General features: G+C 71.9%; 103 protein-coding genes and 2 pseudogenes (1 of these 105 cut by a window edge). 42 read left to right on the top strand and 63 right to left on the bottom strand.

Annotated elements, in window-relative coordinates; genetic code table 11:
• The 4 genes in view from AC0HI0_RS04320 to AC0HI0_RS04305 are tightly spaced (each overlapping or abutting the next) and all read right to left on the bottom strand, a layout consistent with a single transcriptional unit that may run on beyond the window.
• Positions 1 to 314, bottom strand: the start of a protein-coding gene (locus tag AC0HI0_RS04320) for an MCE family protein (protein WP_480930931.1). Its footprint begins 688 nt before the window's first position; only the first 314 of its 1,002 coding nucleotides appear in the window; its start codon is at positions 312 to 314; the stop codon falls past the left edge of the window.
• Positions 314 to 1,282, bottom strand: a complete 969-nt coding sequence (locus AC0HI0_RS04315) for an MCE family protein (RefSeq protein WP_480930930.1) — start codon at positions 1,280 to 1,282, stop codon at positions 314 to 316. Before AC0HI0_RS04315 ends, AC0HI0_RS04320 begins: the two co-directional genes overlap by 1 nt.
• Positions 1,279 to 2,292 carry an MCE family protein gene (locus tag AC0HI0_RS04310; protein ID WP_480930929.1) on the bottom strand — a complete coding sequence of 338 codons (1,014 nt, stop codon included), beginning with the start codon at positions 2,290 to 2,292 and terminating at the stop codon, positions 1,279 to 1,281. The genes AC0HI0_RS04315 and AC0HI0_RS04310 overlap by 4 nt, the downstream gene beginning before the upstream one ends.
• Positions 2,289 to 3,380: an MCE family protein gene (locus AC0HI0_RS04305; RefSeq protein ID WP_480930928.1), complete on the bottom strand. Its 1,092-nt coding sequence runs from the start codon at positions 3,378 to 3,380 to the stop codon at positions 2,289 to 2,291. Before AC0HI0_RS04305 ends, AC0HI0_RS04310 begins: the two co-directional genes overlap by 4 nt.
• Positions 3,381 to 3,756: 376 nt before the next feature.
• On the opposite strand from AC0HI0_RS04305, the gene AC0HI0_RS04300 reads away from it, so the two are divergent.
• Positions 3,757 to 4,989, top strand: a complete 1,233-nt coding sequence (locus tag AC0HI0_RS04300; RefSeq protein ID WP_480930927.1) for a PucR family transcriptional regulator — start codon at positions 3,757 to 3,759, stop codon at positions 4,987 to 4,989.
• 4 nt (positions 4,990 to 4,993) lie between these two features.
• On the opposite strand, the gene AC0HI0_RS04295 is transcribed toward AC0HI0_RS04300, so the two are convergent.
• On the bottom strand, positions 4,994 to 5,611 hold the full coding sequence (locus AC0HI0_RS04295; protein WP_480930926.1) for a hypothetical protein: 618 nt from the start codon (positions 5,609 to 5,611) through the stop codon (positions 4,994 to 4,996).
• Positions 5,612 to 5,867: 256 nt separating this feature from the next.
• Here AC0HI0_RS04295 and AC0HI0_RS04290 point away from each other — a divergent pair, with 256 nt between their 5' ends.
• Both AC0HI0_RS04290 and AC0HI0_RS04285 read left to right on the top strand, forming a co-directional pair.
• The gene (locus AC0HI0_RS04290; RefSeq protein WP_480930925.1) at positions 5,868 to 7,094 is read left to right on the top strand and encodes a DUF6801 domain-containing protein; all 1,227 of its coding nucleotides are present in this window, start codon (positions 5,868 to 5,870) and stop codon (positions 7,092 to 7,094) included.
• 68 nt (positions 7,095 to 7,162) lie between these two features.
• On the top strand, positions 7,163 to 8,302 hold the full coding sequence (locus tag AC0HI0_RS04285; RefSeq protein ID WP_480930924.1) for a DUF6801 domain-containing protein: 1,140 nt from the start codon (positions 7,163 to 7,165) through the stop codon (positions 8,300 to 8,302).
• A 65-nt stretch (positions 8,303 to 8,367) separates the two neighbouring features.
• On the opposite strand, the gene AC0HI0_RS04280 is transcribed toward AC0HI0_RS04285, so the two are convergent.
• Together AC0HI0_RS04280 and AC0HI0_RS04275 are read right to left on the bottom strand one after the other, a co-directional pair.
• Positions 8,368 to 9,075 (bottom strand): LolA-like protein, encoded by a 708-nt coding sequence (locus AC0HI0_RS04280; RefSeq protein WP_480930923.1) that lies wholly within the window; start codon positions 9,073 to 9,075, stop codon positions 8,368 to 8,370.
• 133 nt (positions 9,076 to 9,208) lie between these two features.
• Positions 9,209 to 9,940 carry an ANTAR domain-containing response regulator gene (locus tag AC0HI0_RS04275; RefSeq protein WP_480930922.1) on the bottom strand — a complete coding sequence of 244 codons (732 nt, stop codon included), beginning with the start codon at positions 9,938 to 9,940 and terminating at the stop codon, positions 9,209 to 9,211.
• 51 nt (positions 9,941 to 9,991) lie between these two features.
• On the opposite strand from AC0HI0_RS04275, the gene AC0HI0_RS04270 reads away from it, so the two are divergent.
• Genes AC0HI0_RS04270 through AC0HI0_RS04260 form a run of 3 tightly spaced genes read left to right on the top strand, consistent with a single transcriptional unit; the run spans position 9,992 to position 12,885 of the window.
• Positions 9,992 to 10,648: a response regulator transcription factor gene (locus AC0HI0_RS04270; protein WP_480930921.1), complete on the top strand. Its 657-nt coding sequence runs from the start codon at positions 9,992 to 9,994 to the stop codon at positions 10,646 to 10,648.
• Positions 10,649 to 12,007 carry a sensor histidine kinase gene (locus AC0HI0_RS04265; RefSeq protein WP_480930920.1) on the top strand — a complete coding sequence of 453 codons (1,359 nt, stop codon included), beginning with the start codon at positions 10,649 to 10,651 and terminating at the stop codon, positions 12,005 to 12,007.
• Positions 12,004 to 12,885 (top strand): TAXI family TRAP transporter solute-binding subunit, encoded by an 882-nt coding sequence (locus AC0HI0_RS04260; RefSeq protein ID WP_480930919.1) that lies wholly within the window; start codon positions 12,004 to 12,006, stop codon positions 12,883 to 12,885. The genes AC0HI0_RS04265 and AC0HI0_RS04260 overlap by 4 nt, the downstream gene beginning before the upstream one ends.
• A gap of 13 nt (positions 12,886 to 12,898) precedes the next feature.
• Here the strand turns inward: AC0HI0_RS04260 and AC0HI0_RS04255 are convergent, their stop codons facing one another.
• The 6 genes from AC0HI0_RS04255 to AC0HI0_RS04230 form a co-directional block, all read right to left on the bottom strand.
• Entirely contained in the window at positions 12,899 to 13,471 is a 573-nt protein-coding gene (locus AC0HI0_RS04255) for a DUF5655 domain-containing protein (RefSeq protein ID WP_480930918.1), read from the bottom strand.
• 184 nt (positions 13,472 to 13,655) lie between these two features.
• Positions 13,656 to 14,621, bottom strand: a complete 966-nt coding sequence (locus tag AC0HI0_RS04250; protein WP_480930917.1) for a VWA domain-containing protein — start codon at positions 14,619 to 14,621, stop codon at positions 13,656 to 13,658.
• Positions 14,621 to 15,517 carry a DUF58 domain-containing protein gene (locus AC0HI0_RS04245; protein WP_480934251.1) on the bottom strand — a complete coding sequence of 299 codons (897 nt, stop codon included), beginning with the start codon at positions 15,515 to 15,517 and terminating at the stop codon, positions 14,621 to 14,623. Before AC0HI0_RS04245 ends, AC0HI0_RS04250 begins: the two co-directional genes overlap by 1 nt.
• A 56-nt stretch (positions 15,518 to 15,573) precedes the next feature.
• On the bottom strand, positions 15,574 to 16,611 hold the full coding sequence (locus AC0HI0_RS04240) for an AAA family ATPase (protein ID WP_480930916.1): 1,038 nt from the start codon (positions 16,609 to 16,611) through the stop codon (positions 15,574 to 15,576).
• A 74-nt stretch (positions 16,612 to 16,685) separates the two neighbouring features.
• A complete protein-coding gene (mobA, locus tag AC0HI0_RS04235) occupies positions 16,686 to 17,216 on the bottom strand; it encodes a molybdenum cofactor guanylyltransferase (protein ID WP_480930915.1) in 531 nt (176 codons plus the stop codon).
• Entirely contained in the window at positions 17,206 to 17,430 is a 225-nt protein-coding gene (locus AC0HI0_RS04230; protein WP_480930914.1) for a hypothetical protein, read from the bottom strand. The genes mobA and AC0HI0_RS04230 overlap by 11 nt, the downstream gene beginning before the upstream one ends.
• A 427-nt stretch (positions 17,431 to 17,857) precedes the next feature.
• On the opposite strand from AC0HI0_RS04230, the gene AC0HI0_RS04225 reads away from it, so the two are divergent.
• Positions 17,858 to 18,421, top strand: a complete 564-nt coding sequence (locus tag AC0HI0_RS04225) for a mycothiol transferase (protein ID WP_480930913.1) — start codon at positions 17,858 to 17,860, stop codon at positions 18,419 to 18,421.
• A gap of 22 nt (positions 18,422 to 18,443) precedes the next feature.
• Here the strand turns inward: AC0HI0_RS04225 and AC0HI0_RS04220 are convergent, their stop codons facing one another.
• From AC0HI0_RS04220 to AC0HI0_RS04205, 4 genes are all read right to left on the bottom strand, one after another.
• Positions 18,444 to 19,742: an NlpC/P60 family protein gene (locus AC0HI0_RS04220; protein ID WP_480930912.1), complete on the bottom strand. Its 1,299-nt coding sequence runs from the start codon at positions 19,740 to 19,742 to the stop codon at positions 18,444 to 18,446.
• A gap of 157 nt (positions 19,743 to 19,899) precedes the next feature.
• A complete protein-coding gene (locus AC0HI0_RS04215) occupies positions 19,900 to 21,429 on the bottom strand; it encodes an AMP-binding protein (RefSeq protein WP_480930911.1) in 1,530 nt (509 codons plus the stop codon).
• 69 nt (positions 21,430 to 21,498) lie between these two features.
• Positions 21,499 to 22,083: a carbonic anhydrase family protein gene (locus tag AC0HI0_RS04210; RefSeq protein WP_480930910.1), complete on the bottom strand. Its 585-nt coding sequence runs from the start codon at positions 22,081 to 22,083 to the stop codon at positions 21,499 to 21,501.
• Positions 22,084 to 22,154: 71 nt separating this feature from the next.
• Positions 22,155 to 22,928 carry an SIR2 family NAD-dependent protein deacylase gene (locus AC0HI0_RS04205; protein ID WP_480930909.1) on the bottom strand — a complete coding sequence of 258 codons (774 nt, stop codon included), beginning with the start codon at positions 22,926 to 22,928 and terminating at the stop codon, positions 22,155 to 22,157.
• Positions 22,929 to 23,008: 80 nt separating this feature from the next.
• Between AC0HI0_RS04205 and AC0HI0_RS04200 the strand changes: the two genes are divergently transcribed.
• From AC0HI0_RS04200 to AC0HI0_RS04190, 3 genes are all read left to right on the top strand, one after another.
• Entirely contained in the window at positions 23,009 to 23,419 is a 411-nt protein-coding gene (locus AC0HI0_RS04200) for a hypothetical protein (protein WP_480930908.1), read from the top strand.
• Positions 23,416 to 24,951, top strand: a complete 1,536-nt coding sequence (locus AC0HI0_RS04195) for a flagellar basal body protein FliL (RefSeq protein ID WP_480930907.1) — start codon at positions 23,416 to 23,418, stop codon at positions 24,949 to 24,951. The genes AC0HI0_RS04200 and AC0HI0_RS04195 overlap by 4 nt, the downstream gene beginning before the upstream one ends.
• Before the next feature lie 142 nt (positions 24,952 to 25,093).
• A complete protein-coding gene (locus AC0HI0_RS04190) occupies positions 25,094 to 26,521 on the top strand; it encodes an FAD-dependent oxidoreductase (RefSeq protein ID WP_480930906.1) in 1,428 nt (475 codons plus the stop codon).
• 148 nt (positions 26,522 to 26,669) lie between these two features.
• On the opposite strand, the gene AC0HI0_RS04185 is transcribed toward AC0HI0_RS04190, so the two are convergent.
• Both AC0HI0_RS04185 and AC0HI0_RS04180 read right to left on the bottom strand, forming a co-directional pair.
• Positions 26,670 to 27,317, bottom strand: a complete 648-nt coding sequence (locus AC0HI0_RS04185; protein ID WP_480930905.1) for a hypothetical protein — start codon at positions 27,315 to 27,317, stop codon at positions 26,670 to 26,672.
• Positions 27,314 to 28,057, bottom strand: a complete 744-nt coding sequence (locus AC0HI0_RS04180) for an ABC transporter ATP-binding protein (protein ID WP_480930904.1) — start codon at positions 28,055 to 28,057, stop codon at positions 27,314 to 27,316. Before AC0HI0_RS04180 ends, AC0HI0_RS04185 begins: the two co-directional genes overlap by 4 nt.
• A 155-nt stretch (positions 28,058 to 28,212) precedes the next feature.
• On the opposite strand from AC0HI0_RS04180, the gene AC0HI0_RS04175 reads away from it, so the two are divergent.
• The 4 genes from AC0HI0_RS04175 to AC0HI0_RS04160 all read left to right on the top strand — a co-directional run bounded on the left by AC0HI0_RS04175 (position 28,213) and on the right by AC0HI0_RS04160 (position 34,031).
• Positions 28,213 to 31,026 carry an aconitate hydratase gene (locus tag AC0HI0_RS04175; protein WP_480930903.1) on the top strand — a complete coding sequence of 938 codons (2,814 nt, stop codon included), beginning with the start codon at positions 28,213 to 28,215 and terminating at the stop codon, positions 31,024 to 31,026.
• A 90-nt stretch (positions 31,027 to 31,116) separates the two neighbouring features.
• The gene (locus tag AC0HI0_RS04170; protein WP_480930902.1) at positions 31,117 to 32,349 is read left to right on the top strand and encodes a toll/interleukin-1 receptor domain-containing protein; all 1,233 of its coding nucleotides are present in this window, start codon (positions 31,117 to 31,119) and stop codon (positions 32,347 to 32,349) included.
• Complete coding sequence (locus tag AC0HI0_RS04165) at positions 32,349 to 33,041, top strand: hypothetical protein (protein ID WP_480930901.1); 693 nt, start codon at positions 32,349 to 32,351, stop codon at positions 33,039 to 33,041. Before AC0HI0_RS04170 ends, AC0HI0_RS04165 begins: the two co-directional genes overlap by 1 nt.
• Positions 33,042 to 33,092: 51 nt before the next feature.
• Positions 33,093 to 34,031 (top strand): hypothetical protein, encoded by a 939-nt coding sequence (locus AC0HI0_RS04160; protein ID WP_480930900.1) that lies wholly within the window; start codon positions 33,093 to 33,095, stop codon positions 34,029 to 34,031.
• Here AC0HI0_RS04160 and AC0HI0_RS04155 read toward each other — a convergent pair.
• The 7 genes from AC0HI0_RS04155 to AC0HI0_RS04125 all read right to left on the bottom strand — a co-directional run bounded on the left by AC0HI0_RS04155 (position 33,979) and on the right by AC0HI0_RS04125 (position 44,112).
• On the bottom strand, positions 33,979 to 35,538 hold the full coding sequence (locus AC0HI0_RS04155) for an alpha/beta hydrolase (RefSeq protein ID WP_480934250.1): 1,560 nt from the start codon (positions 35,536 to 35,538) through the stop codon (positions 33,979 to 33,981). The two genes, AC0HI0_RS04160 and AC0HI0_RS04155, sit on opposite strands and share 53 nt — an antisense overlap.
• 156 nt (positions 35,539 to 35,694) lie before the next feature.
• The gene (gene egtD, locus AC0HI0_RS04150; protein ID WP_480934249.1) at positions 35,695 to 36,669 is read right to left on the bottom strand and encodes an L-histidine N(alpha)-methyltransferase; all 975 of its coding nucleotides are present in this window, start codon (positions 36,667 to 36,669) and stop codon (positions 35,695 to 35,697) included.
• Positions 36,669 to 37,427 (bottom strand): ergothioneine biosynthesis protein EgtC, encoded by a 759-nt coding sequence (gene egtC / locus AC0HI0_RS04145; RefSeq protein ID WP_480930899.1) that lies wholly within the window; start codon positions 37,425 to 37,427, stop codon positions 36,669 to 36,671. Before egtC ends, egtD begins: the two co-directional genes overlap by 1 nt.
• Before the next feature lies 1 nt (position 37,428).
• Positions 37,429 to 38,760: an ergothioneine biosynthesis protein EgtB gene (egtB, locus tag AC0HI0_RS04140; protein ID WP_480930898.1), complete on the bottom strand. Its 1,332-nt coding sequence runs from the start codon at positions 38,758 to 38,760 to the stop codon at positions 37,429 to 37,431.
• Complete coding sequence (locus tag AC0HI0_RS04135) at positions 38,757 to 40,016, bottom strand: glutamate-cysteine ligase family protein (RefSeq protein WP_480930897.1); 1,260 nt, start codon at positions 40,014 to 40,016, stop codon at positions 38,757 to 38,759. The genes egtB and AC0HI0_RS04135 overlap by 4 nt, the downstream gene beginning before the upstream one ends.
• 288 nt (positions 40,017 to 40,304) lie before the next feature.
• A complete protein-coding gene (locus AC0HI0_RS04130) occupies positions 40,305 to 43,394 on the bottom strand; it encodes a PQQ-dependent sugar dehydrogenase (protein ID WP_480930896.1) in 3,090 nt (1,029 codons plus the stop codon).
• 115 nt (positions 43,395 to 43,509) lie between these two features.
• A complete protein-coding gene (locus tag AC0HI0_RS04125) occupies positions 43,510 to 44,112 on the bottom strand; it encodes a DUF5753 domain-containing protein (RefSeq protein WP_480930895.1) in 603 nt (200 codons plus the stop codon).
• A gap of 127 nt (positions 44,113 to 44,239) precedes the next feature.
• Here AC0HI0_RS04125 and AC0HI0_RS04120 point away from each other — a divergent pair, with 127 nt between their 5' ends.
• Positions 44,240 to 44,830 (top strand): TetR/AcrR family transcriptional regulator, encoded by a 591-nt coding sequence (locus AC0HI0_RS04120; protein ID WP_480930894.1) that lies wholly within the window; start codon positions 44,240 to 44,242, stop codon positions 44,828 to 44,830.
• Between the two features lie 130 nt (positions 44,831 to 44,960).
• Positions 44,961 to 45,473: an acyl-CoA thioesterase gene (locus AC0HI0_RS04115; protein WP_480930893.1), complete on the top strand. Its 513-nt coding sequence runs from the start codon at positions 44,961 to 44,963 to the stop codon at positions 45,471 to 45,473.
• A 160-nt stretch (positions 45,474 to 45,633) separates the two neighbouring features.
• Here AC0HI0_RS04115 and AC0HI0_RS04110 read toward each other — a convergent pair whose 3' ends face one another.
• Positions 45,634 to 46,758: a TetR/AcrR family transcriptional regulator gene (locus AC0HI0_RS04110; RefSeq protein ID WP_480930892.1), complete on the bottom strand. Its 1,125-nt coding sequence runs from the start codon at positions 46,756 to 46,758 to the stop codon at positions 45,634 to 45,636.
• 127 nt (positions 46,759 to 46,885) lie between these two features.
• Here AC0HI0_RS04110 and AC0HI0_RS04105 point away from each other — a divergent pair, with 127 nt between their 5' ends.
• Positions 46,886 to 48,040 (top strand): cytochrome P450 family protein, encoded by a 1,155-nt coding sequence (locus tag AC0HI0_RS04105; protein ID WP_480930891.1) that lies wholly within the window; start codon positions 46,886 to 46,888, stop codon positions 48,038 to 48,040.
• A 173-nt stretch (positions 48,041 to 48,213) separates the two neighbouring features.
• Positions 48,214 to 49,509, top strand: coding sequence for a cytochrome P450 (locus AC0HI0_RS04100; RefSeq protein ID WP_480930890.1), 1,296 nt, complete (start codon positions 48,214 to 48,216; stop codon positions 49,507 to 49,509).
• Between the two features lie 217 nt (positions 49,510 to 49,726).
• Here the strand turns inward: AC0HI0_RS04100 and AC0HI0_RS04095 are convergent, their stop codons facing one another.
• The gene (locus tag AC0HI0_RS04095; protein WP_480930889.1) at positions 49,727 to 51,202 is read right to left on the bottom strand and encodes a peptide MFS transporter; all 1,476 of its coding nucleotides are present in this window, start codon (positions 51,200 to 51,202) and stop codon (positions 49,727 to 49,729) included.
• Positions 51,203 to 51,381: 179 nt separating this feature from the next.
• Here AC0HI0_RS04095 and AC0HI0_RS04090 point away from each other — a divergent pair, with 179 nt between their 5' ends.
• Positions 51,382 to 51,915: a TIGR03086 family metal-binding protein gene (locus tag AC0HI0_RS04090; RefSeq protein WP_480930888.1), complete on the top strand. Its 534-nt coding sequence runs from the start codon at positions 51,382 to 51,384 to the stop codon at positions 51,913 to 51,915.
• Between the two features lie 282 nt (positions 51,916 to 52,197).
• On the top strand, positions 52,198 to 52,596 hold the full coding sequence (locus AC0HI0_RS04085) for a hypothetical protein (RefSeq protein ID WP_480930887.1): 399 nt from the start codon (positions 52,198 to 52,200) through the stop codon (positions 52,594 to 52,596).
• A 558-nt stretch (positions 52,597 to 53,154) separates the two neighbouring features.
• Here the strand turns inward: AC0HI0_RS04085 and AC0HI0_RS04080 are convergent.
• Complete coding sequence (locus AC0HI0_RS04080) at positions 53,155 to 53,676, bottom strand: DUF4262 domain-containing protein (protein WP_480930886.1); 522 nt, start codon at positions 53,674 to 53,676, stop codon at positions 53,155 to 53,157.
• 223 nt (positions 53,677 to 53,899) lie between these two features.
• Here AC0HI0_RS04080 and AC0HI0_RS04075 point away from each other — a divergent pair, with 223 nt between their 5' ends.
• Positions 53,900 to 55,138, top strand: a complete 1,239-nt coding sequence (locus AC0HI0_RS04075; protein ID WP_480930885.1) for an alpha/beta hydrolase family protein — start codon at positions 53,900 to 53,902, stop codon at positions 55,136 to 55,138.
• A 315-nt stretch (positions 55,139 to 55,453) separates the two neighbouring features.
• Here AC0HI0_RS04075 and AC0HI0_RS04070 read toward each other — a convergent pair whose 3' ends face one another.
• The 4 genes from AC0HI0_RS04070 to AC0HI0_RS04055 form a co-directional block, all read right to left on the bottom strand.
• Positions 55,454 to 56,206 carry a YebC/PmpR family DNA-binding transcriptional regulator gene (locus tag AC0HI0_RS04070; RefSeq protein ID WP_480930884.1) on the bottom strand — a complete coding sequence of 251 codons (753 nt, stop codon included), beginning with the start codon at positions 56,204 to 56,206 and terminating at the stop codon, positions 55,454 to 55,456.
• 18 nt (positions 56,207 to 56,224) lie between these two features.
• The gene (pdxT, locus tag AC0HI0_RS04065; RefSeq protein ID WP_480930883.1) at positions 56,225 to 56,830 is read right to left on the bottom strand and encodes a pyridoxal 5'-phosphate synthase glutaminase subunit PdxT; all 606 of its coding nucleotides are present in this window, start codon (positions 56,828 to 56,830) and stop codon (positions 56,225 to 56,227) included.
• A 104-nt stretch (positions 56,831 to 56,934) separates the two neighbouring features.
• Entirely contained in the window at positions 56,935 to 58,353 is a 1,419-nt protein-coding gene (locus tag AC0HI0_RS04060; protein ID WP_480930882.1) for an amino acid permease, read from the bottom strand.
• A 12-nt stretch (positions 58,354 to 58,365) separates the two neighbouring features.
• Entirely contained in the window at positions 58,366 to 59,604 is a 1,239-nt protein-coding gene (locus AC0HI0_RS04055) for a trans-sulfuration enzyme family protein (RefSeq protein ID WP_480930881.1), read from the bottom strand.
• A gap of 65 nt (positions 59,605 to 59,669) precedes the next feature.
• On the opposite strand from AC0HI0_RS04055, the gene AC0HI0_RS04050 reads away from it, so the two are divergent.
• Genes AC0HI0_RS04050 through AC0HI0_RS04040 form a run of 3 tightly spaced genes read left to right on the top strand, consistent with a single transcriptional unit; the run spans position 59,670 to position 62,424 of the window.
• Positions 59,670 to 60,143, top strand: a complete 474-nt coding sequence (locus AC0HI0_RS04050) for an Lrp/AsnC family transcriptional regulator (protein WP_480930880.1) — start codon at positions 59,670 to 59,672, stop codon at positions 60,141 to 60,143.
• A gap of 36 nt (positions 60,144 to 60,179) precedes the next feature.
• Positions 60,180 to 62,027, top strand: coding sequence for an acyl-CoA dehydrogenase family protein (locus AC0HI0_RS04045; RefSeq protein WP_480930879.1), 1,848 nt, complete (start codon positions 60,180 to 60,182; stop codon positions 62,025 to 62,027).
• Positions 62,028 to 62,046: 19 nt separating this feature from the next.
• Positions 62,047 to 62,424, top strand: coding sequence for a DUF6292 family protein (locus AC0HI0_RS04040; RefSeq protein ID WP_480930878.1), 378 nt, complete (start codon positions 62,047 to 62,049; stop codon positions 62,422 to 62,424).
• Between the two features lie 39 nt (positions 62,425 to 62,463).
• On the opposite strand, the pseudogene AC0HI0_RS04035 reads toward AC0HI0_RS04040, so the two are convergent.
• From AC0HI0_RS04035 to AC0HI0_RS04025, 3 genes and pseudogenes are all read right to left on the bottom strand, one after another.
• Positions 62,464 to 62,848: pseudogene (locus tag AC0HI0_RS04035) on the bottom strand (transposase family protein); the annotation flags it as partial.
• 28 nt (positions 62,849 to 62,876) lie between these two features.
• On the bottom strand, positions 62,877 to 63,185 hold the full coding sequence (locus tag AC0HI0_RS04030; protein WP_480930877.1) for an AzlD domain-containing protein: 309 nt from the start codon (positions 63,183 to 63,185) through the stop codon (positions 62,877 to 62,879).
• Positions 63,182 to 63,865 (bottom strand): AzlC family ABC transporter permease, encoded by a 684-nt coding sequence (locus AC0HI0_RS04025; protein WP_480930876.1) that lies wholly within the window; start codon positions 63,863 to 63,865, stop codon positions 63,182 to 63,184. The genes AC0HI0_RS04030 and AC0HI0_RS04025 overlap by 4 nt, the downstream gene beginning before the upstream one ends.
• Positions 63,866 to 63,921: 56 nt before the next feature.
• Here AC0HI0_RS04025 and AC0HI0_RS04020 point away from each other — a divergent pair, with 56 nt between their 5' ends.
• Both AC0HI0_RS04020 and AC0HI0_RS04015 read left to right on the top strand, forming a co-directional pair.
• Complete coding sequence (locus AC0HI0_RS04020; RefSeq protein WP_480930875.1) at positions 63,922 to 64,479, top strand: helix-turn-helix domain-containing protein; 558 nt, start codon at positions 63,922 to 63,924, stop codon at positions 64,477 to 64,479.
• 232 nt (positions 64,480 to 64,711) lie between these two features.
• Positions 64,712 to 64,978, top strand: coding sequence for a hypothetical protein (locus AC0HI0_RS04015; protein ID WP_480930874.1), 267 nt, complete (start codon positions 64,712 to 64,714; stop codon positions 64,976 to 64,978).
• Between the two features lie 134 nt (positions 64,979 to 65,112).
• Here AC0HI0_RS04015 and pdxS read toward each other — a convergent pair whose 3' ends face one another.
• Together pdxS and AC0HI0_RS04005 are read right to left on the bottom strand one after the other, a co-directional pair.
• On the bottom strand, positions 65,113 to 66,021 hold the full coding sequence (gene pdxS / locus AC0HI0_RS04010; protein ID WP_480930873.1) for a pyridoxal 5'-phosphate synthase lyase subunit PdxS: 909 nt from the start codon (positions 66,019 to 66,021) through the stop codon (positions 65,113 to 65,115).
• 221 nt (positions 66,022 to 66,242) lie between these two features.
• Complete coding sequence (locus AC0HI0_RS04005) at positions 66,243 to 67,085, bottom strand: PaaX family transcriptional regulator C-terminal domain-containing protein (protein ID WP_480930872.1); 843 nt, start codon at positions 67,083 to 67,085, stop codon at positions 66,243 to 66,245.
• A 49-nt stretch (positions 67,086 to 67,134) separates the two neighbouring features.
• Between AC0HI0_RS04005 and AC0HI0_RS04000 the strand changes: the two genes are divergently transcribed.
• The 3 genes from AC0HI0_RS04000 to AC0HI0_RS03990 all read left to right on the top strand — a co-directional run bounded on the left by AC0HI0_RS04000 (position 67,135) and on the right by AC0HI0_RS03990 (position 71,342).
• Positions 67,135 to 68,112, top strand: coding sequence for an alpha/beta hydrolase family protein (locus AC0HI0_RS04000; RefSeq protein WP_480930871.1), 978 nt, complete (start codon positions 67,135 to 67,137; stop codon positions 68,110 to 68,112).
• On the top strand, positions 68,109 to 69,167 hold the full coding sequence (locus tag AC0HI0_RS03995; RefSeq protein ID WP_480930870.1) for a saccharopine dehydrogenase NADP-binding domain-containing protein: 1,059 nt from the start codon (positions 68,109 to 68,111) through the stop codon (positions 69,165 to 69,167). The genes AC0HI0_RS04000 and AC0HI0_RS03995 overlap by 4 nt, the downstream gene beginning before the upstream one ends.
• A 117-nt stretch (positions 69,168 to 69,284) precedes the next feature.
• Positions 69,285 to 71,342, top strand: coding sequence for an elongation factor G-like protein EF-G2 (locus AC0HI0_RS03990; RefSeq protein ID WP_480930869.1), 2,058 nt, complete (start codon positions 69,285 to 69,287; stop codon positions 71,340 to 71,342).
• Here the strand turns inward: AC0HI0_RS03990 and AC0HI0_RS03985 are convergent.
• From AC0HI0_RS03985 to AC0HI0_RS03970, 4 genes are all read right to left on the bottom strand, one after another.
• The gene (locus AC0HI0_RS03985; RefSeq protein ID WP_480930868.1) at positions 71,300 to 72,307 is read right to left on the bottom strand and encodes an anti-sigma factor RsbA family regulatory protein; all 1,008 of its coding nucleotides are present in this window, start codon (positions 72,305 to 72,307) and stop codon (positions 71,300 to 71,302) included. The genes AC0HI0_RS03990 and AC0HI0_RS03985 overlap by 43 nt on opposite strands.
• Entirely contained in the window at positions 72,304 to 72,612 is a 309-nt protein-coding gene (locus tag AC0HI0_RS03980; RefSeq protein ID WP_480930867.1) for an STAS domain-containing protein, read from the bottom strand. Before AC0HI0_RS03980 ends, AC0HI0_RS03985 begins: the two co-directional genes overlap by 4 nt.
• Before the next feature lie 201 nt (positions 72,613 to 72,813).
• Positions 72,814 to 74,304 (bottom strand): CoA-acylating methylmalonate-semialdehyde dehydrogenase, encoded by a 1,491-nt coding sequence (locus AC0HI0_RS03975; protein WP_480930866.1) that lies wholly within the window; start codon positions 74,302 to 74,304, stop codon positions 72,814 to 72,816.
• Positions 74,301 to 75,602, bottom strand: coding sequence for an aspartate aminotransferase family protein (locus AC0HI0_RS03970; protein WP_480930865.1), 1,302 nt, complete (start codon positions 75,600 to 75,602; stop codon positions 74,301 to 74,303). The genes AC0HI0_RS03975 and AC0HI0_RS03970 overlap by 4 nt, the downstream gene beginning before the upstream one ends.
• A gap of 106 nt (positions 75,603 to 75,708) precedes the next feature.
• Between AC0HI0_RS03970 and AC0HI0_RS03965 the strand changes: the two genes are divergently transcribed.
• On the top strand, positions 75,709 to 77,322 hold the full coding sequence (locus AC0HI0_RS03965; protein WP_480930864.1) for a PucR family transcriptional regulator: 1,614 nt from the start codon (positions 75,709 to 75,711) through the stop codon (positions 77,320 to 77,322).
• A 64-nt stretch (positions 77,323 to 77,386) separates the two neighbouring features.
• Here AC0HI0_RS03965 and AC0HI0_RS03960 read toward each other — a convergent pair whose 3' ends face one another.
• The 3 genes from AC0HI0_RS03960 to AC0HI0_RS03950 form a co-directional block, all read right to left on the bottom strand.
• Positions 77,387 to 77,911 (bottom strand): hypothetical protein, encoded by a 525-nt coding sequence (locus tag AC0HI0_RS03960; protein ID WP_480930863.1) that lies wholly within the window; start codon positions 77,909 to 77,911, stop codon positions 77,387 to 77,389.
• A gap of 225 nt (positions 77,912 to 78,136) precedes the next feature.
• The gene (locus AC0HI0_RS03955) at positions 78,137 to 79,573 is read right to left on the bottom strand and encodes a S1 family peptidase (protein ID WP_480930862.1); all 1,437 of its coding nucleotides are present in this window, start codon (positions 79,571 to 79,573) and stop codon (positions 78,137 to 78,139) included.
• Between the two features lie 116 nt (positions 79,574 to 79,689).
• Positions 79,690 to 80,676, bottom strand: a complete 987-nt coding sequence (locus AC0HI0_RS03950; protein WP_480930861.1) for a LysR family transcriptional regulator — start codon at positions 80,674 to 80,676, stop codon at positions 79,690 to 79,692.
• A 243-nt stretch (positions 80,677 to 80,919) separates the two neighbouring features.
• Here AC0HI0_RS03950 and AC0HI0_RS03945 point away from each other — a divergent pair.
• The 6 genes and pseudogenes from AC0HI0_RS03945 to AC0HI0_RS03920 all read left to right on the top strand — a co-directional run.
• Positions 80,920 to 82,462, top strand: a pseudogene (locus AC0HI0_RS03945) (NCS1 family nucleobase:cation symporter-1); the annotation flags it as partial.
• A 16-nt stretch (positions 82,463 to 82,478) separates the two neighbouring features.
• Complete coding sequence (locus AC0HI0_RS03940; RefSeq protein ID WP_480934248.1) at positions 82,479 to 83,261, top strand: nitrilase-related carbon-nitrogen hydrolase; 783 nt, start codon at positions 82,479 to 82,481, stop codon at positions 83,259 to 83,261.
• Positions 83,258 to 84,643 (top strand): dihydropyrimidinase, encoded by a 1,386-nt coding sequence (hydA, locus tag AC0HI0_RS03935; protein ID WP_480934247.1) that lies wholly within the window; start codon positions 83,258 to 83,260, stop codon positions 84,641 to 84,643. The genes AC0HI0_RS03940 and hydA overlap by 4 nt, the downstream gene beginning before the upstream one ends.
• Positions 84,644 to 84,653: 10 nt before the next feature.
• Positions 84,654 to 85,646: a TIGR03842 family LLM class F420-dependent oxidoreductase gene (locus tag AC0HI0_RS03930; RefSeq protein WP_480930860.1), complete on the top strand. Its 993-nt coding sequence runs from the start codon at positions 84,654 to 84,656 to the stop codon at positions 85,644 to 85,646.
• A gap of 62 nt (positions 85,647 to 85,708) precedes the next feature.
• Positions 85,709 to 86,218 carry a DUF4240 domain-containing protein gene (locus AC0HI0_RS03925; protein ID WP_480930859.1) on the top strand — a complete coding sequence of 170 codons (510 nt, stop codon included), beginning with the start codon at positions 85,709 to 85,711 and terminating at the stop codon, positions 86,216 to 86,218.
• A gap of 165 nt (positions 86,219 to 86,383) precedes the next feature.
• Positions 86,384 to 86,758: a PH domain-containing protein gene (locus AC0HI0_RS03920; RefSeq protein ID WP_480930858.1), complete on the top strand. Its 375-nt coding sequence runs from the start codon at positions 86,384 to 86,386 to the stop codon at positions 86,756 to 86,758.
• A gap of 10 nt (positions 86,759 to 86,768) precedes the next feature.
• Here the strand turns inward: AC0HI0_RS03920 and AC0HI0_RS03915 are convergent, their stop codons facing one another.
• The 7 genes from AC0HI0_RS03915 to thrS form a co-directional block, all read right to left on the bottom strand.
• Positions 86,769 to 87,734, bottom strand: coding sequence for an NUDIX hydrolase (locus tag AC0HI0_RS03915; RefSeq protein ID WP_480930857.1), 966 nt, complete (start codon positions 87,732 to 87,734; stop codon positions 86,769 to 86,771).
• On the bottom strand, positions 87,731 to 88,849 hold the full coding sequence (locus AC0HI0_RS03910; protein ID WP_480930856.1) for a glycosyltransferase family 4 protein: 1,119 nt from the start codon (positions 88,847 to 88,849) through the stop codon (positions 87,731 to 87,733). Before AC0HI0_RS03910 ends, AC0HI0_RS03915 begins: the two co-directional genes overlap by 4 nt.
• Positions 88,846 to 89,778, bottom strand: a complete 933-nt coding sequence (locus tag AC0HI0_RS03905) for a phosphatidylinositol mannoside acyltransferase (protein ID WP_480930855.1) — start codon at positions 89,776 to 89,778, stop codon at positions 88,846 to 88,848. Before AC0HI0_RS03905 ends, AC0HI0_RS03910 begins: the two co-directional genes overlap by 4 nt.
• A complete protein-coding gene (gene pgsA / locus AC0HI0_RS03900) occupies positions 89,775 to 90,383 on the bottom strand; it encodes a phosphatidylinositol phosphate synthase (RefSeq protein WP_480930854.1) in 609 nt (202 codons plus the stop codon). Before pgsA ends, AC0HI0_RS03905 begins: the two co-directional genes overlap by 4 nt.
• Before the next feature lie 62 nt (positions 90,384 to 90,445).
• Positions 90,446 to 91,285, bottom strand: a complete 840-nt coding sequence (locus AC0HI0_RS03895) for a helix-turn-helix domain-containing protein (RefSeq protein WP_015100449.1) — start codon at positions 91,283 to 91,285, stop codon at positions 90,446 to 90,448.
• 383 nt (positions 91,286 to 91,668) lie between these two features.
• Positions 91,669 to 92,214 (bottom strand): HIT family protein, encoded by a 546-nt coding sequence (locus AC0HI0_RS03890; protein WP_480930853.1) that lies wholly within the window; start codon positions 92,212 to 92,214, stop codon positions 91,669 to 91,671.
• Positions 92,211 to 94,226, bottom strand: coding sequence for a threonine--tRNA ligase (gene thrS, locus AC0HI0_RS03885; RefSeq protein WP_480930852.1), 2,016 nt, complete (start codon positions 94,224 to 94,226; stop codon positions 92,211 to 92,213). The genes AC0HI0_RS03890 and thrS overlap by 4 nt, the downstream gene beginning before the upstream one ends.
• Before the next feature lie 666 nt (positions 94,227 to 94,892).
• Here thrS and AC0HI0_RS03880 point away from each other — a divergent pair.
• Both AC0HI0_RS03880 and AC0HI0_RS03875 read left to right on the top strand, forming a co-directional pair.
• Positions 94,893 to 95,168, top strand: coding sequence for a hypothetical protein (locus AC0HI0_RS03880; RefSeq protein WP_480930851.1), 276 nt, complete (start codon positions 94,893 to 94,895; stop codon positions 95,166 to 95,168).
• A 257-nt stretch (positions 95,169 to 95,425) separates the two neighbouring features.
• The gene (locus AC0HI0_RS03875; RefSeq protein WP_480930850.1) at positions 95,426 to 96,289 is read left to right on the top strand and encodes a choice-of-anchor K domain-containing protein; all 864 of its coding nucleotides are present in this window, start codon (positions 95,426 to 95,428) and stop codon (positions 96,287 to 96,289) included.
• Positions 96,290 to 96,300: 11 nt separating this feature from the next.
• On the opposite strand, the gene AC0HI0_RS03870 is transcribed toward AC0HI0_RS03875, so the two are convergent.
• The 5 genes from AC0HI0_RS03870 to AC0HI0_RS03850 are packed head-to-tail and all read right to left on the bottom strand — an operon-like array spanning position 96,301 to position 101,216.
• Complete coding sequence (locus tag AC0HI0_RS03870) at positions 96,301 to 97,029, bottom strand: FadR/GntR family transcriptional regulator (protein WP_480930849.1); 729 nt, start codon at positions 97,027 to 97,029, stop codon at positions 96,301 to 96,303.
• A gap of 7 nt (positions 97,030 to 97,036) precedes the next feature.
• A complete protein-coding gene (locus AC0HI0_RS03865; protein WP_480930848.1) occupies positions 97,037 to 97,804 on the bottom strand; it encodes a 3-oxoacyl-ACP reductase in 768 nt (255 codons plus the stop codon).
• Between the two features lie 31 nt (positions 97,805 to 97,835).
• On the bottom strand, positions 97,836 to 99,194 hold the full coding sequence (locus AC0HI0_RS03860; RefSeq protein WP_480930847.1) for an aldehyde dehydrogenase family protein: 1,359 nt from the start codon (positions 99,192 to 99,194) through the stop codon (positions 97,836 to 97,838).
• The gene (locus AC0HI0_RS03855; RefSeq protein ID WP_480930846.1) at positions 99,191 to 99,895 is read right to left on the bottom strand and encodes a gamma-glutamyl-gamma-aminobutyrate hydrolase family protein; all 705 of its coding nucleotides are present in this window, start codon (positions 99,893 to 99,895) and stop codon (positions 99,191 to 99,193) included. Before AC0HI0_RS03855 ends, AC0HI0_RS03860 begins: the two co-directional genes overlap by 4 nt.
• Complete coding sequence (locus tag AC0HI0_RS03850) at positions 99,876 to 101,216, bottom strand: glutamine synthetase family protein (protein ID WP_480930845.1); 1,341 nt, start codon at positions 101,214 to 101,216, stop codon at positions 99,876 to 99,878. Before AC0HI0_RS03850 ends, AC0HI0_RS03855 begins: the two co-directional genes overlap by 20 nt.
• A gap of 142 nt (positions 101,217 to 101,358) precedes the next feature.
• On the opposite strand from AC0HI0_RS03850, the gene AC0HI0_RS03845 reads away from it, so the two are divergent.
• From AC0HI0_RS03845 to AC0HI0_RS03835, 3 genes are all read left to right on the top strand, one after another.
• On the top strand, positions 101,359 to 102,582 hold the full coding sequence (locus tag AC0HI0_RS03845; RefSeq protein ID WP_480930844.1) for a hypothetical protein: 1,224 nt from the start codon (positions 101,359 to 101,361) through the stop codon (positions 102,580 to 102,582).
• A 57-nt stretch (positions 102,583 to 102,639) separates the two neighbouring features.
• Entirely contained in the window at positions 102,640 to 104,055 is a 1,416-nt protein-coding gene (eat, locus tag AC0HI0_RS03840) for an ethanolamine permease (protein WP_480930843.1), read from the top strand.
• 130 nt (positions 104,056 to 104,185) lie between these two features.
• Entirely contained in the window at positions 104,186 to 105,049 is an 864-nt protein-coding gene (locus AC0HI0_RS03835; protein ID WP_480930842.1) for a 3-hydroxybutyryl-CoA dehydrogenase, read from the top strand.
• 42 nt (positions 105,050 to 105,091) lie between these two features.
• On the opposite strand, the gene AC0HI0_RS03830 is transcribed toward AC0HI0_RS03835, so the two are convergent.
• Entirely contained in the window at positions 105,092 to 106,201 is a 1,110-nt protein-coding gene (locus tag AC0HI0_RS03830; protein ID WP_480934246.1) for a tryptophan dimethylallyltransferase family protein, read from the bottom strand.
• Between the two features lie 211 nt (positions 106,202 to 106,412).
• Between AC0HI0_RS03830 and AC0HI0_RS03825 the strand changes: the two genes are divergently transcribed.
• Positions 106,413 to 107,717 carry a flavin-containing monooxygenase gene (locus AC0HI0_RS03825; protein ID WP_480930841.1) on the top strand — a complete coding sequence of 435 codons (1,305 nt, stop codon included), beginning with the start codon at positions 106,413 to 106,415 and terminating at the stop codon, positions 107,715 to 107,717.
• Between the two features lie 30 nt (positions 107,718 to 107,747).
• On the opposite strand, the gene AC0HI0_RS03820 is transcribed toward AC0HI0_RS03825, so the two are convergent.
• The 5 genes from AC0HI0_RS03820 to AC0HI0_RS03800 form a co-directional block, all read right to left on the bottom strand.
• Positions 107,748 to 108,341: a GTP-binding protein gene (locus AC0HI0_RS03820; RefSeq protein ID WP_480930840.1), complete on the bottom strand. Its 594-nt coding sequence runs from the start codon at positions 108,339 to 108,341 to the stop codon at positions 107,748 to 107,750.
• Positions 108,322 to 108,693 (bottom strand): DUF742 domain-containing protein, encoded by a 372-nt coding sequence (locus tag AC0HI0_RS03815; RefSeq protein ID WP_121007672.1) that lies wholly within the window; start codon positions 108,691 to 108,693, stop codon positions 108,322 to 108,324. The genes AC0HI0_RS03820 and AC0HI0_RS03815 overlap by 20 nt, the downstream gene beginning before the upstream one ends.
• Positions 108,693 to 109,127: a roadblock/LC7 domain-containing protein gene (locus AC0HI0_RS03810; protein WP_360729428.1), complete on the bottom strand. Its 435-nt coding sequence runs from the start codon at positions 109,125 to 109,127 to the stop codon at positions 108,693 to 108,695. Before AC0HI0_RS03810 ends, AC0HI0_RS03815 begins: the two co-directional genes overlap by 1 nt.
• 46 nt (positions 109,128 to 109,173) lie before the next feature.
• A complete protein-coding gene (locus AC0HI0_RS03805; RefSeq protein ID WP_480930839.1) occupies positions 109,174 to 111,654 on the bottom strand; it encodes a sensor histidine kinase in 2,481 nt (826 codons plus the stop codon).
• A gap of 216 nt (positions 111,655 to 111,870) precedes the next feature.
• On the bottom strand, positions 111,871 to 112,788 hold the full coding sequence (locus AC0HI0_RS03800; RefSeq protein WP_480930838.1) for an SMP-30/gluconolactonase/LRE family protein: 918 nt from the start codon (positions 112,786 to 112,788) through the stop codon (positions 111,871 to 111,873).
• Positions 112,789 to 113,686 lie beyond the last annotated feature (898 nt).

Below are 113,686 nucleotides of genomic sequence, written 5' to 3'. Positions count from 1 at the left end.
TACCGGTCGGCGACGATGTTCGGCGACACCACGACGGCCCGCGCGTCGGCGGGCACGTCGACGCCGTGGTCGACGTCCAGTTCCACGCGCACCGACCCGCCTTCGGGCACCACTGCGACGACCGTGCCGACCTTCACGCCCAGCACCCGCACGTCCGACCCCTCGTACACGCCGATCGCGGCGGCGAAGAAGGCGGTGATCCGGGTGGTCGCCGGGCGCAGGAAGATCCACCACACGGCGGCGGTCGCCACCAGCACCAGCACGAGTCCCTGCGCGATGAACAGCCTGCGCCGGCCGTTGGTCCCGATGAACATCAGCGTCCCCCCGGCGTGCAGTCACGACGTGCGCCCGGTGGCGCGGCCAGGCCGCACACGTAGGTGTCCACCCACCGGCCGTTGCCCAGCGAGTTGTTCAGCAGCCGGTAGTACGGCCCGGCCAGCGCCAGGCCCCGGTCGAGGCTGTCCTGGTTGCGCCGCAACACGTCGGTGACCTTCTCCACCTGCTCCAACGCGGGGCCGAGCTGGTGGTTGTTGTCCGCCACCAGGCCGGAGAGCTGCTTGGACAGCGCGCGGGTGCCCTCCAGCAGGGTCGCGATCGCCTGCCGCCGGTTCCCGATCTCCTCCAGCAGCTCGTTGCCGTCGGTGATCAGCGCGGCGAAGTCCTCGTTGCGGTCGGCGAGCGCGCCGCTGATCTTGTTGGCCCCCTTGACCAGCTCGGCCAGCTGCTCGTCGCGCGAGGAGATGGTCTTGGAGAGCGACGACAGGCCCTCCAGCGCCTGCTTCACGTGCGCGGGCGAATCGCGGAAGGTGTCCGACAGCACGGTGAAGCTCTGCGCGAGCTGCTTGGTGTCTATTTTGGACAGTGTGTCGGAGAGCCCGCTGAACGCCTCGATCACGTCGTAGGGGGACGTGGTGCGCTCCACCGGGATCGTGGTGCCCGGGTCGAGCGGGTCGCGGCCCTCCGAGTCCAGCGCCAGGTACTTCTGGCCGAGCAAGGTCTTGATCCGGATCTCGGCGCGGCTGCGGTCCCCCAGCGTCACGCCCTTCACCCGGAACGTCACCCGCACGCGTCCCCGGTGCAGCGCCACGTCGGTCACGTCGCCGACCTTGAGGCCCGCCACGCGCACCTCGTCGTCGTCCTTGAGGCCGGCGGTCTCGGCGAAGTCGGCGGTGTAGCTGGTGCCGCCGAAGAACGGCAGGTCCTGCACGAAGAAGGTGAGCAGGGCGACGACCGCGATGGTCACCAGCCCCACCGCGCCCAGCAGGGCGGGACGGCGGGTCATCGGCGGCACCTCTGTTCGGTGACGGGCAGGCCGACCGGCGGTCCGCCCGGGGCGGGTTTGGCGTCGGAGGACACGAAGCAGAGGTAGAAGTTCAGCCACGAGCCGTAGGACGCGGTGCGGCCGATCGCCTCGAACTTCAGCGGCAGGTTGCGCACGAACGGTTCCAGCTCGGGCGCGTCGCCCAGGTTGGCGGCGAGCAGGCCGAGCGCGGCGATGCCGTCCTTGAGCGGCTGCCGGCCCTGTTCGAGCAGCGCCGCGGTGCTCTCGCCCAGGGCGGCCAGGCCGGTGATGGCGTTGCCGATGGGCTGCCGGTCGGCGGTGAAGCCGGACACCAACCGCCGCAACGTGGCCAGCAGCGAGCCGAACCGGTCGTCGCGCGAGTTCACCGTCTCCAGCACGGTGTTCAGGTTGTCCACCACCTTGCCGATCACGTCGTCCTTGGCCGCCAGCGCCGTGGTCAGCGAGGCGGTGTGCGCGAGCAGGCTCTCCACCGTGCCGCCTTCGCCTTGCAGCACCTGGACGATCTCGTAGGACAGCTTGTTGACGTCCTCCGGGTTCAACGCCTGGAACAGCGGCCGGAACCCGTTGAACAGGGTGGTCAGGTCGAGCGCGGGCCTGGTGCGCTCCACCGGGATCAGCGCGCCCGCGCCCAGCTCGTCGCCGAGCTTCCCGGCGGGCTGGTCCAGCGAGACGTACCGCTGGCCGACCATGTTGCGGTACTTGATGGTCGCGGTGACGGCGGCGGACAGCGAGCGCCCGTCGCGCACCGAGAACTCGACGTCCACCAGCTCGTCGTCGACCAGCCGCAGCCCCTCGACCTGGCCGACCTTCACGCCGGACATCCGCACGTCGTCGCCCTCGGCGAGCGCGGTCACGTCGGTGAAGCGGGCCGTGTAGCTCCTCGCGCCCCCGCCCGTGCCGGCGATGGTGGACGCCAGGAACGCCGTGGCGGTCACCGTGACCACGACGAACACCAGGAACTTCGCCAGCGGGGCCACCAACGACCTCATCGCGCTCCCATCAGCAGGCGGGCCCACGCCGGCACCTGGTCCGGCGCCACCGCCGCCACCGGCCCCGCCGGGCAGTGCGGCGTGCCGCCCCGCCGCAGCACCGGGTCGTCGCGGCCGGGCAGGTACTTCTCCCCCGGCGGCACGACGGTGACCTCCGCGTGCACCCCGGGCTGGTCGGCGCCCTTGCCGAGCACCTGGTCCACCTGCGGGCGCAGCGCGTCGACCGCCTTGAGCACGCACGGGAACGACGGCGAGTAGGTGGCGAACAGCTCCAGCGCCGGCCGGCCGCGGTCGGCCAGCCGGACGACCGTCTCGCCGTTGGCCCGGAAGAACCCGGTCAGGTCGGCCGCCGCCGTGGTGAGGCCCGCGTACACCGCGTCGAGGTCGGCCCGCTGGGCGGCGATCGTGCGGCTGGTCGTGGTCAGGTCCCGCAGGGCCTGCACGAGGTCGGGGCCGGCGTCGGCGTAGACGCCGGAGACGTCCGCGAACCTGGTGATGTCCTGCTTGAGCACGGGCAGGTGCGGGTCGAGTGCACGCAGGTAGGCGTCGAGCGTGGTGATGGTCCGGCCGAGCGGTGCGCCCCGGCCGTCCAACGCCCGCGCCAGGGAGGTCAGGGCGGAGGACAGCTTGTCCGGCCGCACGGCCCGCAACGTGGGCAGCAGGTCGTCGAACACCCGCTCGATCTCGATCGCGCCGGACGTGCGGTCCTGCTCGATCACCGCGCCCGCGCCGAGCGCGCCGGCCGGGGCCCCGGGCGGTTCCAGGCTGACGAACCGCTCGCCGAACAGCGTCTTGGGCAGCAGCCGGGCCGACACGTTCGCCGGGATGCGGCCCACCTCGTCGGGCCGCAGGGCGAGTTCGACCTCGGCCCCCGAGCCCCGCGAGCGGACCGCGGCCACCTGTCCCACCGGCACGCCGAGCAGCCTCACGTCGGAGTCGGCCTGGAGCTGGTTGCCCACGTGGTCGGTGCGCAGCAGCACCGTCACCCGGGTGGTGAAGACCTTCCGGTAGGCGGCCACCGACAGCCCGCACAGCGCGCCCAGCAGCACCACGAAGAACAGCCCGAGCAGGCGTCGGCGAAATACCATCGGATATTCTCCGGAGGGTTTTGTGAATGCGCCCGGAATTACATTACCGGCCAGTACACTACTGACCCGCACCCCTGTGCACAAGCCGTGAAAATGCTTGTCAGGGAGGTGACAAAACCCGCCTCCCGAACCACTCACCGGGCTACGAAAACCCGATCACCCTCTGGCGGGCGGCCCCGGCCGGCGCTACCAATGTTCCCGGTACGACGAATCGGGGGTGTCCGCCTGGCCGAACCGGCGCACCGCGTCCGACTGCCGCGCGCCCGCGGTGCCCGGCGCGCGGTTCGCCGCACGGGTGCGCGTCGGTTGACCGACCTCATGATCAAAAATACAGTGTTCGGAATCACACCTAGCCGTTTGGTGGTGGGCGAACAGCATGAACAGAACCGGAGAACTCCGTGCCTCCGAGTTACCGCTCATCGGGAACGCGGACCTGTGGGAGCGGCTGCCGGCCGACCTGGCCCCGAAGTTCCGGGCCAACGCGGGCGCGGTGGCCACGGACATGGTCCGGGAGATCCAGTGCTCGATCGCGGAGTACTCGCAGAAGCTGGAGGGGATGTTCGGCCAGGTGGTGGTCGAGGGGGTGGAGCAGGCGATCCACCAGTTCATCGACCGGATGGTCGACCCGACCGCCCAGCGCGAGGACCGGGCCAAGCTGTTCCGGCTGCTCGGGAAGCTGGAGGTGAGCGCGGGCCGCAGCCTGGACCTGCTGCAGACCGCCTACCGGATCGGCGCGCGCGTCGCGTGGCGGCGGATCTCCGAGTTCGGCCAGCGCGAACGCGTGCCGCTGGCCACCATGTGCCTGATCGCGGAGGCGATCTTCGCCTACATCGACGAGTTGTCGCTGCGGTCCATGGAGGGCTACGCGGAGGCGCAGGCGCGGCACGCGGGCGCGTTGCAGCGCAGGCGAAAGCGGCTGCTGGAACTGATCCTGGGCGAACCCGGCTACCACCCGAACGCGCTGGCCGACCTGGCCGAGGCGGCGCACTGGCCGGTGCCCGAGCGGGTGCTCGTGGTGGCCCTGGAACGGCGCACCGACCAGCACCAGCTGCCGATCCCGGTGCTGCACGAGGACATCCTGATGGACCTCGAAGGCGGCGAGCCCTGCCTGCTGCTGACCGACCCGGAGCACCAGCTCGTCGCGCTGGAGCACAAGCTCGGCGGGTGGCGCGCGGCGATCGGGCCGACCGTGCCGCTGGCCAGGGCCCGGCAGTCGCTGCGGTGGGCCCGGCGGACCATCACGATGATCCAGACCGGGGTGATCGCGGACAAGCCGATGGTCGACTGCGGCGAGCACCTGTCGACGTTGCTGCTGCTGGGTGACGAAGCCCTGGTGCACGAACTGGTGCGCCGGACGCTGGCCCCGCTGGACGGGCTGACGCCCAAGCAGCAGCAGCGGATGCGCGAGACGATGACGGCCTGGGTGGAGACCCGGGGCAGCGCGCCGGAGGTGGCGTCGTCGTTGGCCGTGCACCCGCAGACGGTCCGCTACCGCCTGCGGCAGTTGGAAGAACTCTTCGGCGCGCGGCTGCACGACCCGGACGCGTTGTTCGACATGGGCATCGCGCTGCGGGCGCTGAGGCTGCTGTCGCCGCCGCGCCCGGCCTGACGTTTCAGAACTGCGCGGTCAGCGTCAGCTCCAGCTTGTTGTCCGGCCCCGAGATCAGGCCGGAGAACAGCCGGTCGAGCCGCTCCGCGCCCACGCAGCCCGCGAACGGCGGGAGGGTGAAGGTCGCCTTCATCGGGATCTTCGCCAGGTCGAACGGGCCTTCGAGGTCGATCGACGCGGGTTGGGCGGTCCTGCAGTCCGACCCGACGTCGAGCGGCTGCCCGTCGACGGTGACCTCGCCGAGCTTGACGTGGAGCCGGGCGTTGGCCTTGACCCGGCCCGCCGCGATCGTGCCGGTGACCGGTGCGGACGGGATCAGGTCGACCCGCGCGGTGGTGGGCAGGAAGCCGAACACGACGAAGTAGCCGGCGCTCGGCGGCAGGGTCAGGTCGCCGCGCAGGTCCCCGTCGAGCAGGTCGACCTCGGCGAGGAGTTCGCCGGGGCCGATCACCAGGTCGGACTGGAGCTTCGCGATCCGGTTCACGCCGTCCACCCGGTACTTGACGGTGATGCCGGCGGCGGGCGCGGGCGGCTTGGTCCGCGCGTGGCGCACCACCCAGCCGTGCGGCAGCAGCGCGCCCAGCAGTGCCGCGACGACCGCGACGACGAGCGCCGCCCTCACCGGCGGCAGCCATTCCGGAGCATTCTCCGAAAGTACTTTCCCGAAGCCCGGCGGCACAACCTCCGAAGACTGATTTGTCACCGGCGTGACAAAGCCCCCGAAACGATTTGTGCGCGGTCGCACAGAGGTTTCCAGGAGAACCGGAAATGCTTGCCGGAACCGTTTCCCGACGCTAGCTTACTGGCCGGTAGCAACGCGATTCGCGATCGTTTCGCGGATATTCCGCTCCGCACGGTGTCTCGACGAGGAGACCAACATGATGGCACCCGGTACGACCAGGAGGTTCGCCGGCGCGCTCGCGGTCGGCGTCGCGGTGATCGGCACGGTGGCGTTCGCGGGCGTGGGCGTCGGCGCGGCGGCCACCGCGTCGCTCACGCTGGCGTACAACTGCCCGTTCCCGCTGATCGGCGCGCAGGACATGAGCGTCCGGATCGAGGTGGCCGACCTGCCGGACACCGCCGTGGTCGGGCAGCCGATCCCGGCCGCGCGGGTCACCGCCACGGCGACCGTCCCGGCCAGTGCGACGCAGGGCTTGACGCTGGTCGGCGCGACCACCGTGGAAGGCACCGCCAAGGCCAAGACCAAGGTCGACAACGCCGGGGCGGTGCTCGACGTCGTGCCCGACCTGACCGTGGCCAGGACGAACGTGCCCGCGTCCGGCGCGTTCGACACCGTCGCCAGGGGCAGCACGCCGCCGGTGAGCTTCGCCAACGCGGGCACGACGACCATCTCCGTCGGCGACTTCAGCACCACCCTGACCCCGCGCAAGGCGGACGGCTCGGAAACCGGCCTCGGCACGTTCACCGCCGACTGCACGCTCAAGCCCGGCCAGGCGACGCGGCTCTACCAGTTCACCGTGACGCCGGGTTCCGGCACCACGACCACCACACCGACCAGCACGACCACCACCACCACTACCACTACGACGACCACGCCCCCGCCGACGACCACGACGACCACGCCGCCCGGTGAGCCGTTGCGGATCGACTACGCCGTGAACGGGGTCAGCGGCATCAAGAAGCTGGACGCGGAGCTGAAGCTCGGCCCCGGCGCGCTCAAGACCGAGGTGGACCTGCTCGGCGGCAAGTTCGCCGGCGACCTGTCCCTGCCGGACGCCCCCGGCAGGTTCAAGCTGTTCGGCTTCATGCCGACCACGGCCACCGTGCGGCTGATCCCGCAGGGCCGCGTGGTCGGCACCATCACGGCCGGCGCGGTCACCGCGAACACCAAGGTGGCGATCAAGCTCACCGACGTCCGGGTGCTCGGCATCCAGGTGGTGCGCGCCACCGACCGGTGCCAGACCGTGACGCCGAGTTCGATCGACCTGAAGTCCACGCCGGGCTTCGACCCGCTGGCGGGCGGCGGGCTCACCGGCGGCTACACCATCGCGAAATTCGACCGGTGCGGACTGGTGACCGCGATCGTGAACAGCACCATTCCGGGTCCGGGGAACACGCTCGACCTCACCATCGCCAAGAAGTAGTCCCATCGCCTCCGGCGGGTCGCTGCGCATCGCGGCCCGCTGGAGGCATTTTCCCAGGAGGACACGCCATGCGATTGCGACACCGGGTGGCCGCACTGGGCGTCGGCGCGCTGGTGGTCGGCGGCTCGGCCCTGCTCGGCGCGGGCGTCGGCAGCGCTGCCACGGCCACGCTCACGCTGGTCTACAACTGCCCGTTCCCGCTGATCGGCGCGCAGGACATGAGCGTCCGGATCGAGGTGGCCGACCTGCCGGACACCGCCGTGGTCGGGCAGCCGATCCCGGCCGCGCGGGTCACCGCCACGGCGACCGTGCCGGCCGTGGCCACCCAGGGGCTCGCGCTGGTCGGCGCGGTGTCGGTGGAGGGCACCGCCAAGGCCGCGACCAAGGTGGACAACGCCGGGCTGGTGCTCGACATCGTGCCGAACCTCACCGTGGCGAAGACCCCGGTGCCCGCGTCCGGCGCGTTCGACACCGTCGCCAAGGGCGGCACGCCGCCGGTGAGCTTCCCCAACGCGGGCGGCACGACCATCTCGATCGGCAACTTCGAGACCACGCTGACCCCGCGCCGCGCGGACGGGACGGAAACCGGCCTGGGCACCTTCACGTCCCCGTGCACGCTCAAGCCGGGCCAGACGACCCTGCTCCACCAGTTCACCGTGAAGCCCGCGACGACCACCACGACGACGACCGAACCCACGACGACGACAACGACCCCCACAACTACGACAACAGAGCCGACCACCACCACAACCGAACCCACAACAACCACGACGACAACCGAGCCGACGACGACCACCACCACCACCGCGACGACAACGACGTCGCCGACCACCACTACGACTCAGAGCACGACCACCACAACCTCCGCCACGACGGCCACCACGACTACGACCCCGACCACGACCGCGTCGACCACCACGAGCCCGACGACCACCGGACCGACCACCACAGGACCGACCACCACGGGCTCCACCACAACGGCGGCGACCACGGGCGTCCCCACCACCACGACCGCCCTGCCGACCAACACCAGCACCACGACCACGACCACGACCACCCCGGTCGTCGTGGTGCCGCAGCCCAACCCCGGTGGCGGCACCCTCGCGAGCACCGGCACGACCGTTCGCGGCCCGCTGATCATCGGCGGCGCGTTGGTGGCGCTGGGCGCGGGCACGCTGTTCCTGCTCCGCCGGTCCCGCGAGAACTGATTCGCGGAACAATTCGGACCCCGCGCGGCCTATTCGGGCGGCGCGGGGTCCGAATGGCGCGGAAATCAGGGGTTGGGCAGGCTGGTCAATTCATCCGGGGTCGGCGGCGAGATCGTGACGGGCTTTCCCCAATCCCGGAAGACGGCCGTCACGACGACCGGTTCGGCGTCCGCGACGGCGGTGCGGAGTTCCGATTTCACGGGCAGGTCGGCGTCGTCCACCCAGAGCTTCAGCACGGCCTCCTGGCCGTCCGCCGGCACGTGCGCGGTGTACCGGACGGTCCGCCTGCCGTCGACGGTCTCCTCCGCCTTCTCCACGATCCGCGCGCCCTCCGGCAGCGCCTTGCGGATGTCCGCCGAATCGCGCACGCGCACCGCCACGCCGGCCATCGCCTGCCCCAGCGGGTTGGTCGTGTCGGCCGGGTCGAGCTTCAGCCACGACTTCTCAGGCACCGGGGCTTGACCTGCGGGGATCTTCACGAAGATGCCGTCGGGGACCATCACGTAGGCGACCTTCTCGGCGTCCGCCACGGAGATCTCGCAGGCCGCCGCGAAGTCGTCGGTGCGCAGCCCGCAACTGCCCTTGCCGTTGGTCGCCAGGTCGAGGTCGACGGTGACCGACCGCTTGCCCTCGGCGGCCACCCGGTTCGCCTCGGCCAGTGCCTGCGGGGTGTCGAACGCCCTCATCGAGGACGCCGGAGCGCCCGTGCACGCGGCGAGCAGGACGGTCGGGAGCAGACTCGCGACGGCCGGGGCGACACGGTGTTTGCGCATGCTTCTCCTCAAGCCGGAATGTCCGCGATCGGACCACTGTAACCAGCCGGAGAAGGTGTCGGGAATATCGCCGGGCAGCTCCGTCGGAAAACCGGAACCGGCCGCCGAGAATTGTCACCGGGATGCCAAAAAATCAGGGTCTGCGCACCGAGTCGAGCAGGTTGCGGGCGACCACCCGCAGTTTGGTGTTGTGCGTCTGGGACTCCTCGACCAGCCGCTGGAACGCCTCGGCGGCGGTGATCCCGTGCGCTGCCATCAGCACCCCTTTCGCCTGGTCGATCTCACCACGCGACTCCAGCGCGCGCTCCAGGTTCTGCACCAGCCCCCGGGACCGCTCGTACCGGCGGAACCCCGTGATCGCCGCTGCGGACGCCGTGGTGAACAGCCGCAGCAACGCCTCGTCGAACGGGTCGAACGCGGCCTCGATCGAGCTGTAGAGGTTCAGCGCGCCCAGCACGCCCCCCTCGACCACCAGCGGCGCGGACAGGTAGGCCCGCACGCCCGCGCGCTCGGCCGCCGCCGCGAACTCCGGCCACTTCTCCCGGCCGCCCACCACCGCGACCCGCACCGGCCGCAGCGTCGCCGCCGCCTCCAGGCACGGGCCCTGGCCCGCGGCGTACTGGTCGGTGTCGATGGCGATGACCTTCTGGTCGGTCGCGGCGGCCGTGGACGCGCCGTCCGGGCCGACGACCGTCACCGAGACGTTCTCCGCGTCCGGGATGACCCGGGACGCGGATTCCGCCAGTTGCTGGAGCACCTCGTCCAGCGACTGCTCGTCGGCGAGCACGCCGGCCAGCTGCTCCAGCGCCTCGCTGGCCTCGTCCAACTGGGAAGCCGGCACACGGTCTTCGATGGTCACCAGCATTTTCTACACCGCGCAAGCCATAATCGCCGCTACCGGTCGAGGGGGTGGCCCGTGCGGGTGCTGCTGGTCGAGGACGACGACGGGGTGGCCGACGCCCTGGTGGAGGCGTTGGAGTCCAACGGGCACCGCCCCCGGCGGGTCGCCCGGGGCGCGGACGCCCTGCTCCGCCACCGCGACTTCGACCTGCTGCTGCTGGACCTGGGGCTGCCCGACACCGACGGGCTGGAGGTGCTGCGCAAGATCCGCAGGGTGGCGCGGACCCCGGTCGTGGTGCTGACCGCGCGCGGCGACGAGCGGTCCATCGTGCGCGGTCTTCGCCTCGGCGCGGACGACTACCTGGTCAAGCCCGTGCGGCTGGGCGAGCTGCTGGCCCGGATGGACGCGGTGGTCCGCCGCACCGCCCGGCTGGGACCCGCCGACCGGCTGGTCCGGGTGGCCGACGTGGAGATCGACCTGGAAGCCCGGCGGGTCACCGCCGCCGGCCGGGAGATCCCGTTGACCACCAAGGAGTTCGAGGTGCTGGCGGCGCTGGCCTGCCGGGCGGGCACGGCGGTCAGCCGGCAGCAGCTCATGGACGAGGTGTGGGGCGACGCCTACCTGGCCGTGTCGCGGTCGCTGGACGTGCACCTGGCCGGGCTGCGCGCGAAGCTGGCCCGCCCCGGCCTGCTGACCACCATCCGCGGTTTCGGCTACCGGCTCGGTGACTAGGTGCGCCGCCGACTCCTGCTGGTGCTGCTGCTGTTCTCGGCGGCGGCGGTGACCGCGTTCGCCGTGCCGCTGCTGGCCTCCACCGCCGCCGAGCGCACCCAGCGGTTCGTGATCGACCGCACGTCCGGGCTGGACCGGTTCGCCGCGCTGGCGCAGCAGGCCGAGACCACCGGCGACACCGCGGCCCTGGCCGACGAGGTGGCGGCCTACGTCCGGCTGTACGGCGAGCCCGTGCTCGTGGTGGACGCGCGCCGGCAGCCCGTGGCGCGGGCCGGGATCGCGGCCGACGACCCAGGGCTGGAGGACGTGCTGGACGCGGCACTGCGCAACCAGCCCGCGCCGACCGTGCCGACGGTGACGCCGTGGTCCTCCGGCGCGGTGGTGTTCGCCCGCCCGGTCGGCACCGGCACGCGGGTCGCGGGCGCGGTGGTGCTGCGCGCGTCGGTGGACCGGGCCGCGTCGGACGTGACGTGGCGCTGGCTGTGGGTGCTGGCGGGCGCGCTGGCCGCCGGCGTGGGGTCGGTGCTGCTGGTGTTCGCGGTGGCGCGGTGGCTGCTCGGACCGCTGGCGGAGTTGGCCGCCGGGGTGCGGGCGGTGGCCGCCGGCGAACGGCGCGCGCACGTGCCCGAGCGCAGCGGGCCGCCGGAGGTGCGGGAGCTGTCGGAGTCGTTCAACCGGATGTCGGACGCGGTGACCGAGGCCGCCGACCAGCAGCGGCGGCTGATCGCGGACACCTCGCACCAGTTGCGCAACCCGATGGCCGCGCTGCGGTTGCGGATGGACACGTTGGGGGGTCAGGTGAAACCCGACGGCGTGCGCGCCTACGACGCGGGCGTGGCGGAGATCGAGCGGCTGGAATCGCTGCTGGACGGGCTGTTGGCGCTGGCGGCGGCGGAGAGCACGGCCACCGAGGTCGCGGCGGGCGGGCGGCAGCCGGAGTTGGCCGACGTCGGCGCGGTGGCGGCGGAGCGGGCGGACTTCTGGCAGGTGCCGGTGCCGGCCGGGCCGGCGCTCGCGGTGCTGGTCCGCTGCCCGGAGGCGGAGCTGGCGCAGGTGCTGGACGTGTTGCTGGACAACGCGATCAAGTACGGCGGCGGCCGGGTGCGGGTGGCGCTGGGCGCGGACCGCGCGGCGGGCGTCGGCTGGGTCGAGGTGGCCGACGACGGGCCGGGGCTCGGAGCCGAGGAGCTTTCCCTGGCCACCTCCCGGTTCTGGCGCGGCCGGTCGGACCGGCCCGGCACCGGGCTCGGCCTGGCGATCGCGGACCGCTTGGCGCACGCCCGGGGCGGCGCGCTCGAACTGTCCTCTGTGGACGGTCTGGTGGCCCGGCTGGTGCTGCCGCTGGAGCCCCCGCTGTGAACCGCCGGGCGTTCCTGCTGGCGCTGCTGGCCGCGAGCGGGTGCACGGCGGCCCCGGCCGGACCGCTGTCGGTCGCGGCGGGCGAGCGGGGCGGCATGTACTTCGACTTCGCGACCCTGCTGGCCGGCCTGCTCGACCCGCCCGGCCTGGTCGTGGAGACCCGGGGCAGCCTGGCCAACCTCGACCTGCTCGGGTCCGGTGCCGCGCGGCTGGCGCTGACCCTGGCCGACGCGACCGGCGTCGCCGACCCGGCGCTGGAACTGCGCGCGCTGGGCCGGGTCTACGAGAACTACCTGCAACTCGTGGTGCGCGCGGACGACCCCGCGCAGCGCGTCGCGGACCTCGCCGGGCGGACGGTGTCGCTGGGCGCGGCCGGGTCCGGCGCGTCGCTGTCGGGCGAGCGGATGCTGGGCACGGCGGGCCTGGCCGCGTCGGTGCGGGTGGCCCACCTGCGGCTGGCGGAGGCCGTGGCGGCGCTGGTGGAGCGGCGGATCGACGCGCTGCTGTGGTCCGGCGGCGTGCCGACGCCGATCCTGGCGCAGGTGGCCGACATCCGCCTGCTGCCGCTGGCCGAACTCCTGCCCGGCCTGCGGGCGGCCCACGGCTCGGTCTACGAGCAGGTCCCGGTGCCCGCCGGCGTCTACGGCGCGGTCCGCGAGGTCGCCACCATCGGCGTGGCGAACCTGTTGGTGTGCCGGGCTTCCCTGCCCGACGACGTCGCCGCGGCGGTGACCCGGACGCTGGTCGCCGAGGCCGCCGCGCTGGTGCCCGAACAGGCGCTGGGCACCCAGTTCCTGGACGTGCGCAGCCTCATCGGCACGGCCGACCTGCCGCTGCACCCCGGTGCCGCCGCCGCGTACCGGGACCTGCACGGCTGACCGGCGCGCGGGCCTAGAGGTTGCTGGTGTAGGCGTGGCGCAACCAGTCCAGCGTCTCGTGGTCGATGGCGTCCGCGCTGGCGATCGCGATCCGGACGGTGATCGTGTCGTTGCCCAGCGCGGTCGCGCCCTCCAACCGGCCCGACGGCTCGTGACCCGCCAGGCGCAGCCCCAGGTCGACGCGGGCGCGCGTGGTGGCCTTGACGATCGCGAACGTGCGGCGCGGCGAGACCAGGGCGACGTAGGTCTTGCGCGCCTGGACGTGCATCGGGCCCAGCAGCGCGGCCTCGGCGAGCAGCCGGTCCAGGATCGGGCGCAGCTCGGGCCGGTCGGCGTACTGCCGGTCGACCAGTTCGTCGGAGGAGCCGGCGGTGAACTCGGGGTAGCCGAACCGCTCCATCACCAGCAGCATCTGCGCGTACCCGGTGACCTCGCGCTCGCGCAGCCAGGAGCGCAGCTCGCGCTCGGAGTCGATGCCGGATTCCAGTACCCGGCGGTTCCACTCCGGGACCCCCTGGCCGGTACTGCGGTGGAGCAGGCCGACCGACCAGTCGACCATCTCCCGAAAGCTGGACACCTCGGTCATGGCGGCCATCCTGCCGCGTGCCGGCGAACCTCGCGCGGGAAGCGACCGCGCGGTGACCGGGAGCACGGTGCCACCGGTCGGCGAGTCCCGTTCCCGCCAACGGTTCGGGGCCGCCGGAACAGACCGGAAAGGACGGACCCGCCCGCGGCGGCAGGCGCCTCGGGCGGGTCCGGTGCGTGCGGGATCAGGGCAGGCGCTGGCCCAGCAGCAGCGCCGCGGCCAGCGACGCCAGGCCGATCAGCGTGCCCAGCACCACCCACGGCCGGCTGGCGTCGGCCTGCTTCTTCTCGTAGCCGATCTGCTCGCCCAGGGTGTCGTACACCCGGCGCAGCTCCTCGGCGCTGGCCGCCTTGAAGAACTCGCCGCCGGACAGCTTCGCGATCTCCTTCATCGAGTCGTCGTCCACCGGCACCTCCTGGCGGCGGCCCTCGATCTCGACCACGCCGTCCTCGGTGCCGAACGAGATCGTGGAGATCGGGATGCCCGCCTTCTTGGCGTCCTCCGCCGCGTCGAACGCCCGCCGCGTGCCGACCGTCTCCTTGCCGTCGGTCATCAGCACGACGCGCGCCGGCGGCGGCCCGTCCGCTCCGCCGACGACCTTGCCGAACGAGTCGATCGACGCCAGCGCCGCGACGATCGCGTCGCCGGTCGCGGTCGCCTGCGCCAGCTTCAGGCCGTCGATGCTCTGGGTCACCGCGCCCCGGTCGGTGGTCGGCGCGACCAGCACGGTGGCCGACCCGGCGAACGAGATCAGCCCCAGGTTGATGCCCGGCGTCAGGCCGTCCGCGAACGACTTGGCCGCGACCTGCGCCGCCTCCAGCCGGGACGGCCGGACGTCGGTCGCCTTCATCGACAGCGAGGTGTCGATCACCAGCATCACGGTGGCCCGGTTGCGCGGCACCTTCTGCTCGGCGGTCGGCCCGGCCAGCGCCACGGTCAGCAGGATGAACGCCACCAGCAGGAACGCGGCCGGCCCGTGCCGCCACCAGCCCTGCCGCTTGGGCGCGACCTTCTCCAGCATGGACAGGTTCGCGAACCGCAGCATCCGCTTGCGCAGCACCCGCTGCATCACCACGTAGACCGCCGCGACCGCCGCCACGGCGATCAGCAGCAGGAACCACCACGGGGCGGTGAAACCCGTGAAGCTCATCAGGCCACCCCTCCCGACCAGCGGCGCTTGCGGGCCACCACGAAGCGCACGATGTCCGCGATCCAGTCCGAGTCGGTGCGCAGCACCAGGTGCCCGGCGTTGGCCTGCCGCAGCCCGGACGCGACCGCCGCCCGGTGCTCGGCCGCCGCAGCGGCGAACTCGCGGCGCAGCAACGGCGACGCGGTCACCTCGCGCTGCTTGCCGGACTCCGGGTCGGCCAGCACGACCGTGCCCACCTCCGGCAGGTCGATGTCGCGCGGGTCGACCACCTCGATGGCCACCAGGTCGTGCCGGGCGGACAGCGCGCGCAGCGGGCGCTGCCAGTCCGTCTCGCCCAGGAAGTCGGAGATCACGATCACCAGGCCGCGCCGGCGCGGCGGCCGGCGCAGCTGCTCGACCAGGTCGGCCAGCGAACCCCGGGTGCCCTCGGGCGCGCGCGGGGTCTCGGCCACCTTGCGGATCAGGCCGCGCGAGTGGGCCAGGCCGCCCCGCGCGGGCACCCGGACCAGCTCGTCGCCGGTGGACACCAGCGCGCCGATCCGGTTGCCGCCGCCCCGGGTCAGGTGCGCGGCGGCGGCCGTCGCGGCCACCACCAGGTCGCGCTTCTCGCACACCGCCGTGCCGAAGTCCAGCGACGGCGACAGGTCGATCGCCAGCCACGTCTCCAGTTCGCGGTCCGCGACCGTCTCCCGGATGTGCGGCACGGTGGTGCGGGCGGTGACCGCCCAGTCCATCCGGCGCACGTCGTCACCCGGCTGGTAGGGCCGCGCCTCGCCCGGCTCGGAGCCCGGACCGGGCACCAGGCCGAGGTGGTTGCCCTGGAGCAGGCCGTCCAGCCGGCGGCGGACCTCCAGCTCCAGCGTGCGCAGCGCGGCTTCCATCCGTCCGCCGTGCATGACCGGCGGCGCCCAGTTCGGCCGCGCGGAGATCTCGTCGGGGGTCTCTTCGGAGGTCACGGCCTGCCCGCGGGCTGCGGCGTCGCCTGCGCGGGCCGGGCGGAGACCTGCGGCAGCGGCACGGTCTGGAGCACGCGGGTGATGATGTGGTCCAGCGGCACGCCGTCGGCCAGCGCGTCGTAGGACAGCACGAGCCGGTGCCGCAGCACGTCCGGCACGACGTCCACGATGTCCTGCGGCAGCACGTAGTCCCGGCCCCGGACCAGGGCGAGGGCGCGCGCGGCGGCGATGATGCCCAGGCTGGCGCGCGGCGACGCGCCGTACGCGACCCAGCCCGCGACGTCGGTGAGCTGGTGCTCCTTGGGCGCGCGGGTCGCGATCACCAGGCGCACCACGTAGTCCACCAGCGCGTGGTGCACGAACACCCGCGACGCCACGCCCTGGAGCCGGACCAGCTCCTCGGGGCTGAGCACCTGGGACGGGACGGGCGCCTCGACACCCATCCGGTAGACGATCTCGCGCTCCTCCTCGGCCGTCGGGTACTCGACCTGGATCTTGAACAGGAAGCGGTCGCGCTGCGCCTCGGGCAGCGGGTAGACGCCCTCGTTCTCGATCGGGTTCTGGGTGGCCAGCACCAGGAACGGGTTGGGCATCGGGAAGGTCTTGCCGCCGATCGACACGTGCCGCTCGGCCATGACCTCCAGCATCGCGCTCTGCACCTTGGCGGGCGCGCGGTTGATCTCGTCGGCGAGCACGAAGTTGGCCACGACGGGGCCGAGTTCCACGTCGAAGCTCTCGCTGGCCTGCCGGTAGATCCGGGTGCCGAGGATGTCGGCGGGCACCAGGTCGGGGGTGAACTGCACGCGGGAGAACGATCCGCCGACGACGGTCGCGAAGGTCTCCACGGCGAGCGTCTTGGCCACGCCGGGCACGCCCTCCAGCAACAGGTGGCCCTTGGCCAGCAGGCCGACGAGCATCCGCTCGACCAGCCGGTCCTGACCGACGATCACCCGCTTGACCTCGAACACGGTGCGTTCGAGCAACTGGGCGTCACGAGCCGGCGTGTTGGGCGCCTCGGCGGCGGGCTCGGACAACAGGTCCTCCTACGACAGGGATTGCGACGGTGGCCAAGTCTTCCCTGTCGCCGGTATGGCTCTTGTGAAGGGGCCTATCGGCGAAGATCCTCCGGCGTGTCCACGTCGCGCGCCTCGCCGGGCAGCGCCGCGACGGGCGCCGGCTCCAGCGGTCCGAGCACCGAGCGCATCGACGCGCCGTGCGGGTCGGCGGGCAGCGCGGCCCGCAGACCGGCGGTCCGCCACGCACCGGCCAACCACTGCGCCCGACCGCCCTCGTCCACCAGCACGGCGGGTCCGCCGACCGCGAGCAGCCGCTCCACAGTGGACGCCGTCACGCCGGGCTGGTCGACCGCGAGCACCACGACCACGTCGGCGCGCACGTGCCGCAGCCCCGCCGCGACCCCGGCCGCCGGTCCCCCGCCGGGCGGGTCCTCGCGCGCCCACAGCACGTCCGGGACGTCCTTCTGCGGCCCCACCACGACCACGCGCCCGGCACCGCGGACGGCGTCGAGCGCGTGTTCCAGGAGCGTCCGGCCGCCGACCAGCACGGTGGCCTTGTCGACGCCGCCCAGCCTGCTGCCGCGACCCCCGGCGAGGATCACGGCGTCCCACTCAGCCGGCACTGCGCTCCAGGTCGGCCAGGGCCGAGGCGGCGCGGAAGTACTTGTTGGTGCCGAGGTCGCGGACGGTCTTGATGTTGAACGCCTCCTGGAGCTTGTGCGCGTCCGAGTCGCTGACCCCCGCCAGGCCCGCCACCGGCGAGTCCAGCACCTCCTTGAGGGTCTTGTTCTCCAGTGCCTTGTCGAGGATCTTGTCCAGGTCAGCGGAAACCGGCATGGCCACGTCCTTCCCGAGCCGAGACTGCGGTCAGCCCGAATTCTCTCGGCTGCGCCACCGCCGCGCCCGACGATCATCCTCCCGCGCGGGCGGGCCACGCGTTCGGCCCCGCGCCCGCCGCCCGCCGCGCCGACCGCCCTCCCCTGCGGTCACGCGGTCGGGTGGTGCGGACCCCTACGGGTGTCGCCGGGTCGGTGCACCTGCCCGACGACACCCGTAGCCCCCAGTCGATCCGCTCGTGCGGCATCCGAACCCCCCGCGGATGCCACCCGGCGCCGCCGCCCCGTCCTTCCCCTGCTTGGTGCGACCGGCATCCACGAGGATGCTCCACCACGTCGGAACGATTCCTGAATGATTCTTGAATCCGCAGGTCAACGGCCTGTGGCGAGGGCTGCCGGGAGGGCCCGCGAGGACTACCGTGGCCGCCATGACCGACACCCCGTGGGAGCCGCCGACGGCCGGCACCGAGGTCGAGCACCTGACCGGCGCGCTCGACCGGCTGCGCACGACGTTCCGATGGAAGGCCGACGACCTCGACGAGGCCGGGCTGCGGGCGGGGGTGGGCGCGTCCGCGCTGACCCTCGGCAGCCTGCTCAAGCACCTGGCCGCGTGCGAGGACCACATGTCCACCGTGCGGATGAGCGGCACGCCGATCGGTGCGCCCTGGGACGACCTGGGCTGGGACGGCCGGGACTGGGCGTTCACCTTCGACACCGGGGGCTGCTCGCCGGACCGCCTCTACGCGCTGTGGGACGGCGCGGTCGAGCGCTCCCGCGCCCGGCTCGACGCGGCCCTGGCGGCGGGCGGCCTCGACCAGCCCGTGCACCTGGCGTGGCCGGACGGCCGGCACCTGAGCCTGCGCCGCCTGGTGTGCGACCTGATCGAGGAGTACGGCCGGCACACCGGGCACGCCGACCTGCTGCGCGAGGCCGTGGACGGACGGGTGGGCGAGGACCCGCCGCCCGGCTGGCGACCGGTGAGCGGCCGGTAGCCCGCGGGCCGGGCGCGGTCGGTCAGAGCAGGCGGGTCGCGTACGGCATGATGCCGCCGTAGCGGACCGGGGCGATGCGGACCGCCGAGCCCGAGTACGGGGCCTCGATCATCATGCCGCCGCCGAGGTAGAGCGCCACGTGCGTGCCGCCGCCGGGGCCCCAGAACAGCATGTCACCGCGTTCCGCGTCGGACAGCGGCACCTTCACGCCGGAGTTGTACTGGTAGCCGCTGTAGTGCGGCAGGAAGACTCCGGCGCCCGCGAACGCGTACATCATCAGCCCGGAGCAGTCGAACCCGACGCTGTAGTAGTCGCCGTAGGAGTCGGCCACGCCGCCGTCGCGGATGCCGATCGTGGGCCCGTAGTGGTTCCCGCCGCCCCACGAGTAGCGCACGCCCAGGTTCTCCATCGCGCGGGCCACCACGGTCTCCACGTCGCCGCCCCCGCTCGGCGCGACCGCGACCGGCGGCCGGTTGTGCACCGGGGCGGTCGGCTTGGCCGCGGCGAGGGCCGCCTGGCGCGCGGCTTCCTCCTCCTCGCGGCGCTTGTCGTCCACCCACTGGTTGTACTGGGCGCGCTGGCCCTCCAGGCCCTGCACGGCGTTGAGCGCCTGGGTCAGCTCGCCCTCGACCCGGGTCTTGTCGCCCTGGATCGCGGCGGCCTGGCCGGCCTGGCCCTGCTGGGCCTGCACGGCGGACTGCTGGGCCGCGTCGGCGTCCCGCTTGGCCTGGTCGGCGGCGGCCTGCTTCTGGTTGGCCAGGTCCAGCGCGGCGCGCGCGGCGGAGTCCTTGTTGGCCTTCTCCGAGCGGGCCTGCTCGACGTCGTCCAGGGCGTTGAGGCCGGAGTCGCCGACCGCGGCGAGCAGCTGCGCGCGGGCCAGCAGGTTCTCCGGGCTGGTGGAGCCGAAGTACGCGGACAGCGAGCCCATGGTGCTGCCCTGCTGGAAGCTGGCGGCGGCGAAGTCGTCGAGTTCCCTGCGGGAGTCCTCGACGGCCAGCCCGGCCGCGTCGGCCTCGGTGCGGGCGGCCTCGGCGTCCTGCTTGGCCTTGGCCGCCTCGTTCTGGGCGGTCTCCAGGTCGACGCGGGCCTTGTTCGCCAGCTCCATCTTGAACGCGACGTCGTCGGTGAGGCGCTGGAGTTCGGCCTCGGCGGCGGTGAGCTGGCTGGTCAGCTCACCGACCCGGGCGGCCTTGGCGTCGGCCTGCTCCCGGCCGACGCTGATCTCGTCGTCGCTCGGGTTGGGCGGGGGCGGCGGTACCGCCGCGGCCACGCCCGGGAACAGCGCCAGCGCCGTGACCACCAAGATCACCCATCGAGCCACGACACCCGCCTCCCCACCCCGCTCGGCCGATCCGGGTACCACCGAATGGCGTTACCCGGACACGTTCCGGAACTGTGCCACTTCGACACCAAGGTTTCCAATTGACCCCGCAAGAACTTCAGCCACATGGGTCACATCGGTCACCGGGGACCCACCCTCAGTTGACCTTGCGATCGAGCCCCGCCCAGTACGGTTCGCGCAGCTTGAACTTCTGCACCTTGCCGGTGGCGGTGCGCGGGATGGCGTCGCGGAACTCCACGGACGTGGGAGCCTTGAACCCGGCGAGGCGGGCCTTGCAGTGCGTGATCAGCTCCGCCTCGGTCGCCTCCGCGCCCTCCACCAGCACGATCAGCGCCTTGATCGTTTCGCCCCACCTCTCGTGCGGCACCCCGATCACTGCGGCTTCAGCCACGGACGGGTGGCTGAAAAGGGCGTCCTCGACCTCGATCGAGGAGACGTTCTCACCGCCCGTGATGATCACGTCCTTCTTGCGGTCGGAGATCGTGAGATGTCCCTCACCGTCGAGCGAGCCGCCGTCCCCGGTGTGGAACCAGCCGTCCTCGACCGCCTCGGCGGTGGCCGCCGGGTCGTCCCAGTAGCCCGCCATCACGTGGTTGGTCCGGGCCAGCACCTCGCCGCCGTCCGCGATCCGCAGCCGCACGCCCAGCCCCGGCGCGCCCGCGCGGGCCAGCCTGCGGGCGCGCTCCTCGGCCGGGAGGTCGTCGTCACCGGGGCGGGTGCGGTTGAACGTGAGCAGCGGCGAGGTCTCGGTCAGGCCGTAGAGCTGGAGGAACTCCCAGCCGAGTTCGTCGCCGACCCGGGCGATCGTGCGGCTGGGCGGCGGCGCGCCGGCGCACACGACCCGGACCCGGTCGCGGCCGGGGATCTCGCCCTCCCAGGTCTTCGCGGCGTCCAGGACGGCGTTCCAGACGGCGGGCGCGCCGCACATCAGGGTGACGCCGTGGCGGTCGACGCGGCGCAGGATCTCGGTGCCGTCGACCTTGCGCAGGACCACCTGCGGCACGCCCAGGCCCGCCAGCCCGTACGGCATCCCCCAGCCGTTGCAGTGGAACATCGGCAGCACGTGCAGGTAGACGTCGCGCTCCCAGGCCCGGGTGTGCATGGCGAAGGTGACCGCGTTGAGCCAGATGTTGCGGTGGGTCATCCGCACGCCCTTGGGCCGGGCGGTCGTGCCGGAGGTGTAGTTGACGGTGGCCGTGGCGTCCTCGTCGGGCGCGGACCACGGGCGGGGCTCGGTGTCGAAGCGCAGGACCTGCTCGCTCTCCGCGCCGAGGGTGAACCGGTGCCGCGCGGTGACCCGGCCGAGGTCGAGTTCCGGGTCGACGAGCAGGACCGACGCCCCGCTGTGCTCGACGATGTAGGAGACCTCGTCCGGCCGGAGCCGGAAGTTGACCGGCACGCACACCCGGCCGCTCGCCGGGACGGCGTGCAGGAGTTCGAGCAGGCGGGCGGAGTTGTGGCTGACCACGGCCACCCGCTCGCCCTCGCCGACGCCGAGCGCGTCGAGGCCGGCCTGCCAGGCCCGGACGCGGGCGGCGAGTTCGCCGTAGGTGGTGGTGGGCACCGGGGCGGCGGGCTGGTCGGGCTCGTCCACGGTGGCGGTGGTGTCCGCGAAGACTTGCGCGGCACGGTCGAGGAAATCGGCGACGGTCAGGGGTACGCGCATGCACCGTCACCCTATTGACCAGCGGCCGGGTCGGCTACCGATCGGACGGGTGCGCCGCCGCCGGCCGGGTCAGGTGGAGGACAGCACGAACCGGCGGTTGAGGTGCTGGGGCGCGCGGGCCTTGTCGGCGCGGGACCGGATGAAGCCGGCCAGGTGCGGGTCGGTCACCTTCACGTGTTCGCGCAGCAGCACCCAGCTCACCGTCTCCTCGAAACCCGGTGTCGTGAGCGACCCCTCGTACCGGTAGCACCGGGCCTCGCCCGGCAGCAGGTCGCGCAGCGCGAACTCCGCCGGCGCGGCGCCCGGCACGACCTCCGCCGCCTCCAGGAATTCCGGCACCTCCAGGAACACCGCCACCACGCACACCCGCAGGCACTCGTCCGCGCGGATGTGCACCGCGTGCATCTCCGCCGCCTGCCGCACGCCGTCGACCCAGTGCTCGCTCGGCCGGTGGAAGTGCACGTTCTCCAGCCGGAACACGTCCTCGCCCAGCCGCACCACGTGCTCCTCGCGCGGGTGGAAGCGCACGCCGTCCGCCTCCTGCCGGACCTCGAACCCGCGCACACCCGACAACCAGCGCACGTCCAGCCCGATGTCGTAGGTCGGCACGGTCAGCCGGTGGACGATGTTGATCGGTGATTGCTGCTCCACCATGTGATCATCCTCCCGAAGATCACCGGAGGGCCCGGCTGCCAGGAGGGTGAAGGACCACCACCGCCGGGTGATCACCAGGTGCTCGGGTCGCCCCAGGTCCGGATCGGTCCCGACCCGACCGCGGGCACCGCCGCCAACTCCGGCAACGACTCCCCCACCGGGCCGCGCACGACGGCCGTGGCGACGGAGTCGTACGGCGTCGGTTCGAGGTTGCAGATCACCAGCGCCGCGCCCGCCCGCGCCGCCAACCCGACCAGGCTCGCGGCGGGCTCCACCAACAAGGACGTGCCGGCCACCAGCATCAGGTCGCAGTCCAACACCGCCGTCCTGGCCGCGCGCAACACGTCGGCGTCCAACGGCTGTCCGAAAGCGACGGTCGTGGACCGCAGGATCCCGCCGCACGCAAGGCAGTCCGGGTCCTCCTCGCCCGCCCGCACCCGGGCCAGCGCGGCGCCCATCGACCCGGTCGCCCCGCAGTCCACGCACACCGTCCCGGTCAACGACCCGTGCAGCTCGACCACCGCCGTCGACCCGGCGCGCTGGTGCAGCCGGTCGACGTTCTGGGTCAGCAGCGCCCGCACCCGGCCGGCCCGCTCCAGCCCGGCCAGCGCCCGGTGCGCCGCGTTCGGCTCGGCGGTCCACATCGGATGGGTCGCCCGCGCCCGCCACGCCGCCCGCCGCACGGCCGGGTCGGTCAGGTAACCGTCCATCGTGAACTCGCGCCCGAGCGCCGTCCACACCCCCTGCGGACCGCGGAAGTCCGGGATGCCCGAGTCGGTCGACACCCCCGCGCCGGTCAGCACGGTGATCCGCCGCGCCGCCGACATCGCGCCCCGTGCGTCCATCCCCCCACCATCGCACGCCCGGGATTTGCGAGCATGGCCACGTGCGCGGGACTTGGGGTGCGGTTGTCGGGGTTGTCGGCTTGATCACAGGCGTGGCCGGGACGTTCCTGCCGTGGCTGCGTTCCGGATCGGTCACGAGGGACAGTTACGAGGTGCTCGCGCTGCGTGGTTTCGCGGGGTTGGACGGCACGTCGGGCGAGGTGGTGCGGGCGGTCTGGGTGGGCGTCACCCCGTTGGCGGTGTGCTGCGTGGTGCTCTGGTTGGCACGACTTCGTCGGTTCGCCGCGTTTTTCGCCCTGCTCTTTGGCACGATTGCGGGAACGGTGGCGGCCCTTGCCGCCGTCCAAGGGGGCAACGAGGGCTCGCTGGTCGGGATCAGCCTGACCGGACCGGTCGTCACCCTCGGTGGTGCCGTGCTGGGGATCGCGGGGGCGATCACCGTGCTCACCGCGAACACCCGCACAGCGATCAGTCCAGGAGGAGCACCGTGAGCTACCCGAGTGGCGGCGGAGGCGAGTGGCCACCGCAGAACAACCCGTACGGTCAGCCGCAGCAGGGCGGGTGGCAGCAGCAGCCCCAGGGCTACCCGCAGCAGCCCGGCCCCCAGCAGCCCTACGGCCAGCAGCCCGGTCAGCAGGGCGGCTACCAGCAGGGCGGCTACCCGCAGACCGGCCCGCAGCCGCAGCAGGGCTACCCCCAGACCGGCCCGCAGGGCTTCCCCCAGCAGGGCTACGGCCAGCAGTTCGGCGGCCCGCAGCAGCCCTACGGCCAGCCGCCGTTCGGCTACGCGGGCGGTGAGCCGCCGAAGAAGAAGCGGACCGGGCTGGTCGTCACGGCCATCGTCGCGGTCCTCGCGCTGGCCGCGGGCACGTTCTTCACGGTGCGCGCGCTGCGCAGCTCCGACTCCGTCGCGGCCGGCTCCGACACGCCGCAGATCGCGGCGAACAACCTGCTCAGCGCGCTGGGCAGCGGTGACGTGCTGGGCATCATGAACGGCCTGGCGCCCGCCGAGGCCAAGCTCAGCAAGGACTACACCGAGGCCACGGTCAGCGAGGCCAAGCGGCTGGAGATCCTCAAGCCCGAGGCGGACCCGCAGAAGATCAGCGGCGTCACGATCAAGAGCGAGGGCATCAAGTTCGACGACGCCGCCGCGGAGAAGGTCAACGACCGGATCACCATCAACAAGGTGGTCGAGGGCAAGATCACCTTCACCTCGGACGTCAAGCAGATCCCGCTGACCGACAAGCTGGTCCAGGCCCTGGGCGCGAAGGCGGACAAGGCCCCGGAGACCGAGACGCTGGACTTCGCCAAGGAGAAGGCCAACCGCAAGGGCAAGCCGATCGGCATCGCCACGGTCAAGGTCGGCGACGAGTGGTACCCGTCGCTGTTCTACACGATCGCCAACGCGGCGCTGGAGGAGGAGAACCTCAAGTGGCCGGCGCAGGGCATCGCGCCGGCCGGCGCGGACTCGGCGGAGGCCGCGGCCAAGGGCGTCGTGGACAAGGCGCTGGCCGGTGACATCAAGGGCGTCATCGCCCTGCTGCCGCCCGACGAGATGGGCGTGCTCCAGGACGTCGGCCCGGTGATCCTGGACCAGATCGGCCGGGTGCCGAGCACCGGCGCGAAGCTGATCGAGCTGGAGACCGACTCCAAGGACGTCAAGGGCGGCAAGCAGCTCACGATCCGCAAGCTGGTGCTTGAGGTCAAGGGCAAGAAGGGCGAGGTCAGCCGCGACGGCGACTGCTACACCGCCAAGGCCGACGGCCAGACCCAGCGGCTGTGCGCGGACGAGATCGCCGACCTGGCCAAGCAGCAGGGCGGCCGCAAGATGCCGCAGGCCGCGGTGGACGTGATCTCGCGGATCGGCGCGCAGGTGCTCAAGGACGGCGTCGGCGTGGTCGCGACCGAGGTCGACGGCAAGTGGTACGTCAGCCCGTTCCGCACCTACAGCGAGATCTTCCTGACGCTGATGCGCGGTCTGGACCCGAAGGACATCGACGAGCTGCTCAAGCTCGCCAAGTAGGGATCTCGCCGGTCGAGCCCCCTCCTGCAGAGCCCCCGTCGGCACGCCGGCGGGGGCTCTCGCGTGCCCGGCCCGAGGTCTGACATCAGGGCTGACACCGCGATGACACCGGTTTGACAGCACGGCCGGTCACAGTTCCGCCATGGACACGACAGTACTGATCGTCGGCGCCGGGCCGACCGGCCTCACCCTCGCCGTCGACCTGGCGCGGCGGGGTGTGGACTTCCGGCTGGTGGACCGCGCGGACGGGCCGTTCAGCGGGTCGCGGGGCAAGGGGTTGCAGCCGAGGTCGATCGAGGTGCTGCACGACCTGGGCGTGGTGGCCGAGGTGCTCGCGGGCGGGCGGTTCCACGTCCGGTTCCGCGGCTACGACGGCGCGCAGGTGGTCGGCGAGTGGGACCTGCACGAGGGCAGGCACCCGACGCCGGACACGCCGTACCCGAGCACGATGGTCATCCCCCAGTTCCGGGTCGAGCGGATCCTCCGGGACCGGCTGGCGGAGCTGGGCGGCGCGGTCGAGTTCGGCACCGAGGTCACGTCGTTCGAGCAGGACGACGACGGGGTCACCGCGCTGGTCGGCGGCGAGTGGGTGCGGGCGGCCTACCTGGTGGGCTGCGACGGCGGGCGCAGCGCCGTGCGCAAGCACCTCGGCGTGGGCTTCGAGGGCGAGACGTGGGACGACCAGCGGATGGTGGTCGGGGACGTGCGGCTGGAGGGCCTGGACCGCGAGCACTGGCACGCGTGGCCGAAAGCGCCCGGCGGGCTGATCGCGCTGTGCCCGCTGCCGGGCACCGACCTGTACCAGCTGATGGCCCCGGGGGACGCCGAGCCGTCGTTGGAGGCGGTGCGCACGCTGGTCCGGGAGCGCACCGGCCGGGACGACATCGTGGTGCGGGACGCGACCTGGATGTCCCGCTACCGGGCGAACGTGCGGATGGTCGACCGGTACCGGGTGGGCCGGGTGTTCCTGGCGGGCGACGCGGCGCACGTGCACTCGCCGGCGGGCGCCCAGGGCCTCAACACCGGCATCCAGGATGCCTACAACCTGGGCTGGAAGCTGGCCGCCGTGCTGACCGGCGCGGGCCGCGAGCTGCTGGACACCTACGAGGCCGAGCGCCTGCCGGTGGCCGCGTGGCTGTTGGGCGTCACGAGCCGGATCCACCAGGAGATGAAGACCGCCGGGTGGACCTCGAAGCACGACGACGAGACGCTGCAACTCGCCCTGAACTACCGGGGCGGCCCGCTGGCCGGGGTGGGCGAGCGGGCGGGCGACCGCGCGCCGGACGCGCCGTGCGCGCTCGCGGACGGAACCCCGACCCGGTTGTTCAACCTGTTCCAGGGCCCGGAGTTCACGTTGGTGGGGATCGGCGCACAGGACGCGTTGGCGTACGTGTGCGACGCCCATCCTTACGTGCGCACGCACTCCGTCGTGGACGTGGACGGTCACGTGGAAGCGGCGTACGGCGTCACGGACGGCACGTTGCTGCTGGTCAGGCCGGACGGCTACCTCGCGGCCGTCACCACCGACCCGGCCGAGGTGGTCACCTACCTGGACCAAGTGCTCGGCTAGCTGTCCTGCCCTCCCGGCCGCGCACCGGTCCACACCGCACCGCGTCCACGAACGGCAGACGGGCGGGCGCAACAGGGCGGCCAGCCGCGTCCCCGACCTCACAGGTCAGTACAGCCGGCCGCGGCGAGTTCGGGGATCGGTCCGGGGGTCAGTTCCGGCGTGGGCCGAGCGCGCCGGACAGCCGGGTCGCCGCGACCACCAGCACCACCGCGCACCCGCCGGACACCGCCAGGTGCGGCAGCAGGTCGTAGCCGTGGCCGAGCGCGCCGAGCACGTTCCCGATCGGCGGCGCTTGGCCGAACAGGTAGGCGAGCACCACGAGCGTGGCGGCGGCCAGCACGGACCAGCCGTGCTGGGTGATCACCGGACGCGCGCACAGCACGCCCACGCCGACCCCGACGATCCCGCAGACCAGCAGCGAGGCGAACCCGAGCGCCACCGTGCCGGGCGGGTACGGGCGGCTCTGGGTGAGCACCGGCAGCACCGCCGCGAACGCCGCCACCGCGGTCACCAGCAGGCACGACAGCACGGTCACCGCCGCCTGCGACCGGGCCCAGCCGCCGGCCGTCACGACGGTCACCGCGCGCCGGACCGGGTCCTCGGCGGTGGCCACGACGACGGTCAGCCAGGCCGCCACCGGGTACAGGAACGCGCACGACCCGGCGTACGAGGACGGCGGCGGCCCGGCGTCGCCGGCGTTGAACATGGCCAGCACGGCGGCGAACACCAGCAGTGGCGGCAGGTAGCGCTGGGTGCGCAGGACGTCCGCGAACAGGTACCGGACCAGCGCCGTCACGACCGCACGCTCCGCACCGAGCAGCCCAGCCGCAGCGCCTCGGCCAGCACCTGGTCGCTGAACCCGGGCTCGACGACGACCCGCGCGCCGCCGCCGACCGCCCGGGACTCCCGCACGCCCGCGAGCACCGCGATCTCGTCGTACCGCTCCCCCACCCGGTCCAGTTCGACCACCACGCCGGTCCGCCGCGCGCCCAGCGCGAGTTCCCGCGCGCCGGGCAGGTCGTGGCCGTGGTGGTCGGTGATCAGCCGCGCGGCCTCGCCGCCGGTGACGAGGTCGGCGAGCACCGCGCCGGCGGCGGCGTCCAGGCCGGACCACGGTTCGTCCAGCACCAGCAGGCCGGTCGCGGCGAGCGCCTGGGCCAGCGCGACCTTCTGGGTGTTGCCCTTGGACAGGGTCGCCATGGGCGCGTCCGGGTCGCCGACGAAGCCGAGCGCCTCGACCAGGTCCCACCGCGCCGGGACGCCGCGCACGGCGGCGAGGTGGCGCAGGTAGTCGCGCGCGGACAGCTTCACGCCGGGCGGGAACCGCTCGGGCAGGTACCCGACGGAGGCGGGGCGGCGCACCCGGCCCGAGGTGGGCCGGCTCAGCCCGGCCGCGATCCGCAGCAGGGTGGACTTGCCGGAGCCGTTGCCCCCGGTGACCACGACCGTTTCGCCCGGTTCGACGACCAGGGTCACGTCCCGCAGCACCCACGGGCCGCGCCCGTACCGCTTGCCGATTCGATCAAGACGGACCACGGGTGTGATGATGCCCCGATCTAGGTAGGGCCGGGTTGAAGCCGAATACAGGACACGCGTACTGTTTAAGGCGAAGGAGCGCCGCGCCGGCGGGTGCGGAAGACTCACCAAGCAGTTCCCAAACCGACTTTGCGCGTCACCAGATGGAGTTTCACGTGACTGCACCAGCTAGCAAGGACAGCTTCGGCGCCCGCGGCACGCTCACCGTGGGGGACTCCTCGTACGAGGTGTTCCGGCTGAGCGCGGTCGAGGGCGCCGAGCGTCTGCCGTACAGCTTGAAGATCCTGCTGGAGAACCTGCTGCGCACCGAGGACGGCGCGAACATCACCGCCGACCACGTCCGCGCGCTGGGCAACTGGGAGCCGCACTCCGAGCCCGACACGGAGATCCAGTTCACCCCGGCCCGCGTGGTCATGCAGGACTTCACCGGCGTCCCCTGCGTCGTGGACCTCGCCACCATGCGCGAGGCCGTCACCCAGCTGGGCGGCGACCCGACGAAGGTCAACCCGCTCGCGCCCGCCGAGCTGGTCATCGACCACTCGGTGATCGCCGACATCTTCGGCCGCCCGGACGCGTTCGAGCTCAACGTGGACCTGGAGTACCAGCGCAACAAGGAGCGCTACCAGTTCCTGCGCTGGGGCCAGACCGCGTTCGACGAGTTCAAGGTCGTCCCGCCCGGCACCGGCATCGTGCACCAGGTCAACATCGAGCACCTGGCGCGGGTCGTGATGGTCCGCAACGGCCAGGCGTACCCGGACACCCTGGTCGGCACCGACTCGCACACCACCATGGTCAACGGCATCGGCGTGCTCGGCTGGGGCGTCGGCGGCATCGAGGCCGAGGCCGCGATGCTCGGCCAGCCGGTGTCCATGCTGATCCCGCGCGTGGTCGGCTTCAAGCTGCACGGCGAGCTGCCCGCCGGCGCGACCGCCACCGACCTGGTGCTGACCATCACCGAGATGCTGCGCAAGCACGGTGTGGTCGGCAAGTTCGTCGAGTTCTACGGCTCGGGCGTCGGCGCGGTACCGCTGGCCAACCGCGCCACCATCGGCAACATGAGCCCGGAGTTCGGCTCGACCTGCGCGATCTTCCCGATCGACGGCGAGACGATCGACTACCTCAAGCTCACCGGGCGCACCGCCGACCAGCTCGCGCTGGTCGAGGCGTACGCCAAGGAGCAGGGCCTCTGGCACGACGCGGAGCACGAGCCGGTCTACTCCGAGACCCTGGAGCTGGACCTGTCGACGGTCGTCCCGTCGATCGCCGGCCCGAAGCGCCCGCAGGACCGCATCGAGCTGACCAACGCCAAGCCCGCGTTCCGGCAGGCGCTGGGCGCGTACGTGTCCAACACCGACACCGGGGCGAAGTCCAACGTGGACGAGGCCGTCGACGAGACGTTCCCGGCCAGCGACCCGACCGCGGTGTCCAACGGCGACGCGGGCGGCGCGCCGCACGTGTTCCACTCCGCCGCCGAGGGCGCGGACGGCCGGCCGTCCAACCCGGTGAAGGTCAGCCTGGACGGCGCCGAGTTCGAACTGGACCACGGCGCGGTCGCGATCGCCGCGATCACCTCGTGCACCAACACGTCCAACCCGTCGGTGATGATCGGCGCGGCTCTGCTGGCCAAGAAGGCCGTGGAGAAGGGCCTGGAGCGCAAGCCGTGGGTGAAGACGACCCTCGCGCCGGGCTCCAAGGTCGTCATGGACTACTACGAGCGCGCGGGCCTGCTGCCCTACCTGGAGAAGCTGGGCTTCCACCTGGTCGGCTACGGCTGCACCACGTGCATCGGCAACTCCGGCCCGTTGCAGGACGAGATCTCGGCCGGCATCGGCCAGGGCGACCTCGCCGCGGTGTCCGTGCTGTCGGGCAACCGGAACTTCGAGGGCCGGATCAACCCGGACATCAAGATGAACTACCTCGCGTCCCCGCCGCTGGTGGTGGCGTACGCGCTGGCCGGCTCGATGGACAAGGACATCACCACCGAGCCGCTGGGCACCGACCAGAACGGCGAGCCGGTCTACCTGGCCGACATCTGGCCGTCGCCGCAGGAGGTCTCCGAGGTCGTCGCGGCGTCCATCTCGCCGGAGGGCTTCACCAAGGGCTACGCGGACGTGTTCGCGGGCGACCAGCGCTGGCAGTCGCTGCCCACGCCGACCGGCAAGACCTTCGAGTGGGACGCGCAGTCCACCTACGTGCGCAAGCCCCCGTACTTCGAGGGCATGGAGATGGAGCCCAAGCCGGTCACCGACGTCGGTGGCGCGCGGGTGCTGGCCCTGCTGGGCGACTCGGTCACCACCGACCACATCTCCCCGGCCGGGGCGATCAAGGTCGACTCGCCGGCGGGCAAGTACCTCACCGAGCACGGCGTGGAGCGCAAGGACTTCAACTCCTACGGCTCCCGGCGCGGCAACCACGAGGTGATGATCCGCGGCACGTTCGCGAACATCCGCCTGCGCAACCTGCTGCTCGACGACGTCCAGGGCGGCTTCACCCGCAACTTCCTGGCCGACGACGCGCCGCAGACCACCATCTACGACGCGTCGGTGGCCTACGCCGAGGCGGGCGTGCCGCTGGTCGTGCTGGCGGGCAAGGAGTACGGCTCGGGCTCGTCGCGCGACTGGGCGGCCAAGGGCACGTCGCTGCTCGGCGTGCGCGTCGTGATCGCCGAGTCGTTCGAGCGGATCCACCGCTCCAACCTGATCGGCATGGGCGTCCTGCCGCTCCAGTTCCCGGAGGGCAGCACGGCCGCCGACCTCGGTCTGGACGGCACGGAGACGTTCGACTTCACCGGCGTCACCGCGCTGAACAACGGCGAGACGCCGCGCACGGTGCACGTGGTCGCCACGAAGGCGGACGGCGCGAAGGTGGAGTTCGACGCGGTCGTCCGCATCGACACCCCCGGTGAGGCCGACTACTACCGCAACGGCGGCATCATGCAGTACGTGCTGCGCAAGATGGTCCGCAGCTAGTCACCCGCGCTTGACACGAAAGGGCCGTCCACTCCGGTGGGCGGCCTTTTTGCGTGCTGCGGTCGTGCGGCGGACCACTAACATGGCGCGGTGGCACCGTCAGGCGTGTTCCTCAGCTACTCCTCGGGGTTGGCGTCCTCGGGCCTGGTCGAAGCCGCGCGGGCGGCCATCGCCGACTCCGGCGGCGTGGCACTGGAAACCGAGGCGTCCTCGGACCTGTCCCCGACCGAGCAGTGCCGGCGGCTGATCCGGGACAGCGCCGCGTACGTGGGCGTGCTGGGCACCGCGTACGGGCCCGAACTGGCCGACGTTCCGCTGTCCTACGCGGAGTTCGAGTACCGCACGGCCGTCGAGGTCGGCGTGCCCCGGCTGGTGTACCTGCTGCCCGACGACCTGCCGCCCGACGACCCAGGGTCCGACCGCAGGCAGCGGGCGTTCCGGGACTTCGTGGCGGCGACCGCGACCACGACCGTGCTGCGCTCCGCGCGGGACCTGGCCCTCCAGCTGCCCGCGGCGCTCGACGCGCTCGTGGACCGGAGCGGGGGCCGGGCCCGCCGGGCGCTGTCGGTGCTGCACTGCGGCGGCGCGCGGGAACGGGCCGAGTCGGTGGCCGCCGAACTCGGCGTGCCGGCGCGGCCGGTGGCGGACCCGGGCGTGCGGTCGTTCGTGGACGACGCGGAGTCGGCGCTGATCCTGCACGACGGCGGACCGCTGACGCCCCCCGAGTCGTTCGGCGTCGGCTACGCGTTCGGCCGGCTGGGCCGCCGGGCGCTGGCGGTGTCGACGGGACCGGTCGCGCTGCTGGCGAACCTGGGGATCGCGGTCCAGCCGTGGTCGGGCGAGCCGCTGGAGGCGGTCCGGCTGGCGAGGTCGGTGCTCGGCCACCCGGTGGAGACCCTGCCGGAGTGCTTCATCAGCTACGCGCCGGCCGACACCCCGTTCGTCCGGCGGCTGCGCGGCGACCTGGAGGACGCCGGGTTCGCCACCTGGACCGACACCTGGAACACCCGGCCGGGCGCGGACTTCTCCCGGGAGATCATGGCCGCCGTCGACCGCGCCGAGGCCGTCCTGGTGGTGCTGAGCCACGACGCCGCGCGCAGCCCGTGGGTCCGGCGCGAGGTCGCCCGGGCCACCGCCGGCCCGGTGCCGCGCCCGCTGGTCCCGGTGCTGGTGGACGCGGACGCGCGGCACGGCTGGGACGCCGACCTCCTCGGCGACCGGCAGCCGGTCGACTTCACCCGGTGGACCGACGAGACCGAGTACCGGCGCGCCCTGCGGCAGTTGGTGCGCGGGCTCGCGATCCGCACCGGGGCGGCTCGCTGATGCGCCGCGACATCGCCGCCTACGCGCCGTACCAGGTGTTCCTCAACCACCCGTACGACGAGGACTTCCGCCGGCACGCCGACGCGCTGGGCTTCGCGGTGGTCGCCGCGGGCCTGCTGCCGGTGAGCGCCCGGGACCTGTCCTCACCGGACCAGCTGCGCCTGGAGATGATCTTCGAGGCGATCCGGAACTGCCACTACTCGCTGCACGACCTCTCGCGGGCGCGCGGCGAGGGACCAGACAACTTCGCGCGGATGAACATGCCGCTGGAGATGGGGATGGCGCTCTACCACGCCCTGGACCGGCAGCGCAGCGACCGCCGGTGCGCGTTCTTCGTCCCCCACCAGCACGATTTCCAGCAGTTCGCGTCCGACCTCGCCGGCCTCGACCCCAAGGTGTACGACGACGAACCGACCACCCTGCTGGCCGGCGCGTACGAGTGGCTGCGGGCGATCGTGCCGATGGCGTACGTGTCCTCCCAGCCCACGGTGGACGTCATCGACGCGTACCGCGAGTTCACGCACGAGTGCGCGGGCATCGACAGCGCCGGGCGGCACGGGGCGCTCACCCACGACGAGGCGCGTGAGGTGATGTACCAGGTGTGCGGCGCGCGCGAGTGGTGGGACTGGCGCAACACCCGCACCGGACGGGACGCGTTCCCCGAGGTTCCGTTGCGGCGCAAGGTCCGCTGAGCCGGGCGCACGCGCGCCGTCAAGGTGTTTCGCCTCAGGGGGTGGGGCGCGGTGGCCTGGCTGCCATTGGTTCTGGTGGGATTGTTCAGCGAGATCCGGGAGTACGGGTCGCTCGCGGGCGTGGTGGTCCTGCTCGGCGCGGCCTGGTGGCTGCGTGACCCGCGGCTGGTGGCGGCGGACGCGGTGTTCGCGGTCGCGGCGGTCTGCGGGTGGACGCCGCTGCCGGCCGCGGTGGCGTTCGCGGCGGCGCTGCTGCCGGCCGCGCACGACCTGCACGCGCGCCGCCCCGGGGCGTGGTTCCCCTTGCTCGCAACGGGTCTGGGCGTGTTCGTGGCGTGGCAGGGCGCGCTGTGGCTGACCGACCAGCCGTGGCGGGTGTGGACGCCCACCGGGACGGTGAGCACCGGAGTGGAGGTGGCGTGGGCGTCACCGGGGACGTTCGAGCCGGAGCCGGACTGGACGTGGGTGGCGTTCGCCGTCGTCGCGGTGCTGTGCGCGGGTGCGGCGATCGTGTACGCCCGGGACCGCGAGTGGGTACCGCTGGTCGTCGTGGGCCTGCTCGGCGAGGTCTGGGAGTTCGGGCCGCTGGTCGGGATCGCCGTGCTGACCGCGGTCGCCGCAGCGCTCGTGATCGCGGCGCACGACCTCCACGCGCGCCGACCCGGAACCTGGTTCCCGTTGCCGGCCTTGGGATTGAGCCTGGCCACGGCGACGCTGGAGGTGCACCGCTTCCAGCACGCCGCCTCGAACGGCTACCGGCGGACCGTCGCCGAGATGACCACGCACGAGATGAGCGCCGTGGTGGTCGTGGGCATCGGCGACACCGCGAGCACGTACGGGGCCCGGGTCGTCGCGACCGTCGTCGCGGTGGGGCTGGTGTACTGGTCGTGGCGGGTGCGGCTGTCGCGGTCGCCCTCGACAGCCGCACCCGGACGACCTAGAACGGCTGGGCGTTGGACTGGAAGACCTGTCCGTTGGCCGGTGCCTTGAGGTTCACCAGGTAGTCGGTCACCAGGGTGTCCGCACCCGCGCTCTTGCCGAGGATGCAGTGCCCGAACGCGTCGACGGTGATCAGCCGCGCGTTGCCGAGCTGACGGGCCATCCGCTGCGAGAACTTGTACTGCGTCGCCGGGTCGTAGTGGTTGCCCACCACGACGACCGGGTTCGGCGTGCGCTTGTTCCACGGGCCGGCCCACCGGTCCGGGTCGCGGACCGGCCACGTCGGGCAGGTCAGCAGGTCGGACGCGGCCTGCTGGCGGCCGAACGTGGGCGACTCGCGCTCCCACTTCGCGGCCACCGCCGGGAACAGCCCCGGCAACCGCAGGAACGGCTTGTCGGTGCAGTTCACGCCGTAGTACGAGTCGTCGGACAGGTACTCGGCGTCGCCCACGACACCCGCGTTGACGTCGGCCAGGCCGTTCTTGTTGGCCAGCGGGGCCTCCAGCACCGGGGTCTGCTGCACGGACAGCGCGGCGGTCGGGTGCAGCGCGCCGTAGACCGCCTGCAGCCAGGCGGCCAGCGGCTTCAACCGGGCGATGCTGTACAGGTCGCCGCTGACCCGGCTGACGTAGCCCTGGTAGGTGACGACCTCGCCGGAGGGCAGGGTGACCGGGTTCGCCCGCAACGCGTCGCGGACCTCGTCGAACTTGGCCCTCGGGTCGCCGTCGCTGTAGGCGCACTTCGCGCCCTCGGCGTCACAGCGCTTCAGGAACGCGTCGAGCGCCAGCTCGAAGCCCTGCGCGCGCTGCCGGTCGTACTCCGCGCCGTTCGCGGTGCGCAGCGCCGGGTCCACGTTGCCGTCCAGCACCAGGGCGCGGGACTTCTGCGGGAACACGTTGGCGTAGGTCGCGCCGAGCAGCGTGCCGTAGGAGAAGCCGACGTAGGTCAGCGCCTTGTCGCCCACGCCCTGCCGCAGCAGGTCGAGGTCACGCGCCACGTCCTCGGTGGACATGTGCTGGAGCAGCGGGCCGGCGTTGCGCTTGCACGCCGCCGTGTACTCCTCGGTGGCCTTCATGGTGTCGCGGATCTCGGTGCGGGTGACCGGGGCCGAGGAGATGCGGCCGAAGACCTCGTCGGCCTCCTCCTGGGTCTTGAAGCAGCGCAGCGGCGCGCTGCGGCCCACGCCGCGCGGGTCGAACCCGATCAGGTCGAACCGCTTCATGATCTCCGGCTGGAAGAACGACGTGCCGAACGCGGAGTAGATCAGGCCGGCCCCGCCGGGACCACCGGGGTTGATGAACAGCGAGCCGATCTTGTTGGCCTGATCGGTCGCCGGTGCCTTCATCAGGGCGATGGTGATCTTCTCGCCGCGTGGCTTGCGGTGGTCCAGCGGCACGGGGTGGTTCGCGCAGGTGACGCGTTCCCGCTGCGCGGCGGGGATCGAGGCCAGCACGTCGTCGGCGCACTTGCTCCACTGCACCGGCGTCGCGCCCTGGGCCTCCTGGGCGACGGCCGCGCCGGTCGTCACGAGGCCGGACACGGCGGTGCCCAGGACCATCGCGACGACCAGCGCTCTGCTTCCAAGCTTCACGGGTAACGCTCCTCACGTCTGCGACGCCGCCCCTCGTTCGATGTTCCACGGCGTCGTCGCGCGAGGCTCTCACCCGCAAGGCTGGTAAAACACCCGCAGAACGGATGGTTTCTTCACGCTGCGTCAGCCGACGACTCGGGCGAGTGACAGCGCGAACCTCCCCTCCGGGTCGGTCCACCAGCGGTGGAGTTCGAACCCGGCGGCGGACAGCTCCCGCGCCACGCCCTCCCGCCGGAACTTGGCGGACACTTCGGTCCGCAGCTCCTCGCCCTCCGCGAACTCGACGTCCAGCTCCAGCGCGGCCACGTGCGCCCGCACCGCGCGGACCGCCCGCAGCCGCATCTCGATCCACTCCTGGTCGGCGTTCCACAGGGCGACGTGCCGGAACGCCAGCGGGTCGAGGTCGGCGCCCAGCTCGCGGTTGAGCACCCGCAGCACGTTGCGGTTGAACTCCGCGGTGACGCCGCGCGCGTCGTCGTAGGCGCGCACCAGCACCTCGGGGTCCTTCACCAGGTCGGTGCCCAGCAGCAGCCACTCCCCCGGCTCCAGCACGTCCCGGACGGACGCGAAGAACTTGTCGCGCTCCTCGGGGATCAGGTTGCCGATGGTGCCGCCGAGGAACGCCACCAGTCGCGGCGACGACCCCGGCAGCAGGCCCAGGTGCTCGGTGAAGTCGCCGACCACGCCGTGCACCGACAGCCCGGGGTAGTCGGCCAGGATCTGCCGGGCCGCCTCGGTGAGCGCGCTCGCCGACACGTCCAGCGGCACGAACTCGCGCAGCGTCCCGTGCGCGCGCAGCGCGTCGAGCAGCAGCCGGGTCTTCTCCGACGAGCCGGAGCCCAGCTCCACCAGCGCGTGCGCCCCGGTGGTCTCGGCGATCTCGGCCGCGCGGGCGTGCAGGATCTCCCGCTCGGCGCGGGTCGGGTAGTACTCGGGCAGCCTGGTGATCTCCTCGAACAGGTCGCTGCCCACGGCGTCGTAGAACCACTTCGGCGAGACCCACTTCGGCCGCGCGGTGAGGCCCGCTTTCGCCTCGGCCCGGAGCGCGACCACCGCGTCCTCCGGGGTCAGGTGCACGTCCAGCACTGGCTCGGTCATCATCGTCCTATCGGTTGAACGCCCACGGTGATCGCGTTGTCGGGGGAGGTGGCGGCGGTGACGACGTGCCGGTCGGGCACTTCCCGCCAGCGCGGGTCGTCGTCCAGCGGCTCGGAGGAAACGGTCACCGCGCCGTCGCCGGAACGCACCCACAGGGCGTGCGTCCAGGTCGTGCCGACCAGCACGGATCCGTTGGTGAGCAAGAAGTTCAGCCGCGAACCGGGCGCGGCGGCGGCCACTTCGGACACCACCGACGCCAGGGCGGCCTCCGGTGGCGCGGTGGCCAGGCGCGCCCGGACCAGCGCCCACAGCAGGGCGGAGTCGGTGGGCGCGTCGAGCGTGAGCAGGTCGGCGACCGGCAGCGACTCCGCCAGGCCGGCGACCGAGCCGGGCCAGTCGGCGACCCGGCCGTTGTGGCTGAACAGCCACGTCCCGTCGGTGAACGGGGCGCACGCGGTCTCCACCACCGGCATGCCGGTGGTGGCCGACCGGACCGCCGCGAGCACCGCGCCGGAGACGAGGACCCGGCTCAGCGAAGCCAGGTTCTCGTCCGACCACAGCGTCCCGGTGCGCCGGTAGCGCAGCGCGGGACCGCCCGGCGCGGGGTACCAGCCCACGCCGTAGCCGTCCACGTTCACCGTGCCGCCGCCGCGCATGTCCCGAGGTGCGTACGACTGGCGCAGCAACGAGTGCGGCGGGTCGTGCACCAGGGCGGCGATGGGCACGGCGGGGCCGAGGTAACCCAGGTGCCGGCACACGTCAGCCCAGTTCGTCCGGCGCCGCGTCGCGCGCGCAGCGGAACCCGGCGAAGATCTGCCGCCGGATCGGGTAGTCCCAGTTGCGGAACGTCGAGCGCACCGCGGCCTGGTCGCTGCCGAACGAGCCGCCGCGCAGCACCTTGTAGTCCGGTCCGAAGAAGACCTGCGAGTACTCGGCGTACGGGAACACCTCGAACCCGCCGTAGGGGTGGAAGTCGGAGCTGGTCCACTCCCACACGTCGCCGATCAGCTGGTGCACGCCCAGCGGCGACGCGCCCGCCGGGTACGCGCCGACCGGTGCCGGCGACAGGTGCCGCTGGCCCAGGTTGGCGTGCGCCTCGGTGGGTTCGTCATCGCCCCACGGGTAGCGCCGGGACCGGCCGCTCGCCGGGTCGAAGCGGGCCGCCTTCTCCCACTCCACCTCGGTCGGCAGCCGGCGGCCCGCCCACTTCGCGTACGCCTCGGCCTCGTGGTAGCAGACGTGCACGACGGGCTGGTCCGGGTCGAGCGGCGCGGTGACGCCGAACGCGGTCCGCAACCACTGCCCGCCCTGCCGCTCCCAGAACCGGGGGGCGACCAGGGGCGCCTGCCGCACGTGGGCCCAGCCCGCCTCGGACCACCACCGCTCGTCGCGGTAGCCGCCGTCCTCCACGAACTCCTCGTACGCGCCGTTGGTGACCGGCGCGGTGTCGATGAAGAACGGCGCGGTGCGCGCCTGGTGCGCGGGGCGCTCGTTGTCCAGCGCCCACGCCTCGGTCGACGTGCCCATCGTGAACGGACCGCCGGGCACCAGCACCTCGGCGGGCCCGACCGGTCCACCGCGCGGCGGCGCGGGGGCGTCCAGCACGGGCGGGCCGACGCGGAGCTGGTGGGTGGCCAGCATGGTCTCGTCGTGCTGCTGCTCGTGCTGCACGATCATGCCGAACGCGAACCCGCCGTCGAGCAGCCTGCGGCCCTCCAGCGGACTGGTCTCCAGCACGTCGAACACCTTGTCCCGCACCTCGCCCACGTACCGGCGGGCCTCGGCGGGACCGAGCAGCGGCAGTTCCGGCCGCGCGGAGCGCGCGTGCTTGAACGCGTCGTACAGCTCGTCGATGTCCTGGCGCACCGGCTCTCGCCCGCCGACGTCGCGGACCAGCCAGAGTTCCTCCTGGTTGCCGATGTGGGCGAGGTCCCACACCAGCGGGGACATCAGCTTGGAGTGCTGGCGCACCAGGTCGTGGTCGTCCACGGCGTCGGTGAGCACCTTGCTGCGCTGCCGCGCGCGGACGAGCTGCGCGGCGACGTGGTCCCGGATGCGTTCGACACCGGTGTTTTCGTCGATGCTGGTCATGAACGGCCCCCTCCGGCATTCTCAGCGGTCTTCTCGGCGAGCGTGCGGTGCAGGTCCTCCGCGATCGCGTCGGTCTGCCCGACCGACAGGTCGGTGTTGCGCAGCGCCCCGCAGCCCAGGGCGACCACGTCGCGCGCCGCGCGGGCGAGCACCGGGTCGGACAGGCCGTAGCGCGCGGCGGCGAGCCAGCGGCCGGCCGCCGGCCCGGTGGCCGCCAGCGCCGCGTCCACCACGGACCGGGAGCTGAACAGGGCGGCCATCAGCACGACGGGCGGCAGCCAGGCCCCGTCCGGCGGTGTGTCGAGGTACCGGACCTCCACGTACCCGCGCGGGCGCACCGGCGGGAACTGGAGCGACATGTGGTAGTCCAGGTCGTCGGCCGTCGGCCGCGCCTCCAACGCCCCGTCGATCCACTCGGCGAAGGTCAGGGGGCGTGGCGGGAGCCAGCTGTTGCCCGGTCTTCGGACCACGATCACCGGGGCGTCCACCACCCGCCGCGCCCACGCCGCCGCCGGGTCCGCGCACACCGCGGCGGGCCGCGTGCGCACGGGGTCGGTGGCGTAGAGGGAGCGCATCCGGGCGCTGGCCCAGTCGGTGCGCCGGCCGCCGACGCCGGGCGAGTTCGCGAACAGCGCGTTGAGCACGGGACCCAGCGCGTGCACGGCGGCCCACCGGGCGGGCAGGTCGGCCTCGTGGCCGAAGTCCAGGCACACCTGGAGTCCGGCGGTGCTGCACATCATCGTGATGCCCTCGGGCCCGAGGGGGGCGAAGGCGTGCTCCATGGCGGCGTAGCGGGGCACCTGGAGCATGCGGCGAGGGGGGCGGTACGGGTCGGCGCCGCGGTGACCGAGGACCAGGCCCGCGGGTTCCAGCAGGCCGGTGAGGTGGTCGATGTCCGCGGCGACGGTCTTGAGCAGCTCGGTGAGCGAGCCGCTCGGCGGGGTGGAGATCTCGACCTGGCCGCCCGGCTCGACGGTGAGCGGCGTGCCGCCGGGCAGCGGGTGCTGCGGGCTGTCCGGGACGAGGGTCGGTGGCGCGTGCTTGCCCAGGGCCGCGGCGAGCGCGCTCGCGTCGAGCGGTTTCGCCGGGTCTTCGCGGTAGTGGACGGTCCATTCCAGTTCGACGCCCAGCAGCCGCGGAGGCCCGTGCTTGAAACACACCGAGGCGACGTACGCCTCGGCTTCGGCACGGTCTCGGAATACCGCCGGGGTCGGCCCCGGTGCCGGAGCGTTGCGTAATGCAGTCAATTTGCACACTCCCCGTGATCATCCTTGGGTCCATTCGACGCTACACGGGGGGACCGACAGTCGCACGCCTACGAAACCCTTACGGATCAACGACATGTTGTCGTCACCGCAGGTCGGCGGGATCGTTCCGGACACACCGGACGACCGTGACCCGAGGTTGGCCCGATCGATAATCTACCGACAGTAAGTTACCGACGGGTCGGCGCGCCGGGGCGGTGCGCGCCGCAGGCCGGGACCGCACGACGGCGGGAGTGCGGCGGTGTCCCCGGGGGACGGCCGCACTCCCGCCGGTTCGGATCAGGCCGAAGCGTTGGAACGGCCGCGCAGCACGGTGTTGGCGGTGCTCGCGTTCTTGATCGCGCTCTCGACCTGGGCCATCGTCGAGGACGACGACAACCCCGGCACGGTCGCCGTGTTCAAGGCGTACAACGTGAAGGTGTACGGGTTGGTCGACCCGCCCGGGCACGGCCCGAAGTACTTCTGCGCGTTCGCGCCGCTGCCCATGGCCTTCTGCTTCGCGCCACCCTGCCCCGGCACCGCGAAACCCGCGCCCAGGTTCTCCGGCAACGACCTCGCCGACGCCGGGATGTCCCAGATCGCCCAGTGCAGCTTGTTCCCGTTGCCCGCCCGGTCGGCGAACACCACCGCGTAGGACTTCGCGCCGGCCGCCGGCGTCCACGCCAACGGTGGCGACGGGTCCTGGCCGGCCGTCCCGTCACCGGCGCAGGTGTGCTTGGCCGGGATCATCGCGTTGTCGGCGAAGGCTTTGCTGGTCAACGAGAACCCTCCCGCGTAGACCACGTCGACGTGCAGCACCCGGTCGTTGTTCGTGGTGCCGTCCTTGTCGGTCGACGTGGTCAGCCAGATGTCGCCGTCGCGGTCCACCTCGACCGTGCGCAGCCGGTCGTAGGTGCCCTGGAAGTACACCTGCTGGTCCACCAGGTTCGCCGACGCGTCGATCCGCATCCGGTAGATCCGCCGGCCCACCGTCGTGGCGACGAACACGTGGTCGTTCACCACCGTCAGCCCGCTGGGCGAGGCGGCCGAGGTCGACCAGGTCTTCTTCGGCGCGATGGTGCCCGCGCACCCGCTCCCGGTGGTGCCCTCGCAGTCCGGCCAGCCGAAGTTGCCCGCCTTCTGGATCAGGTTCACCTCGTCGGTCGTGGAGTCGCCGAACTCCGACGCCCACAGCCGGCCCTGCGAGTCGAAGTCCAGGCCCTGCACGTTGCGGTGGCCGAAGCTCCAGACCGCCTTGCCGGGGTACGGGTTGTCCGCCGGGATCGAGCCGTCCGGGTTGAGCCGGAGGATCTTGCCCGCGTTGGTGTTCAGGTTCTGCGCGTTGGCCTTGTTCTGCGCGTCGCCGGTGGAGACGAACAGGTGCTTGCCGTCCGGGCTGAACCGGAGCCGGCCGCCGTTGTGGTACCGGCTCTTGGGCACGCCGGACAGCAACGTCGTCCAGCCGCCCAGGGTGCTGCCGGTGAGCTTGGCGCGCACGAGCTGGTTGCCCGCCGAGGCGGTGTGGTAGACGAACACGTACCCGTCGGTGGCGAACGACGGCGACACCTCGATGCCGAGCACCCCGCCCTCGCCGTTGGTGCTCTGCGCGCCGGGCACCTTGCCCAGGTTGGTGCGCGTGCCGGACTCGGAGAGCCGGTAGACGGTGAAGGTGTCACGCTCGGTGACCAGCGCCGACCCGTCCGGCAGGAACGCCAGCCCCCACGGCACGTCGGTGCCGCCGAGGATCGTGGTGACCTCGCCGGGTTCGGGCACGCCCGCCGGGCCCGAACCGCCGGGCGTCGCGGTGATCTCGTTGCTGAACGGCGAGAGGTTGCCCGCCGCGTCGTGCGCGCGGACGGTGAACTCGTAGGCGGTGCCCGAGGTCAGGCCGCCGACCGTGGTGGACGGGCCGTCCGAGGTGCCGACCTGCGCACCGTCGCGGAACACCTGGTAGCCGGTGACCCCGACGTTGTCGGTGGACGCCGTCCACGCGAGGTCGACCGCCGTCGCGGTCCGCCCGGTGGAACGCAGGTCGGCCGGGGCGCTGGGCGCTTCCCCGTCCGGCGGGGCCTTGTCGGTGCGGACGAGGACGTTGTTGCTCGCCGGGGAGACGTTCGGCGCGGCGTCGCGGGCGAACACCGTCCAGTCGTACTCGGTGTCCGGGACGAGACCGCCGACCGTCGTGGCGAGGGTCGTGCCGGGCACGCTCCCCATGAGCCCGCCGTGCTGGTAGACGTCGTAGCCGACCACGCCGACGTTGTCGGTCGCGGCGTCCCAGGCCAGGGAGACGCTGGTGGCCGTCTTCCCGGTGGAACGCAGGTTCGGCGGCGGGGCCGGCGGCTCGGTGTCGGCCGGGCCGGTGGCCGCGACGGTCAGCCGGTCCGCGTTGGGGCCGCCGTTCCCGGTGGTGGCGGTGGCGCGGATCTTGTTCCGGCCCGCCTTGAGGGTGGCGGTGACGGTGACCTCGCGCCACGTCGTCCACGCGCCCGTGCCGGGGAACGCGGCCGAGGTCGCCTGGCCGCCGTCGACGGTGACCGAGAGCGGGCGGTCGACGTCGGTTCCGTTGGCGTAGCGGAAGGTCAGCGCGTGCGGGCCGGCCCGGTCGGCGGTCACGGTGTACTCGACGTGGCTGCCCACGACGTTGTCGTAGTCGACGAACCCGGTGCCGGTGAAGCCGGCGTGGTTGGACTCCACCTCGGCCTGGTGCAGCGCGGCCGACTCGGCCTGGTGGTCGACGGCGGCCCGCTCCAGCTCCACGTGGTCGAGGTTCGGGCCGCCGGCCCCGGTCGAGGAGGTGAGCCGCACGCGGTTCGGGCCGGCGTCGAGCGCGACCGGGGCGGTGATCGACTGCCAGGTGGTCCACGCGCCCGTCGCGGCGAACGGGCGGTCGCCGGCGGCCGTGCCGTTGACCGCGAGGGTCATCGGGCGGTCGGCGGCGGTGCCGTTGGCGTAGCGCAGGGTCAGCGTCGCGGGGCCCGCGCGGTCGGCGGTGACGGTGAACTCGGCGTAGCCGCCCACCAGGTTGTCGAAGTCCACGAAGCCGGTGCCCGAGTAGCCGGTGTGGCCGGTCCCGGTCTTCGCCTGGTCCAGCACGGCCGACTCGGCTTCGTACCGGACGGCGGTGACACCGGCACCCCGATCGACCCGCACGCCCTCGGGCGTGGCAGCGGATTCGGCGTGCCCGGTCGTGTGGTTGCTTTGCGCGGTGGCATGGTCGTTGTGCGCGGTGGCGTAGTTGCTTTGCGCGGCAGAGTGATCGTTTTGCGCGGTGGCGTGGTTGCTTTGCGCTGCGGAGTGGTTGCCCTGCGCGGCAAAGGCCGTATCTGGTGCGGAGAGCAGGGCGAACGCGGTTGCGGCCGCGAGCGCGGCGGACAGGGATCTCGGTGCCACGGGGTGCCTCCCACGTCGTCAGGGGTCACACGGGCGGCGGGGGTGCAGCATTAGAAAGGAAACTTTCCTAACTGTTTGGATCACACCACCGCTCCCGACGACTGTCAAGGCCGCCTCAACCCAGGTTCGACTCCCGGACCAGGCCCTCCGCGGCGTGGACGAACGCCCGTCGCGACTCCTCCGGCTCCAACGCGCACTCCCGCAGCACGTCCGCCGCCGCCTGGTAGCGCGCCACCACGTCGTGCCGCTCGAACAGCGACTCCACGTGCACCGCCGGGCCGCCCACCGCGAACCCGAGCAGGGTGAACGAGTGCCGCAACTCCGGCCGCGCGCCGGCCGTGAACGGCACCAGCCGGGCGTTCGAGGCCGCGAGCGCGTGCAGCTGCTCGGCCAGCACCGCCGGGTCGCCCGCCCACGCGTGCAGGGCGGTCTCGTGGACGAAGAACTCGCACGCGGGCGGCAGGTGCCGGCGCAGCACCTCGCGCCGCTCCGGGTCCGTGCCCTGGACCAGCGCGTACGCCGGTGTCTGGAGCAGCGCCGGCACGGCCAACGTGTCGAACGCCACGATCGCGGTCGCCCGGCGCTCGGCCGCGCGCAGCGCGTCCGGACCGTCCGGGTCGACGTGGTCGTAGTGCGCGAGCCGAACCAGGTCGATCAGGTCGATGCCCCGCCGCACGTCGCCCACCTGCGGGAGCAGGCCCAGCCGGATGTCCTTCACGGTGCGCCACCGTAGTTCGCCGGTCCGCCCGGTTCGAGCCGGCGGACCCAAGATCACTCCAAAGTGGAATCCATCAATCCGTACGTACTGATTGGATTTCCGGGGCCCCGACTGGCAACATCGACAGGTGCCCAGGGTCAGCCAGGACCACCTCGATGCCCGCCGCCGCCAGATCCTGGACGGCGCCCGCGCGTGTTTCGCACGTTACGGCTACGAGGGTGCCACCGTACGCCGTTTGGAAGAAGCCACCGGACTGTCCCGGGGAGCGATCTTCCACCACTTCCGCGACAAGGAGTCGTTGTTCCTCGCACTCGCCGAGGACGACGCGCTCCGGATGGCCGACGTCGTCGCCCAGCAGGGTCTCGTGCAGGTGATGCGCGACCTGCTGGCCACCCCCGAGCCGGACGCCGAGCACCCCGCCGACTGGCTGGGCACCCGGCTGGAGGTGTCGCGGCGGCTGCGCACCGACCCCGAGTTCCGCAGCCGGTGGGCCGAGCGGTCCCGACAGCTCACCGACGCCACCCGGCAGCGGCTGCTGCGCCAGCGCGACGCCGGGAACCTGCGCGACGACGTCGACGTGGACGTGCTCACGTCGTTCCTGGAACTGGTGCTGGAGGGGCTGGTGTCGCACCTGGCGATGGGCCTGCCGGCCGACGACCTGGAGCCCGTGCTGGACCTGGTCGAGGAGTCGGTCCGCCGGCACCGCCGCACCGCCTGACGAGCCGCCGGCCGGCCGACCCCGTCGATGATCTTGCTGGTGACGGCGGTGCGGCCGGTCACGCAGGCACTCGGGTCGGTCACGGCGAGTCAGTCGAATCCCGGTCGGGTGACCCCATAGGATCACCGACATGGCTGACCCGCGACCTGCCCACGTGCACCGGGTGCGGGTGCGCCCGGTCGACTGCGACCGCCAGGGGATCGTGCACGCGTCCCGGTACCCGGTGTTCTTCGAAGCCGCGATGGTGGAGACGCTGCGCTCGCTGCTCGGCTCGTACAAGGAGCTGGAGAAGCACGGCGTCGACTTCGTGATGGCGGAGACGTCGATCCGGTACCTGAGCCCGGCGCGGTTCGACGACCTGATCCGGATCAACGTCCGGGTGCGCACGCTCGGCACCACGACGTTGACGATGGGGTTCGACGCGGACGTGGACGGCACGCCGGTCGCGACGGGCTGGAACCGGTACGTGTCGTTCGGGACGCCGGAACTGCGCAGCACGCCGATCCCCGAGGACTTCCGCCGCCTGTTCGAGCCACCACGCCGCCCGGCCGAGTCGACGTCCCGCACGGTGCCGGCGTCCCGCACAGTGCCGGCGAGCCGCACGCCGTCCCGCACCTCTACCCCGACCCGCGCCACCCGCTGACGCAGTACGTGTCGCGCTGGATTCGCTTACCGCAACACGTGTTGCGATAAGTGGGCAAGGGGTGGGGCTTGTCGCAACACGTGTCGCGATAAGCAGGTGGACGTTGCGGCTTGTCGCAACACGTGTTGCGTTAACCCGACTTAACGCAACACGAGTTGCCTCACGGTCGGGAGGCGGCCACGGCGTGACAGGCGGCGAAGCCGTCGGCGCGGCGGAGGATCCGATTGTCGCGCACCCGGAACGCGGTTTCGGTCTCGTCGCTGACCGCCGGTACGCCGAGGGACTTCGCGAACGAGCCGGACTCGTCGCACACCACCCGGACGTCCGGCCACGCCTCGGCCGGGAACGCCTGCCGCAGCGGGCCGCAGACCTGGGCCACGGCGAGCCGGGCGAGCGGTCCGAGTTCGTGGGGTGCGCTGGTCGCGAGCACGACCGTGGTCGGTTCGCCGCGCCGCACCGACTCCTCGGCCGCGGCCAGCCGGTTCAGGCCCAGCACCGCGATCACGCCGTCGCGGCGCGGGAGCGGCTCGCCGCGCACGAGGTCGGTGGCGGGCGGCGGGGTCCACGGCTCCTCGACCGGGCGGACCGGCGGGCCGGCGGGCGGGGTCGACCACCAGTCGTCCAGGTCCAGGCCGGCCAGGTGCTCGCACGCCACGACCACGTCGTAAGGCTGGAGGAAACCGGGCGCGGTGGCGGCCAGCTGGTTCGCGCCGTGCAGGGCACCCAGCACGATCTCGGCCTGGCGGGCGCGGCGCGCGGGCACGCCGCCGGGGCCGGGGCCGGTGGGGCGCAGGCGTTCCAGGGCGAGGCTGAGCAGCAGCGCGTCGAGCTTGAGCAGTTGGGTGTAGGGGTGGCGGACGTCCTCGGCGAGCAGCTCCGGCCCGAGGTCGCGGCCCAGCCGGTCGTCGGCGAGGGGGCGCACCCACGCCAGCGCGAACGCGCCCAGCGCCGCGCCGAGCCCGACCCGGGTGTGCACTGACGGGTGACCGCCGGAAGTCCCGGCCGACGCGCGGTGCGCGAAGGCACCGCCGTCCGGGCCGGGGTCGGCGTAGGAGCCCGGGCCGGGCGGGAAGGCGTGTTCGGCGGCGTCGGCCAGGACGGCGAAGTACAGCGCGCGCTTGCCGGGGAAGTTCGAGTAGACCGCTCCCCTGGTCAAGCCGACCCGCTCGGCGATCGCGTCGACCTTGGCGTCCCGGAACCCGCGTTCGGCGAACTCCTCACGGGCCGCGGCGAGCACTTTCGCCCGGTTGCGCTCCTGGGTCTCCGCCCTGCTCACGCGGGCCATCGGTGGACCTCCCCGCCGCTGCTGCCTGGTGCCGACGAGTGCACGCGCCTTGCCGCTTCGCCGTGATCCACGATAACGTCCGCACTCAGATGATGAGAACATCTGATGTGAACATCTGGAGTGTCCGATGACTGTTCCCGAGATCGACCCCACCGATCCCGCCGTCCTGTTCGACCCGTTCACGGCCTACGGCGAGGCCCGCGAGAAGGGCCGGCTCGCCCGGCTCCGCGTGCCCGGCCTGGGCTCGCCGTGGGTGGCCACCCGGCACGAGGACGTGCGGGCGGTGCTCGGCGACCCGAGGTTCGAGCTCAACGCGGGTTCGTTCCTGCGCCCGCCCGGGATCCCCGAGCACTGCCTGCCCTACCTGCGCACGATGAGCGAGGTGGAGGGCCCCGAGCACACCCGGCTGCGCCGGCTCGCCGCGCCCGCGTTCACCGCCCGGCGCGCCGAGGAGTTCCGGCCGAGGATGCGGCGGGCCGCAGACGCCCTGCTGGACGCGCTGCCCGGCGGCGAGGTCGACCTGCTGGCCGAGTTCGCCCGGCCGCTGCCGATGGACGTGATCTGCGAACTGGTCGGCGTCCCGGACGGCGACCGTCCACAGTGGAGGGAGTGGGGCGCGGCGGTGGCGGGCGGGTACGGGCCGGCGTTCCTGGACGCCATCCCGCAGGTCGTCGCGGGCGCGCAGGCCGTCGTGGCGCGGTGCGCCGCCGAACCCGGCGACGATCTCGTCTCCACGTTGCTGGACACCCCCGAGCGGTTCACCGAGGCCGAGTTGGTGACGCTGGTGTGGCACCTGGTGCTGGCCGGCCAGACGCCGACCAACCTGATCGCGAACTCGGTGGAAACCCTGCTCACGCATCCCGAGCAGCTGGCCGTGCTGCGCGCCGACCTGTCGCTGGTGCCGCGCGCGGTCGAGGAGCTGACCCGGTGGAGCACGCCGCAGCTGCTCGCCGCGCCGAGGTACGCGACCGAGGACGTGGCGTTCGGCGACGTCGTGGTCCGGGAGGGCGAGGCGGTGATCGCGGCTTTGGTGGCGGCGAACCGCGACCCGCGCGTGTTCACCGAGCCGGACCGGTTGGACTTGACGCGGACCGGGGGCGGGCACGTGGCCTACTCGTTCGGGCCGCACTTCTGCCTGGGGGCGGGTTTCGCGCGGGCGCAGACGGAGGAGGCGCTGACCGCGCTGCTGAGCCGGTTCCCCGATTTGGCGCTCGCGGGCGAGCTGGAGCACTCGCCGGATCCCGGCACGTGGCGGCTCGTCTCGTTGCCGGTTCGGCTCTGACGTTCGGGTGGATGTGCGGAGCCGGGGTTAGGGGTTCGGGGTGAGTGGGTCGAGGGGTGAGTGGGTCGAGGGGTGAGTGGGTCGAGGGGTGAGTGGGTCGAGGGGTGAGTGGGTCGAGGGGGTCGGAAAGGCGCGGCCTTGAGACTTTTCGGTCGCGAAGGCAACGTGGGGGCATGCCGTCTGTGGTGAAGAACGCTGCGTTGCTGTTCCTCGGTCGCACGATCGTCCGCGGCCAAGCGCTGCTCGGCGATCCGGCGGCGCGACTGTTCGGGATGAGCCCGGCGAAGGATCCGTATCCCGTGTACGAATCCGTCCGGGAACGCGGCCCGGTGGTGAAGAGCAAAATGGGTTTGTACCTCACCGCATCGCACGAGCTGTGCGACTCGCTGCTCCGAGATCCCGGTTTCGGCCCGCTGCCGGCGGGCGAGTTGTCGCCGGTCGACTCGGTGTCCTACATCGGGACGCGCCGACTGGTGAACCCGGTCGAGGAATCGTTCCTGGTGCTCAGCCCGCCGGACCACACCCGGCTGCGGCGGCTGGTGTCCCCGTGGTTCACGCCGCGCGGGTTGCGCGACCAGGTGACGACGGTGGAGCGGGTGGTCGAGGAGTACCTGGACGAGGTGGCCGGGCGGCCGACGTTCGACCTGGTCCGCGATTTCGCCGCGCGGGTCCCGATCCAGGTGATCGCGGACCTGCTGGGCGTGCCCGACGCGGACCACGCGGCGTTCGCCCGCTGGGGCGGTGCGCTGGTCAACGCGCTGGACGGGGTCCGGGACCTGAAGGAACTGCGGGCGCTGCAAGAGGGTCTGCGCGAGTTCGAGGCGTTCCTGGACGACCTGGTCGAGCACCGCCGCCGGCACCCCGGCGACGACGTGGTGAGCCGGCTGGTCGCGAATGACGACCTGGCCCGCGAGGACTTGATCGCGACCACGGAACTGCTGCTGGTGGCCGGGTTCGAGACGACCGTGAACCTGATCGGCAACTCGGTGCTGGCGGTGCTCGCCCACCCCGAAGTGCGCGAACGCCTGCTGGAGGAGCGGGAGTACGCGGAGGCGGTCGTCGAGGAGGTGCTGAGGTTCGACCCGCCCGTGCAGTACACGGTCCGCGCGCCGTTCAAGACCACGCAGGTCGCCGGCACGTGGGTCCCGAAGGGCACGCCGATCATGTTGCTGCTCGCCGGGGCGAACCGCGATCCCTCGGTGTTCACCGATCCGCACCGGTTCCGACCGGGACGTCCGGATGGTCGTGAACACCTGGCTTTCTCCGCCGGGATCCACTACTGCCTGGGCGCGAACCTGGCCCGGATGGAAGGGGCGGCGGCACTGCGCGGGCTGTTCCGGCGGTTCCCGGATCTGCGCGCGGCGGGACGGATCCGCCGCCGTCCGTCACGGGTGATCCGGGGGCCGGAGCGGTTCCCGGTCGGCACCGGCACGACAAAACACCGCCCGATCGTGGAAATCATCAGCTGAACCACAGGAATGTGGTGCATCCTGGAAACCGCGCGGGTCCGACCCGCCGCACCGCCGCCGCGGCGGGTCGCCCGCGCTTCCCTTTTCCGCACCAGTGCGGATTGTCCTTGGTCCGTCGGCCGTAAACCGCGTTCACCCGCCGGGATAAAGCGGACAGAACGTGACTTGCCGACTACTCGAACGCGAAGCGGGGGCGGGCGAGCCACCCCCGCCCGGGTCAGTTGACCCCGTGCATCAGCTTCCGGATGCTGTTGGTGCCCAAGGCGAGCAGCACGCCCAGCGCGATCGCCACGCCGCCCAGCACGCCGAAGTACGCCTGGGCGTTCTCGTCGCTGTAGAACCGGACGACGATCGCGCCGACACCCTGGCCGGCGGCGGACGCGAGGAACCACAGGCCCATCGTCTGCGACGCGAACGCGCGCGGCGCGAGCTTCGTGGTCGCCGACAGGCCCACCGGGGACAGCAGCAGTTCGCCGGAGGTCATCACGGCGTACATGAGGATGATCCACAGGAAGTTCGCGCGCACCGACGGGTCACCGGAGCTGGCGATCATCATCAGCACGTAGGACACGCCGACCAGCAGCAGCGAGACCGCGAACTTGCGCGGGGTCGACGGCTGGCGGTTGCCGAGCTTCACCCACAGCAGGGCGAACAGCGGCGCGAACAGGATGATCATCACCGGGTTGATCGACTGGATGAACGACGGCGGGATCTCCAGGCCGAGGAAGTTGCGGTCCAGCCTGGTGTCCGCGAACGCCGCGATCACCGTCGCGCTCTGCTCGAACAGCAGCCAGAACATGGCCGCCGCGATGAACAGCGGGATGTAGGCGGTCAGCCGCGAGCGCTCCACCTTGGTCGTCTTCGGGCTGCGCATCATCACCACGAAGTAGCCGATGGGCAGCACCACGGACACGACGCTGATCAGGTTGATCACGCCCTCGCCGCCGAGCACCCCGGTCAGCACGAGCACGACGACCACGGCGACGAGCAGCACCGCGATGCCGGCGATCCGGGCCAGCACCCGGACGCGGTCCTCGGCGGGCAGCGGGTTCGGCGGCACCGCGGCCGAGTCGCCCAGGTTGCGCCGGCCGAACCGGTAGGCGACCAGGCCGAGCGCCATGCCCACGGCCGCCGCGCCGAAGCCCAGGTGCCAGTCGACCTTCTCGCCGAGCGTGCCGCACACCAGCGGCGCGATGAAACCGCCGAGGTTGATGCCCATGTAGAAGATCGTGAAACCGGCGTCGCGGCGCGAGTCGTCCGCCGCGTACAGGCCGCCGACGACGGTGGAGATGTTCGGCTTGAGCAGACCGGTGCCCAGCACGATCAGGATCAGGCCCAGGTAGACGCCGGCCACGCCGATCGGCAGGGCCAGCGCGATGTGGCCCAGCATGATGAGGAATCCGCCGTAGAAGACCGACCGCTGCCCGCCCAGCACCCGGTCGGCCAGCCAGCCGCCCGCGACGCCGGACATGTAGACGGCCGAGCCGTAGATGGCGACCAGGGAGAGCGCGAAGCTCTTGTCCAGGCCCAGAGCGCCTTCCGCCGTGGAGCGGTAGAGGTAGTAGGCGAGGATCGCCTTCATGCCGTAGTAGGAGAAGCGCTCCCACAGCTCGGCGAAGAACAGCGTGGACAGTCCTCGGGGGTGTCCGAAGAAGCCCTTCTGCGGGGCGGAAACCGCGCTCGTGGCGCTCAAAGGTTCCTCCTGGTGTCAACGATGTCACCCACGGCGTGCCGGGTCACGTTACGCCGTACGGTCGTACTGGAAGAAATCGACTGGCGGATCGGCGGGCAGGAGCACACGTTCGGGGTGCGGTCCGGGTCAACCTTTGGTGCACTCGTGTGGTGGATCTGATCGAGGCTCACGGACAGGCGATGACGGAGTTCGACTCGCGGGTGCGCCAGGTGCGCCCCGACCAGTGGGGACTGGGCACACCCTGCAAGGAGTGGTCGGTCCACGACCTGGTCAACCACCTGGTGTACGAGCAGCTGTGGGCACCGGAGCTGCTCGCCGGGTGCACGGTCGACCAGGTGGGCGACCGGTTCGACGGCGACCAGCTCGGCGAGGACCCGGTCCGGTCCTGGGTGCTCGCCGCGGCGGCGGCCCGGGAGGCGTGGATCGCGCCGAAGGCGCTGATCCGGCCGGTGCACCTGAGCGTCGGCCGGTCGACGTCGGTGGAGTACGGGTGGCAGATGACGCTGGACCTCGGCGTGCACGCGTGGGACCTGGCGCGGGCCATCGGGGCGGACGAGCGGATCGACCCGGACCTGGCGCGGACGTTGTTGGAGTACGCGCGGGAGCACCTGCCGGAGTTCGCCGGGAGCGGGATCTTCGCGCCGTCGGTACCGGTGGCGGACGACGCGCCGGACCAGGATCGGCTGGTCGCGCTGCTGGGTCGGACACCGTGACGGTGTTGGCCTGGGTGGTGTCATCGGCGTCGTCGGGATGGGGGTGGGTGTCGGCGTCGGTGCTTGCTCGCGGTCGCGGTGCTGGTGAGCGCGGCGCTCTCGGGTCCGGGTGGTGCGCATACCGCTATTGGTGCGCCTGTTCCGGGTGGGGCAAACGTGACGCGCGGGACAGTTGCGGTAGCCGGTGGTGGGGTTGACAGTGCGGTCGCCGGCGGGCCTGCGGCTGAGCAGTTGGTGGCCAAGCTGAGCGGTTGCAGGCAGATTTCCGGCGAGAAGTACCGGATGGGCCAGGGAACCGCCGCGAATGTGCCGGTGTGCGAGAAGACCGGTGTGGTGTGGTGGGAGGCCGATCTGGACGTCGACTGCGACGGCAAGGCCACGACGCGGTGCAACGAGAGCACCGATCTGTCGTTCCAGCCGGAGATGGCGTTCACCGATTCGAAGGGGCAGCCGCTGGTGGTGGACGCGCTGCCGTACGTGGTGGTGCCCAGGCCGAGTTCGCGGTGGGACTACCGGACGGCGCAGGACCTGGGGATCGACCCCGATCCGCGCACCGGTGGGACGGACGGGCCCGTGCACCACCTGTTCTTCAAGGGCTCGAAGGTGTCGCCGATCGAGGACCGGGGCAAGGCCGTGGCCCAGGGGCAGGCGTTGGCCCAGAAGTTCGTGGAGCAGAACTGACGGGTCCGATGTGGCGGACGGGGCCGGCGGCGGTTTCGCGTCGGTGGTGGTGTGGGTCATGGGTGTTGGTGTGGTGGTGGCGGTTGGTGTGGTGGTGGGTGTCGGTGGGCTGGTTCGTGTCGTGGGAGGAGCCCATCGGGAGCCCCTCCCGCGACCTGTACCTTGACGCCGGGCGGGGCTCCCGGCTGCCAAGTTCCGTTGTGCGCGTCCCGCCCCGCGAGTCCCCGGCCTGCGCGGAGCGGGACGTGCTCCCCCCTACCGATGTGCGGAGAACCCCCCGGTCGACCCGCACACCGAATGTGATATCCCCTGGTTGTTGTCCGGTGTCGAGAGGGCACCGTCTGACAACGTTTGCCGGACAACGACGTCGGGCCCCGGCCGCAGGCGTGCGGCGGGGCCCGACGGGTGCGGGACGGACCTGGAGATCGACGTCCGCACCGTGAGGTGGTCTCGTGTCGGCGGCGTGCGGGGACCTGGGTCAGCCTGGCACGGGTGGTTGAACTCGGGGGAACGGGCGAGCCACGTCCGGCCGAGGTTGCGGTGGAGGTCCGGGGCCGTTCAGGGGCCGTTGTGGCCGGGGGTCCAGCTCTCCGGGTGGCCGCTCTCGGTCAGCACCAGCTGCCAGTCGCCGAAGCCGGCGGGCGCGTTCGGGTGCCACGGCCAGTGGCCGTCGGTGGTCGGGATGATCATCTGCACGGCGGCGAAGTCGCCCTTGCCGTAGAGCAGGAAGGCGCTGCCGAAGAACTCCGGGTAGAAGCCCTTGAAGACGCGTTCGAACGTGACCGGGGTCCCGTCGAAGAAGTCGTGGTAGAGCTTGCCGGGGATGAACCGCTCCCCCTGGCTGGCGCGGTTGACGTACATGCGGATCAGCATTTCGGCCATCTCGGGCGGCAGCCCGATCACCACCGCCTCGGCCACGCCGAACCTGCGCCAGGCTCCCACGGAGAACGCGTACTGCGCGCCTTCGGCGTCGGCCGGGACGGTGACGACGGCGTGGCCGTGGCGTTCGGCTTGGTCGAACAGCCAGTCTCGGAGGTTCGCTTCCTGGGGGTTCAAGGCGGGACTCGACACGTCCACCATTGTGCACGCGGTGGAGCGGGTGCCGGAGCGGGTGGCCGGCGGGGGTGGCAGGGGTGGCCGGACGGGTGGTGTTGCCAGGGCTGCGAGTGGGGGTCAGGGTCGCCAGTTGCTTTGGTCGTGGGTTTTTCCGTCGTTGGGCGGTAGCCCGTCTCAGTCGGCAGGTTGACGCGCGCGTTGGAAAGTCCCTGTCAGCATGGCGCAGTCTGACAAGAGGGGACTACGCATGGTGTTGACACTGCGCAAACGCACGCTGGCGCTGGCCGTCGGAGTGGCTGCGGCCACGACGCTGGTGGCCGTCCCGGCGCAGGCCGCCGGGGCGCGGATCGCCCTGCCGGCGTTGAGCGGGCGGTACCAGGTCGGGACTACCGATCTGCACCTGGTGGGGTCCGGGCAGGATCCGTGGCGGCCCGAGGACAAGCGCGAGTTGATGGTCAGCGTGACGTACCCGGCTCAGCGCGGCGGCGAGCGCGCTGCCTGGATGTCGCCGGGGTACGCCCAGCGGTTCGCCGCCGACATCGCGGACCCGGACCTGCCGGCGGGTGCGGTCGACTGGGCCGCTACCAGGCGTCACGCCAGGGTTTCGCCGGCGGTGGACCGCACTCGGGGTGGGTGGCCGGTGGTGCTGTTCTCGCACGGCTACGGCAGTTCGAAAGAGTTGACGGCGACGTTGACGGACGATCTGGCCGGCCACGGCTACGTCGTGGTCTCGATCGCCCACACGCACGAGGCGTCGTGGGTGGAGTTCCCGGGCGGGAGGTTCGTCCGGGGCAGCGCGGGCACTGACCCGGTGTCGTTCAAGACCGCGTTGGACGTCCGGGTCTCGGATTCGCGGTTCGTGCTGGACGAGTTGACCCGGTTGGATCGCGGGGAGAACCCGGACGCCGAGCGGGACCCGTTGCCGCGCGGGTTGGTGGGAGCGCTCGACCTGTCGAAGGTCGGGATGTACGGGCACTCGTACGGGGGTTTCGCGGCGGGCGAGGCGATGTACTACGACCGCCGGATCGACGCGGGGATCAACCTCGACGGCGGCATGGGCATCGGTGGTGTCGGTGCGCCCGGTGAGGTGACCAAGTACGGGCTGGACCGGCCGTTCATGCTGGTGGGGGCCGACCTGGTGAACCCGGCCAACGGGCAGGAGGTCGAGCACAGCCACGTGGACACGTCGTTCGACCCGACGTGGAACCAGTTCTGGGGCAACCAGCGCGGGTGGAAGCGGGACCTGCACTTCGACGGGGCCGCGCACAGCAGCTTCACCGATTTCCAGGCCGTGGTGCCGCAGTTGGCGCGGTGGTTCTCGCCGGAGAAGAGGGCGGCGGCGGTGGGCACGATCGATTCGGGGCGGTCGTTGCGGGCCCAGCACGAGTACTTCTCGGCGTTCTTCGACCTGCACCTGAAAGGGCGGGATCGGCGGTTGTTCGACAGCGGGTCGCCGTGTTACCCGGATACGCGGTTCATCGCGTGAGGTGGGTGAAAGGGGCGATCGGGTGGAGTGGGCGAAGTGGGCGGTCGGGTGGAGTGAGAGTGCAGTGAGGGTGCGGAAGGGCTGAAAGGCGTCCTCGCCGGACGGGCTGGCCGCCGAGGATGACGGAAAAGCGGCGTCGTGTCATCCCCGTGTGGCCTGGTCTGAGACAACCACCCTTGAGTAGGGAGTGCAAGCGAAGGGCGTGCTTGCACTCCCTACTCAAGCGCGGTTCGCTGCGCGCAGGCCACACGGGGATGACACGACGCGGGGCGAGGGGTGTGCGCTGGGCGCACACCTGTTGTCACGGGTGGAGGGTCAGGCGTCTACCTCGGCCATTACCTCGTCGGAGACGTCGAAGTTCGCGAAGACGTTCTGGACGTCGTCGCAGTCTTCCAGGGCGTCGATGAGCTTGAACGTCTTCCGCGCGCCTTCGGCTTCCAGTTGCACGGTGACGGACGGGAGGAAGTTGGCTTCCGCGCTCTCGTAGTCGTAGCCGGCTTCCTGGAGGGCCTTGCGGACCGCGACCATGTCGCCGGCCTCGCTGACGACCTCGTAGCTCTCGCCCAGGTCGTTGACCTCTTCGGCGCCCGCGTCCAGGACGGCGGTGAGGACGTCGTCCTCGGACAGTTCGCCCTTCGGGACGATCACGACGCCCTTGCGGGTGAACATGTACGAGACCGAGCCCGGGTCCGCCATGCTGCCGCCGTTGCGGGTCATCGCGGTGCGGACCTCGGAGGCCGCGCGGTTGCGGTTGTCGGTGAGGCATTCCACCAGGACCGCTACGCCGTTCGGGCCGTAGCCCTCGTACATGATGGTCTGCCAGTCGGCTCCGCCGGCTTCTTCACCGCCGCCGCGCTTGCGGGCGCGTTCGATGTTGTCCAGGGGCACCGAGTTCTTGCGGGCCTTCTGGATGGCGTCGTACAGCGTCGGGTTGCCGTCCGGGTCGCTGCCGCCCGTGCGGGCGGCGACCTCGATGTTCTTGATGAGCCGCGCGAACAGCTTGCCGCGTTTGGCGTCGATTGCGGCCTTCTTGTGCTTGGTGGTCGCCCACTTTGAGTGGCCGCTCATTTCTCCTCCGTCTGATACTCAGCCCGCGGCACGGACCATGTCCACGAAATGGCGGTGCACGCGCCCGTCGCCGGTCAGTTCCGGGTGGAACGAGGTGGCGAGCACGTGCCCCTGCCGAACCGCGACGATCCTACCGGCGGCGGCTCCCGCCTCCGCGGATTCGGGGACTCGGGCGAGTACTTCCACGCCTTCTCCCACGTTTTCCACCCACGGGGCGCGGATGAACACCGCGTGCACCTCGCCCACGTCGGTGAAGTCCAGGTCCGCCTCGAAGGAGTCCACCTGCCGGCCGAACGCGTTGCGCCGCACGACGATGTCCAGCCCGCCCAGCTGGTGCTGGTCGGCCCGGCCGTCGAGGACCTGATCGGCGAGCAGGATCATGCCGGCACACGAACCGTAGGTCGGCATTCCCTCCTTGATCCGCGCGCGCAGCGGCTCCAGCAGCTCGAACGTCGCGAGCAGGCGGCTGATCGTGGTGGACTCGCCACCGGGCAGCACCACGCCGTCGACCTCGGCCAGCTCTTCCGGGCGGCGGATCGGGCGGGCCAGCACGTCGGCTTCGGCGAGGGCGACGAGATGTTCACGGACGTCGCCCTGGAGGGCGAGGACACCGACGACGGACACGGCTGGTTTTCCTCCTCGTTGAACTCCCACCAGCCTAGGTGACCGGCCCGGACGGGGTGCTCGTGGCACCCCGTCCGGGCCGGTCCGGGCCTCCCGGGGCGGTGCTAGTCGCGGGCGGCGAACCGCTCGGCGGCCTGGTGGGCCTCCGGACGGCGGGACTGCACGGCTCGCCAGCCGAGGTAGAGCACGACGGCGAGCACGGGGATGGACCAGAACGCGATCCGCTCGGGGGTGCCGGCGAAGGCCATCAGGACGATGACCAGGGCCAGGAAGCCGAGCGTGGCGTAACCGGTGTAGGGGGCACCGGGCATCCGGTAGGCCGGGCGCTCCAGTTCGCCGCGCAGGGCGGCTTGGCGGAGTTTGAGCTGGCTGACGATCAGGGTGGCCCACGTCGCGACGACGCCGAGGGAGGCGATCGCGATGGCGATGTCGAACGCCTCCTTGGGCACGAGGTAGTTCAGGACCACACCGGCCAGGTAGGCGACGGAGGTGAACAGGATGCCGCCGTAGGGCACGTGCCGGGAGTTCATCCTCCCGGTGAACGCGGGGGCCTCGCCCTTCTGCGCCAGCGACCGCAGGATGCGGCCGGTGGAGTAGAGGCCCGAGTTGCACGACGAGAGCGCGGCGGTGAGCACCACGGCGTTCATGATGTCGCCGACGGCGGGGACGCCGAGGGCGGAGAACACCGTGACGAACGGGCTTTCCGCGCCGCTGTAGAGGTTCCACGGCAGGAGCATCGCGAGCAGGAGCACGGAGCCGACGTAGAAGATGCCGATGCGGTAGACGACGCCGTTGATGGCCTTGGGCATCACCTCGCGCGGGTTGGCGGTCTCCCCCGCCGCGATGCCGACGAGTTCGACCGCCGAGTAGGCGAAGATCACGGCCTGGAGCGTCATCAGGGCGATGCCGATGCCGGCCGGGAACATGCCGCCGTTGCCGAACAGGTTGTGCGCGCCCGCCTGGTGGCCGCCGATGTCGGCGCTGCCGATCACCAGGGCCGCGCCGGTGAACAGGAACACCACCAGCGCGGTGATCTTGATGACGCTGAACCAGAACTCCAGTTCGCCGAACAGCTTGACCGACACCAGGTTGATGCCGACGAGCGCGCCGAGGGCGATCAGCGCCGTGATCCACTGCGGGACGTCCGGCAGCCAGCGGTGCACGTAGATGGCGACGGCGGTGATCTCGGCGATCCCGGTCATCGCCCAGTTCACCCAGTACATCCACCCGGAGGTGAATCCGGCCCACGGGCCGATGAACTCGCGGGCGTATTCCACGAAACTGCCGGCGGTGGGCCGGTGCAGGACCAATTCGCCCAGTGCGCGCATCACGAAGAACGCGGCGATTCCGCAGGCGGCGTACGCGAACACGAGGGCGGGACCGGCCTGGGCGAGTCTCCCGCCCGCGCCCAGGAACAGTCCGACTCCGATGGCGCCGCCGATGGCGATCATCTGCACCTGGCGTTTCGACAGCGCTTTGGTGTAGCCGTCGGCGTCCGGCTCCATTGCCCTCTGCTCATTCATGGTGGCCGAACGTTAGTGGCTCCCGGTGAGGGTGTGGAATTGGCTTGAGGAAGATTTGATGTAATGAGTGTCACAGGCGCTTCGGGGTTTGGGCGTCGGGCTTTTCGAGAGGGCCTGGTCCAGGTCGTCCCAGAGGTCCTCGACGTCTTCGAGCCCGGCGCTCAGGCGCAGCAGGTTGTCCGAAACGCCACTGGCTTGGCGGTCCGCCGCGGGGACCAGGCGGTGGGTGAGGGCCGCGGGGTGCTCGATGAGGGTGTCGACCGAGCCGAGGCTGACCGCCGGGGTGATCAGGCGCAGTCTGCGGACCAGGGCGGTGGGGTCGTCGGCGGTGGTGAAGGCGAGCATCGCGCCGGGGCCGCGCAGTTGGCTGCCCAGGAGGGGGTCGGCGGTGAGGCTGGGGTGGTTGACCTGGGTGGTCGCCCGGTGCTGGACGAGGCGGGCCGCGAGTTCCGTCGCGGTTCGTTGGGCCGCTTCGACGCGCAGGGGAAGGGTCGCCAGTCCTCGGTGGAGCAGGTAGCCGCCGAGGGGGTGAAGCACGGCACCGGTGATGATCCTGATCTGGCGCAGTGCTGTGGCGTCCGATTCGGCGCACGCGACCACACCGCCCAGGACGTCTCCGTGACCACCCAGGTATTTGGTGCCGGAGTGCAGCACGTAGGTCGCGCCCAGGATTGCCGGGTTTTGCAGGACCGGTGTCGCGAAGGTGTTGTCGACCATCACCGGAACGCGGCCGGCCTGGGTGGTGATGTGGTTGATGTCGATGAGGTCGAGATTGGGGTTGGCCGGGGTTTCCAGGACCACCAGACCGGTTTCCGGGGTGATGGCGGCTTCGACGTTGTCAGGGGTGGTGTAGGTGGTGTGGACACCCAGGAGATTGGACGAAAGGAGGTGGTCGGTGCCGCCGTAGAGCGGCCTTACGGCCACCACGTGCGGTTTGCCGGCCATTACGCACGCGGCCTGGATTACGGCGGTCACGGCGGCCATTCCGCTGCCGAAGGCCACTGCGGCTTCGGTCAGTTCGAGTGCGGCCAGTGCGTTTTCGAACCTGGCCACGGTGGGGTTGTGCAGGCGTGAGTAGACCGGTGAGGTGGCGTGCGCGGCACCTTCGGCCAGGGCTTGCAGGGCTTCGCCGCCCTCGGCCTGGTCGGGCACGGGGTAGGTGGTCGACAGGTCGATCGGGGGTGCGTGCACGCCCAGTTCCGCGAGGTCGTCGCGTCCACCGTGCACCGCCGTCGTCCGCAAGCGTGTCATGGGCGGATCGTGGACTTCTCGTCGGTCGTGTGGGGATGATTCCGCAGGGTGTTCGACGGGATGGGGTGTTGGCCGCTGTGGATTCGGTGGACGCCGCGATCGTGCGGGAGTTGCAGAAGGACGCTCGGCTGCCCAACAAGGAGCTGGCCGAGCGGGTGAACGTGGCCGCCTCGACGTGCGTGGTGCGGCACCGGGCGCTGCGGGATCGGGGCGTGATCACCGGGTACCACGCGGAGGTGGACCTGGCGGCGGTCGGGCGGCCGGTGCAGGCCGTCATCGCGGTGCGGGTCCGGCCGCACACGCGGGCCGTCGTGGAGCCGTTCATGGAGTACGTGCTGTCGCTGCCGGAGGTGCTGGCGGTGTCGCACGTGGCGGGGCCGGAGGACTTCCTGGTGCACGTGGCCGTTGCCGACACGGCTCATCTGCAACGGCTGGTGCTCGACCGGTTCACGACGCGGCGCGAGGTGAGCGAGTTGCACACGAACCTGCTGTTCCAGCACGTCCGCAAGCACACCGTGCCGCCGACCACAGTGGAGTGAGCGGCGGCGGAGTCCGCGGTGTGTTAGCAATTCGCCATGGCTGACGCACTCCGTGATCTGCTGGACGGTCGCTGGGCGGACCTCCGCCGCGCCTCGCTGGACCTGCTCGGGAAGGTGGAGCCGGCCGGTGAGCTGGAGCGGGAGGAGTACCGGGCCTGGGTGTGGGAGCAGCTGCGGGTGCTGGCCGCCGGCGGGCACCCGTTGATCGGCTTCCCGGCGGAGTACGGCGGGCGCGACGACGTCGGCGGCTCGGTGGTGGCGTTCGAGGTGCTGGGGTTCGGCGACCTGTCGTTGATGGTGAAGGCCGGCGTGCAGTGGGGGCTGTTCGGCGGGGCGGTGCAGGCGTTGGGCACGCGGGAGCACCACGAGCTGCTTCCGGCGATCATGAGCCTGGAGTTGCCCGGCTGCTTCGCGATGACGGAGTCCGGGCACGGGTCGGACGTGCAGCACCTGCGGACCACGGCCACCTACGACGTCGAGGCGCAGGAGTTCGTCGTGCACACGCCGGACGTGTCGGCGCGTAAGGACTACATCGGCAACGCCGCGCGGGACGGGCGGATGGCCGTGGTGTTCGCGCAGTTGGTGACGGGCGGCACCGCGCACGGCGTGCACGCGCTGCTGGTGCCGATCCGGGACGGGTCGGGCGCGCCGATGCCGGGTGTGCGGATCGAGGACTGCGGGCCCAAGGCCGGGTTGAACGGCGTGGACAACGGGCGGTTGTGGTTCGACCAGGTCCGGGTGCCACGTTCGGCGCTGTTGGACCGGTACGGGTCGGTGTCGGCGGACGGCGGGTACACCAGCCCGGTCGAGGGGGACGGGCGGCGGTTCTTCACCATGCTCGGCACGTTGGTGCGCGGGCGGATCAGCGTCGCGGGCGGCGCGGGCAGCGCGACGAAGAAGGCGCTGACCATCGCGATCCGGTACGGGCTGACCCGGCGGCAGTTCACCCGGCCGGACTCCGGCGAGGAGGTCGTGGTGCTGGACTACCTGGCCCACCAGCGGCGGCTGCTGCCCGCGCTGGCCACGACCTACGCCCTGCACTTCGCGCAGGAGGAGCTGGTGTCGGCGCTGCACGACGTGGCCGACGACCGGGCGCAGCGGGAACTGGAGTCGCGGGCGGCGGGGCTGAAGGCGGTCGCGACCTGGCACGCCACGGCGACCATCCAGGCGTGCCGGGAGGCGTGCGGCGGGGCCGGGTACCTGGGCGAGAACCTGCTGGCCGGGTTGAAGGCCGACACGGACGTGTTCACCACGTTCGAGGGCGACAACACGGTGTTGCTGCAACTGGTGGCGAAGGGGTTGCTGACCAGCTACCGCGACCACGTGGGCGACCTGGACCCGTTGGGCATGGCGCGGTTCGTGGCCGACCAGTTCGTCGGGGTGGTGATCGAGCGGACGGCGGCGCGGGCGATCATCGACCGGCTGGTCAGCGGCAGTTCCGAGGCGTTGCTCGACCGGGGTTGGCAGTTGCGGCAGTTCGAGGACCGCGAGCGGCACGTGCTGGAGGGGTTGGCGCGGCGGTTGCGGCGGGCCACCGCCGAGGACGCGTTCGACGTGTTCAACGCCGCGCAGGACCACGTGCTGCACGCCGCGAGGGCGCACGTCGACCGGGTCGTGCTGGAGGCGTTCGTGGCGGCCGTCGACCGGTGCGCGGACCCGGCGGACGCGGCGCTGTTGGACACCGTGTGCGACCTGTACGCGCTGAGCACGATCGAGGCGGACCGGGCGTGGTTCCTGGAACACGGCAGGCTGACGACGGCGCGGTCGAAGGCCGTGACGCAGGCTGTGAACGAGCTGTGCGCCGGTTTGCGCCCGAACGCGCGGCGTCTGGTGGACGCCCTCGGCGTGCCCGAGGGCTGGCTGGCGGCACCGATCATCGGCTGATCGGGACAGAATGGTCCGTATGGACGAGCTGACCGTAGGACTGGCCGGATATGTGCAGGCCGTCGCAGAACAGGTCGGCGTGCCGCCCGAAGGCACGGAGTACGAGGTCAGCGACACCGCGACCGCGTACCTGGGGCTCGCCGAGCGCGCCGGCCCCGACCTGATGCTGTTGTGGAGCGAGCTGCACGGCTGGTCGATAGCCGTGGAGACCGACCCCACCGAACCGCCTGAGGTGCTGGCCCGATTGGGCGTGTCGCTGGTGCCGCCGCCGCGCGCGGTGGCGGCGTTCGTGGAGGACGTGCTGGCGGGCAAGCGGGGCAGCAGCCGTCCGGCGGCGGACGACGGCCGGGACGCGTTGACCGCGCGGCTGCGCCCGTACGTGCGGGACCGGGATTAGATGATTGATTCCAAGGGCCCGGCGCAGCAGGACGAGGCCGGCCCAGGTCGGGGCGAACCCGACCGGCAGCCCGCCCGGCGTGCGGACCAGGTGCTGGCGCGGGCCCCGAAACCAGCGGGAAGGGGAAGCGCAGTAGCCGTACTGCGCCCACCCTGCAAGGTCCGGGCGTTTCGCGGTCTCCCGGGAACGGCCGCATTCCACCCCGGACGCCTTGCGCAGCCGCTTGTTGTTGTAGCCGGGTTGGCGGGGCAGGTACCGGAACAGGTGCCCCGGGTGTGCGCGGGCGTGGCGCAGCCACCTGGCCTCGGAGGTGGACCCGAGCAGTGCCCGCATCACCGCCGGGGTGACCGGCTCCGCATCGGTCAACCCGGAGTCGGATGCCGACCCCCGGACGCCACGGGGTCAGATGCGGCGCGGCCTTCAGCAGGTGCCCACCCCTGGGAATCGATCATCTAGGCGACGCCGGCGAACCGCAGGCCGGCGGTCGTGGCGGCGGCGATGATCACCACGACCACGAACGGCGCTTTGCGCCACGCGGCCAGCCCGCCGACCAGCACGCCCGCCGGCAGCGCCCAGCCGGCGAACCCCTGGCCCTTGGTCAGCGCGGCGGTCGCGACGAGCGCGACCAGCAGCACGGTGGCCGACGAGGACAGCAGTTCCCGGGCCTTTTCGGGGATGGTGAGCCGGTCCCGCAGCAGCGGGCCGGCCAGCCGGAACGCGAACGTGCCCGCAGCGAGCACCAGGACGGCGGCCAGGGTCACGCCGGCACCTCCTTCCTGGTGGTGAGCGCGACCGCCAGACCGCCCAGGGCGAGCAGCACCGGCAGGCCGGCGGGCAGGTACGGGGTGGCGGCCAGGGCGATCGCCGAGCCGAGCAGGGCCGCGTGCCGGGTGCGCCGGTCCTTCAGGGCGGGCAGGGTCAGCGCGAGCAGGGCCGCCGGGAACGCCGCGTCCAGCCCGAACGCGCCGGGGTCGCCGATCGCCTGGCCCACCAGCGCGCCGGCGACCACGGCGACGTTCCACGCGCCGAACAGCGCGATGCCGCAGGACCAGTAGGCGGCGCGGGCGCGCGCCGGGTCGCGCTGGGCGAGCGCGAACGCGACGGTCTCGTCGATCAGCAGGTGGCTGCCGACGATCCGGGCGACCAGACCCCGGCCGAGCACGTCGCCGACCGCCAGGCCGAAGGGCAGGTGCCGGGCGTTGAGCACCAGCCCGGCCAGCACCGCGGCGGCCGGGCTGCCGCCGGCGGCGACGATGCCGACCGCCATGAACTGCGAGCCACCGGCGAAGACCAGCAGCGACATGACCACGGGCAGCCACCAGGGCAGGCCGGCGGCCACCGCGATCGCGCCGAAGGAGGCACCGTTGACCGCAGCGCCGGCGGCCACCGCGACGACGTCACGCAGCAGGCCGTTGTCCAGGGTTCGCCATATCGAACGCATCGTCTTCTACGATGAACAGTGAGGGACTGTTCGTCAAGACGAACGATTGGACTGTCATGCCGAACACAGGGGCACCGCTGGAGGTCATCGCCGCGTCGTTGCGGCGGGAGCGGGAGCGCGTGGGACTGTCGTTGAGCGAGTTGGCGAAGCGGGCGGGGGTCGCGAAGTCGACGTTGTCGCAGTTGGAGGGCGGGAGCGGCAACCCGAGCGTGGAGACCCTGTGGGCGCTGGGGGTCGCGCTGGGGGTCCCGTTCAGCCGGCTGGTGGACCCGCCCGCCGCCCGGGTTCAGGTGATCCGGGCCGGCGAGGGGCCGTCGATCTACTCGGAGCGGTCGCACTACACGGCGACGCTGCTGGCCTCGTGCCCACCGGGGGCGCGGCGCGACATCTACCTGCTGCACGTCGAACCGGGCGCGCCGCGCGAGTCGGAGCCGCACATGCCGGGGACGGTCGAGCACCTGATCGTGAGCCGGGGACGGGTGACGGCGGGGCCGCAGAGCAATCCCGTGGAACTCGGCGAGGGCGACTACATGCTGTACCCGGGCGACGTGCCGCACACGTGCGCGGCGTTGGAACCGGGCACGGCGGTGGTGATGGTGATGGAGCACGTGTAGAACACGCGTTCGAGCGACTGCGTTCAACACGGGAATTCGCCGACAAGGCCTGCATGCACACTGGGCCGGGCGGGCATGTCGCTCACGGCCTGCCTTCGCAACACGATCTTCGAGATGGCGGCCCACCCGACCATGGAGGAATGGGCCGAACGAGCGACGGATCGAGCTGGGGCGTCGATCGGGACACGGTCGTCGATGCGCTCCGAGAGGTCCGGGCCGGGGAGGTCGAGAAGTGAACCCGACCATCGTGGTCGACTGCTCGGCGCTGATCGAGATCGTCGCGGCCGGAACCCCGGACCGGGTGCTGTTGCGCCGGTTGTCCACTTCGACCGCGACCGCGCCCGCGCTCATCGACGCCGAAGCCCTGGGCGTGCTGCGCCGCCTGGAACGGATCGAGGCGCTGACCACAGCGGAAGCCGGCACGGCAATGCCATGGTCCACGCCGCGCCCGTCGACCGGGCACCGCTGCGGCCACTTGTCGAACGTGCCTGGCAGCTGAACGTCCCGCTGATCACGTGTGACGCGAAGCTCGCCGGGGCGAACGGCCACCAGGTCGACGTCGAACTCTTCGCGGTGTCCTGAAACGCACGACGGCCCGCGGGACCGGAGTCCTGCGGGCCGCCGTCGAAGTGCCTACCAGCCGCGCTCGGCCAGGCGGTGCGGCTGCGGGATCTCGTCCACGTTGATGCCCACCATCGCCTCGCCCAGGCCGCGCGAGACCTTGGCCAGCACGTCCGGGTCGTCGTAGAACGTCGTCGCCTTGACGATCGCCTCGGCGCGCTGGGCCGGGTTGCCGGACTTGAAGATGCCCGAACCCACGAACACGCCCTCGGCGCCGAGCTGCATCATCATCGCCGCGTCGGCCGGGGTGGCGATGCCGCCGGCGGTGAACAGCACGACCGGCAGCTTGCCGGCCTCCGCCACCTCGCGGACCAGCTCGTACGGGGCCTGGAGTTCCTTCGCGGCCACGAACAGCTCGTCCGCCGGGAGGTTCTGCAACCGCAGCAGCTCCGCGCGGATCTTGCGCATGTGCGTGGTCGCGTTGGACACGTCGCCGGTGCCCGCCTCGCCCTTCGAGCGGATCATCGCGGCACCCTCGGTGATCCGGCGCAGGGCCTCGCCGAGGTTGGTCGCGCCGCACACGAACGGCACGGTGAACTGCCACTTGTCGATGTGGTTGGCGTAGTCGGCCGGGGTCAGCACCTCGGACTCGTCGACGTAGTCCACGCCTAGCGACTGGAGGACCTGGGCCTCCACGAAGTGCCCGATCCGGGCCTTAGCCATGACCGGGATGGAGACCGCCGAGATGATGCCGTCGATCATGTCCGGGTCGCTCATCCGGGACACGCCGCCCTGCGCGCGGATGTCGGCGGGCACGCGCTCCAGCGCCATGACGGCCACCGCGCCGGCGTCCTCGGCGATCTTGGCCTGCTCGGCGTTGACCACGTCCATGATCACGCCGCCCTTGAGCATCTCCGCCATGCCGCGCTTGACGCGGGCGGTGCCGGTGACGTGGGTACCGGAGTCGGATGAAGTGGTCACGGCCAACCTTTCCACTGAGTGAACGACGCCCACATCGTACGTCCCACGTGGACCGCCCCGGCAGGCCAATCCGGCACGTTCTCAGCAGGCCACTCGATGCACAACCGCTGGTAGTGGCCTACGCCACCCCGACACCTCGGACAGCGAGTGGAACACCGCGAACCCCCGTTCGGCGGCTTGCCGCGGCATCGCGCCGCGGGCCCGCAGCGCGGCGTCGTCCGTCAACGGAGGACTTCGACGGCGTCGTCGTACATGCGGAACAGCGCCGGCAGCCGGTCGGACCGCCCGGCCAGCTCCGACCAGCAGCGCGCCACCAGCGCCCGGGCCTGCGCGCCGACCCACGGCTGCGGCAGCAGCACCGGCGGCAGCAGCGGATCGGGCTCGACGGCCCGGGTGAACTCGGCGGCCAGTTCCACCGCGATGCGCAGCAGGTCGACCCTCGACGCGTGCTCCACCAGTCGGCGCAACCGGACCCGCGCGACCTCGGCCAGCCGCTCGTGGCGGGCGGCGATCTCGTCCAGCGGCCACAGCCGCGCAGCCAGGGCGGTCGGCGAGCGCTCCCGTCCGACGCGCAGGTCCGCGCTGCTCAGGAACGTGACGGCGGACAGCACGCCGAGCTGCGCGGCCTCGCCCTCGACCAACTCCTCCCACTCGTGCGGCGACACGTACAGGCCGCCGTGCAGGGCCGCGCCGCCCAACCGCACGATCGCGTCGCGCAGCGCGTCCCGCGCGGCCCGCTGCGACTCCGGGACGGCGAACGCGACCAGGTGCCACGTGCCGTCCCACGTCACCTGCCCCGCGTCCTGCCGGTACATGAACCGGACGAACTCGATGTCCGGCTCGGCGGCGCGCCGCGCGTGCGGCGTCATCCGGAGCACGGCCTGACGCCCTCGGCCCTCGACGGTGAACTTCTCCTCCGCGACCAGCCGCTTCACGCACAGCCGCACCTGCTGGTCGCTCATCCCCAGCTCGCCCGCGACCTCGTACAACTCCCCCGCGTCGACCGTGCCGTCCACGCCCACGAGGGCTTCGACGACGGTCCGGGTGGGCACCTCGACGTCCATGTGTTCAAATCTACTACGTTCGTAGGAGAAACGATAGTTGTGGAGGTCGATGGTGAAGCGGTGGTTGCTCGGCGTGCTCGTCGGGCTGGTGGTGCTCGGGATCGCGGGCGGGGGCTGGGTGGTCTACCAGCACTCCTACGACCTGCGCGAGGAGCGCGTGGAGATCGGGGACCTGCGTGGCGTGCTGGCGCTCCCGGAGACCGGCGAACGGCACGGGCTGGTGGTGTTCGTGCACGGCGACGGGCCGATCGACGCGACCCACGAGACGTTCTACCGGCCGATCTGGGAGGCGTTCGCCAGAGCCGGGTACGCGTCGCTGTCCTGGGACAAGCCCGGGGTGAACGGCGCGCCGGGCAACTGGCTGCACCAGACCATGGCCGACCGGGTGCGGGAGACGCTGGACGCGGTCGCCTGGGCGAAGGGGCGACCGGAGATCGACCCGGACCGGATCGGCCTGTGGGGCGCCAGCCAGGCGGGCTGGGTGCTGCCCGCGGCGGCCCGACACCCGGACGTCGGGTTCGTGATCGCGGTCGGCCCGGCGGTGAACTGGCACCGGCAGGGCCGGTTCAACCTGCTCGCCGAACTGGCCGAGCGGGGCGCGCCGGCCGAGGAGGTCGCCGCCGCGCTGGCCGCGCGCGAGACGACGCTGGACCTCCTGCGGCGCGGGTCGACGTTCGAGGAGTACCGGGCGGCGGTGGGCGACACCGACCTGACGGCCGACCGGTGGCGGTTCATCCTGGCCAACCACGAGTCCGACGCGACGGCGGACCTGGCCCGGGTCGAGGTGCCGACCCTACTGGTGCTCGGCGGGCGGGACGTGAACGTAGACGTCGCCGACACCGAGGCGGGCTACCGCCGGCTGGTCCGACGCCTGGAGGTGCGGACCTACCCCGAGGGCACGCACGGCATCACCTATGCCGACCGGGGCGAGTTCGCCACGACGGCGGTGGCGATCGCCGCGCCGCGCGCGCTGTTCGTGGACGGCTACCTCGACGACATGCGGCGGTTCCTGGAGGGGCTGCGGTGAAGGTCGTGGCGCTGGGCGGCGCGGGGGCGGTGGGTGCGGTCGCGGCACGGGTCGCGGCGGCGCTGCCGGGCGTGACCGAGGTGGTGGTGGCCGACCTCGCGGGCGGGGTCCGGGTGGACGTGGCGGACGGGGCCGCGCTGCGGGAGCTGCTCGCGCCCGCCGACGTCGTGCTGAACGCGGTCGGGCCGTTCTACCGGTTCGGGCCGGCCGTGCTGCGGGCCGCGATCGACACCGGCACCGACTACCTGGACGTCTGCGACGACTGGGAGCCGGTCGACGGGCTGTTCGCGCTGGACGGCGCGGCGCGGGCGGCCGGGGTGCGGGCGGTGGTCGGCATGGGCGCGAGCCCCGGCGCGAGCAACCTGCTCGCGGCGCTGGCCGTGCGCGAGCTGGGCACCGTCGAGGTGCTGCACACGGCGTGGCCGGCGGACGGGTCGCTGGACGGGCGGGTGAGCGCGGCGGTCGAGCACTGGATGAAGCAGGTCAGCGGCGAGATCGCGGTGGTCGAGGGCGGTGCGGTGGTCGCCCGGCCGCCGCTGCGGCCGGTCCGGCTGGAGCTGCCGGGTGGGCTCGCCGGCACCGCGCACACCGTCGGCCACCCGGAGCCGGTGCTGTTCCACCGGACGTTCCGGCCGGTCACGTCCACCACGCTGATGGTCGCCCCGCCGGCCACGATCGCCTACCTGGACGTGCTGCGCCGCGACATCGACGCGGGCCGGCTCACCCCGCGGACCGCCGCCGAGGCGCTGGTCCGCCCCGGCGCGTGGCGCGTGCTGAGGTCGTCGGCCAAGCGGTTCACCGGGCCCGGCACGCTGCCGCCGTTCTTCGCGGTGGCCGCCGGCGGCGGGCGGACGGCGGTGGCCCGGCTCGACCTCGCCCGGCTGTCGGACGACGTGGGCGAGGCGACCGGCCTGCCGTTGGCGCTGGGCCTGGCCCAGCTCGGCGGGATCGCGCCGGGCGTGCACCCGCCGGAGGCGGTGGTCGACCCGGACCGGTTCTTCGCCGACCTCGCCCGGCACCACCCGGACGTGACGGTGGACGTCCGGACGTCGTGACGCTGCGTAGCTCCCGTCCGGGTTCCTCCTGCCGGGTTGGAGGTACCCGCTTGGTCTTGTCCCATCGCCGCCGTAGGTGTGAGATCGAACACTAAACACTTGTGGAGGGTGGTCCTCATGGGAACCAAAAGCTCCGACAACGGCCATTCGGCAGGCGCGGTCGCTGTGGACAACCCGGCCAAGGTCCGCAACGTCGTGCTGGTCGGCCCATCCGGCTCCGGCAAGACGACGCTCACCGAGGCCCTGCTCGCCACGACCGGCGTGCTGACCCGAGCGGGTTCGGTCACCGAAGGCAACACCGTCTGTGATCACGACCCGGCCGCCGTGCGCCAGCAGCGGTCGGTGGGCCTGGCCGTCGCGCCGGTCCGGCACGGCGACGTGAAGATCAACTTCATCGACACCCCCGGCTACGCGGACTTCGTCGGCGAGCTGCGCGCGGGCCTGCGCGCCGCGGACGCCGCGCTGTTCGTGGTCAGCGCCGCCGAGGGGGTGGACGCCACCACGGTCGCGCTGTGGCAGGAGTGCGCGGCGGTCGGCATGCCCAGAGCGGTGGTGATCGCCCGCACCGACCACCACCGGGCCGACGTCGACAACGGGATCGCCGCGTGCCAGGAGGCGTTCGGCGCGGGCGTGGTGCCGCTCTACCTGCCCGGCGACGACGGCCTGGTCAACCTGCTGACCAGCGCCGACCCCCGGTACGAGGACCAGCGCAACGCGCTGATCGAGGGCGTCATCGCGGAGAGCGAGGACGAGACCCTGATGGAGCGCTACCTGGCCGGCGAGACCGTCGACCAGGCCACGCTGATCGCGGACCTGGAGACCGCGGTCGCGCGCGGGTCGTTCCACCCGGTCCTCCCGGTGTGCTCGGCGACCGGGCTGGGCCTGCCCGAACTGCTCGACGGGATCACCCGGGCGTTCCCGTCGCCGCTGGAGCACCCGCTGCCCGAGGTGACCGGGGTGGACGGCATCCCGCACCCCCGGCTCGCCGCCGACCCGGACGGGCCGCTCGTCGCGGAGGTCGTGCGCACCGCCGTGGACTCCTACGTCGGCCGGGTCTCGCTGGTGCGGGTGTTCTCCGGGACGCTGCGCCCGGAACGCCCGGTGCACGTCTCCGGCCACGGCATGGCCGACCGGGGACACGAGGACCACGACGCGGACGAGCGGGTCGCGCACGTCTACTCGCCGCTGGGCGCGAACCTGCGCGAGGTGCCCTACTGCGTGGCCGGCGACCTGTGCGCGCTGACCAAGCTCGGCTCCGCCGAGACCGGCGACACGGTGTCCGCGCCGGACCGCCCGCTGCTGGTCGCCCCGTGGGAGATGCCGGAGCCGCTGCTGCCGGTCGCGGTCGTGCCGCGCAGCCGCAGCGACGAGGACAACCTGGCCCGCAACCTGGGCAAGCTGGTCGCCGGCGACCCGACGTTGCGACTGGAGCGCAACGCCGAGACCCACCAGCTCGTGCTGTGGTGCATGGGCGAGGCGCACGCCGACGTGGTGCTCGCCCGGCTGCGCGCGGGCGGCGCGGAGGTCGACACCGAGCCGGTCCGGGTGGCGCTGCGCGAGACGTTCGCCGCGCAGGCCAAGGGCCACGGCCGGCACGTGAAGCAGTCCGGCGGGCACGGCCAGTACGCGGTGTGCGACATCGTGGTGGAGCCGCTGCCGCGCGGGGCCGGGTTCGAGTTCGTGGACCGGATCGTCGGCGGCGCGATCCCCCACCAGTTCATCCCGAGCGTGGAGAAGGGCGTGCGGGCCCAGCTGGAGCGCGGCCTGCTCGGCGGCCACCCGGTGGTGGACGTGCGGGTGACGCTGGTGGACGGCAAGGCGCACTCGGTGGACTCGTCGGACGCGGCGTTCCAGACCGCCGGGTCGCTCGCGCTCAAGGACGCCGCCGGCAACGGCCGGACCGCGCTGCTCGAACCCGTGGACGAGGTGGTCGTCCGGCTGCCCGACGAGCACCTGGGCACCGTCCTGGGCGACCTGTCCGGGCGGCGCGGCCGGGTGCTGGGCACCGAGGCCGAGAGCCCGGGCTACACGGTGGTCCGCGCCGAGGTGCCCGCGACCGAGCTGCTGCGCTACGCCGTCGAACTGCGCTCGCTGACCTCCGGCACCGGCACCTACACCCGTCGCTTCAGCCGCTACGACCCGCTGCCCCAGGCGTTGGCCGCGCGGTCGTCCTGACCGTCCCGGTGAGCCGGGCCCGCCAGTTCCGCCGAGCGCGGACCCGGCACCTGGAGCCGCAGCACGGTGACCCCGCGCTCGGACCTGACCTCCACCGACTCGCAGATCTGCCGGGTCACCCACAGCCCCTCGCCGGGGTCGGCCGCGGCGGTGAGTTCGGGCGGCCGGAACCCGGCGAACGGCGCGACGTCGACCGCGCTCGACCCGGCCAGCTCGCACACCACCGACCCGGCCGTCGGCCACAGCGCCACGTGCCCGTCGTCGCCGAGGAACCGCAGCGCCTCGCCGACCGCCACGGTCAGCAGCGCGGCGTGCTGCTCGGTCAGGCCGAGCCGGGCGGCGTGCTCGAAGACGAACCGGCGCAGCGCGTTCGGGTCGCCGCCCAGCGGCAGCAGTTCGGCGTCGCCGGGGCGCGGCGGCACCGGCACCGCGTCGCACGCCCGCGCGTACTCGCCCGGCTCGACGTAGTCCGCCGACTCCAGCAGGTCGGTGCCGCGCACGTGGGCGGGGTGGGTGCGCAGCGCGTGCCGCACGCCCTCGTCGCCGACCACCCGCGCGTCGTACGGGCAGATCATCCAGACGTTGGTGTCGGCGAGCACGACGTTGAGGCCGGCCTCCATCCGCCGCCACGCGCGCACGTCGGCCCCGGTGCGGCCGGCCCACAGCGGTTCGGCCAGCACCCGCACGTTGCGGCCGGTCGGACCCGCTTTCCGCTGCCAATAGCGGATGAACTCGGTGGCGCGGGCCGGCGGCCGTCGACCGAAATAGGCGGTTTCCGCGAAATCGAACCGGTGCGCCCGGTCGCCGAGGGCCGAACGGAGCAATTCCAGGTTGGCCGGCGTGGTGGTGACCAGCACCGGTTCACCGAGCGCCAGGCCGGCTTCGACAAACGGCACCGACATCTCCAGGAATTCGTCGTCGTCGGTGTACACCGCGGCGTCGTGCCGGAAGTGCTCGTTGCTCACCGCGGCACGCCCCCGTCCGCCAGGACCAGGCCGGGCGCGTCGGCCCAGCCCATGACGCCGATCGCCCAGCCGTGGTGCGCGGCGAGGTCGAGCACCAGGCTGCGGCCGACTTCGGCCAGCTCAGCGGCGGTGGCGCAGAGGACGCGCAGCTCGGCGGTGCGCAGGAACGGCACGGCCCGCAGGTCGAGCCGGACGTCCCGCCGGGCCTCGGCCAGCACGGCCGCGCGCAGCGCGTCCGCGTCCACCGGCTCGATGACCCCGGTCAGCACGAGACCGGGTGGGTCGCCTTGTCGGGTGATGACCACCTGAGAAACTCCTGGCAGGATTCCGTGATGAGCCGAACCGACGACCCCGAGCCGAGTTCGCACGACGGGCGTCGACCTTACGCCGTTTTTCCGGTGCGCTCAAACCCGAATGATCTCCACCACTGCCGGCAATAGTGGAGAATTGTTCGACTACTCGTCGCGACGGCCCGGTTCCGGTCGGAACCGGGCCGTCGCGCGGACTCAGGTGTTCTGCGGGAAGCCCAGGTTGACGCCGCCGTGCGACGGGTCGAGCCAGCGGCCGGTGACGACCTTGGTGCGGGTGAAGAAGTGCACGCCCTCCGGCCCGTACGCGTGCGAGTCGCCGAACAGCGAGTCCTTCCACCCGCCGAACGAGTAGTAGGCCACCGGGACCGGGATCGGCACGTTCACGCCGACCATGCCCACCTCGACCTCGTTCTGGTACCGCCGCGCCGCGCCGCCGTCGTTGGTGAAGATGGCGGTGCCGTTGCCGTACGGGTTGGCGTTGACCACCCGCACCGCGTCGTCGTACGACTCGACCCGCAGCACGGACAGCACCGGCCCGAAGATCTCGTCCCGGTACACCGACATGTCCGGTCCGACGTGGTCGAACAGCGTGGGCCCGAGCCAGAACCCGTCCGCCTCGCCGTCGATCGGGTGCCCGCGACCGTCCACCACGAGCGCCGCGCCCTCCGCGACCCCGGCGTCCACGTAGGACGCGACCTTGTCGCGGTGCGCGCCGGTCACCAGCGGGCCCATCTCGCAGCCCGGCCGACGACCGTCCCCGACGTGCAGCCCGGCGATCCGCTCGCCGATCTTGGCGACCAGCTCGTCCCCGACCGGGTCGACCGCGACCACGACCGAGATGGCCATGCAGCGCTCCCCCGCCGAGCCGAAGCCCGCCGAGACCGCCGCGTCGGCGGCCAGGTCGAGGTCGGCGTCGGGCAGCACGACCATGTGGTTCTTGGCGCCGCCCAGCGCCTGGACCCGCTTGCCGTGCCGGGTCCCGGTCTCGTAGACGTACTTGGCGATCGGCGTCGAACCGACGAACGACACCGCCTTGACCTCCGGGTGCTCCAGGATCCGGTCGACGGCCTCCTTGTCGCCGTGCACCACGTTGAGCACGCCGTCGGGCAACCCCGCCTCGGCGAACAGCTCCGCGAGGAACACCGACGCCGAAGGGTCCTTCTCGGACGGCTTGAGCACGACCGTGTTGCCGCACGCGATCGCGTTGGGCACGAACCACAACGGCACCATCGCCGGGAAGTTGAACGGCGAGATCACGCCGACCACGCCCAGCGGCTGCTGGATCGAGTACACGTCGACCCGGCTGGACGCGTTCTCGCTGAACCCGCCCTTGAGCAGGTGCGGGATGCCGCACGCGAACTCCACGGCCTCCAGCGCGCGCTGGACCTCGCCCGCCGCGTCGGACAGCACCTTGCCGTGCTCGGCGGTCACGATCGCGGCCAGCTCGCCCTTGCGCGCGTTGAGCAGCTCCCGGAACGCGAACATCACGTTGGCGCGCCGGGTGAGCGAGGCGTTGCGCCAGTCGGCGAACGCGGACCCGGCCGCCGCCACCGCCTCGTCCACGGTGGCCGCCGACGCGAAGTCGACGTGCGCGGCGACCTTCCCGGTGGCCGGGTCGTACACCTCGCCGCTGCGGGACGTCTCGCCGCCCCAGGGCTTTCCGCCGATCCGGTGGGTGATCCTCACAGCACGTCCCCCAGGATGCCCAGTGCTTCGCCGACCTCGTCCTCGGTCACCGTCATCGGCGGCGCGAGGCGGATCACGTTGCCGTACAAGCCGCCCTTGCCGACCAGCAGGCCGCGTTCCCGGCTGCCCTCCAGCACCGCGGTGGCGGCCTTCGGGTCGGGTTCGCCCGCCGGGCCGACCAGTTCGATGCCGACCATGAGGCCCTTGCCGCGCACGTCGCCGACGGCGGGCCGGTCCTCGGCGATGGCGCGCAGCCCGTGGCCCAGCAGGTCGCCCATCTTCGCCGCGTTCGCCTGCAGGTCGTTGTCCAGCAGGTAGTCCAGCGTCGCCAGCGCGCCGGCGGTGGACACCGGGTTGCCGCCGAAGGTGGAGATCGAGTTGGCGCTGATGCTGTCCATCAGGTCGCCCCGGGCCACCACGCCGCCGATCGCCAGCCCGTTGCCCAGGCCCTTGGCGAAGGTCATCGCGTCCGGCGTCACGCCGTGCGCCTGGATGCCCCAGAAGTGCTCGCCGGTGCGCCCCCACCCGGTCTGCACCTCGTCCGAGATCAGCAGGACGCCGTACTCGTCGAGGACTTCCTTGAAGGCCGCGAACAGGCCGTCCGGCGGGGTGGCGAACCCGCCGACGCCCTGGATCGGCTCGGCCAGCAGGCACGCCACGTCGCCCGCCGTGGTCGTCTCGATGACCTCGCGCAGGTCCGCGACGCACGCCTTGATGTAGTCGGCGTCGGAGAGGTCCTTGAACGGGCTGCGGTAGCGGTAGCCGCCGTGCACCCAGCTGACCTTGAGCGGGCTCAGCGAGGACGCCGACCAGCCCCGGTTGCCGGTCACCGCCATGCTCGCGAACGACCGGCCGTGGTAGGAGTTGCGCAGCGCCAGCACCTGGTCGCTGCGGCGGTACCCGGTGGCCAGCATCAGCGCGGTCTCGTTGGCCTCGGTGCCGGAGTTGGTGAAGAACACCTTGGCGTCCGGGATGCCGGAGAGCCCGGCGATCTTCTCCGCCAGCTCCACCTGGGCGCGGATCAGGTACAGCGTCGAGCTGTGCAGCACGCCGGTGTCCAGCTGACCGCGGATCGCGTCGCTGATCTCGGCCACGTCGTAGCCGATCGCGTTGGTCAGGATCCCGGCGAAGAAGTCGAGGTAGGTGTTGCCCTCGCGGTCGGTCACCCGGCGACCGCGCGCGCTCGCCAGCTCGATGGGCTGTTCGTAGTACAGCGCCAGCCAGTCGGGCATCACCGCGCGGTGCCGGGCCAGCAGGTCCGCGTGGGCGCCGCCGTGCACACCTTCTTCGGGTGCCATCGAGTCCTCCTCAGGGGCGTCAGTGGTGCAAAGTCTCGTCGGGACACCGCAGCGCCGCCATGCACAACGTGTACCGCTTTTCGGCAGTTCGCATTACGTTGTGTCCATGTACCCCACGGTTGCCGAAGCGCTCGCCCTGCCGGTCATCCGCCGGGGCAAGCCCCGGGTCATCGCGGGCGCGGCCGGGATGCAGCGCCGGGTGCGCTGGGTGCACGCCGCCGAGATCGCCGACATCGCGCACCTGCTGCGCGGCGGCGAACTCGTGCTGACCACGGGGATCGCGCTGCCCGACGAGCCGGCGGGGCTGACCCGCTACGTCGACGACCTGGCCGCCGTGGGCGCGTCCGGGCTGGTCGTGGAGCTGGTCCGGCGGTGGGAGGACGAGGTGCCCGGCGCGCTGGTGGCCGCCGCCGAGCGGCACGGGCTGCCCCTGGTGACGCTGGCCCGGGAAACCCGGTTCGTGTCGGTCACCGAAGCCGTGGTGGCCCTGATCGTGGACGCCCAGCTCGCCGAGCTGCGGGCGGCGGAGCAGGTGCACGAGACGTTCACCGCGCTGACCGTGGCCGGGGCGGAGCCGGCCGAGGTGCTGCGCGAGGTGGCCCGGACCTCCGGGCTGCCGGTCGTGCTGGAGACCCTGGGGCACGAGGTGCTGGCCTACGACGCGGCCGGTCAGGACCCGACGGCGCTGCTCACCGACTGGGGCACCCGGTCGCAGGCGGTGTCGCTGCCCGAGCGCACCGCGTACCACGAGGGCTCGGGCTGGCTGGTCACCGTGGTCGGCGCGCGCGGGGCCGACTGGGGCCGGCTGGTGGTCGTGTCACCGGAGCCGCCGCCGCACCGGCACGTCGTGGTGGCCGAGCGGGCGGCGTCCGCGCTGGCCGTGCACCGGCTGGTGGCGCGGGACCGGGAGTCGCTGGAGCGGCAGACCCATCGCACGCTGCTCACCCAGCTGCTCGGCCGGCCGCCGCAGGACCTGCCGGCCCGCGCGGCGGCGCTCGGCGTGCCGCTGGAGCGCCGCCAGCTCGTCGGCGTGGCGATCCGGCCGGGCACGGCCACCGCGCCGGCGCAGGCGCTGGCCACCCAGGAGGTGCTGCGGGACCTGGCCGAGGCGACCGCGCTGGCCACCCGCCGGGTGACCGTGCCCGCGCTGGTCGGGGTCGTGGACGACACCAGCGTGCGGGCGCTGCTGTCGCTGCCGCCCGCCGCCGGGCTGGACGGCGTGCTGCGCCGCCTGGCCCGCGAGGTGCACCGGACCGCCGCCGCGACGCAGCACGCGCTGCCGGTGGTGATCGCCGTCGGCACCACCGTGACGGCGACGGCCGACGTGCGGCGCAGTCTCGGCGAGGCCGCGCACATCGCGGGCGCGGCGCTGCGGTCGCCGGGCAACCGGCTCTACCACCGGCTGGACGACGTGCGGCTGCGCGGGCTGCTGCACCTGCTGCGCGACGACGAGCGCGTGCGGGCTTTCGCGGACCGCGAACTCGGCGCGTTGATCAACCGGGACGCGAATCAGGGCAGCCGGCTGGTGGAACTGCTCCGCTGCTATTGCGAGAACGGCGGGAACAAATCGGCTGCCGCTGCCGCCGCGCATTTGTCCCGGACCGCGTACTACCAACAGCTCTCCCGGATCGAACAGGTCCTCGGGGTGTCGCTGGAAGATCCCGAATCGGTCCTGTCGCTCTACGTGGCGCTGCTGGTGGCGGAAATGGGCGAGCCCTGAGCACGCGATCCGGCCGCCGACGTCGGCACCGCCCCGGGGGGACCGGGGCGGTGCCGACGCGCGCTCAGCCCAGGAACGGGAGGGAGACCGGCCCGGCACCGCCCGGCAGGCCCGGCAGTGCGGGCTTGTTGACCGTCGGCGGCTTGACCTCGGGCGCGCCGGGCAGCTTCGTCACCGACGGCGTGCCCACCTCGCGGGCCTGGGGCGCGGTCGCGCCGAGCGGCACGAGGGGCAGCTGGGGCAGGCCCGGCGTCCCCGCCACGGGGGGCAGCGAGTTCGTCGGCAGGCCCGCGGTGGACAGCGCGTTCGTCGGCAGGCCGGAGGTCGGCAGGCCGGAGGAGGGCAGCTGCGGCGCGGACGCCACGGGTGCCTGGCCCTGCGTGGGCAGCTTGAGCGCCTGACCGGCGACCAGCTCGGTGGCCGGCCTGGTCAGGCCGGCGTCGACGCGCTGGGCGGCCTCGCCGAGCTTGCCCTCCACGGTGTCCAGCGGAGCCTCGGCCGCCGAAGCGGTGCCGGCCAGCAGCGGTGCCGCGCCGGCGGCGAGCAGGGCTGCGGCGCGCAGAATTCCGCGGGTGCGGTGTGCAGACACGATGTTCCCATCCTGATTGGGGACCGAACGGTTGACCAAACCTCTATCGGCACCCCTGGTCGATCTCCACACCCTCTCGATCGGGTGACTGACGCTGCGTATTGCTCGTCACCCGTTCGAGAACCTTCACTGAACCGTCCACAGTGGACTATCGTGCGCGGCCCGTCGCGGGCCCGCGCCGGGGAGACTCGGCACGGACCCACGACGGGTCGACTCCCCCAGGAATCAGGGGTTGGTGACCCCCAGCGTGTAGCTGCCGGAACCGCTGTACGCGTGCACCTGGAACCGGTAGTAGCCGGCGGTGCCGTTGTACGTCACGGTTTCGTTGGCCGACGGGCTGTCGCCCTTGGCCACGACGACCCACGAACTGCCGTTCCACTTCTGGAGGTACAGGTCGAAGTCGGCGCCGCTCGGCCCCACCAGGCACCCGACGTGCGCGCCGGAGACCGTGGACTGGTAGTAGCTGTTGTTCGGCTGGAACACCTGGCCGCCCGCGGCCAGGGAACCGGTGTAGCGGGCCTCCGCCGAGGCGCAGCCGGTGGGCGGGTTCGGGTTGCCGCCACCGCCGCCGGTCACCAGGGTCAGGCCGTAGGTCTGGAGGATCTCGTTGACCGGCTGGAAGTACGTCGTGCCGCCGGACGAGCAGTTGCCCGAACCGCCGGACGTGACGCCCTGCGCCTGGGTGCCCGCGACCAGCGAGCCGCCGGAGTCACCGGGCTCCGCGCAGACCGTGGTCTGGATCAGGCCGGTCACCGTGCCCTGGGGGTAGGTCACCGACGAGTTGCGGGCCTGGATCGTGCCGCAGTGCCAACCGGTCGTCGAGCCCGACCGGCACACCGTCGCGCCGACCGCCGCGTCCTGCGACCCCGCGACCGACACCGTGCCACCCGAGTAGTTGTTCACCAGGCCGCGCGGGGTGTTGCCCGCGGCGACCTGGACCCACGCGTAGTCGTTGCCGGGGAAGGAGGATCCCCGGAACGAGCCGCTCGGGTTGGACGTCGACGCGCCCGTGGTGCCGCAGTGCCCGGCGGTGATGAAGCCGCCGTTGACCGAGAAGCCGACCGAGCAGCGCGTGCCGCTGCCGATGTTGTACGCGTTGCCGCCGACGACGTCGATCAGCGGGCGCGGGGCTTCGGTGGTGGCCACGTACCGCACCGCGGTCGCGCCGACTCCGCTGGCCGCGACGAACGCGCGGGCGGCGGACAGCTTCTCCGGCTGCGACTTGACCACGACGGTGTTCGTGGGCAGGTCGACGTACCAGCCGGGGACGGACCGGGGCGCCTTCGCGACGTTGCGGTCCAAAGTGGACTTGACCGCGTCCAGGTCGTGCTCGCTGCGCTGCACGAGCCGGCCCCGACCTCGGCCGACCTGGTCCAGGTCGGCCTGCGTGGTGACCGCGACGGTCAAGGCGCCGGACGCGTCGATCCACGCGCCGCCGAACCGGGTGTCCAGCCGCTTGCGCAGGTCGCGGGCCGTGTCGCTGGACGTCCGGTCGGCCGACAGCCGCTCCCGCGCCTGGGCGGTGTCCAGCCCCAGGTCGCGTTGGATGGCGGCGAGGATCTCGGTGCTCTGGTCCGCCGGGGCCGCTTGCGCGGTGGGAGCCAGGGCTCCGGCGGTCACCAGCGCTGCGGCCAGCGCCAGTGGTCTCAACAGTGTCGACATGGGAATTTCTCCTCGGGAGGAGTGCAGGGATTCCCCGTGAAAAGTATTTCGACCCGTCCGAAAGCGGTAATACCGGCTGGGTCATACGACCGCATGATGGTGAGGCATTCGGGTGATCAGGGGCTCACCGTCTCCCGCGCGTGGTAGCGGACCACGCCGAAGTCGGGATGCGAACGCAACCACGCCGAGTAACGGGGATTGCGTTCCGCGGTGTCTTTATAAGCCTCTCCGGCGTAGCGCAGCACGTGCGGACCGAACTCCGCCGCGGGGCTTTCCGGGTCCCAGCCGATCAGGTGCCGCCAGCGCAGCGGCGCGCCCGCGAGCGGAATCGCGACGACGCCGGGCGCGCGGCGGAACGTGGGCTGGCACAGCGCGACCGCGTCACCGGAGGCGGCGAGGTCGATGCAGCTGTTGATGTCGACCTCGTACATCGTGCGCGGGGTGAAGCCGGAGCGGCTGCACGCGGCGACGAAGCACTCGCCGAAACAGCCGTCGCCGGGCACCACGGCCCACTGCATGTCCTTGAGCTGCCCCAGTTCCACCTCGTCGAGCAGGGTGAACGGGTGGTCGTCGGGGATCAGCACGAAGATCGGGTCGACCGCGATCACGCTCCAGGTGAGCCCGTACTCCGAGGGCGGTGGCGCGTCGCCGCAGACCGCGGCCAGCACGTAGTCCAGCCGGCCCTGGGCGACCGCGGCGGCGAGTTCCTCGTTGGACCACGAGACCTGGGTGCTCACGTGCGCGCCGGGGTGCGACTCGGTGATCCGGTGCACGACCCCGCCGAGCATCGGGCCGTTGACCGCGCCGACCCGGTAGCGCTCGCTGGGCATGTTGTCGTCCACCAGCCGCAGCGCGTCCTCCTGGAGCCGGGAGAAGGCCGGCAGCAGGACGCGGGCGCGTTCCAGCACGAGTTCACCGAGCGGCGTGGGCCGCGCCCCCTTGTGGTCCCGCTCGAACAGCTTGCCGCCGAGCAGGCCCTCTATCCGGTGCAGTTGCGCGGTGAGCGCGGGCTGCGCCAAGCCCAGCAAGGAAGACGCCTTGGAGAGGCTGCCCGCGTCGGCGATCGCGCACACGACCCGCAGGTGTCTCAGTTCGAGCTTCATCCACACGACGGTAGGTCACTGTTAACACCCAGTCGAGGGGCTGGGGACGCGGAGTGGCCGCATTCTCGACAAGTCGGCGCGCCGGGCGGGGTGGCAATGGACAGAGTGTGCCCTGATCATGGCAAGCGTGGACACTCTGACACTGCCCAGCGCACGCGGGCCGAGCCGAGGATGCCGGGATGGGATTCGCGCCGATCCACCCGAACCAGAGGGTGTTTCACGAGCGTAACAGGGGAGTGACCGATGGCCCTCGACTCCGCAACGCAGGTCACATCGGGTCCCGACGGCCGCGTGGAACTCCGTGATCATTCCGCGATCGCCGACAGCCCGTACTACAACCCCGAACTCGCCCCGGTCCCGTTGGAGCGGCGCACCTGGACGACCTACAACTTCTTCGCGCTGTGGATGGGCATGGCGCACAACATCCCCAGCTACACGCTGGCCGCGTCGCTGGTGGCGCTGGGCATGGACTGGGTGCAGGCGTTCCTGACGATCACCCTGGGCAACCTGGTCGTGCTGGTCCCGATGCTGCTCAACAGCCACGCGGGCACGAAGTACGGCATCCCGTTCCCGGTGTTCGCCCGCGCGTTCTACGGGGTGCGCGGGGCCAACCTGGTGGCGTTGCTGCGGGCGTTCGTCGCGTGCGCGTGGTTCGGCATCCAGACCTGGGTCGGCGGCAAGGCGCTGCACGTGATCGTCGGCCGGCTGGCGGGCGAGGGCTGGTCGAACGCCCCGGTCGTGCTGGGCCAGGTGTGGACGCTGTGGCTGTGCTTCCTGGCGTTCTGGGTGGTCCAGATGCTGGTGATCTGGCGCGGCATGGAGGCGATCCGGCGGTTCGAGAACTGGACCGCTCCCCTGGTGTCGGTGGGCTTCCTGGTGCTGCTGGCCTACGTGGCGGTCGAGGCGGGCGGGTTCGGCCCGATCCTGTCCGAGCCGTCGGCGCTGGGCTGGGGCCCGGACTTCTGGAAGGTGTTCTTCCCGGCGCTGATGGGCATGATCGCGTTCTGGTCGACGCTGTCGCTGAACATGCCGGACTTCACCCGGTTCGGCGGCAGCCAGCGCAAGCAGGTGCTCGGCCAGGTGCTCGGCCTGCCCACCACGATGTCGTTCATCGCGATCGTGGCGATCCTGACCACGTCCGGCGCGACCGCGCTGTACGGGGAGGCGATCTGGGACCCGGCGGAGCTGGCGAGCCGGTTCGACAACACCGCGGTGGTGCTCGTCGCGCTGGTGGCGCTGGGGGTGGCGACGGCGTCGGCGAACCTGGCGGCGAACGTGGTCAGCCCGTCCTACGACTTCTCCAACGCGTTCCCGAAGAAGATCACCTTCGCGCTGGGCGGCCTGATCACCGGTGTGGTCGGGGTCCTGATCCAGCCGTGGCGGCTGATCGCCGACCCGTCGATCTACGTCTTCGCCTGGCTGGGCTTCTACGGCGGGCTGCTGGCGTCGGTGGCGGGCGTGTTCGTCGCCGGCTACTGGCTGCTCGGCCGCACCCGGCTCGAACTGGCCGACCTCTACCTGGCCGGACGCGGCGCCTACTGGTTCCGCGCGGGCTGGAACTGGCGGGCGGTCCTGGCGACCGCCGTCGGCTCCGTGCTCGCGGTGGGCGGCGCGTACGGCGGGCCGTTCCCGGCGGAGGGCCTGATCCCGGCGCTCAAACCGCTCTACGACTACAACTGGGTCGTCGGCCTGGTCGGCGGCCTGCTCGTCTACCTGGCCCTGGCGCCACGGAGGGAGAACGCGTGAGCAACATCGTCCGAGCGGGTCTGGTCCAGCAGAGGTGGACCGGCGACAAGGATTCGATGACCGCGAACGCGGTGGAGGCGGTCCGCACCGCCGCGTCGCAGGGCGCCCAGGTCGTGTGCCTGCAAGAACTCTTCTACGGCCCGTACTTCTGCCAGGTGCAGGACGCCGACTACTACTCCTACACCGAGGGCATCCCGGACGGCCCGACCACCGAGCTGATGTGCCAGGTGGCCGCCCAGCACGGGGTGGTGCTGGTCGTGCCCATGTACGAGCAGGAGCAGCCCGGCGTGTACTTCAACACCGCCGCGGTGATCGACGCCGACGGGACGTACCTGGGCAAGCACCGCAAGAACCACATCCCGCAGGTGAAGGGGTTCTGGGAGAAGTTCTACTTCCGGCCCGGCAACCTCGGCTACCCGGTGTTCGACACCGCGGTCGGCCGGATCGGCGTGTACATCTGCTACGAGCGGCACTTCCCGGAGGGCTGGCGGGCGCTGGGCCTGGGCGGGGCGCGGATCGTGTTCAACCCGTCGGCCACCTCGCGCGGCCTGTCGGAGTACCTGTGGCGGCTGGAGCAGCCGGCGGCGGCCGTGGCCAACGAGTACTACGTGGGAACGATCAACCGGGTCGGGGTGGAGCCGTTGGGCGACAACGACTTCTACGGCCAGTCGTACTTCGTGGACCCGCGCGGGCAGCTGGTCGGCGAGGCCGCCTCCGACACCGAGGAGGAGATCGTCGTCCGGGACCTGGACATGGACCGGCTGGCCGAGGTGCGCGACCTGTGGGCGTTCTACCGCGACCGCCGCCCGGACACCTACGACTCGCTGGTGACGCCATGAGCATCCTGGTCAAGGGCGGTCTCGTGGTGAACGCGACCGGGGCGTTCACCGCCGACGTGCTGGTGCGGGGCGAGCGGGTCGCCGCGCTGCTCGCGCCCGGCTTCCCGGTCGAGGCGGACGAGACGATCGACGCGACCGGCAAGTACGTGATCCCCGGCGGCGTCGACGCGCACACCCACATGGAGATGCCGTTCGGCGGCACGTTCTCCGCCGACACCTTCGCCACCGGCACCACGGCGGCGGCGTGGGGCGGCACCACGACGATCATCGACTTCGCGGTGCAGGCCAAGGGGACCTCCCTGCTCGCGACGCTGGACAAGTGGCACGCCAAGGCGGATGGCAACTGCGCGGTCGACTACGGCTTCCACATGATCGTGTCCGACGTGGACGACACCTCGCTCAAGGAGATGGAGTCCTGCGTCGCGGCGGGCGTGAACACGTTCAAGATGTTCATGGCCTACCCCGGCGTCTTCTACGCCACCGACGGCGAGATCCTGCGCGCGATGCAGAAGGCGCGGGAGATCGGCGCGACGGTCATGATGCACGCGGAGAACGGGATCGCGATCGACCAGCTCGTCGCCCAGGCCCTCGCCGAGGGCCGCACCGACCCGGTCGAGCACGGCCTGACCAGGCCCGCCGAGCTGGAGGGCGAGGCCACCTCCCGGGCGATCACGCTGGCGAAGGTGACCGGTTCGCCGCTCTACGTCGTGCACCTGTCCGCGGCGCAGGCGCTGGACGCGGTGGCGAAGGCGCGCGACACCGGGCAGAACGTGTTCGCCGAGACGTGCCCGCAGTACCTCTACCTGTCGCTGGAAGACCTGGCCAAACCGGACTTCGAGGGCTCGAAGTACGTCGCTTCTCCCCCGCTGCGCCCGCGCGAGCACCAGTCCGAGCTGTGGCGCGGGCTGCGCACCAACGACCTGTCGGTGGTCTCGACCGACCACTGCCCGTTCTGCTTCAAGGACCAGAAGGAACTCGGGCGCGGCGACTTCTCCAAGATCCCCAACGGGATACCCGGCGTCGAGCACCGGGTGGACCTGCTGCACCAGGGCGTGGTGAAGGGCGAGATCAGCCTGGAGCGGTGGGTGGAGATCAGCTCGACCACGCCCGCGCGGATGTTCGGCCTGCACCCGCGCAAGGGAGTGGTCGCGCCGGGCGCGGACGCCGACCTGGTGGTCTACGACCCCGCCGCGAAGCAGACGATCTCGGCCGCCGCGCACCACATGAACGTGGACTACTCGGCGTACGAGGGCATGGCGCTCACCGGCAAGGTGGACACCGTGCTGTCCCGGGGCCGGGTCGTGGTCGACGCGTCGGGGTTCCGAGGCGCGGTCGGGCACGGCCGCTTCCTGACCCGTGAGCTGAACCAGTACCTCGTCTAGGAGGCCCGCTGTGGACTTCGGTGTGGTGTTGCAGACCGACCCGCCCGCGCGGGACGTCGTGGCGGGCATGAAAGCGGCTGAGGACAACGGGTTCCGCTACGGCTGGACGTTCGACTCGACGGTGCTGTGGCAGGAGCCGTTCGTCATCTACTCGCAGGTGCTGGCCGCCACCACGGACCTGGTGGTGGGTCCGATGGTGACCAACCCGAGCACCCGGGACTGGTCCGTGCTGGCGTCGCTGTTCGCCACGTTGAACGACATGTTCGGCAACCGCACGGTGTGCGGCATCGGCCGGGGCGACTCGGCGCGGCGGGTGATCGGGCAGCCGCCCGCGTCGCTGGCCACGCTCGGCGCGGCGATGCACGTGGTCAAGGAGCTGGCCGAGGGCCGCGAGGTGGTCCACCACGGCACGCCGGTGCGCATCCCGTGGGTGCGCGACGGCAAGCTGGAGGTGTGGATGGCCGCCTACGGCCCGAAGGCGCTGAAACTGGTCGGCGAGCAGGCGGACGGCTTCATCCTCCAGACCGCCGACCCCGACATCGCGCGCTGGACCATCGGCACCGTCCGGGACGCGGCGGTCGCGGCCGGGCGGGACCCGGCGGCGATCACGCTGTGCGTGGCCGCGCCCGCCTACGTCGGGCCGGACCTGCCGCACCAGCGCGACCAGTTGCGGTGGTTCGGCGGCATGGTCGGCAACCACGTGGCGGACCTGGTGGCGCGCTACGGCGACTCGGGCGCGGTGCCCAAGGCGCTGACCGACTACATCAAGGACCGGGAGGGCTACGACTACGCCCACCACGGCCGGGCGGGCAACCGCTCGACCGACTTCGTGCCGGACTCCATCGTCGACCGGTTCTGCCTGGTGGGCCCGGCGTCGGCGCACGTCGAGCGGCTGCACGAGCTGCGGGAGCTGGGGGTGTCCAACTTCGCGCTGTACCTGATGCACGACGACAAGGACGAAACCCTTGCCGCGTACGGCGACCAGGTGCTGCCGAGGGTGTGATCACCGCAGGTCGGGAGCGTGGCCGGGCGGGATTGTCGGACCTGCCCGCTACGCTGCCGCCCGTGAAGATCGACAACGACGAAGCCCGGTTCTGGGCACTGCTGGAAGGCGCCTGGGCCGGCGTGGGCCCGGAGGCGAACGGGACGCGCGCGGCGCTGGCCAAGCGCGACCCGGAGGAGGACGCGTTCGACGCGGCGGCCGAGCTGGAGGAGCACCTGGACGCGGTGCTGACCGCGCTGCGGCAGGCGACCGAGGGCCTGTCCGCCCAGGAGCTGACGGCGCTGGACGCGGTCGTGGAGCGCAAGCTGCACGACATCGACCGGCGCGACGTGCACGAGGTGACCGACGGCTCGGACGACGGGTTCCTGTACGCGCGGGGGTTCATCGTCGCGCTGGGTCAGGAGTTCTACGAGGCGGTGTCGCGGGACCCGAGGCTCGCCGTGCCGGACGCCGAGTGCGAGGCGCTGTGCTACTTCTTCGCGCACCTGCACGCGGACCTCTTCGGCGGGTTCCCGGGCACCGGCTCGGGGATCTCCCGGGAGACCGCGACGAACGCGACGGGCTGGGCGTAGCGACGACGACGGGGGGCGTGCTCGGCCGGGTCCTGCCCGGCCGGGGCGCGACCGGCGGGGCGCGGGCCGGGGGCCGGGCGACCGCCGCAGCGCGACGTCGCGGGCGGGTCGGGTGGCCCGGTCGGCGGCTCTCCCACCACCCGATCCGGTGCTACCGTCGACAGGGTGATCGACTTCGAGAAAGCGTCCGTGTTCAAGCTCGCGCCGTGCCGGCCCGAGGACATCGCGCCGCAGGTGTCGCCGATCATGATCCAGGGCGAGCAGATCGTGTCGTGCTTCAAGACCGTGCGCGACTTCGTCGTGTTCACCAACAAGCGGGTGATCGCGGTCAACGTCCAGGGCATGACGGGCCGCAAGAAGGACTTCACGTCCCTGCCCTACAGCCGGGTGCAGGCGTTCTCCATCGAGACCGCCGGCACCTTCGACATGGACGCCGAGCTGGACCTCTGGTTCTCCGGGCTGGGCAAGGTCCGGCTGGAGTTCCGAGGCCACGCCGACGTCCGCCTGCTCGGCCAGATGATCGCGACCTTCGTCCTCTGACGCCGCCCGGTCAGCGCACCGAACGGGTCGTGCCGTCCCACCCGGTCAGCGCGGCGGGCAGGACCTCCGCCAGCTGCACCGGGTACACGGTGTCGTCGGTGGCGCGCAGCTCGTCCACCGACCACCAGCGGTGCCGGCGGATGGTCTGCCGCTCGATGTCGTTGAACCGGGACGTGTCGATGTCGGCGGCGTCCCGGCGGCACACGAAGAACCACTCCTCGGCCGCGTAGCTCAGCCCGTCGAAGCTGAACACCGCCCGCCGCTTCCACACCGGGCCGACCAGCTCGTCGGGCGCGAGTTCCAGCCCGGTCTCCTCGAACGCCTCGCGCACCGCCGCCGTGCGCAGGTCCTCGGCGTGCTCGACGCCGCCGCCCACGGTGAACCAGAACAGCTCCTCGGGCCGGGCCGGGTCGAAGCCCTCGAACAGCAGCACCCGGCCGGCCGCGTCGGCGAGCACGACCCGCGCGGACACCCGCTGGGTCGGCACGTCCTGGAGCGGTTCGGCGATCTCGAAGTAGGTCGGCGTCGGGGCGGTGCCGGCCAGGCGCAGCCAGCGCACCAGCCGCCAGCGGCGCAGCGCGAGCGTGTCGCGCACCGCGTCGTTGTGCACCCGCCGGGCCAGCACCACCCGCTGCTCGGCGTCGGACAGCTCCGCCGCCAGCGCCGGGGCCAGCGCCGACCGGTCGAGGTCCTCCAGCACGCCGCTGAGTTCGTTCTCGGCGGCCTCGCGGTCGGCCCGCGACGCCTGTTCGGCCCGGTCGGCCGCGTCGCGCAGGCCGGGCTCGGCGCACAGCACGGCCACCGCGCGGGTCACCACGGCCCGCCGCGCCAGGGCGGCGTCCAGCGCGGCCCACGCGGCGTCGGTGCGCACGTGCAGCCGGTCGAGCCGGTTGGCGGTGGCCAGGATCCCCGGACCCACCAGGACGACCAGCCCGAGCAGCACCAGGAACGTCAACGCCATGCCGGAGCTGGTCACGCCTGTCCCACCTGCCGGGGGTCGGCCGCCATCGCGCTCTCGTAGACCCGCAGCACCTGCCCGGCCACCACGGACCAGTCGTAGGTCATCACCCGCTGGCGGGCCGCGTCCACGTAGTCCGCGCGCCGGCCCCGGTCGTCCAGCAGGTCGCGCAGCGCGCGGGCCAGCGCCGTCGAATCGCCGACCGGCGTCAGCACGCCGGCCTTGCCGTCGTCGAGCACCCGGCGGAACGCGTCGAGGTCGGCGGCCACCACGGCGGCACCGGCGGACATCGCCTCGGTGAGGATGATGCCGAAGCTCTCGCCGCCGGTGTTGGGCGCGCAGTAGACGTCGACGCTGCGCAGCGCGCGGGCCTTGGTCTCGTCGTCCACCATGCCCAGGAAGTCCACCCGGGACGCCAGGGCGGGGCCGGCGGCCTTGCGCAGCTCGTCCTGGTCACCCCGGCCGACGATCAGCAGCCGGACGTCCCCGGGCAGCTCCCGGAACGCCTCCAGCAGCACCGGCATCCCCTTGCGCGGCTCGGTGAACCGGCCGACGAAGCCGATCGTGCCGCCGGGGCGCGGGTAGCCGGGCAGCGGGTCGGCGTCGGCGAAGAACCCGACGTCCACGCCGTTGGGGATCTCCACCGCGTCGCCGCCCAGGTGCTCCACCTGCACCCGCCGGGCCAGCGCGGACACCGCGATCCGGGCGGTGATCTTCTCCAGGAACGGCTGGAGCACCACCTGGAACGCGGAGAGCATCTTGGAGCGCGGCGTCGAGGTGTGGAAGGTCGCCACGATCGGCCCGTCGGCCACCATCAGCGCCAGCATGGACAGCGACGGCGCGGTCGGCTCGTGCAGGTGCAGCACGTCGAAGTCGTGCTCGGCGATCCACCGCCGGACCCGGGTGAAGGACACCGGCCCGAACGACAGCCGCGCCACCGACCCGTTGTACGGGATGCTCACCGCGCGCCCGGCGGAGGTGACGAACTCCGGCACGGGCGTGTCGTCGTCGGCCGGGCCGAGCACCTCCACCTCGTGCCCGAGCGAGCGCAGCGCGCGCGCCAGGTCGACCACGTGCGCCTGCACGCCTCCGGGTACCTCGAAGGAGTACGGGCACACGATGCCGACCCTCACTCGGCGCCCTCCCTGCGGGCCAGCACCCGGCGCAGCGCCCGCTGCCTGCTCTCCGGCAGGTCCGCGAGCCACAGCTGCTGGAGCATGTGCCAGTCCGCCGGGTGCGCGGCGATGTCGGCGGCGAACACGTCGGCGAGCTGCTGGGTGGCCGGTGCCACCCCGGTCAGCCCGGCGACCCGGATCGGCGGGTGGATGCGGATCGTGCAGCCGTCCTCGGTGAACCACAGGCCGGCCGGCAGCAGCGCCGCGCCGGTCGTGGCGGCCAGGTGCGCGGGGCCGGCGGGCATCATGGTCTGCTCGCCGAAGAACGTGACCGGCACGCCGCCGGCGGTCAGGTCGCGGTCGGCGAGCAGGCAGACCACGCCGTTGGCGCGCAGCCGCTCGGCGAGCACGACCGCCGGGTTGCGGTCGCCGCCGGTCAGCGGCAGCACCTCGAAGCCGAGGCTCTCCCGGAACCCGATGAACCGGCGGTACAGCGATTCGGGCTTGAGGCGCTCGGCGACCGTGGTGAACCGGCCGGAGTGCCCGACCAGCCACACGCCCGCCATGTCCCAGTTGCCGCAGTGCGGCAGCGCGAGGACCGCGCCGTTGCCGGCCGCGAGCGCCGCGTCCAGGTTCTCCACGCCGGTCATCGTGCGGTCGGTCTGGGCGTAGGCGGCTTGGAGGTCCATCGACGGCAGCCGGAACGCCTCCCGCCAGTACCGGGCGTAGGACCGGACCGACAGCCGGACCAGCTCGTCCAGCTCGGCCTCGCCGGCGCGCGGCACGACCCGGCGCAGGTTGGCCCGCAGCCGCCGGACACCGGCACCGGCCCGGCGCGACGCCCGGTCGGCGGCGGCGTCGAACAGCGCGACGGCCCACTTCTCCGGCAGCAGGCGGACCAGCCGCCAGCCCGCCGCGAAGCCCAGGTCCGCCAAGCGCTCCTTCATGTGGCCAACTCCTTCGCCGACCGCCGCACCGCCAGCAGGCGCTGCGCCACGGTGATCACGACCAGCGCGGCGAGCAGGTACAGCGCCACGGGCAGGATGTAAGGCACGCCGAGGCCGTGCAGCCCGACGCCGACCAGCGCGACCACGAACCGGTCGGCCCGTTCGGCCACGCCCACGTCGGCGGTCAGTCCGGACGCCTCCGCCCGCGCCTTGACGTACGAGGTGACCTGCGCGCCGACCAGGGACACCAGGGTGGCCGCGGCCAGGCCCTGCTCGCCGGCGCCGAAGCACCACCAGGCGATGGCCGCGAACAGCGCGCCGTCGGCGATCCGGTCGCAGCTCGCGTCCAGCACCGCGCCGTACGCGGTGCCGCCGCCCTGCGCGCGGGCCATCGCACCGTCGATCAGGTCGAACAGCAGGAACGCGGTGACCACCGCGGCCCCGGTGAACAGCTGGCCGCGCGGGATGAACCAGAGCGACGCCGCGACGGAGCAGACGGTGCCGAGCACCGTGACGGTGTTCGGGGTGAGGCCGCGTCGCAGCAGCCACGCCCCGATCGGATCGGTGACGCGCGAGACCGACGCGCGGGCGAAGATGTTCAGCATGGGGCGGCGACTGCACCTACCGGCGGAAGGACGACTGGTCCCGAGCAGCCTAACGGCCCAGCTCAGCCGAGCTTGCGGTGGTCCCTGGAGATCCCCTCCAACAGGTCCTCCAACTGCTCACCCCGCATCGCCAACCGCTCCAACCTGCCGAACAGCGTCAGGTACTCCCGCACGTCGTGCGGGTCGGTGATCGTCGCGTTGCCGGTCAGCACGCTCAACGTCACCACCCGCTCGTCGTAGACCTGGAACCCGTGCAACGCCACCAGGTTCGCGTCCGCCGTCCACGGCACCACACCCAACTGGACGTTCGGCCGGCGCATCGTCTGCACCAGGTGGTCGATCTGCTCGCACATCAGATCCGCCGACCCCAACCGCCACCGCAACGCGCCCTCCGCGAGGAGGAACACGAATCTCTTTCCGAGATCGTCCATCCTCGCCCGACGACTCCGCAACGTCGCGATAGCCGTGTCCTGCTCATGTGCCGGAGTCGCGTTCAACACCACCCGCAGGTAGTTCTCACTCTGCAACAAAGCCGGAACCCCGGCGTTCTGGAAAAAGCGACTCGTCGTCGCACGCGCCTCGATCCGCGCCACGGTCTGCTGGTGCCGGTGCGCACCCCGGTGCAGCACCACCCGGCGCGTCTCCGCCTCCGCGTGCAGCTGGCGCGCCAGCTCCACCAGCTCGACCCTGGTCTCCCTGGTCGCCGACAACTCGGCCACCAGGCGCTCCACGTCGGTCACGGACGGCAGGAGCATCCCGTTCTCGATCTTCGACAACTTCGACTGGCTCATCCCGGTGGCGCGCGCGGTGGCCGTGCCGGTCATCTTGGCTTCCGTGCGCAGCCTTCGTAACTCGCGCGAGAGCCGTTCTCGGGCCAGCCGCGAACGCTCAGGTGCGGTCATGAAACGCACGTTATCGATGACCGGTGCCCGTGACGATCGGCCACACAGGGAATACCGGGCGTTGACCCATCACTCCATGGTGATCTAGCGCACGCTCACAGTGTGTATTCGGGTTGCACGTGCAATTGCGCGTGCAGTTGCTCTTGCGAAACCGCTTTTCGACCGATTGGTGCCGCTCGGAACCCGTACGTCGATCGTCCGCGGCACCGGCACCACCCCCGGACCGAGCGTAAGCCCGGCCGGGCGCGGACGCCGGAACGCGACTTCGGCAACGGAGCGCGACCACCCTTGTCGATCACCAGGGGCCGCACCGGCTGAGACGCGCACGGCGAACCGGCGGGCCGCTGGAAGCGGGCCCGCCGGTCGCGGTCGGGTGAACGCCGCTAGTGCGCGGCCCAGGCGGCGGACAGCAGCTGCCGGGTCTCCCCCAGCAACTGCGGGATGACCTTGGTGTGGCCGATCACCGGCATGAAGTTGGCGTCCCCGCCCCACCTCGGCACCACGTGCTGGTGCAGGTGGGCGGCGATGCCCGCGCCGCCGACGACGCCCTGGTTCATGCCGATGTTGAACCCGTGCGGCTGGGACACCGCGCGGATCACCCGCATCGCGCGCTGGGTGAACTCGGCGAACTCGACCGTCTCGGCCGGGTCGAGGTCGGTGTAGTCCGGCACGTGCCGGTAGGGCAGCACCATCAGGTGGCCCGGGTTGTACGGGTACAGGTTGAGCACCGCGAACACCCGCTCGCCGCGGGCCAGGACCAGGCCGTCCGGGTCGTCCAGCTCGATCACCCGGCAGAACGGGCAGCCCGCCGGCTCGTCGCCGTCCGCCTTGCCCTCGCCGCGCACGTACGAGAGGCGGTGCGGGGTCCACAGCCGCTGCAACGCGTCGTGGACCCCGACCCCGTCCTGCTCCTCGTACTCAGGCGTCACTGGACGAGTTCCGCCGTGGGCGAGGTGTTCTCGCGGCGGGCGACCCAGTCGACGATCGTCTGGACCGCCTCGGCCACCGGCACGCCGTTGATCTGGGTGCCGTCGCGGAACCGGAACGACACCGCGCCGGACTCCACGTCGTTGCCGCCCGCGAGGAGCATGAACGGCACCTTCTGCGTGGTGTGGTTGCGGATCTTCTTCTGCATCCGGTCGTCGGAGGCGTCCACGTCGACCCGGATCTTGTGCTCGCGCAGCGTCGCGGCCACCCGCTCCAGGTGCTCGACGTGCTCGTCCGCGATCGGGATGCCGACCACCTGCACCGGGGCCAGCCACGCCGGGAACGCGCCCGCGTAGTGCTCGGTGAGCACGCCGAAGAACCGCTCGATCGAGCCGAACAGCGCCCGGTGGATCATGACCGGCTGCTGCCGCGAGCCGTCCGGGGCGGTGTACTCCAGCCCGAACCGCTTGGGCTGGTTGAAGTCCACCTGGATGGTCGACATCTGCCACGACCGGCCGATCGCGTCCTTGGCCTGCACCGAGATCTTCGGCCCGTAGTAGGCCGCGCCGCCCGGGTCGGGCACCAGTTCGAGCCCGGAGTCCAGCGCCGCCTGCCGCAGCGTCTCGGTCGCCTCCTCCCAGTCGGCGAGGTCGCCGATGAACTTCGGCGAGTCGTCGCGGGTGGACAGCTCCAGGTAGAAGTCGCTCAGGCCGTAGTCGGCGAGCAGGTCGAGCACGAACTTGAGCAGCGAGCGCAGCTCGCCGGGCGCCTGCTCCTTCGTGCAGTAGATGTGCGAGTCGTCCATGGTCAGGCCGCGCACCCTGGTCAGGCCGTGCACCACGCCGGACTTCTCGTACCGGTAGACCGTGCCGAACTCGAACAGCCGCAACGGCAACTCGCGGTAGGACCGCCCGCGCGACCTGAAGATCAGGTTGTGCATCGGGCAGTTCATGGCCTTGAGGTAGTAGTCCTCGCCCTCGAACTGGATGGGCGGGAACATGGTGTCGGCGTAGTACGGCAGGTGGCCGGAGGTCTCGAACAGGCCGCCCTTGCTGATGTGCGGCGTGTAGACGAACTCGTAGTCCGACTCCTCGTGCCGGCGGCGCGAGTAGTTCTCCAGCTCACGGCGGACGATGCCGCCCTTCGGGTGGAACACCGCCAGGCCGGAGCCCAGCTCGTCCGGGAAGCTGAACAGGTCCAGCTCGACGCCCAGCTTGCGGTGGTCGCGGCGCTCGGCCTCGGCGACCAGCTCCAGGTAGGCGTCCAGCGCCTCGGTGGACTCCCACGCCGTGCCGTAGATGCGCTGGAGCTGGGGGTTGTTCTCGTTGCCGCGCCAGTAGGCGGCGGCGACCCGGGTCAGCTTGAACGCCGGGATGTGCTTGGTCGTCGGCACGTGCGGGCCGCGGCACAGGTCGCCCCAGACCCGGTCGCCGGTGCGCGGGTCGAGGTTGTCGTAGATGGTCAGCTCGCCGCCGCCGACCTCCATCACCTCGGCGGTGTCGACGTCGGACTTGATGTCGACCAGTTCGAGCTTGAACGGCTCGGCCGCGAGTTCGGTCTTGGCGGCCTCGACCGACTCCACCACGCGCCGGTCGAACCGCTGCGCGCCCTTGATGATCTGCTTCATGCGCTTTTCCAGCGCCTGGAGGTCCTCGGGCGTGAACGGCTTGTCGACCTGGAAGTCGTAGTAGAAGCCGTCCTTGACCGGCGGGCCGATGCCCAGCTTGGCGTCCGGGAACTGCTGCTGGACGGCCTGCGCGAGCACGTGGGCGGCGGAGTGCCGGATGACGCTGCGCCCGTCGGGCGTGTCGGCGGCGACCGCCTCGACCTCGACGTCGACCCGGGGGGTCCAGGAGAGGTCGCGCAGGTGGCCCTCGGCGTCGCGGACGACCACGACGGCGTCCGGCCCCTTGCCGGGCAGCCCGGCCTCCCGGACCGCCGTGCCCGCGGTAGTCCCCGCCGGCACCACCACGCGAGGTGGGGCGAGAGCGGCTGCGGGACGTGGCTGGGACACGATGACTCCTCCGGTAGGACGGACCTTCGGTGGAGATGTTATCGGTGCTCACCGAACCGATAACCGCCGACACGTCCCACCGGCACCGCGACCGGGGCGGGACCTGCCCCGACCGCCTCCCGCCGGGCGCGCGGCGGTGGCGCGGGCGACACGCCGCCCGACCGGCCGAAACCCGTCGAACCCGGACACCGGGCACGAACAGCTCATTCACAGCTGACCATCAGGGTGCGCTCAGGTCGGCGGCGCAACCTGGGGACGCAGACCCTTGAAGACCGGAGTTCCACCATGGCCGACCAGCCCGAAGGCACCGACCCCACCCGCCCACTGCCCGCCGGGGCAACTCCCGGAACCCCGGCCGGCCAGACTCCGCCCACACCCGCCACGACCACCCCGCCCACCGCTGCGCAACCCACGACACCTCCGCCCCCGACCGACCGGCCCGCCGCAGCGGAGCCCGCCGCACCCCAACCCGCCGCACCCCAACCCGCCGCAACGCAGCCACCCGCTCCGGAGCCCCAGGCCGCGGCACCCCAGCAAGCGGTTCCCCAGCCCGACGCGCAGCCGGCCGCCGCGCACCAGCCCGGCGCACAGCCGCCCGGCGCAGCACAACCCGAAGCGCAGCAAGCCACCGCGCAGCAGCCCGGCGCGGCACAGCCCGGCGCAGCCGTGCCGCCGCCGGCAGCGGGTGCCCGGTACGCGCACGTGCCGCCGCCCGCCGCCCCGCCGAACACCGCCCAGGGCGGTGGGTTCGGCCGGTTCGCGCGGCACAAGGCCACCCAGCTCGTCGCCGTCGGGCTGATCGGCCTGGTGCTCGGCGGCGGCCTGGTCGCGCTGTTCGACCACGACGGGCCCCGGCGCGGCGATCGGCCCGGCCTGTCCCGGATGGACGACCGGCACCCCGACCGCCAGCCGGGGCGGGAGTTCCGCGACTTCCCGCGCTGAGCCGCACGACCGCCGGATCGCGCCGGGTGGCGGGCGGTCCGGCGTCCGGCCGGGATGATCCACTCGGCCCAACCGGCGTCCGCCAACGGCCGCCGCGCAGGGCGCACTTCGGCGGGAAATAGCCTGTTCGGGAATTCGGCACACTCGAACGGACCGACAAGTGTGAACGAAAGTGCACCCACCGGACACCCGTCGAAACGCGTTTTCGCCCGCACAGCGGATTAACTCCCCCCGGACGCGGGGAGCATGATCACCTCATGAGCACTGCGACGACGTCCGGCAACTGGCCGACCATCAGCACGAATCCGCCCAACCTGGAGGGCCTGGGCACGCCCCACGTGAAGTGGGGCATTCCGGCCGGCTCCGGCAAGAGCGGGTACGTCTTCAGCGGCGGCACGGTGGACCTGAAATTGGACGGCACCGAGTTCACGCTCGGCACGTTCACCCACGAGAACTTCCCGATCCAGGCCATGCCGGTGGCGCAGTTCGAGGTCGACCTGACCGTGAAGGTCGTGTTCGAGGACGGCACGGAGAGCGACTTCAGCTTCAAGTTCCGGCACAACGAGACCCCGAACGTGGGTCCCAACCCGGAGGACGAGGTCGACCTGCCGACGTTCGTCTCGCCCGAGTCGGTGACCGTGGACGGCGAGCAGTACGCGGTCGTGATCAGCGGTTTCAAGCAGAACGGCCAGGTCGTCCGCAAGTTCATCAGCGCCGAGAACAGCGCCAACAGCGCGGACGTGGTCGCCCTGTTCAACCGCGTCGGCCGCCCGGACATCGCCATCACCACGGTCCGCAACAAGGGCCAGGTGAAGCGCACCCAGTCCGACGAGTACGTCGAGGTCATCAACCGCGGCACGGCCCCCGGGGACATTTCCGGCTGGGTGCTCGGCGCGGACGACGCGGGCCAGGACTTCCGGTTCCCGCCCGGCACCGTGCTCCAGCCGGGCCAGCGGATCCGGATCTACACCAACGAGGTCCACCCGGAGTCCGGCGGATTCTCCTACGGCAGCGGCCGGCCGATCTGGAACGACCAGGGCGACACCGCGAAACTGCGGGACACGAACGGCAACCTGATTTCGCAGTTCGGCTACGGCAAGGCCGCGCAGCCCACCCCGTGACATTCCCGGCGTCAGGACAGAAAACCGCGCAGCAGCGAGGCGGTGCCCGCCAGGTGTTCGACCACCGCCTGCCGTGCCCCGTCCGGGTCGCCGGTCAGGATGCGGTCCACGATCAGCTCGTGCTGCTCGTTGGAGTGCGCCAGGTTCGGCGGCAGCAGCGGGATCCGGTCGAGCAGCTCGTTGACCCGCGTCCGGACGTCGGCGACGGCCGCGGTGAGCGAGGCCGACCCGGTCGCCTCGGCGATCGCCAGGTGCAGCCGGGAGTCCTTGCGCCGGTACTCCTCCAGCACCGCGCCCGAGCACTCCGCCAGCCGCGCCCGCAGGTTGCGCCGCTCCGCCGGCCCCAGGGCGCGCCCGGCCGCGCACTCCGCGGCGCCGGCCTCCAGCACCGCACGCAACGTGAGCGCGTCGAGCAGTTCGGCCGGCCGCACCGGGCGTCCCGGCCGGGCGGCGGGCAGCGACGCGTTGACGAACGTGCCGCCGTAGCGACCGCGCCGCGACTCGACGTACCCGGCGTCCTGCAACGACCGGATCGCCTCGCGCAGGGTCACCCGGCTCACGCCGAGCCGGGCCGCCAGCTCCCGCTCGGCGGGCAGCCGCTCCCCCGGCGGCACGACGCCCAGCCGGATGGCCTGCACGAGCCGTTCCACGGTCTCCTCGAACGCGTTGCCCGCCCGCACCGGGCGGAACAACGCGTCCCGCGCCGGTTCCACCACCGGGTCGCTCAGCGGATCGCGCACGGGCCGGCTACAGCGGTGTCACGTAGGCGCCCGCGATCCCGCCGTCCACCAGGAAGTTCGACGCGGTGATGAACGACGAGTCGTCACTGGCCAGGAACGCCACCGCGGCGGCGATCTCCTCCGGCTCGGCGAACCGCCCGAGCGGCACGTGCACCAGCCGCCGCGCGGCCCGCTCCGGGTCCTTGGCGAACAGCTCGCGCAGCAGCGGCGTGTTGACCGGTCCGGGCGAGAGGGCGTTGACCCGCACGCCCTGCCGGGCGAACTGCACGCCCAACTCCCGGCTCATCGCCAGCACGCCGCCCTTGGAGGCGGTGTAGGAGATCTGCGAGGTCGCCGCGCCCATGGTGGCCACGAACGACGCCGTGTTGATCACCGACCCCTTGCCCTGCGCCAGCATGTGCGGGATGGCGTACTTGCAGCACAGGTACACCGAGGTCAGGTTGACCTTCTGCACCTTGTCCCACGCCTCGATGCCGGTGGTCAGGATCGAGTCGTCCTCGGGCGGCGAGATGCCCGCGTTGTTGAACGCGACGTCCACCGAGCCGTAGGTCTGCGCGGTGGTCCGGAACAGCGCCTCCACCTGTTCCTCGTCGGTCACGTCCACCTGCACGAACAGGCCGCCCACCTCGTCGGCGGCGACCTTGCCCGACTCGGCGTCGACGTCCGCGACGACCACCCGCGCGCCCTCGGCCGCCAGCCGGCGCGCCGAGGCCAGGCCGATGCCGCTGCCGCCGCCGGTCACGACCGCCACCCGGCCTTCCAGTCGCTGTGCCATGTCTCTCCCAATCGGATGGATCGCGTGCGGATCAGTGGGCGATGAAGACGTTCTTGGTCTCGGTGAACGACGCGAGCGCGTCCGGACCGAGTTCGCGGCCCAGCCCGGACTGCTTGAACCCGCCGAACGGCGTCCAGTAGCGCACCGAGGAGTGCGAGTTCACCGACAGGTTCCCGGCTTCCACGGCCCGTGACACGCGCAGCGCGCGCCCCACGTCCCGGGTCCAGATCGAGCCGGACAGCCCGTACTCGCTGTCGTTGGCCAGCCGCACCGCCTCGTCCTCGTCGGCGAAGGGCAGGACGGCCACGACGGGGCCGAAGATCTCGTCCACGGCGGCCGGGTCGCCGGGCGACACGGGCGCGAGAACCGTTGGCGGGAACCAGAACCCCGGCCCTTCCGGGGCGGAGCCGCGGAACGCGACGGGCGCGTCGTCGGGCACGTAGGAGGCCACCTTGGCGCGGTGCGCGGCGGAGATCAGCGGCCCCATCTCGGTGGCCTCGTCGCCCGGCGCGCCGACCACGACGCCCTTGACCGCCGGTTCCAGCAACTCCATGAACCGGTCGTAGACCGAGGACTGCACCAGGATCCGGGACCGCGCGCAGCAGTCCTGCCCGGCGTTGTCGAACACCCCGTACGGCGCGGTGGCGGCGGCCTGCTCCAGGTCGGCGTCGGCGAACACCACGTTGGCCGACTTGCCGCCCAGTTCCAGGGTGACCCGCTTGACCTGGTCCGCGCAGCCCGCCATGACCTGCTTGCCGACCCGCGAGGACCCGGTGAACACCACCTTGCGCACCGCCGGGTGGGTCACGAACCGTTGCCCCACCACGGGTCCCGCGCCGGGCAGCACCTGGAACACGTCTGGCGGGAGGCCCGCCTCGCGGGCGAGTTCGGCCAGCCGCAACGCGGTCAGCGGCGTGAGTTCGGCGGGCTTGAGCACCACCGTGTTGCCGGCCGCCAGCGCGGGCGCGAACCCCCAGACCGCGATCGGCATCGGGAAGTTCCACGGCACGATCACGCCCACCACGCCCAGCGGCTCCTGGAACGTGACGTCCAGCCCGCCCGCGACCGGGATCTGCCGGCCGAACAGCCGTTCCGGCGCGGCCGAGTAGTAGTGCAGGACGTCGCGGACGTTGCCCGCCTCCCAGCGCGCGTTGCCGATGGTGTGGCCGGCGTTGCGCACCTCCAGCCGGGCCAGCTCCTCCAGCGCGCCGTCGACGGCGTCGGCGAACCGGCGCAGCAGCCGGGCCCGGTCGCCGGGCGCGACGGCCCGCCACGCCGGGAACGCCGCGTGGGCGCGGGCGATCGCGGCGTCGGTCTCCCGCTCCGAGGCCAACCCGACCGGGCGGATCAACTCCTCGGTGGCCGGGTCGATCACGTCGAACGTGGTCACCGGGCGTTCTCCCTCCTCGTGGCGTCGACCAGCGCGGCGAACAGGCGGTCGTCCTCGCTGTCGGCTTCCGGGTGCGACTGCACGCCGAGCACGAACCGCGCGCCCGGCAGTTCCACGGCCTCGACCGTGCCGTCCGGCGCGCTCGCGACGACCGCGAGGCCGTCGCCGAGCACGTCGAGCGCCTGGTGGTGGTGGCAGTGCACGGTGGTGGCCGGGCCGACGATCCGGGCCAGCCTGGTGCCGGGCGCGACCGCGATGCCGGTGTGCTGGAACACCGCGGGCGCCGGGTTGTGGCCCTCGACGTGCTGGTGCAGCGTGCCGCCCAGGGCGATGTTGAGCACCTGCATCCCCCGGCACACGCCGAGCACCGGCAGGTCGAGCTTGAGCGCGGCGCGGGCCAGCGCCAGTTCGGCGGTGTCGCGGTCGGACCGGGGCGGCCCGGTGCGCGGGTCGCGCCCCCGGCCGTAGCGCGCCGGGTCGACGTCCGCGCCGCCGGAGAGCACCAGGCCGTCCAGGAAGCCGATCGAGTCGGTGTCCCAGGTGCCGACCGGCGGCAGCAGCACCGGGTTGCCGCCGGCGCGCACCACCGAGTCGAGGTAGTCGCGGTGCAGCACCGCGGCCTCCACGTCCCACACGCCGAACCGCGCGCGTTCCAGGTAGGTGCTGACGCCGATCAGCGGCCTAGAGCCGTTCGAAACCACGGATTCGCTCCCAGTCGGTCACCGTCGAGTCGTACGCGGCCAGCTCCACCCGGGCCGCGTTGAGGTAGTGGTCCACCACGTCCCGGCCGAACGCGTCCCGCGCGATCGCGCTGCCCGCCAACAGGTTCGCGGCGTCGCGCAGGGTCGTCGGCACGGTCTCGCGGCCGGAGGCGTAGGCGTTGCCGACGAACTCGTCCTCCAGGGTCAGGCCGTTGTCCACGCCGTGCAGCCCGGCCGCGACCAGCGCGGCGACCGCCAGGTACGGGTTGACGTCGCCGCCGGGCACCCGGTTCTCGAAGCGCAGCGACGGGCCGTGCCCGACCACGCGCAGCGCGCAGGTCCGGTTGTCCCGGCCCCAGGCGACCGCGGTCGGCGCGAAGCTGCCTTCGACGAACCGCTTGTAGGAGTTGACGTTCGGCGCGAGGAAGTAGGTGAGTTCGCGCAGCGCGGCGAGCTGGCCGGCGAGGAAGGACTCCATCAGCGCGGACATCCCGCGCCCCTCGGCGAACACCGGTTCGCCGTCGGCGGAGCGCAGGCTCAGGTGGATGTGGCACGAGTTGCCCTCGCGCTCGTTGTACTTCGCCATGAACGTCAGCGACCGGCCCTGCTGGGCGGCGATCTCCTTGGCCCCGGTCTTGTAGATGCTGTGGTTGTCGCAGGTGGCCAGCGCCTCGGTGAAGCGGAACGCGATCTCGTGCTGGCCGGGGTTGCACTCGCCCTTGGCGGACTCGACCTCCAGGCCCGCGCCGGTCATGTGGTTGCGGATGGCGCGCAGCAGCGGCTCGATCCGGGCGGTGCCCAGCAGCGAGTAGTCGACGTTGTACTGGTTGGCGGGGGTGAGGTCGCGGTAGCCCCGGTTCCAGGCGTCCTCGTAGGTGTTGTCGAAGACGATGAACTCCAGTTCGGTGCCGACGTACGCGCGCAGGCCGCGCTCGGCGAGCCGGTCGAGCTGGCGGCGCAGGATCTGCCGGGGCGAGGCGGGCACCGGCGTGCCGTCCTCCCACTCGATGTCGCACATGACCAGGGCGGTGCCCTCGTGCCACGGCACGCGGCGCAGCGTGGCCAGGTCCGGCTTCATCACGAAGTCGCCGTAGCCGGTGTCCCAGGAGGACATGGCGTACCCGCCGACGGGGTTCATCTCGGTGTCGACCGCGAGCAGGTAGTTGCACCCCTCGGCGGCGTGCGGCAGCACCTCGTCGAGGAAGTGCCGGGCGGCGCAGCGCTTGCCCTGCAACCGGCCCTGCATGTCCACGATCGCGATCAGCACGGTGTCGATCTCCCCGCTGTCCACCAGCTCGCGCAACTCCTCGACGGTCAGCATCCGCAGTGCCTCCAAAGGTATGACAGCGAGCCATTGAACGAGGCCATCCTGACACCATCGGGTGACGAACGCCACCCGCTCGGACGCCCTTGATCGCCTCGCTACGCTCGATCCGACGGGGTGTGCGCGGAGGGGGGACCCGGTGTCGACCAACTCCTGGGAGCGGCTCCGGCCCAAGCTCGCGCCCAACCCCGCCGGCCACCGCGCCGGCTCGCTGTTCGTGCGCGCGATGCTGCTCATGACGGCCGGCGCGGCCCTGCTGTTCCTCGGCCTGACCAAGCTGCTCCACCTGAGCGAGTCGCCGTTCACGCTCGTCGCGCTCGGCCGGCCGGGCACCTGGGTGGTGATCGCCTGCCTGGCGGGGCTGCGGGTGGTGTGGAACATCCTGCGGGACGGCAACAACATGTTCGTGGTCAACGGTTTCCTCGGCTGGACCGCGATGGCCCTGGGCGCGTTCGGGCTCGGTTACGCGCTCTACCTTCTCGCGACCACGCTGCCCGCGCTCGCCCACGACGGCGGCGTGCTGGACGGGCGGCCCGACTGGTCGGACGCGCTGCCCGCGCTCGGCGTGCTGCTGGGCCTGTGGATGTTCGTGCGGGCCAACGGGTTGTTCGCGCGTTCCCGCCGCTACCTCGCGCCGACCGTGCGCACGCCCGACGACCTCGAAGGGCTGGCCTACAGCCTGTACCTGCGGACGTTCGGCGACGACGAGCGGCTGGCGGGCGCGCAGGCGTTCGGCGCGGTGAAGCGGGGGCTGCGCGGCGTGGCGATCACCGAGGACTCGCAGGAGTCGCTGCTGGTCGACGCGCTGTCGACGGAGGACCCGATGGTCGCCGTCGGACGGCCGGGCGAGCCCGTGCCGCACGTCGGGGCGCTGCGGATGTACCTGCCCGACGAGTGGCAGCCGCCGGTGCGGGAGCTGATCCGAGGCGCGCGGCACGTCGTGCTGGTGCTCGGCTGGGGCGAGGGCACGCTGTGGGAGCTGGGCGAGTCGGCGCGGCTGCTCCGCCCCGAGCGGCTGATCCTGGTGGTGGCCATGGACCGGGCCGAGTACGAGCGGTTCCGCGGCCGCGCGTCCGCCGCGCTGGCCGAGCACGCCCGGCGCAACCCCCGGGAGAACGGCGAGCAGTGGACGCCGCCCCGGCTGCCGGACTGGACCGGCCCCGGCGAACTCCGCTCGCCGGTGCGGGCGCTGGTCCACTTCGCACTGGACTGGACCGCGACGTTCACCCCGGTGCGCCGCTACTCCCCGGTGCACAACTCGCTGCGGATCGCGGTCATGGTCGCCGCGCACGCCGCGTTCCGCCGGCTCGGGCACCCGCCGCGCGGGGTGTTCCGCGCGCTGCCGGTTGACACCATCACGTGACGCGGGCCACTCTCGACCACCTTCCAAAGGAGCGTCGCTGACCCATTGGAGCCACGGATGGCCAAGCACGTCGAGTACGAGAAGGTCGGCCGCGAGTACCTGGAGCACCGACAGCTGAAGCGGGGCGCGGCGGGCTGGGTGCTGCTGGCCGGGCTGGGTGTCTCCTACGTGATCTCCGGCGACTTCGCCGGGTGGAACTTCGGCATCGCCCAGGGCGGCTGGGGCGGCCTGCTGATCGCGACCGTCCTGATGGCCACCATGTACACCTGCATGGTGTTCGGGCTCGCCGAACTGGCCGCCGCGCTGCCGGTCGCGGGCGCGGGCTACGGCTTCGCGCGGCGCGCGCTCGGGCCGCTGGGCGGGTTCGCCACCGGGATCGCGATCCTCATCGAGTACGCCATCGCGCCCGCCGCCATCGCGGTGTTCATCGGCGGGTACGTGGAGACGCTCGGGCTGTTCGGGCTGACCAGCTCGTGGCCGGTCTACCTGGTGTGCTTCCTGGTCTTCGTCGGCGTGCACCTGTACGGCGTGGGCGAGGCGCTGCGGCTGATGTTCGTGATCACCGGCGTCGCGGTGGCGGCGCTGCTGGCGTTCGTGGTCGGCATGATCCCGAAGTTCGACCCGGACAAGCTGTTCGACCTCGCCGGGAACGACGGGTTCCTGCCGTTCGGGATCACCGGGGCGCTGGGCGCGCTGGTGTACGGGATCTGGTTCTTCCTCGCCGTGGAAGGGGTTCCGCTGGCCGCCGAGGAGGCCCGCGACCCGAAGCGGGACATGCCGCGCGGCATCATCGGCGCGATGGTGGCCCTGCTGCTGTTCGCGGGCTCGATCCTGGTGTTCGCGCCCGGCGGCGCGGGCTCCGAGGTGCTGAAGGGCTCCGACAACCCGCTGCCGGACGCGGTGCGCGCGGCCTACGGCGGTGACACCCCGCTGGCGCAGATCGTGAACTACGTCGGCCTGGCCGGGCTGGTGGCCAGCTTCTTCTCGATCATCTTCGCCTACTCGCGGCAGCTGTTCGCGCTGTCCCGCGCCGGGTACCTGCCGCGTTGGCTGTCCCGCACGGGCAAGCGGAAGACGCCGTACCTGGCGCTGATCGTGCCGGGCGGGATCGGGTTCGCGCTGGCGTCGATCACCCGCGACGGCGCGCTGCTGATCGACATCGCGGTGTTCGGCGCGGCGCTGTCGTACGTGCTGATGATGGTGGCGCACATCGTGCTGCGGATCCGCGAACCGGAGCTGGAGCGGCCGTACCGCACGCCCGGCGGCGCGGTGACCACGGGCGTCGCGCTGGTGCTCGCGCTGGCGGCGGTCGTCGCGACGTTCTTCGTGGACGAGCTGGCCGCCGGGATCACCGCGGGCACCGTGGTGGTGGCGCTGGCGTACTTCTGGTTCTACAGCAGGCACCACCTGGTGGCCTCCGCGCCCGAGGAGGAGTTCGCCGCGATCGCCCAGGCGGAGCGCGAGCTGGGCTGACACCTCCCGCGCGTCCGCCGGCCCCGCCCCTGCCGACCGCGTCCCCCGGGGTGTGACCCGGCGCGCACCCGGCGTGGAATCCACTGGTCGAGGTTGTGCCGGCGGGTGGCCGCCCTGGCAGGATCGGGGCGTGAGTGACATTCAACGTGTTGGAGTGGTGGGGTCCGGGCTGATGGGCTCCGGCATCGCCGAGGTCTGCGCACGGGCGGGCCTGGACGTGCTGGTGTCCGAGGTGAACCTGGACGCCGCCGAGGCCGCGCGGGGGCGGATCGCCTCTTCGTTGGGCAAGGGTGTGCGCAGCGGCAAGCTGACCGCCGAGGACCGCGACGCCGCGCTGGAGCGGGTCCGGTTCACCACCGACCTCGCCGACTTCGCCGACCGGAACCTGGTCGTCGAGGCGGTCGCGGAGAACGAGCAGGTCAAGACGGACGTCTTCACCACCCTGGACAAGGTCGTGGAGGACCCGAAGGCGATCTTCGCCTCGAACACGTCCTCCATCCCGATCATGAAGCTGGGCATGGCGACCGGCCGGCCGGAGCAGGTGATCGGGGTGCACTTCTTCAACCCCGTGCCGGTGCTCAAGCTGGTCGAGCTGGTGCCCTCGCTGCTGACCGGCGAGCAGACCCAGGTCCGGGCCGAGGGGTTCGTCACCGAGGTGCTGGGCAAGCAGGTCATCCGGTCCCAGGACCGGGCCGGGTTCGTGGTGAACGCCCTGCTCATCCCCTACCTGCTGTCCTCGATCCGGATGCTGGAGTCGGGTTTCGCCAGCGCCGAGGACATCGACAACGGCATGGTGCTGGGCTGCGCGCACCCGATGGGGCCGCTGCGCCTGGCCGACCTGATCGGCCTGGACACCACCAAGGCGATCGCCGAGTCGATGTACGAGGAGTTCAAGGAGCCGCTGTACTCGCCGCCGCCGCTGCTGCTGCGCATGGTCGACGCGGGTCTGCTGGGCAAGAAGAGCGGTCGCGGGTTCCACAACTACGCGGCCTGACCGGTGTGACGGGTCTCCGCGACCGCGGAGACCCGTGACCCCTCAGGCGTGCACGCCGTCGACCGGGGTGTCGTAGACCGCGAACCGGAAGTACACCCCCAGGTCCGGACGGCCGGTGGCGGTGCGGAAGCTGAGCAGCTCCTGCATCCCGACCATGGACTCCAGCGGGCGTGGGGCGAGCGCCGCCACCACGGCCCGGTACTGGCGGTGGTCCGCGCCGAAGCGGCGCAGCACGGACGCGACCCGTTCGGTGGCGTCCGCTTCGGACTCGACCTCGCTGGGCAGTCGCAGGTAGACGTTGGCCTCCTCCGGGCCGGGCGCGCCGGCGCGGAACGCCAGGCACGTCATGGGCTCGTTGTCCGGCAACGCGGGCGAGCCGTAGACGTCCCGGTAGGCCGGTCCGGCGAGCACCGGGTCGTGGGTGCGGGCCAGCGAGGCCACCCGGTCCAGGTCGACCCGCCCGGTGTGCCGGAAGTAGACCTTGACCCGCGCGTCCGGGGCGTCGGCCAGGTCCAGCGCCACGAACTCCAGCTCGTGCCCCTCGGCGGCGAGTTCGGCGTACCGCGCGGCGACCCCGGTCCACGCCGGACCGAGGCCGAGCCGGCACATCGCCGCCGCCATCACCTCCGGCACCGCGCCCCGGCCGTGCGCCTGGGGGTTGAGGTAGACCTTGTAGCGCGGCGGCCCGCCGGGGCGGTAGGCCAGCGAGTGCCACACGGTCGGCCGGAACGGTCGCGGGTCGTCGGTCACGAACAGCTCCTCGACCGCGAGGTAGCGGGCCAGCGACACGCCCGGCCGGTCCGCGAGCGACCGGGTCAGCGCCCGCCCGGCGTCCTGCGCGGCACGCGCCGAGGGCACCGGACCGAGTGATTCGAACAGCACCCGGATTTCCGGCACGCCGGCCCGCCAGCTCACCGAGAACTCCAGCGGGAAACCGTCCCGGGAAACGAACGACGGATATTCGCAGACGACGCCGACGGGTTGGTCGGCCCAATCCCCGAGCAATGCGCCGAGAGCGGCCCCGGAGGCGTTCCGGTGGCGGTCGGAGAATCCCAGTGCGGTGCCGATGGCGAGCCATTTGGCAAATGCGAAATCCCGGTAGGTCGAAAGCGTTGCGTCGAACAGGCCCTCACGACGTGAGGCCCGAGCCACAGCGGTGGAACTGGACACTAGGCACCTCCGGGCGCAAGGCTTACCCGGTGAACAGGACGCACGCAATGGAGGATCGGGCGGTTGGCCGAGATCACACCCCCGGACGGCCGGGCACGCTGCGTGACGGAATTGCGCCGAAAGGGTGGCGGCACTTGTGGCTGAATTTCCGGCTAGTCAATACGCCGAACGTCCTATTCATGATCACACGTGCGTGATCGGCGCCGGCGTGTCGGGACTCGCGGTCGCCGGAACGCTCCGCGCCCGGGACTTGCCGGTGACCGTGCTGGAACGTTCCAACGGCATCGGCGGACTGTGGCGCTACCCGGATCCCGCTGAGCCCGGCCCGGCCTACCCGTCGCTGCACCTCAACACCTCGGCCAAGATCACCGGCTACTCCGACTTCCCCATGCCCGATCACTACCCGCGCTACCCGCGGCATGATCAAGTAGCCTCCTACCTGCAACGTTACGCAGATCACAAGGGCGTGACGGAGCACGTGCAGCTCGGCGTGGAGGTCGAGTCGCTGGTCCGTGAGGGTGACCACACCTGGCTCGTGACGACCCGTGACCGCAACGGGGTGCACCGCCGCCGCAGGTTCGGGCACGTAGTCGTCGCGACCGGCCACCACTGGTCCCCGCGGCTGCCCGCCATCCCGGGGGATGAGACGTTCCCCGGTCGCCGGCTGCATTCGTTCGACTACTCCGGACCGGCCGAGCACGCGGGCAGACGGGTGGTCGTGATCGGCTTCGGGAACTCCGCCGCGGATATCGCGGTGGAATTGTCGCGAGTTGCCGCGAAAACCACCGTGGTGCAACGCCGGGGCGTTCACGTGGTACCCAAGACAATGCTCGGGATACCCATCGACGAAATCGCTTCGGCACCCTGGTGGGCGCGCCTGGCCTTTCCCGAACAACGTCGGCTCATCGAAACCCTGCTGCGCCTCATGCGCGGCCGGCTGACCGACTACGGGCTGGCCGAGCCGGACCACCGGGTGTTCGGCGGGGCGCTCACCATATCCGACGAACTGCTCAGCCGGATAAACCACGGCAGCCTCGTTGTCAAGCCTGCGGTGAGCCGCATCGTGAACTCTGCGGTACATTTCGTGGACGGCACGGCGACCGAGGCGGACGTCCTGGTGTACGGCACCGGGTATCGGATCGAATTCCCGTTCCTGCCATTCGAATGGGTGTTCGAACCGGCCGGGCGGACGGCACTCTTCCAGCGGGTGGTGTCGCTGGCCCGGCCCGACCTCTACTTCGCCGGGCTGATCCGGCCGTTCGGCGCGATCACCCGGCTGGTGCAGGAGCAGGCGGAGTGGATCGCCGACCTGGTCGAGGGCGTCGCGGAACTGCCGTCGCCGGCCGCCATGCGCCGGGAGGTCGGCGCGCACCTCAGGGCCGCCGAAGCGCGCTACGGCACGTCGACGGCGGATTCCATCCAGGTGGACTTCGGCGCGTACCTGGCGGCGCTGCGCAAACAGCGCCGCACGTCGGTGCTCACCACGCGCCGGGGGTGATCACGTAGGCGATCACACCTCGGCACGTGGTCAGGCCATCGCGTCCAGGCGGTCCATGGTGTGCTGGATCAGGCTCACCAGGACCGCCTTGGACGACTCGCGGTCCCGCGCGTCGCACAGCACCAGCGGGATCGCTTCGTCCACGTCCAGCGCGCGGCGCACCTCGGCGGCCTCGTAGGCGTGCGCGCCCTCGAAGCAGTTGACCGCGATCACGAACGGGATGCCCCGCCGCTCGAAGAAGTCGATGGACGGGAAGCTGGAGTCCAACCGGCGGGTGTCCACCAGGATCACCGCGCCGATCGCGCCGTAGGCCAGTTCGTCCCACATGAACCAGAAGCGGTTCTGGCCGGGCGTGCCGAACAGGTACAGCACCACCTCGGGGTTGATCGTGATGCGCCCGAAGTCGAGGGCGACCGTGGTGGTCTCCTTCTGCTCCAGGCCCAGCACGTCGTCCACGCCGACGCCCGCCTCGGTCAGCAACTCCTCGGTGTGCAGCGGCGGGATCTCGCTGACCGAGTTGACCATCGTCGTCTTGCCGGTGCCGAAGCCGCCGGCGATGACGATCTTGACTGGGGTGGGGACCAGCAGTTCCCCACCCGGTCGCTCAGATTCCACGGACACCATCCAGCACTGCCTGCAACAGGTTCCGGTCCGGCACTTGCGGGACACGGGAAGGGTCTCGGATGACGACGTCACCGCGCTGGATGAGGTCGCTCAGCAACACCTTGACGACCACGAGTGGCACGTCCAGGTACGCCGCGACCTCCGCCACCGACAGCGGCCGCCGGCACAGCTCCATGATCTCAAGGTGCTCCACCGACAGCGCGTCCGGGTCGGCCGGCGACGGCATCGCGCGCACCTGGGTCACCAGGTGCAGCTCCGGCCGCAGCGGACGGGTCCGGCCGCGCACCATCGCGTACGGGCGGACCAGGGGGCCCGCCGCCTCGTCGTACCACCAGTCCTCGCGGCCGGCCATCACGACGACCTGCGCGCCGTGGGCAAGGCGGACGACGTCCCGCGCGGCGCCGAGGACAGGTAGGTGCCGACCCGCTTCACGAGCATGTTCATCTCGTAGGCGATCATCCCCATGTCGGAGTCCTCTTCGCCCAGGACGGCCAGGCACGCGCCGTGTCCCGCCGCGGTGACGAAGAGGTAGGCGTGCTCCATCTCGACGATGGTCTGGCGCACCGCGCCGCCGCCGAAGTGCCGCCCGGTGCCCCGGGCCAGGCTCTGGAACGCCGACGCCATGGCCGACAGGTGGTCGGAGTCGTCCTTGGACAGTCCGGGTGAGCGGCCCAGCAGCAGACCGTCCGCGGACAGCACCACCGCGTGCCGAGCACCCACCACACGGCCGACCAGGTCCTCCAACAACCAGTTGAGTTCGTTGTGCTGGCTGGTCATGTCGTTCATCGCCGTTGCCTTTCCGGTTTCCAGTCGTCCGGCACTGCTGCTCTGGTCAGGGTTCAAGCGCGTCATCGGAGCGGCGGGCGTCCTTCGTGCCCCGCTGGAACGCCGACAGGCCCTCTCTGACCCGTTCGGCGGACTGCTCGACGTCGACCTCGGCGAGCGGTTCGGGCGTGGGGTGGAAATCGTTGCGCACCAACTGCGGCGCGAGGTTCTGCTGCCTGCGGCGGCGGGGCAGCTCCGGCCGGTCGGCGGCACCGGCCCCCGGTTCGTCCGCCGGCCAGTCCGTGGTCCGCTTGCGCTGCGGCAGTTGCAGGTCGCCGCTGTGCTGCGGGAGGTCCGCCTCGTCGTCCGGTCTGGTCGCCGGGCGGATCGACGGCCGGTCGGCGGGCCGGACTTCCAGCCGGTCGGCCGGCCGGTCGTTCAGTCGGTCGTCCGCTGGAAGGGGATGCTGGTTGGCCGCGGCCTCGGCCTGTGCCCAGAAGCCTTCCAGCTCTCGGGAAGTGTCGGGAAACCTGGCGTCTCGCACTGAGTCGTCGCCCTGCTCCGGGATCACGTGGTCGTCTGGGAAGGTGCGGCGCGGCAGCTCGCGGGTCTCGGCCGGCTCGACGGCGGAGTTGGGCCCCGCCACGATCGCCGACGGGATGAGCACCAGGGCGAGCGTGCCGCCGTAGGGCGAGTCCCGCAGCTCGACGTGGATGCCCCGGCGGACGGCCAGCCGGGCGACCACGAACAGGCCCAGCCGGGACTCGCCGCGCAGCCGCATGGCGTCGAACTCGGGCGGGTCGGCGAGCATCGCGTTGTGCTGCTCGCGGTCCTCGGGGTTGATGCCCAGCCCGTGGTCCTCGATCTCCACCACGATGCCCTGCGGCACCTCGCTGGCGTGCACCTGGACCTGCGAGCGGGGCGAGGAGAACGCGGTCGCGTTGTCCACCAGCTCGGCCACCAGGTGGATGGTGTCCGCGACCGCCGCGCCCACCAGCGCGGTCTCCGGCACCGGGTTCACCTTCACCCGGACGTACTGCTCGGTCTCGGCCACGGCGGCGCGCAGCACGTCCAGCAGCCGCACCGGCTTGCGCCACTGCCGCCCCGGCTGCTCGCCCGCGAGGATGATCAGGTTCTCCGCGTTGCGGCGGGCCCGGGTCGCCAGGTGGTCGAGCTGGAACAGCGCGTCGAGCTGCTCCGGGTTCTCCTCCTCGCGCTCCAGCTTGTCCAGGATCTTGAGCTGCCGGTGCACCAGTCCCTGGTTGCGGTGCGCGATGTCGAGGAAGACCCGGTTCACGCCCTCGCGGGCCTGGCTCTCCTTCACCGCGGCGGCGACGGCGGTGTACTGGGCGGCGTTGAACGCGTCGGCCACCTGGCCGATCTCGTCGCTGCCGTAGTCCAGCGGCGGCACCTCGACCTCGACGTCGACGTGCTTGCCCTCGCGCAGCCGGTCCACGATGTCGGGCAGCCGCTCGTGCGCCAGGTTCAGCGAGTCCTTCTTCAGCGCCGCCAGGCGGGTGATCAGCGCGCGGTTGACCAGGCGGTTGGAGATGCGGACCGCGAACACGATGCCGCCGAGCACCACGACCAGCGCGATGAGCGCGCCGATCAGGACCGTGACGAACCGGTTGTTGCCGCGTTCCAGGCCGACGTCGGCGGCGCTGGAGGCCTGCTTGGTCGCGAGGTCCACCAGGCGCTCGGAGACCGGCCCGGCGGCGGACTGCCACTCCTCCAGCGCGACGGACGCGTTGGGCGTGGCGATCAGCTCGTTCTCCAGGCCGGAGAGCCTGCGCCAGTTGTCGGACTCGGTCAGCGACCGGTAGTCGCGGCGGACCTGCTCGGCGGCGAACGGCGTCGTGGTGGCCAGCTGCGACCGGTAGGAGCCGACCAGGTTGACGAACTCCAGCAGGTCCTCGGGGCTGGGCCGGCCCGAGGTGAGCGCGCCGGAGGCGATGGACGAGGCCCGCGACATCCAGTCGGCGGCCCGGAACAGCTCGGTCGCGTTGAGCCCGCCCTGGGAGGCGACCGCGTCCGGGACGACCCGGGCCTGCGTGCCGAACAGCGCGGTGCCCGCGTCGACCACGCTGTTGTAGTACCGGTAGACGGCGTTCTTGTCGGTCTTGCCGGACTCGATGCCGGCGCGGCGCTGCGGCAGCTCGCCGAGCAGCGTGTTCAGCTCGGAGATCTTGACGTTGACCTCGTCCGGGGCGTTGCCGGAGACCTCGTCGAACGCGGCCTTCATGGTGCCGGTCGTCTCGTCCACCACGCGCTGCTGCTCGTGCAGGGAGCCCAGGTCCGGGTTCTTCTGGCTCAGCGCCGTCATCGCGAGCTGGCGTTCCCGCTGGATGGCGACGAACGCGTTGACCGCGGGGATGGAGGCGCTCTTGACGCTGACCGCGACGGCGCGGGTGTAGAAGCCGTCGAACACGGTGTAAGACGAGAACGCCAACCACATCACCAGCAGAACCACGCTCGGCACCACCACCACGCCGGTGAGCCGGGAGCGGATCGTCTTCTGGTTGGTCTCCGCCTTGTTCTTCTGCTTCACAGTGCTCCGCAGCCTCGTGAACTAGTCGCCTGGTCGGCGCAGCACTAGGAGCGCTGCCTCCTCTTCACCCGATCGGCCACGGAACGGTAACACTAGAAGATCATCATTACGAAGAGACAGCGATCACTTGCGCCACGCAACGCTGAGGCTACCCAGTCGAGTGATGCCCCGAACAGGGGGCTGATGTGAACTTTGCGCCCATCGGCCCCCTGCGTTTCACCTGTTGGGCGTGCCGATGACGTTATAAGTAGTCGTCGGGGTCGGCGGTGTGGTGAACCGGGCGTTGGGCAGGTACAGCCGATTGCCGAACGCGGCCACCGTGGTCGGCACGTCGAATCGCGGATCGGTGATCTTCGTCACGAGCTTTCCGCTGGTACCGGCCTTGTCGAGGGTGAATACCGAGACCGTGTTGAGCTGATTGCGCACGACGTAGAGGGTCCGTCCGCGAACCAGCAACCCGTCACCGGCGGTGAGCACTTCGCCGCCGAGGTCGACGATCTTGGTGACGCCGTCGACCACGCGGTGCAGTCGACCGGTGTTGCTCTGCACGACGAGCAGGGCTTTCCGGTCCGGCGTCTGGGCGATGCCGTTGGCGTTGAAACCGGGGGCGAGCACGAAATCGCCGGTCAGCGGCACCGGGGTGAACGTCTCGGGCAGCTTCCCGTGCCGACCGAAGGCGATCTTGTAGAGCAGCGCCTTGTTCGAGTCGGTGAAGTACGCGGCGTCGTCGGTGACCACCACGTCGTTGACGAAGGCACCGGTCTCGGCGAATTTGTAGGACTTGAGGATCGCTCCATTTCGCGCGTCGACGACCCGGGCGTCCCCGCCCGCCCCACCGGCCACGAACAGCCGGTCGTGATCGTCGATCTTCAACCCGACCGAAGGCGTGCCGGGTCCTTGGCTGAACACCTCCCCCTTGCCGGTCCTGAGGTCGACCCGGAACAGGTCGCCGTCCGCCAGGGAGCCGAGGTAGGCGGTGGGCGCGTCGCCGATGGCGATGCCCTCCGGCCGGAAGCCGTCGGGCAGGCGGAACTCGGTGGGGAACGGGTGTGCGCTCTCCGCCGTGGCGGGCACGGCGGTGACGAGCGAGAGCCCGACCACCGCGGCGACCAGCGCACCGGACATGCGAGCCATGACCAACTCCTTACGGTTGTCCGTTTCGCGAGTCTTCCGCGTCCGGCCCCTGCCGTGAAGCGTCCACAGTCAACCGACAGTTCCGCGTCGCATTTGGTGCGCCGGAACGAGACCGGTCGTCTCGGCCGACGGATTCGAGGGATCGTCGCAACACAGGTGGTCGGCCGGCTTTCGGGCTTGGAGTTCGGCGATGTGACTGTGGGGCAGGCGTGTCAGTGGTGGGATGCCTCCGCCGGACCCGATGGCCAGGATTGGCGCGTCTCCGGGTGGTCGGAAAGTCCTCACGCAGCGGTGCTGCGTTCTGTTCGGGACCGTTTTTCCGGTGCGGCGGTTTCGGGGCGGCGTGCAGACGGCAGTCCCCCACTGACCGAATAAGCGTTGTGGCCCGGTTTCCGGCCAATCGCGGATCGGTCACGGTCTGATACGACCGCCAAACTCTGCCCCATGAAACCCGATGACACGTCCACGACGACAAGTGCGGGCAGATGGCGGCGTTTCTCAAGTCGGGTGCCCCGATAGCGGAGAATCCGCCGACGAGCGCCCCGATGTCCGACAAAGCAGGTCGCACCACCACGATCAACTTCAGGTTCCCCGCCTCACTCGGAGCAAGGTGGACCTGCTGGTACGGAACGGCGCAGACCTCGGTCGGAGCGAGTTCCACGCGAGTTGCGGAGGGCCCGGCGAACCGCTTCCGGCCCGGGTCACCGGCGCTCAGGCAGGCGGCGCGTTTTTCCGCACAACCATCGCGGGAGCCCGCCCGAGAAGTCCGAGTCCTCCACGCGAACAATCACGTCCCCGACGGGACCGGCCCACCCCGGACGTCCGGGGTGGGCCGGTCCCGTCGGATCGCGGTCAGGCGTCTCGCGTCACCGTGGAATCGACCCGGTTGACGCTCCAG

The sequence above is a fragment of the Saccharothrix sp. NBAS 001 genome (genome assembly GCF_056640475.1).
Note: the sequence above shows the minus strand (reverse complement) of the source record. Positions and strands in the feature narration are given on the sequence as shown.

Bases quoted from the DNA above. Each gene is read 5' to 3' on its own strand.
- AC0HI0_RS04115 (WP_480930893.1), top strand. From the start codon at position 44,961: ATGGCTGACCCGCGACCTGCCCACGTGCACCGGGTGCGGGTGCGCCCG.
- AC0HI0_RS04005 (WP_480930872.1), bottom strand. From the start codon at position 67,085: ATGGACGTCGAGGTGCCCACCCGGACCGTCGTCGAAGCCCTCGTGGGC.
- AC0HI0_RS04100 (WP_480930890.1), top strand. From the start codon at position 48,214: ATGCCGTCTGTGGTGAAGAACGCTGCGTTGCTGTTCCTCGGTCGCACG.
- AC0HI0_RS03810 (WP_360729428.1), bottom strand. From the start codon at position 109,127: ATGAACGACATGACCAGCCAGCACAACGAACTCAACTGGTTGTTGGAG.
- AC0HI0_RS04040 (WP_480930878.1), top strand. From the start codon at position 62,047: ATGGACGAGCTGACCGTAGGACTGGCCGGATATGTGCAGGCCGTCGCA.
- AC0HI0_RS03865 (WP_480930848.1), bottom strand. From the start codon at position 97,804: ATGGCACAGCGACTGGAAGGCCGGGTGGCGGTCGTGACCGGCGGCGGC.
- AC0HI0_RS04215 (WP_480930911.1), bottom strand. From the start codon at position 21,429: ATGCGCGTACCCCTGACCGTCGCCGATTTCCTCGACCGTGCCGCGCAA.
- AC0HI0_RS03950 (WP_480930861.1), bottom strand. From the start codon at position 80,676: ATGAAGCTCGAACTGAGACACCTGCGGGTCGTGTGCGCGATCGCCGAC.
- AC0HI0_RS04310 (WP_480930929.1), bottom strand. From the start codon at position 2,292: ATGAGGTCGTTGGTGGCCCCGCTGGCGAAGTTCCTGGTGTTCGTCGTG.
- AC0HI0_RS03800 (WP_480930838.1), bottom strand. From the start codon at position 112,788: ATGGCTCGCATGTCCGGTGCGCTGGTCGCCGCGGTGGTCGGGCTCTCG.
- AC0HI0_RS04020 (WP_480930875.1), top strand. From the start codon at position 63,922: ATGCCGAACACAGGGGCACCGCTGGAGGTCATCGCCGCGTCGTTGCGG.
- AC0HI0_RS03990 (WP_480930869.1), top strand. From the start codon at position 69,285: ATGGGAACCAAAAGCTCCGACAACGGCCATTCGGCAGGCGCGGTCGCT.
- AC0HI0_RS03815 (WP_121007672.1), bottom strand. From the start codon at position 108,693: ATGGCCGGCCGCGAGGACTGGTGGTACGACGAGGCGGCGGGCCCCCTG.
- AC0HI0_RS04090 (WP_480930888.1), top strand. From the start codon at position 51,382: ATGACGGAGTTCGACTCGCGGGTGCGCCAGGTGCGCCCCGACCAGTGG.
- AC0HI0_RS03905 (WP_480930855.1), bottom strand. From the start codon at position 89,778: ATGAAGGAGCGCTTGGCGGACCTGGGCTTCGCGGCGGGCTGGCGGCTG.
- AC0HI0_RS03850 (WP_480930845.1), bottom strand. From the start codon at position 101,216: ATGCTGACCGTCGAGGAGTTGCGCGAGCTGGTGGACAGCGGGGAGATC.
- AC0HI0_RS04205 (WP_480930909.1), bottom strand. From the start codon at position 22,928: ATGGACGCACGGGGCGCGATGTCGGCGGCGCGGCGGATCACCGTGCTG.
- AC0HI0_RS04280 (WP_480930923.1), bottom strand. From the start codon at position 9,075: ATGCGCAAACACCGTGTCGCCCCGGCCGTCGCGAGTCTGCTCCCGACC.
- AC0HI0_RS03955 (WP_480930862.1), bottom strand. From the start codon at position 79,573: ATGTCGACACTGTTGAGACCACTGGCGCTGGCCGCAGCGCTGGTGACC.
- eat (WP_480930843.1), top strand. From the start codon at position 102,640: ATGGCCAAGCACGTCGAGTACGAGAAGGTCGGCCGCGAGTACCTGGAG.
- AC0HI0_RS04155 (WP_480934250.1), bottom strand. From the start codon at position 35,538: ATGGTCCTGGGCACCGCCGTGTCCGGCCTCGTGACGACCGGCGCGGCC.
- AC0HI0_RS04285 (WP_480930924.1), top strand. From the start codon at position 7,163: ATGCGATTGCGACACCGGGTGGCCGCACTGGGCGTCGGCGCGCTGGTG.
- AC0HI0_RS04290 (WP_480930925.1), top strand. From the start codon at position 5,868: ATGATGGCACCCGGTACGACCAGGAGGTTCGCCGGCGCGCTCGCGGTC.
- AC0HI0_RS03940 (WP_480934248.1), top strand. From the start codon at position 82,479: ATGACCGCGAACGCGGTGGAGGCGGTCCGCACCGCCGCGTCGCAGGGC.
- AC0HI0_RS04305 (WP_480930928.1), bottom strand. From the start codon at position 3,380: ATGGTATTTCGCCGACGCCTGCTCGGGCTGTTCTTCGTGGTGCTGCTG.
- AC0HI0_RS04110 (WP_480930892.1), bottom strand. From the start codon at position 46,758: ATGGCCCGCGTGAGCAGGGCGGAGACCCAGGAGCGCAACCGGGCGAAA.
- AC0HI0_RS03965 (WP_480930864.1), top strand. From the start codon at position 75,709: ATGTACCCCACGGTTGCCGAAGCGCTCGCCCTGCCGGTCATCCGCCGG.
- egtB (WP_480930898.1), bottom strand. From the start codon at position 38,760: ATGACCAGCATCGACGAAAACACCGGTGTCGAACGCATCCGGGACCAC.
- AC0HI0_RS04045 (WP_480930879.1), top strand. From the start codon at position 60,180: ATGGCTGACGCACTCCGTGATCTGCTGGACGGTCGCTGGGCGGACCTC.
- AC0HI0_RS04105 (WP_480930891.1), top strand. From the start codon at position 46,886: ATGACTGTTCCCGAGATCGACCCCACCGATCCCGCCGTCCTGTTCGAC.
- AC0HI0_RS04055 (WP_480930881.1), bottom strand. From the start codon at position 59,604: ATGACACGCTTGCGGACGACGGCGGTGCACGGTGGACGCGACGACCTC.
- AC0HI0_RS04080 (WP_480930886.1), bottom strand. From the start codon at position 53,676: ATGGTGGACGTGTCGAGTCCCGCCTTGAACCCCCAGGAAGCGAACCTC.
- AC0HI0_RS04275 (WP_480930922.1), bottom strand. From the start codon at position 9,940: ATGCTGGTGACCATCGAAGACCGTGTGCCGGCTTCCCAGTTGGACGAG.
- AC0HI0_RS04025 (WP_480930876.1), bottom strand. From the start codon at position 63,865: ATGCGTTCGATATGGCGAACCCTGGACAACGGCCTGCTGCGTGACGTC.
- hydA (WP_480934247.1), top strand. From the start codon at position 83,258: ATGAGCATCCTGGTCAAGGGCGGTCTCGTGGTGAACGCGACCGGGGCG.
- AC0HI0_RS04315 (WP_480930930.1), bottom strand. From the start codon at position 1,282: ATGACCCGCCGTCCCGCCCTGCTGGGCGCGGTGGGGCTGGTGACCATC.
- AC0HI0_RS04255 (WP_480930918.1), bottom strand. From the start codon at position 13,471: ATGACCGAGGTGTCCAGCTTTCGGGAGATGGTCGACTGGTCGGTCGGC.
- AC0HI0_RS04060 (WP_480930882.1), bottom strand. From the start codon at position 58,353: ATGAATGAGCAGAGGGCAATGGAGCCGGACGCCGACGGCTACACCAAA.
- AC0HI0_RS04165 (WP_480930901.1), top strand. From the start codon at position 32,349: ATGCGCCGCGACATCGCCGCCTACGCGCCGTACCAGGTGTTCCTCAAC.
- AC0HI0_RS04210 (WP_480930910.1), bottom strand. From the start codon at position 22,083: ATGGTGGAGCAGCAATCACCGATCAACATCGTCCACCGGCTGACCGTG.
- AC0HI0_RS04245 (WP_480934251.1), bottom strand. From the start codon at position 15,517: ATGCACGGCGGACGGATGGAAGCCGCGCTGCGCACGCTGGAGCTGGAG.
- AC0HI0_RS03970 (WP_480930865.1), bottom strand. From the start codon at position 75,602: ATGGCACCCGAAGAAGGTGTGCACGGCGGCGCCCACGCGGACCTGCTG.
- pgsA (WP_480930854.1), bottom strand. From the start codon at position 90,383: ATGCTGAACATCTTCGCCCGCGCGTCGGTCTCGCGCGTCACCGATCCG.
- egtD (WP_480934249.1), bottom strand. From the start codon at position 36,669: ATGACCGAGCCAGTGCTGGACGTGCACCTGACCCCGGAGGACGCGGTG.
- AC0HI0_RS04230 (WP_480930914.1), bottom strand. From the start codon at position 17,430: ATGCCGGTTTCCGCTGACCTGGACAAGATCCTCGACAAGGCACTGGAG.
- AC0HI0_RS04085 (WP_480930887.1), top strand. From the start codon at position 52,198: ATGGGCCAGGGAACCGCCGCGAATGTGCCGGTGTGCGAGAAGACCGGT.
- AC0HI0_RS03875 (WP_480930850.1), top strand. From the start codon at position 95,426: ATGAGCACTGCGACGACGTCCGGCAACTGGCCGACCATCAGCACGAAT.
- AC0HI0_RS03820 (WP_480930840.1), bottom strand. From the start codon at position 108,341: ATGGTGTCCGTGGAATCTGAGCGACCGGGTGGGGAACTGCTGGTCCCC.
- AC0HI0_RS04075 (WP_480930885.1), top strand. From the start codon at position 53,900: ATGGTGTTGACACTGCGCAAACGCACGCTGGCGCTGGCCGTCGGAGTG.
- AC0HI0_RS04300 (WP_480930927.1), top strand. From the start codon at position 3,757: ATGAACAGAACCGGAGAACTCCGTGCCTCCGAGTTACCGCTCATCGGG.
- AC0HI0_RS04225 (WP_480930913.1), top strand. From the start codon at position 17,858: ATGACCGACACCCCGTGGGAGCCGCCGACGGCCGGCACCGAGGTCGAG.
- AC0HI0_RS04250 (WP_480930917.1), bottom strand. From the start codon at position 14,621: ATGAGCTTCACGGGTTTCACCGCCCCGTGGTGGTTCCTGCTGCTGATC.
- AC0HI0_RS04070 (WP_480930884.1), bottom strand. From the start codon at position 56,206: ATGAGCGGCCACTCAAAGTGGGCGACCACCAAGCACAAGAAGGCCGCA.
- AC0HI0_RS04190 (WP_480930906.1), top strand. From the start codon at position 25,094: ATGGACACGACAGTACTGATCGTCGGCGCCGGGCCGACCGGCCTCACC.
- AC0HI0_RS04000 (WP_480930871.1), top strand. From the start codon at position 67,135: ATGGTGAAGCGGTGGTTGCTCGGCGTGCTCGTCGGGCTGGTGGTGCTC.
- AC0HI0_RS03895 (WP_015100449.1), bottom strand. From the start codon at position 91,285: ATGACCGCACCTGAGCGTTCGCGGCTGGCCCGAGAACGGCTCTCGCGC.